Raw genomic sequence first — 114852 nt, 5'->3', positions numbered from 1 at the left:
TGGCGGCTGGTAGCTCATGGAATCATCCATCACCGAGGTGATGGTGGTCGCGCCCAGGTTCAACGCACCTTCAGTAGGCCGCGGTTCCAGCGCCATGGTATGGCCGTCGGTGCGGCGGAACGTCAATCCCGAGCCGGTGAGCAGACGTTGCAAGGCCTGTTCGGCGCTCATCTGGCCATTGACCGCCGGCGCATTGAGGCCGTACGGCGCTTCATCGGTATAGACGACGCTGATGCCGGTTACCCGGCTGAAATCGCTCAGGGCCTGGGGCAGCGGTTTGGCGGCCAGAGAGAAACTGAACTGCGCACGAGGCTGAGTGCTGCCCGACTCTGCGGCCAGCACCAGACCAAGCGGCAACAACGCCGATGCCGAAAAGCTCAACGCAGACACACCCAACCATTGTTTGACCGAACCCGATTTTGCCCTGGACTTCATGACTCATGACCTGTGTAGAACCGCAACGGATGCGAATGACTCGCAGTTTCAGTCACTACACGAATGGCGCTCGGGTTTACCTCACAACAATTTGAAAATATTTTTTATTCAGGGTGATGTGGTGTTTGAACTGGCCCCTTCGCGAGCAGCTCGCTCCCACGGGTGAATGCATTCCAAATGTGGGAGCGAGCCTGCTCGCGAAATGGCCAGTCGCCTCAACGCAAAATAATCAGATGCCCCAACACCTGATGCTGCTCAAATCCCAACACCCCCTGCAACGAACTCAACACCGCCTGCGGGTTCCTGCTCGGGAAGCTACCACTGACCCGGCGTGCCGCCAGTTCATCGTTGAGCAACACGATCCGTCCGGGGTAATAGCGCCCCAGATCCCGCACCACATCGGCCAGCGTCGCCTTGTAGTAATTGAGCCAGCCCTGGCGCCAGGCCAACTGCGCTTCGCTATCCACCGCGTGGAGCTTTTGCGCCGTGCCATCGCCGTAGGCGACTTGCTGGCCAGCGGCGAGGATTTGCTGTTCGGCGTCCGGGTCCGCCGTCACCCCGACTCGCCCGGACAGCACCGTGACCTGTGCACCGTCGGGTTGCAAACGGACTTCGAACTGCGTGCCCAGGACGCGCGCCTGGCCTTTCTCGGCGTCCACCACAAACGGCTCACCGGTGTGAGTAACGCTGAAAAACCCGGCGCCGCGACGCAGTTGCACATGCCGCTCGCCGCGACTGAAATCCACGGCGATGGCACTGTCGGCATCCAGTGTCACCTGTGACTGATCGGCCAGAGTGACGGTGCGGATTTCCCCTGGTGCCGAGACGAAGTCCGCACCCAAGTCATCGATCCAGCGCGATGGCTGCCAGCCTGTACCGAGACAGACCATCAGCAGCAGACACGCCGCCATCGCCAGCGCACCGGACCAGCACCCGACCGTGCTGCGCCGAGACTTGTCCATGGCGTTGAGATAACACTGCAAGGCCAGGGCATCTTCATCGGCCAGCGTGCGCGCCGGCCCTTCGCTCAGCTCCCACAAGACCTGCGCCCGGGCATAGGCCTCGGCATGGGCGGGATCGGCCTGCAACCAATGACTGAAAGTCGCCTGATCAGCACTGCTGGGCTGGTCATGCAACAGACTCAGCCAGGCCAGCGCTGCCTGTTCCTGAGCGGGCGTCGGGGTGACGCGTTCGAAGTGGTTCACGGTGCTTTCCCTGGCGTACGCGGTTCGGGTTCCCGAAGGCTGGCCTTGCAGGCTTCGAGGGCGCGCATCATATGTTTTTCCACGGCACTTTGGGACAAGCCCATGGCCTTGGCGATCTCGGCGTATTTACGGCCGTGAATGCGATTGAGCAGAAAAATCTGCCGCGTGCGCTGCGGTAACGCGCGCAATGCGGTTTCGACGTGGCGCAGATCGTTGCCCGCCTCCAGCGCCGCTTGTGGTCCGCTGCCATGGCTGTCCGAAGATTCCACCAGCATGCCTTCGCTGGCCCGCACCCGGGTGCCCTCACTGCGCAAATGATCGATGGCGATATTGCCGGCGCAGCGCAACAGGTAGGTACTGAGTTCCTCGACTTGCACCAACGGCCGCCGCCAAAAACGCAGGAACAAGTCCTGAACGAGGTCCGCCGCCGTCGCGCTGCAGCCGACACGCCGACTCACCAGTGCTTCCATTTGCGCACGCTGGGAGAGAAACACCTGGAGAAAATGCGCACGGTCGCCGCGCTGTTGATCACGCTCAATATCGTAGGGGTCGGGTGGGAGAGTCATCATTGTTCAAGTTTCGACCTGGAGACCAAGGAGGCCACAACAGCGTCAGGGGGGCCGGCAAGGTCGCAATATTAATGATAAATATTCTCATATGCAAAAGATCGGGTGCAGCCCTCTATCTCACCCATTGGTTCACCGCAAACCTGGGTGTCCCCACAGCCCATGCCAACGACCATGAAATCCAAAAGTCACCGAAACGAAAACGGGCCTGCAATGCAGGCCCGTTCTGATGGGAAGGTAAAAAGTGAATCAGGTGTCAGCCGTTAAGCGCCGCCTGTTCGTTTTCCAGAAACTCTTCTTCCAGCAGCTGGTCGGCATGGGCGCCACTCTCGATGGGCACCACATTTGCTCGTTTGCCGCGTAATTTGCCGAACATATGCTCCAGCGCATGTTCAAGTTTGGTGGCTGCTCCGTCGATCGCCTGCTCCATGGTGGAGGCTTTATGGGTGACGGAAACCGGTTGATGGCCTTTTGGCCGCGCCTCCAGCTGGCAGCGCATGTCGTGGGGACCCGGCTTGTCGCCGTTCTCGTCCCGCAGGTGAACCTCGACGCGTGTCAGGTCCTCTTCGTAGCGTTCGAGCGTGCTCTCAATGGTCGTACGTACCCACTCCTCCAGTCGTTTACTGCCTTGAATATGGTTATCGCTATTGACTTGGATTTGCATAGTTCATCCCTTATTTCAGCTAGCTCGCGAGAGGCCGGTCAGCTAAGCCCTTGGGCGTCATCACCGTGACCTCTTGGTTACACAATCGGTCTGTACGCTGAACAATTCAACCCCTAAAAAAAGATAAATTTTCAATCGCAAAAAAAGCCGGACAACGGGTAAAAGCGCTGTTAAGGTCGGGAGTTGGGTCGCCCTGCTCTTGCGTAACAATTGCTCACATTTGCTGCTCCCCCAACGGATGCAGGCTGCGAAAAACCCCCGCTTCCTCCACCAACCAATCGTGCACCGCGCGCACACCCGGATGGCTCAATGCCCCCGGCGCGTAAAGCAGCATGTAGCGCTTGTGATTGGGCACCGCCAGGCCAAACGGCACGATCAACGCCCCACGTTCCAGCTCATCGTTGAGCAGCGTTCGTCGGGCAATCGCCACGCCCATCCCGGCGATGGCCGCTTCGATGGTCAGGTGATTGCGATTGAAGGTATGCCCGCGTCGAACATTTGCCCCTTCGAAGCCGATGGCGTTGAGATAAAACTCCCATTCCGCATATTCGTAGCTGCCGCGCCAGGCGGTGATGTCGTGCAACAACGGAAAGTGCATCAGGTCTGCCGGACCGTGCAGCGGCGGACGACCTCGCAACAGGCTCGGCGCACACACCGGGAAAATCTGTTCATCGAGCAAGGCTGTGGATAACAGGCCCGGGTAGCTGCCGTCGTTCAGGTCGATCGCCAGGTCGAAGTCGCCTTCATGCAACGGCACGCTGCTGTCCTCGGCCACCAGGCGCAACTGGATGTCCGGAAAGCGCTGCTGCAAGCGCGGCAGGCGCGGCGTCAGCCATTTGCTCAGGAACGACGGAATCGAACGCACCCGCAGAATCCCGCTGATCATGCCCGCATCCAGTCGGCGCAATTCCGCGTCGATACTGCCAAAGGCCTCGTTGACGGTGATGGCCAGGCGCTGGCCCTCTGCGCTCAGCTCCACGCCACGGGCGCGGCGGTGAAACAGGCGAAAGCCCAGGCGCTCTTCCAGCTGGCGGATCTGCTGGCTGACGGCTCCCGGTGTGATGTGCAGTTCTTCGGCGCAACGGGTGAACGACAGGTGCCGCGCGGCACAGGCAAACACGTTCAGCCAGACATAGGTCTGGGCATGTAATTGACGGCTCATCGTTTAGTCCTGCTAAATGATGTCTTAGGAAATTTCGTTGGTCACGTAGGACCTTGACGGGCAGTATCGCCGACATAGCGCTTGTCCTACAAAAATGGCGGCGATTCCTCTTCCATTGCTTGTACAGGCTTTAGCATGGCTATCAGTGTTTTCGATCTCTTCAAAGTCGGCATCGGCCCGTCCAGTTCCCACACCGTCGGTCCGATGCGCGCCGCCGCGACCTTCGCTCAACAACTGCTCGAACAGGGTTTTCTGACGGACGTGCGACGCGTGGAGATTCGCCTTTACGGTTCTCTGTCGGCGACCGGCGTCGGTCACGCGACGGACCGCGCCTGCATCATGGGCCTGATGGGCGAATGGCCCGACAGCATCGATCCGACTACCATCGACAGTCGCATTCACACCCTGCGCGAAACCGGCAATTTGAGTCTGGCAGGCGTTGTGGACATTGCCTTCGACTGGCGACGCGATCTCCTGCTGCTTGACGAGAGCCTGCCCTACCACCCCAATGCCATGTCCCTGACGGCATTCAGTGAAACCGGCGAGCTGTTCGAGCAAACCTATTACTCGGTGGGCGGCGGTTTCATCATCGAAGCGGCCGAAGCCGAGTCCGGGATCGCACCGGCCGGCGATGTGGTGCTGCCTTACGATTTCTCCAGCGCCGCCGAACTGCTCAAGCTGTGCAACGAGCACGGGCTGCGGGTCAGTGAACTGATGATGGCCAACGAACGGGCTTGGCGTGGGGATGCCGAGATCCGAGAGGGCCTGTTGCACATCTGGTCGGTGATGCGCGAATGCGTCGAGCAGGGCTTGCGTCACGAAGGCATCCTGCCCGGCGGTCTGAATGTTCCACGTCGAGCAGCGAAACTGCATCGCAGCCTGCAGGAAATCGGCAAGCCGAATGTCATCACCTCCACCTTGTCGGCGATGGAATGGGTCAACCTGTACGCCCTTGCCGTGAACGAAGAAAACGCGGCAGGCGGGCGCATGGTCACGGCGCCGACCAACGGCGCAGCGGGCATCATCCCGGCGGTGCTGCACTACTACATGAAATTCAATGCCGATGCGTCTGACGACGACGTGGTCGCGTTCTTCCTGGGTGCAGCCGCTGTTGGCATCCTGTGCAAGAAAAACGCATCGATCTCGGGGGCCGAAGTCGGCTGCCAGGGCGAAGTCGGCTCTGCCTGCGCCATGGCCGCCGCAGGCCTGGCGGAGGTACTGGGCGCCAGCCCGGAACAGTTGGAAAACGCCGCTGAAATCGGTCTGGAACACAACCTCGGCCTCACCTGCGACCCGGTTGGCGGACTGGTACAAGTGCCATGCATCGAACGCAACGCAATCGCCGCCGTGAAAGCCATCAACGCCACGCAAATGGCCCTGCGCGGCGACGGCAAACACTTCATTTCCCTGGACCGGGTGATCCGCACCATGCGCGATACCGGAGCCGACATGCACGACAAATACAAAGAGACGTCACGAGGCGGACTGGCGGTGAACTGGGTGGAGTGCTGACCGTTTTGGTTGCACGCCCGCCGTTATTGCCCTGAAACGTGCAGAAAACACGCCCCCCCCTGTAGGAGCGAGCTTGCTCGCGAAAAACCAAAAGGCACCGTGGGGTGTCTGGGTTACGCGTTATCGTTGACGACCATCGCGAGCAAGCTCGCTCCTACAGAACCTGTTTTTTGTCCGACAATTTTTCCGGCATGGGCCTTGCTACTTCCCTGCTGGAACAATGATGGCGAGATGGCCGATGGTCTGGCGTTGCGAACCAACCTGATCACGGCCGGTCAACAACTGCACGTTCAATCAGGCGGTGACGCATCATGGACAACCCTTTCCAGCTCATTACCGATGCCTTTGCAGCGGATTACCAGATCAACCTGAGCATTCAGGGCCTGGACGGCAGCATCATGCTGACCCTCTCAAACAGTGGCCGCGTAGTAGCCAAGCGCATGATCAGCGCCGAACAACGCAATGACCCCCAGCGCCTCAAGCGACTGGTTCAAAGCATTCAATTCGGCATTGCCATCGAACAGGGCCACAGCGCCGTGGCCATCCTCGAATCCATGACCGCCGGCAGCGGGCGGACCTTGCCGCCCCCTCCCGTCAAAGGGCGGCTGCGCCCCACGCTCGGGCTCTAGATTTCGCCCTTCTCGACCTCTGGATGTTCACTGGAACCCGCGCCGGTCTTGCGTTGCGGGTTTTCGATCTTCACCGAGGGAAACTGCGACGAAGCGTAACGCACCACCAGAATCGCAAACGCCAACAGCAGGATCCCGCCGCACAGGTAAATGATCCCCAGGTCCGGCGGGTTGTGGTGCGAAACGTTGGAAATCAGCAGCCGCGTCAGCGCGGTGATCGCCACGTAGATCAGGAAGCGCACGGGCATGTGGTTGGTCTTGAAGTAAATCCCGACCATCGCCCCCAGCTCCAGGTAGATGAACAGCAGCAGGATGTCATCGATCTTGATGTGCCCCTCTTCGATCATCCCGAGAAATTCCATCACCGCCGCCCACGCGGTCACCGCACCGATGGCGAACAGCGCCAGGTAATGAAAGGTCTCGACGAACAGATTGCCCAGGGACTCGGCCAGTTCATGCACGCTCTGCCGCAGTTTTTCGGCCCAGTTGATTTTCACGATGATGCTTCCTTAGGTCGGTTCGACCGGATGATGCGGGTTGGACGTGACGGTTTTTCTGTATGCAGAAAAAAGGCCAGCCCATGATGGCGAGCCGTTCCGGATTGCGCGCCGTGGCGTTTGGTCGCACCTGTGCAAGCCTCGCCTGACAAATGTCGAAACCGGTCTACATTAAAAAGCCACTACCCAAAAGACAGGGTTTCGCTTATCCTTTAGCTGTATATAGATACAGTAGTCGAAACCGACAACCAATGTGAAGGCATGTGAGGTGGTGAATGGCCGTCGAAGTGGTATACCGCAGCAGCCGAGATCTGGAGCGCTTGTTCATGGATAAAGCCGAAGCTGACCGTCATGACAAAATGCTCGAACTGGCCGAATTGCTGGCTGAAGTGTTGCAAAAAGCCGTTCCGTCCCTGACCGAGCAGCAAGTGGAAGAAGCCGGGATCTACATGGCGAAGAATCGCGATGTGTTCGCCAAGGCGTTCAAGAGCCAGCCGGACGCCCTGTCCGAACTGCTTGCGGCACCTGTTGAAGTCGCCGAGCCGGTTGCAGTGCCCGCTCCTGTGGAAGAGGCAAACGCTGAGCCGATTGCCCCGGCCAAGCCAGCCAAGGCTGCGAAAACAGCAAAATAAGCGACACCCGAATTGAATAGGCCCTGAGTCCGATGGAGTCAGGGCCTTTTTCATGTTCGAAGATCAAAAGATCGCAGCCTTCGGCAGCTCCTACACGGGATAACGTTCAACTTGTAGGAGCTGGCTGCGATCTTTTGATCTTCTTATCGATACAGCACCTTTTCCGCCAACTCGTCCGCCACCCGAGCCGGCGAACGTTTTTCCGCCTGGGCGTGGGCAAACACCTCGGTCAGGCGCGAGCTGATTTTCGACAGGTGTGCAGTGATGGTCGACAGTTCTTCACCACGGTGCTTGAGCGACACATAGATCAGACCGCCGGCGTTGATCACGTAGTCCGGCGCATACAGGATGCCGCGACGTTCCAGTTGGTCGGCGACATCCAGATGCGTCAGCTGATTGTTCGCCGAGCCGGCCACTGCTGAGCAGCGCAGTTGCGTCACGCTGTGGCTGTTCAGCACCCCACCCAACCCGCATGGCGCCAGAATATCGCAAGGCGTGCTGAGCAGTGCGTCGTTGGCAATGGGGTGAGCCCCGAGTTGTTCCATCGCCAGTTGTACCTTGCCGTGATCGATATCGCTGACCAGTAGTTCGGCCCCGGCGGCGTGCAACTGTTCTGCCAGGGCATAACCGACGTTGCCCAGGCCTTGAATGGCGACGCGCAGGCCTTCGAGGTTATCGCTGCCCAGTCTCGCCATCGCAGTGGCGCGAATGCCGGTGAATACGCCCATCGCCGCGTGCGGCGCCGGGTCACCTGCGGAGGTGGTGCTGGTGACGTGTTGGGTCTGTTGGGCGATGCAATCCATGTCCGCCACTGAGGTGCCGCTGTCGATGGCCGTGATGTAGCGCCCGTCCAGCTGATTGATACAGCGCCCGAAGGCTTCGAACAGTGCGGCGCGGTTGGCCACATGAACGGGGCGAATGATCACCGCCACGCCGCCGCCCTGGGCCAGGCCGGCCAGTGCCGCCTTGTAACTCATGCCTTGGGCCAGGCGCACCGCATCCTCGACCGCAGACTCGTCGCTGGGATAGGCAAGATAACGACAACCACCCAGGGCAGGCCCCAGTCGGCTGTTATGAATGGCAATGACCGCCTTTAACCCGGTGACCGGGTCAACGCTCAGATGCAGCGATTCAAGGCGAGTGCTTTGCATGAGAGCGAACATCGTAAGGCTCCCGAATCACTTCTTGTAGACGCCAGTATAGGCTTGCGCCCGAAAATTGCAGAAGCGCACCGGAATAAGCGTAGCCGCCATGCAGGCTTTCGGAAATAACCGGAATTCGCGCTTGTACGGCACTGGACGAATGCCGGAGAGGGGACTAAAACGAGGCATTGCCCGGAGATTTTGATGACCCCGCGCCAATCGTTCTTCGCCTGCCTGCAACGTTCACCGCCCGCGCTGTTCGAGGCGGCGCTATGGATTGCGGTCGAGCATGACGGCGAAGTGAACCCACAAGCGGTACTGGCCGATTTCCAGGAGTTGCAGCAACGGGTCAGCGCTGGCTTGCCGATGCTGCCGATCAGTGAACTGGCCCAACCGCTATTGCGGCGCATGAACGACCTGGGCTTTGCCCAGGACGACTTCACACCCTTGCGCCCGCAAGTGGCACTGCTCGACAAGGTACTGGAACGCCGACGAGGGCAACCCTTGACGCTGGGGTTGATTGCACTGGAGTTGGCCAGGGGCCTGGAGATCCCCATGGTCGGGGTCAACTTTCCCGGGCATTTCCTGCTGCGGGTGCCGGGTGCCGATCATTTGCTCGATCCTTGTGGCGGCCGTCGCCTTTATCCGAACGATTGCCGAGAGTTGTTGCATCGCCAATATGGCCCGAACATGAAGCTCAGCGCCGACCATCTGGTCACCGCCGAACCGGTGCAGATGCTGCAACGGCTGTCGCGCAACCTGCGCCAGTTGTACCTGTCCCACGACGACTTCATCAATGCCCTGATCGACGCCGGGCGCGTCCTGGAACTGGGCAATGCCAGTAGCGCCGACTATCTGGCCCGGGCCAGCCTGTATCAACGGCTGGACTGCCCGAACGCCGAGCGTTTTGACCTGGAACACGCACTGCTGCTCAGCGACGATCCCATCCAGCGGATTCGCCTCACGGAACGGCTGGGGCATCTGCCGCCGAATGCCGTCGTCCATTAAACGCAAAAGATCGCAGCCTGCGGCAGCTCCTACGAGGATCGGGGCAGGAGCTGCCGCAGGCTGCGATCTTTTAACGCCGCTTCTGATTCAAGGCGTGTCTGGCTGATTCGCCGGATGCGCCTGGATGAACGCCGGGTGCGTCGCCGCCAACACCGCCACGCGACGAATCCGAGGATAAGCCTCAAGAGAAACATTGAAACGCTCGGCCGCGTACAACTGCGGGATCAGGTAGACGTCCGCCAGCCCCGGCTCGTGGCCGAAGCAGTAACCGTCATCGCCGATCAACTGCTCTACCGTGGCCAAGCCCTGGCCGACCCAGTGACTGATCCACTCCACCACCTGCGGTTCGTCGTGGCCCGACTGGCGCAGCCGGTTGAGCACGCTGACGTTGTGCAGCGGGTGCACATCGCAGCCGATCACTGCCGCCACGCCGCGCTCGTGAGCGCGTGCAGCCAGGTCTTTGGACAGCAGTGGCACCTGTGGATAACGTTCCTCCAGGTATTCGATGATCGCGGGAGACTGGATCAGCAACTCGCCTTCATCGGTACGCAAGGCCGGCACGCGGCCCTGCGGGTTGATGCCCAGATAAGGCGGCTGTCGATGTTCACCGCCCTGGGGCGCGATCAGGTTGACCGGCAAGGACTGATAATCCAGGCCCTTGAGCGCCAGCGCGATACGCACCCGGTACGACGACGTCGAACGGTAGTAAGTATAGAGTTCCATACCCCCGCTCCTCTCAGCGCGCCGGCAGCACTTTGCCGCGGCACTCACCGAAACCGATGGACGCAAAACCGTCGCGACGGCAACGGCCACGCAGGATGATTTCGTCACCGTCTTCAAGGAACTTGCGCACCTCGCCCGAGGCCAGTTCGATCGGCTTCTTACCGCCTTCGGTGATTTCCAGCAGGCTGCCGAACTGACCGTTCTCCGGCCCCGACAAGGTGCCCGAACCGAACAGATCACCGGCCTGCAATTGGCAGCCGTTGACGCTGTGGTGCGCAACCATTTGCGCCACGGTCCAGTACATGTGCTGTGTGTTGCTCAGGGTCAGGCGATGGGCCGGCAGGTTCTGCTCGCGCATGGCCTCGGTGAGCAGCAGTACCTCCAGTTCGATGTCGAACCCGCCGGCGGCCTGATCGCGCTTGTCGAGCAGGTACGGCAGCGGCTGCGGATCGCCTTGCGGACGCGCAGGCTGGGCACGACGGAACGGCTCCAGCGCCTCGGCGGTGACGACCCACGGCGAGATGCTGGTGATGAAGCTTTTCGACAGGAACGGCCCCAAAGGCTGGTATTCCCAGGCCTGGATGTCCCGTGCCGACCAGTCGTTGAGCAGGCAGAAACCGGCGATGTGATCGGCGGCGTCGCCGATGGCAATCGAGTCGCCCATGTCGTTGCCCTGGCCGATCCAGATGCCCAGTTCCAGTTCGTAGTCCAGGCGCGCACAAGGGCCGAACGTCGGCTCGCTCTGACCGGCCGGCAATGTCTGGCCTTTCGGGCGGCGGACGTCGGTACCGGACGGGCGAATGGTCGACGCACGACCGTGGTAGCCGATTGGCACGTATTTGTAGTTCGGTAGCAACGGGTTGTCGGGACGGAACAGTTTGCCGACGTTCTGCGCGTGCTCGATGCCGACGTAGAAGTCGGTGTAATCATTGATTTTTGCCGGCAGGTGCATCTCGCAATCCGCCGCCAGCGGCAGCAGTTTTGCGCCCTGGGCTTCGATCTTGCCGTGCAGGGTACTGCCCTCGGCGAACAGTTCCAGCAAACGCTCGCGCAACGCGACGCGAGCCTCACGCCCCAGTTCGAAGAAGGCATTCAACTGACCGCCAAGGGTCGCTTCGACCGCTACTTTCGCAGCGCCATCGAACAACCCGACCTCCAGGGCCGCTTGCAGGTCAAAGATGTGCTCGCCGATGGCCACGCCACTGCGCGGTGCCGAGCCGTTGAGGCTGAACACGCCCAGCGGCAGGTTTTGCAGGGGGAAATCCGCATGGTCATTGGCGGATGCAACCCAGCTGCGAGTGATGGAAGTCTGCGTCATGGGTTATCTCCGGGTTGGGTCGAAAGTGGCGGGCAGCGTAGCCCAGCAGGCATCGTAAGTGTTTTGCAGTTGCGGGCAATCGAGGGCGAAACGGCTCGGACGCAATACCTGGCTGGTCTCGAACATGAATGCCATGGTGTTGTCGATTTTCGCCGGTTTTAGGTCAGCGTTGACCGCTTTGGTGCACGTCTCTCCGTCGGGACCGTGGGCGCTCATGCAGCTGTGCAGCGAAGCACCGCCGGGCACAAAGCCTTCGGCCTTGGCGTCGTATTCGCCCTGGATCAAGCCCATGAATTCGTTCATCAGGTTGCGGTGGAACCACGGCGGACGGAAGGTTTTCTCGGCCACCATCCAGCGCGGCGGGAAGATCACGAAGTCGAGGTTGGCCAGGCCATGGACGCTGGTCGGCGAAGTCAGCACAGTGAAGATCGACGGATCCGGGTGATCGAAACTGACGGTGCCGATGGTGTTGAAACGGCGCAGGTCATATTTGTACGGCACGTTGTTACCGTGCCAGGCAACCACGTTGAGCGGCGAATGATTGAGCTCGCACGTCCACAGCTGGCCGAGGAATTTCTGCACCAGCGTGGTGGGTTGTTGCAGGTTCTCGTAGGCCGCCACCGGAGCCAGGAAGTCCCGCGGATTGGCCAGGCCATTGCTGCCAATCGGCCCCAGGTCCGGCAGACGCAGCGGCGCGCCATGGTTTTCGGCGACATAACCACGGGCCTGCGGGTCGAGCAGTTCGATGCGGAATTTAAGACCGCGTGGCAGCACGGCAATTTCCAGCGGTTCCAGTTCAAGCACGCCCAGCTCGGTGGCAATGCGCAGGCGCCCCAGTTCAGGCACCAGCAACATCTCGCCGTCGGCGTTGAAGAACACACGCTCCATGGAACGGTTCGCGCGGTAGTTGTAGATGCTGATACCGGCCGGCTTTTCCGCGCCCGAGTTGGCGGCCATGCTCACCAGGCCGTCGATGAAATCGGTCGGCTCGGCGGGAATGTCCAGCGGGTTCCAGCGCAGACGGTTGGGGGTCACCTCACCCAGTGGGCCGCCGGCCAGTTGCCGATCCAGCTTGACGAATGCCGGGTGATTGGCCGACGGCTGAATGCGGTACATCCACGTCCGCCGTGCCTCGCTGCGCGGCATGGTGAACGCCGTGCCGGAGAACAGCTCGGTGTAGAGACCGTAAGGGGCTTTTTGCGGGGAGTTCTGGCCGACAGGCAGTGCGCCGGGCAAGGCTTCGCTGCTGAATTCGTTGCCGAAGCCTGACAGGTAGGCCAGCGCTGGCATCGTTGAATCGGGGTTCATGGAGCCTCCTGAACAGGGAGTCGGCAGTGGCCGCTCGCTCTGTTGCAGAGGTCGAGGCACGCCTGGGTTGTTTTTATCGTAATTTAATTACGCATAACGTAATTTGATTGGTATTGACCGTCAAGCTATAAAGACGCCCATTCGTAACAGGATCAAACTGCCTCCATGCAAAAGCCCACCAGCGACAGCAACGGTAAACAGAAAGTCCGCTCGGCCGAGGTTGGCACCGACATCCTCAAGGCTCTGGCCGAGTTGTCGCCTTCGACTTCGCTGTCGCGCCTGGCCGAACACGTGCAGATGCCGGCGAGCAAGGTCCACCGCTATTTGCAGGCGCTGATCGCCAGCGGGTTTGCCGAACAGAACGCAGCGACCAACCATTACGGCTTGGGCCGTGAAGCCTTGCGCGTGGGGTTGGCAGCACTCAACAGTATGGACGTGCTGAAAGTCGCCGCCCTGCCCCTGGCCGAGTTGCGCGATGACTTGAACGAAACCTGCTTTCTGGCGGTATGGGGCAATCAGGGCGCGACCGTGGTGCACATCGAGCCGGCAGTGCGTGCGGTGACGGTGGTGACACAGCTGGGCTCGGTGTTGCCGCTGCTCAGCTCTTCGACAGGACTGGTATTTGGCGCCTACCTGCCGAAACGCGAGACCGAGGATCTGCGCGTGCAGGAATTGCAGGCCCACGCAGCCCATGTGCTGGCAGACGATCAGGCCTACGCGGCCCAGTGCGAACAGATCCGCGCACGCGGTTTGCACCATGTACATGGTTTGCTGTTGCCAGGGGTGGATGCCTTGTCGGCACCGGTGTTCAACGCGATGGGCAGAGTGGTTGCCGTGCTGACGGTGGTGGGGCCGACATCCTTGTTCCATGCCGATGAAAACGGACCGGCGGCGCAGCGCCTGTTATCTGCCAGCCGTGCGGTCAGTTGGCGCATGGGTTATGAACCCGCCGCCTCCGCAACCTGATTGCGACAGCCTTGCCAACCAGGCAGGGTTGGCATGCCTTTAATTCATTCCAAAACTAAAAACCAACACTTACCAAACCTGCATTATCAATCCCAACTTCTTCGCAATGGCAACTGCCTGCGTGCGTCGTTCCACACCCAACTTGCTGTGAATGCGCCGGGCATGGGTTTTCACCGTATGCAACGAAATGAACAGTTGTTCGGCAATTTGCTGATTGGAGTTGCCTTGGGCAATCAGGTCCAGTACTTCAAGCTCTCGCCCGCTCAGTAAACTGACATCGGTGTCCCTGTCGACCACTGGCGCTGTTCCCTGCAGACGACAGATCAGACTCGGCTGGCGCAAATTCAAATCACGCAATGCCTGTTGCCCATGACAACGCTTCACCAACGCCAGGCCAGCCTCCAGTGCTGCAAGAGCCATATCCGGCTCGCCCGTCAGGTCCGCCACTTCGCAGATTGCCAATTGCAACTCCGTTTCCAGCGCCAGCATGGCCTGTTGTTGCGCCTGCTTGAGTAACGCCTTGAGGCGATCCAATGGATTTTGCGCCAATTGAAGTTGAGTCTCGGCCAACACCAACTGGTATTCGATACGGGCAATCAGTTGCTGCGTGGCGGGTGGTGCCTGGCGTGCATGGGCTCCGCGATAATGGCGCAAGACTCGGGTCAGTGTTTCCCGGACCAACTCCGGGCGCCCTTGTTGCAGCCAGAAATGACTGCTGATTTGCAGCAGCACGCTGCGATAAACCGTGTCGGGGATCTGCCGTTGCTGCATCAACCGTTCGGCTTCGCGCAGACGATCAAACGCATGGGCATAATCACGCTGGTTGGCGGCCATCTGCGCTTGTCCGAGAAAGCCATACAGCGCGTGCTTGTCCTGGCTTTGCAGGCAGTCCTCCAGGCCGGACTGGAAGAAACCGGCGGCCAGCTCATCTTGTCCCTGACAGAGGGCCAACCGTCCTCGGCGCAGGGCAATTCGCCCCAATAGCGGCGTCGGTCGATCAGCCTCTCGAGACAAAAGCGCAGCAGTATCAGCCAACAAGCTCTCGGCCCGGCGGGGCGCTCCGCGCATCTCCAGCAACTGCGCGTGATCGAGTTCAAGCAGCCCTTCGAACAATAGCGAGCCTTGGGCGCGCGCCAGGCACAGCGCCTCGCGATTGAACGTCTGCGCCACATCGAGTTCGGCGTTGAGCAACGCCTGCTGGGTCAGTCCTGACAGGCACAACACTCGCGCCGGCCAGGCATCGACGCTCAACTCGGCCAGCGCATCGAGAAAGTGCCCGCGAGCCGCCTCCATACGGCCTTGCAAATGCAGCAGCCAGCCCTGTTGCGCCTGCCAGCGTGCCAGCAGTTGCCGTTGCAGCGCCGGCGTAGGCTGCGGGGTAAATCTTGCCAGTTGCTCGATACACGCGGCGGCAGGATCGAAACGTCCGGCAAACAACAACGCCGCGCTGACCAGCCCGACCAATTGCGGTGTAACAAGGGTCAGCTCAGCCTGTTGACGTTCGTGGAGTTTCAACAACAGGCAGACATTTTCGCGCCGGAACAAATGTTCGAGGCTGAAGTGCTGCAACAGACTGACCGCCACTTCGAACTCCTGCGCCAACAGCGCCTGCTCGAACGCACCTTGCCAGTCCTCTTCGGCGCTGAACCACTGGCACGCGCGGCGATGCCAGGATTGCCCGGCTGGGGTCGGCTCTTCAGCCATTGCCCGGGCCAGTGGCTCGAAGATCCGCAACCACTCGACGGAGTCTTCCCAAGGTTCAATGAAGCAGCCCATGTCCTGCAACGCGTGCAGCCACTGCGCGCCCTCTCCCGTACCGAAAAGATGCTCGCACAAGCTAGCGTTGAAGCGCGGCAGATGAACCAACACCTGCCAGACCTCAACCAAATCCGGCGGCAAGGTGTTGAACAACTCGTGCTGCAGATAATCGAGCAACGTTGCCGAACGCCCCTGCTCAACCGACCACGGACAACCATTGAGCAACGCAATCCGCACACCAGCACACCAGCCACCGCTGCGCTCAACCACCCTCTTGGCGGTCCGGGCCGCCAGGGTCGGCTCGACATGACTGAGCAACTGCCCGACCTCGGCCTCGGTAAACGCCAGTGCTCGGCCTTCGCACTCGTACAACTCATCATCGAGCAGCAACCGCGGCCAGTTGCAGGAGGGTCGACGACGGGTACCCAGCCACCAGGTCAGCGCCGGGCTGGCGACGGCCAACAGGCGATCGAGCATCCGGTCGAGTTCCGGGTTGGGTGCACGACAGTAATCATCCAGAAACAGCCAGGTCGGGGTCTGCAATCGGGCCAGATGCGCCAGCAGCCCGGGCTCATCCGCCGAAGTTAGATCCAGCGCTTGCGTCAGTCGCAACAGAAAATCGGCAGCACTCAACGACGCCCCCGCCAGCGGCAGCCAGCAGACCCGACAGTGCTCCGGCGCCCGCAGCAAGCATTCGCTGAGCAACGCGCTCTTGCCACTGCCGGGTGGTGCGCAAAGCAACTTCACCCTCGCGGGCGACACCAGCATGGGCTCGATCAACCGCTCGCGGGACAGATGATGGGACGACAGTCGGGGTACAAGGCCTGGGCGGTCCGGACAGTGCGTCATAGCAGTCATTGTGGTGCGCCTTTTTTATAATTCTGGCGCCACCCTAGACCCCTCCCGAGCGCTTGTTGAAGAAGTATTCAACACACTGATCGCCCCCTATAAAAAAGGTGACCGCAAAGTCACCCTTTTGTGTAGGAGCCTGTAGGAAACTCACCTGACCCCCGTACTCCGCAAGGCTGCTGGCGTGTAGTCCCCCGCTTTTGCATCGATGTTGAATTCGAAGCTGCGCTTTTCTTCGTTCTTCATTCCCAGTGCGATATAGCGACCGGCAATCAGGTCATACAACGCTTCGACGGTGTAGGCCGGCACCTGATGATTGTAGTAGAACTGGGCATGGCCTTCGGCGACGCGCCAGAGCTGGCCACGTCCGTCGTAGTGGTCGGCCAGCGCCACTTGCCAGCTGTCTTCGTCGATGTACATATGGCGTTTGGCGTACACGTGCCGTTCGCTCGGCTTGACCGTGGCGACGACTTCCCAGACTCGGTGCAACTCATAGCGGGTCAGGTCCTGGTTGATGTGCCCGGCCTTGATTACATCGGTGTACTTGAGGTCTGGCGAGTCGAGCTTGTAACTGTTGTATGGAATGTACATCTCCTTCTTGCCGATCAGCTTCCAGTCGTAGCGATCCGGCGCGCCGGAAAACATGTCAAAGTTGTCGGTGGTACGCAGGCCATCGGATGAGGTGCCGACACCGTCATAGGCGACCTGTGGCGCCCGCCGTACCCGACGCTGGCCGGCGTTGTAGATCCAGGCCTTGCGCGGTTCCTTGACCTGATCGAGCGTCTCGTGAACCAGCAGCACGTTGCCCGCCAGCCGCGCAGGTGCGGTGACTTCCTGCTTGAAGTAGTTGAGGACGTTGTCATCGCTGCCCGGTTTCAGATCACCGAGCAACGACGGCACGGCGACTTCGTCCTTGAAGCGAATCACCGTGAAATCACCATTGGATTGCGGTGTCGCCTGGGTGATGGTGCGACGCAGATTGCCGCCGTGGTAACGGGTGACGTGGTTCCAGATCACCTCCACGCCATTCTTCGGAATCGGGAACGCGTAGTAGCGATTGCCGGTGAAATTGGCCAGACCGTTGCCGTCGTTGATCGGTGTTACGTTCAGTGCACTGCGCTTGGCCGACTCATAGATTTCTGCCGGTAACGCCACGGTGCGGTGGCTGGGATAGACCGGAATTTTGTAAGTCTCAGGGTAGCGCTTGAACATCGCGATCTGGCCATCGGAAAGCTTGTCCTTGTACTTGTCGACGGTCGCTGCGGTGATCACGAACAACGGCTTTTCGTTGGCGAACGGGTCGGCCAGGAAACCTTTGCTGTCCACCGCGCCAGCGTTTTTCGGGATGCCACCGGTCCAGGCAGGAATCGAACCATCGGCATTGCCTGCCTTTTCGGCACCGAGCGGGGTCAGGCTGGTGCCGAGCTTGTTGGCTTCTTCCGGCGACACCGCGGCCATCACCTTGGCGGCCAGCAGACTCAGAGCCAGAACGGTGCCCAATTGCAGAATCATCTTGCGCATTGAATTCATCCTTTTCAGCCAGATCAGAAGTTCACACCAAAGCTCAACGCCACGAAGTCACGGTCGGTGAGGACGTTGTAGTCGCCACCGAAAAAATCGGTGTAACTGAGGCTCGCGGTATAGGTGTTGCGATAGTCCGCATCGACACCGAGGCTGATGGCCTTGGCGCCTTCGTTGAACAAGCCGTTGGGGCCATAGCCGGAGACGTCGTGGGACCACGAGAGATTAGGCCTGACGTTGATTCCGGCGATGAGGTTGTTGTAGTCGAGGATGGCCCGAGCTCGATAACCCCATGAAGTCGAGGTCACGAAGCCATCGGTATCGCCGCCGAAACCATACTGGCCATATACCGAGTCGCGGCCGTAGCGCAACTTCGTACGTGCTTCCAGGCCACCGACCCGAACCACCGCCGCCTCACCCACCAGCGTCAGGCGATCGGCACCGGCGATCTGATCGATGAAGTGCGTCAGAGTGCTCTGGATCTGCGTTACTTCCTTGCGGCGGTAACCTTTGTTGTCAGCCCCCGGTGACGTGGCGATGGGCGATGCCGCACCGCCTGCTATCGGATTGAGCATGGCCAGGGTCAGGTCATTGGTATTGACCTGCACCGGGAGGTTGGGGCGGTAACTGATTTCCCCGCTCCACGCAGTGCCGGTCGATAAGGTGGTGGAGAAGCTGGCGCCGTAGAGGCGGATGTCCTCCGGATATTCGAGGTAATACTGGCCGCGACCAAGCATCACACTCTGGGCCAGGCCTGAACCGCTGCCGGGGGCGATTCGATTGGCGGCGGCTACGATTCCCGGAAGGCTTGCCAGCGTACTGAGCCCGGCGGTGGTGGTCCCGACGTTGGGGCCGCGGCTGTGGTAGTTCATGAAGTACAGGCCGTACTCGGTGTCGTCCCCCAGCCAGCGCAACGCCGTACCCCACTGCCCGGAATCCCGGGCATCACGGTCGCCGCCACGGGGAACGATCACGCCCTCTTTGCTGACCTCGAAGCCTTGGCCAAAGGCAGCCGCAATCGGCTGCAAGGGTGCAATGGCCGGACTGGCGACGGTGTAGCCCTTGTTGCAGCCATCGGCCACCACATCGACACCAAAGAAGGTGCCGCAGTTATCGACGACCGTCTGATCCCATTCCAGTTGATAGAAGCCTTCCACGGTCAACTTCTCCGTCAGGCCCTGGGAGGCGAACAGCATGTTGACCGGGATCAGGCCCTCCTTGATCTCGGCGCCAGGGCGACGGAACGCGGACACGTCGACCGGATTAATGCTGTTGATCGAGTTGCCGATGAAGGTGCTCTCACCCCAACTGACCACCTGCTTGCCGGCACGCACCGTACCCGGCAAATCGGCGAGGGAGTAGTTGTGATAAACGAATGCGTCGAGGATTTGTCCGCCTGAAGACTTGGCGCCCTCTTTGCGATTGTGATCGCTGATGTCCTTGAATGGGCGGCTTTCATCCTTCAGCTCGAAGTCGTACCAGTACTTGCCACGCACAAACGCGCCGGTGTCGCCGTACTTCAGTTCGAGGTCGTGAATACCCTTGAAAATCTTCGAGAAAGTTTCGCCTTTCTTGAAATTCAGGCGCCCGTCGTCACCGGTCGAAGACTGACCGGAACCGCCATTGACGGTGCCTACCAGGGCATCATCCGCATCCCGCATGCCCCAACTCGCGCCGACCGACAATGAGGAGTCGAACGTCCCCTCGATTTCCCCGATGCTGAACGAAATGGCCTGAGCCTGGGCACAGCAGCCCAATGCGACCGCGGCCGCCAGCGCCTGCGGTGTGAAGATGGCGCGCATTGTTGTTTTTGTCATGCGTCTTCCCCGGTGAGTGACAGAAGGCCTCACCCTACTGCCGGGGCACCGGGATCGATAAGCGCACCAAAGAGGTATTCGTGGTGTACCTCTAAAGGATGACTGGCACAGGGTCACTACCCGGACATCAAGCAGTCCAATCCCGACTGTTGCCCGTGCTGCAACAGTGCATGTCGGGAATTGGTATTTTTCCTACGGCGCCGAGGGCTTATTCTTACCTGACTGCCACTACCGCAAGGCACGCTGTAACAGCCTGCGCCGTGACTGAAAGATTTCAGATGAATCGAAGATTCGGTTCATCGTCCCGTGTTCACTGACGTTGATTTGTAGCTCCTGATCCAACGTCTTACTTTGGCCGCTGCGTTTGCAGCGGCCTTTTTTATGAGCCTCATTTTCAGCGTGGGCGCGGTACTCTGCAGGAGCTGGCTTGTCGGGTCGCCACATCGCAGCGATGGTCGTTAACGATAACGCGGGTGAACTGGATGAACGCGGCGCACTTGAGTCCATCGCCAGCAAGCTGGCCCCTACATTTCTTTCAGAAAGCACCTACAAGCATAGGTAAACACCTATCGCACTCGGGCCATTAAGTTGACCAGCAAGTCGGCGAACAACCTTGATCTTCGTCCGACTGCAAACTTACTTATTGCGAGTGCAGACATGAAGCCCATCAACTACAACCAGTATCGCTCAGCCAGAAGCTTCAACAGCCGAATACGCTTTCTGATTCTTCATTACACCGCCGCTAACTTCTCAAATTCTGTCAGTGCCCTGACCGGCCCGAATGTCAGCGCGCACTATCTGGTTCCGGATATCACTGACCCCAGTTATCTGAAAGCCGGTTATACCGGGCAGGAAGTGTTCAACCTGGTGGATGAAAACCATCGCGCGTGGCACGCGGGCGTCAGTCAGTGGGGCAACCGCAGCAATCTGAATGACACGTCTATCGGCATTGAAGTGGTCAACCTGGCGACTGACAACAACGGTGAATTCACTTTCCCGCCCTATCACTGCGAGCAGATTGCCGCGATTGAACAACTGGCGCTGAGCATCCTCGAGCGCAACCCGGATATCACGCCGACGCAGGTGTTGGGCCACTCCGATATTTCAATCGGCCGCAAAAGTGACCCGGGGCCGATGTTTCCCTGGCAGGCGCTGTACCTCAAAGGCATCGGCGCCTGGTTCGATGAAGCCACTCGGGACGAGTATCTGAGCCAATACACCACATCGGGTGTTCCAGGCCGAAGCGAATTGCTGGGGCTGTTCAAGTCCTATGGATACGATGTTTCGGGCGCCTCGTCGGAAGGTGGTTTTCAACAGTTGGTACGGGCATTCCAGATGCATTTTCGCCCGGAAAAATTTGACGGAAAAATGGATGCGCAGACAGCCGCCAATCTGAAGGCACTGGTATTCAAATACTTTTCCGGCTGATCGATGGCAAACAATTTTCCAACCGACAAATGCAGCCACCGGCAAGGTCAGTCAATGTGACCTTGCCGGCAATGTCAGAGGGAATACTTCTGCAAATTCCCCATCATTTCCTTCAGCGCATCGATGTTGTCCTTCGGATGCGCCGCACCTTCGAAGTCGCAAATCTGCTGCCAATGCGCCGCCACGTCTTCCGGTGAGAAGCCGGCCCGTGGATCGAACCCGACACCGAGGCTGCGTTCCCAGCGGACCTTGCCCATCCAGCCACCGCCGACCTCGAACAAACCGGAGGTTTCCTGGCAGTTCTCGCTGGCCAGGTACACCACCAACGGGCTGACCAGTTCCGGCTTGAGCTGTTCGAAGACTTGCGGCGGGATCAGGCCTTCGGTCATGCGTGTGCCGCCGGTGGGGGCGATGGCGTTGACCAGGATATTGTTCTTGCGGCCTTCGATGGCCAGGGTGCGGGTCAGGCCGTAGAGACCGAGCTTGGCCATGCCGTAGTTGGACTGGCCGAAATTGCCATAGATACCCGAGGTCGACGCGGTGAAAATCACCCGGCCGTAGTTCTGCTCGCGCATATGTGGCCAGGCGGCACGGGTGACTTTGTAGGCACCTTCGACGTGGACGCGGTAAACCAGGTCCCAGTCGGCGTCTTCCATTTTGTGGAAGGTCTTGTCACGCAGGATCCCGGCGTTGTTGACCACCACGTCGACGCGACCGAAGACGTCCAGGGCGTGCTGGACCAGTTTGTCACCGTCAGTGACCGAATCGTGGTTGGCTTCGGCGATGCCGCCGGCCTCGCGAATGTCCGCTACCACGCGGGCGGCGGCCGAGGCGCTGGCGCCTTCGCCCTGGGTCGAGCCGCCCAGGTCGTTGACCAGAACCCTGGCGCCCTGTTTGGCGAACAGCAGCGCATGCGCCCGTCCCAGGCCGCCACCGGCACCGGTGATGATCACGACTTTATCTTCGAAGCGCACAGACTCATTCATGGGGGACTCCAGCAGGCCAAGGGACGATGAGTCAGAGTGTCCGGCACGGCGCAGCGGGTCACAATCAACACGGGGGAGGCTGAATGGTGCGCGATAAGGCTGGGGGATGATGATCGTGTCAACAGTTTGCGCGGCCCTTGTGGCGAGGGAGCTTGCTCCCGTCGGGTCGCGAAGCGGCCCTGAGGCATTCAATCCGGGACACAGGTTTACGACTGCTTCGCAGCCGAACGGGACGGTGCGGCGATCCGACAAGCCCCCTCGCCACAAAAGCCCAGCAGGTTCAACGCTGCGAATCAGGAACACGCCACCTTGCGCGGCGGCAAAAGCAGTTGATCGCGAAACGCCAGGTAGTGCCTGAGGACCTCGCAGGGCGCCTCGATCTGCGGGTAGTGACCGATGTCGGGCAACAACACGGTGTCCGCATCCGGGATCAGTTCCCGGTAACGCTCGACCATATGCGCTCCGGAGACCGGATCGACCCCGCCATCAATCACTCGCAGCGGCACTTCACCGCGCTGCATCGCGCTCACCCAGCGGTTGCGCCAGACCCGTCGCTCCGGAATGTAGGCGATCAATTTGTGCATGATGCGTGGCCCGCGATGGCTGTCGACCAGGCTCCAGAAGTCATCCATCTGGCTTTCACTGGGACGGGTTTGCGGGCCGAAAATCTGCCGAAAGCTTCTCACCAGGCCATCACGGCTGAAGGCGCGGCCGATCATCCAGCCCAAAGGGCTGAGCAAGAGTTTTTGCATCAATACCGGGCGGTGGGTTTCCGGAAACAACCCGCCGTTGAGAAACACACAACTGGCCAGCTCCACCCGCGACTCGTAATGCCGGGCCAGCAGTTCCTGGGCCACGCTGTCGCCATAGTCGTGTGCGAACAGGTGCACCGGCTGCTCGACATTCAGGTGCTCAAGCAGTGCCTGTTGCAGATCCGCTTGCTCCAGCAGGCTGTATTCGTGATTCGCCGGTTTGGCCGAATCGCCGAAGCCGAGCATGTCGCAAGCGATCACGCGAAAGCGCTGGGTCAATGGCTGCCACAGGTAATGCCAGTCCCAACTGGCGGACGGAAAACCGTGAATCAGCAACAGCGGCTCACCCTGCCCCGCCGTCCAGTAACGGATGCTGTGGCCACGGAATACGAACGTCTGGCTACGTTTGCGCCAGACACACAGAGGAATCTCGGCGAGTGCCATTAGAGTTTATAACCCGGGTCCAGTTTATCGAGCTTGCGCAGCAGCGCCGGCCACGCCAGCGCTCCGCCCATTCCTTGAGCACTTCTGGTGACACCCGCGATCATGGCTTTGGCGCCGGCCAGAATCTGCGGTTCGATGGCAATCAGTTCAGCCGCACCGTTTTGCGCCATGACTTGAATGTCGCAGGCACGTTGAAAGGTAAACATCATCAGGAACGTATCGGCGATGGTGCTGCCGCAGGTCAGCAGACCGTGGTTATGCAGCATCAGGAAATTGTTTTCACCGAGGTCGGCCTGCAGCCGCACCTTCTCTTCATGGTTGAGCGCCACACCTTCGTAGGCATGGTAGGCCAGACTGGAAAGCACGAACAACGATTGTTGGCTGATCGGCAGAACGCCCTGCTTCTGTGCCGAGACCGCCACCCCTGAAGCCGTGTGGGTGTGCAGCACACAAACAACATCGTGACGCACTTCATGCACGGCGCTGTGGATGGTGTAACCCGCCGGATTGATCTCGTAAGGACTGTCCATCAGCTTGTTGCCGGCCTGATCCACCTTGACCAGGCTCGACGCGGTCATTTCGTGAAACATCAAACCGAATGGGTTGATCAGGAAATCTTCGGTGCCGGGTACCTTGGCGGAGATGTGGGTAAAGATCAGGTCATCCCAACCGTGTTGGGCGACCAGGCGATAACAGGCCGCCAGGTCAACGCGAGTCTGCCACTCGGCAGCACTGACCAGGTCTTTGACACTGTGTGGCGATTGGACGGGAGCGACAGTCACGGCAAGGAGCCTCGGTGTTTTTTTATTATGGAGTGTTTCCTATGTTTACCGAGTCTAGTCAGCCCTTGAGGTTCGTGTAGTTGCATTGGCAGCCAGCTTGATGTCCCAGCGAGTCAGTCGCCCTGCTGCCCTGGATCCATGTCAAACGACCGGCGCCAGCAAGGGGCTGACAGGCCGCTTTTGCCGCACTGTCAGAACCCTGACCGGCGTTGATGGCGGGTTATCCGTCACTCGCGCAGTGCGCTGATCAGTTCCGCCAGCCAAGGCTCGGCGTCCGTTTCGGGGGTCACGCTTTCGCTGGCATCCAGGCGTAGCATTGGCAGCACTTCGCGAATGCCCAGTTCACCGAACAATTCACGCATCTGCTCGCCGCCGCCACAAAAAGTATCGCCATAACTCGCATCGCCCAATCCGATCACTGCCCCCGGCAAACCGCGCCAGGCCGCTGGCAATTGATCACGAATGGTCGAATACAGCGGTTGCAGGTTGTCCGGCAACTCGCCCATGCCGGTGGTCGAGGTCACCGCCAGAAAGGCTTCGGGGCCAAACGCCTGGATATCGGCGAGGGTCGCACGCGGGTTGTGCCAGGTTTCAAAACCAGCGGCTTTCAACAGGCTGGCGGCGTGGCGGGCAACTTCTTCGGCCGTGCCGTACACCGAGCCGGAAATGATGGCGACTTTCATCAATCTGATCCTGAATCCGAGTAAAAGACCCGGATATTAACACCACAGTCGTGATTATTCTTTTAGAATGCAATTGACAATCAATCAGGAAAGGATGCTTCGATGATTAATGCTCAACTGCTGCAAATGGTGATCAACGCCTCTAACGACGGCATCGTGATTGCCGAAAAGGAAGGCGATCAGGACAAAATCCTCATCTACGTCAACCCCGCGTTCGAACGCCTGACGGGCTACTCCAGCGAAGAAATCCTCTATCAGGATTGTCGTTTCCTGCAGTCGGGGGATCGTGACCAGGAAGCCCTGCCGTTGATTCGCGACGCCTTGAACCGAGAAGGTTCCTGCCGGGAAATACTGCGCAACTACCGCAAGGACGGCACACCGTTCTGGAATGAGCTGTCCCTTTCAACGGTGAAAAATCCAGCGGACGGGCAAACCTATTTTGTCGGTGTGCAGAAAGACGTCACCGTGCAGGTTAAGGCGCAACAGCGCGTGGCACAGCTGGAGGGGCAATTGGCTGAACTCCAGGCGGAGCTTGCTGCGCTCAAGGCGACGAACGGCGCAAACGAAACTCAGAATTAATGGTCAGTAACTACAATCACCAATAACTTTGTAACTATACCTTTCGAGCTGGCCATGCAACGCGACGCGCTCCTGACCCAGGATGAGCTGGATTTCATCCAGACCATGCAACACAACCCGCAACTCAATGTGCGGGATGCGACGTCGAGCCTTCTCGTCAACGGTGGATCGCAAATCCGTGACCTGCTCACCCGCCTGGCGGCCCATGAGCAGGTCACCATTCAAGCCAGCTTCGAAAACCAGCAAATAACCTTCCCCCTGCACTTGGTGGAAGACGAGTTCCATGCGCTGCATTTGCGTCTCGGCGTGCCGAGCATCTATGAAGACGGGCCGATGGTCCGGCCTTGGCGTCTGGTACTGGACGAGCCGGTAGCGCTGGAAAACGCCCAGGGTCAACCCGGCACCCTGTGGGTACACGAAGTCTCGTGCAAAGGGGTTTTGCTGGAGGTTCGCAACAAGACCAAGCCACCGAAGCATTTCGCCTTGTGGTTCAGCCCTTCAGGCTATGAGCGGATTGCCTTGCGCGGCACCTTCGAGAAAGAAAACGAACAGGGCTTCTACGCCTATCAACTGAACCAGAGCGATACGGACGAAGCGGAGCGTCTGCGCCAGTTCATCCTGCAACAGCATCGCTTGACCCACCCAACGCTGCATCTCTGAACTTCAAGTATCCAGATTTCCCGCCAGGAACTGCTTCAGACGCTGGCTCATGACCTTCCCTTCATTGCCCAGGCAACCGATCGATGACCCGGCCAGGCTTTCCTGCGCCAGGTCGGAAGCATCTCCAGCCAACAACAATCGACACTCCAGGCCCAAGGCAAGGCGATTCAAGCGCCGTGGCAACTCGGCATTCGGCACCTGATTGGAAAACAACACCAGTGCCATGGGCTTGATCCTTTCACACATCAGCGCCAGTTCCTCGAATGGCTGGCCTATGTTCAATACGCGAATGGCTGATGGCCCGGAACTCAGGAACAGGGCGGCAACCAACAGCTCCAGCTCCCGGCAGTGACCATCCAGGGCACAGATGACCACGCGACGCGGCTGCTTCTCGCGCGTCAACAGCAAGCGCTGCACGACCCGCGAACGCAGAAAACCATCCAGGAACAGCCACTCGCTGGTTACGCCGAACTGGTCCTGGCTTTGCAACAACTGCTTCCACACGGGGATCAGAATGTCCTGAAATACCACCGGCAGGGCGTAGCTGGAAAAGATTTGCCCGTAGACCTGCTCCAGCTGAAGGTCGTCAAACCCGTTGACCGCTGCAAGAACCTGTTGCCGCCACTGTGCGTAATCGGCTTCCACGAGGTTGGTGGGAATGATGTGCGACAACGCCTGGAGCGGCTCGGTCCTGGCCAGGATCTTGCCGACCCTGCTGACCGCAACACCGCGCTCTATCCAGCCGAGGATACTGCGGACACGCTCAATATCGGCCATCGAATACAGTCGATGCCCGCTATCGGTGCGTGTTGGAACAATCAGGCCATAACGTCGCTCCCAGGCACGAAGCGTGATCGGGTTGACACCTGTCAGGCGCGCCACCTCGCGAATGGGAAAAAGCTCTTCCTGTTCGAGCGCGACGGCCTGCGTGGATACTGAAGCGACGTCTGTAAGTATGGGCATCCTGTTGAAACATCCCTGTATCGTTCGTCCGATATTCTAACGCCCCCGCCCCGTAAAGTTTCCGTAAAAAATCGATACTGCGAAGGAACGGGTAAACGTCACAGACGCCACGGGCAGAATCAGGAATAATCCTTGCTTGTTTCAAGTCGCAGCCCACCACCCCGGCGCTGCGCCTGGCGAAGCGCCTATACGGAGCGACGCAAATGCCTTATGGAGATACACAATGTCTACCCCACCCGTCACGCTGATGGTTGCGCGCCGCGTTGCCGATGGACGTTATCAGGACCTGATCGCCTGGCTGCGCGAAGGCGAGCAATTGGCCACCGACTTTCCCGGCTACCTCGGCTCCGGCGTACTCGCACCGCCGCCCGACGATGACGAATTCCAGATCATTTTCCGCTTCGCCGACGAACAGACTCTGCACGCCTGGGAACATTCCGTCTCTCGCAGCGCCTGGCTCGGACGCGGCAGCGACCTGTTCGCCCACCCGACAGAACACCGGGTCAGCGGTATCGAAGGCTGGTTTGGTGTCGCCGGCCAACGCCCGCCGCGCTGGAAACAGGCCGTGGCGATCTGGCTGGCGTTCTTTCCGGTCTCGCTGCTGTTCAACTTTGTGCTGGGGCCGCTGTTAAGTGACATGAGCTTGCTGCCGCGGGTGCTCATCAGCACCCTGTGCCTGACACCGCTGATGGTCTATTTCTTCATCCCCCTGTCGACCCATGCGCTGGCAGACTGGCTGCATAAAAAAACACAATCCCCCTCATTGACAGCCAAATCGGTCAGCAATCACTAACGGTTCTTTCGTTCATCGATCCATAGACCGATAACATCGGGATCGCAACGGGCGGTAGAAGCTGGCCGCTAGCGGGAAAACTTCAGTTATGCTGCACGCATTTAGCCCGTGCATAGACCTACTGAAGCTGATCGCACAACTATGAATAGTCCAATACTTGTCACCGGTACCAGCAAGCGCGTCGGCCTCCAACTTGCCACTACTCTGGCGGAGGCCGGCAATACCGTTATCTGCGTCAGCCGCTCCATCAACCCAGTGACACCGCACCCGAACATGTTGCCGTTCCAAGCAAACCTTGAGCTCCAAAGCGATCGCGAGGCGCTGATCGCGTACATCAAAACCAATTTCGACAGTTTGCGGGCAGTGATCCACAACGCTTCTCTGTGGCTCGACGATAGCCTGGAAAATCTGAACAGCATGTTCAAGCTTCATGTCGAGGCGCCCTATCATTTGAACTTGGAACTTGGCGAGCATCTGCTGCGGCCGGAAAGATCCGACATCATCCATATCTGCGACGAAACCTCATCACGGGGTAGCAAGAGCCATATCGGATATGCGGCCACCAAGTCGGCACTGCAAAACATGGTGTTGTCTTTCGCAGAGAAATACGCCCCCACGATCAGGGTAAACGCCATCCTTCCCGGCCTGCTCATCCTCAAGGAAAACAGCACTCAGGAATACTCCCAGCGAACCTTGAAGAAAGCCCTTCTCGAATTTGAGCCCGGCGCACAACCGTTGATCGACGCCGTCATGTTTCTGCTCAACACCAACTACAGCACTGGAACCAACGTCGTCATTAATGGCGGGCGCCACATCAAGAAAGGAATCATCAATGATTGACTCGAAAAAGCTGATCTATCTGCCGAGCTGGATAAAGATGACCATTGTTTCAGCGCTGACGTTGTGCCTGTTGGCCGCAGTTTATGTGTCTTTGTCCTTTGTCGGTGTTCCCGATCACAGCGACTGGATCCTATTGTCCTTATCGCTGGCACAACTGGCAGCCACCGCACTGGTCATCAGCCTGATACTGATTTTCGGCGAACGCGAGGCCAACCTGCACTACCTGATCAGCAAGACAGAAACGCTGCTGCTCAAAAACATGCCGAAAACCCTGGCTAACATCGAAGATTCGCATGGGCAAAAACTTGAAATCGCGGTGTCTGCGATCAACAACATCTTTGGTGCCAATTATCGTCTGCACAACAAAAATACCAAAACCAAGATGTGGGTCGGTTTCAATGTTGACCGGATCATCGTTGCCTACTTCCTGAAAACCACTGAGTCGGTAGATACCATCAAGGACATTTTCCAGTACACCTTCGGCGGTGCAGAGTCGGTGGGTTACAAAGTCAATTTCGAGCAAGCCACTATCAAAAACTCCGGCGAGCAAGTGCTGTCCATCTGGTGCACTTGGCCAGGCATGCAGGATGGCACTAACATTTCCACCGACCTGCTCAACAGTCCGGATAAGAAGCTGTTCATCATTCAGGACATCGCAATGATGACGCAGTCGTTCATCCGGACTGCGGAACGCAACTCGGTGAACATCTTTACCGACGCCGACCCCGCGCCTTTATAGCCCCGCCCTTTCAATAACTTTGCCTCATAGCGTGCAAGAGCCCTCCCCATGACCGATCAACAACGCCTGGAACTCGAAGCCGCCGCCTTTCGTCGGCTGGTGGCCCACCTGGACAGCCGCAAGGATGTACAGAACATCGACCTGATGAACCTCTCGGGGTTCTGCCGTAACTGCCTGTCCAAGTGGTACAAGGCGGCGGCGGATGAGCGCCAGATCGACGTCAGCCTCGATGAAGCCCGTGAAGTGGTTTACGGCATGCCGTACGCCGAATGGAAAGCCCAATATCAGCAAGAAGCCAGCGCCGAACAACAGGCGGCGTTCGCCAAAGGAAAACCCAATGAGTGATTTGAACACCTTGCGCGCCAGCCTCAACAGCGGCGAACACGCCTTCGCCGATACCCTGGCGTTCATTGCAGGCGGTTACGACTACCAGCCTCAGGCCTTCAACAACGGCGGTGTGGAAAACGCAGCCGGGCAGAACGAAGGCTCGTGCAAGACCCTGGGCCTGGCGCTGCTCGAAGGCTTGAGCGATGAAGAAACCCTGTTGGCTTTCGGCGAGCATTACCGCTCGGTGCTGGCAACGCCAGAAGGCAGCGACCACGGCAACATCCGCGCGCTGATTGCCCACGGCCTGGCGGGTGTGAAGTTCACCCAACAGCCACTGACTCGCCGCTGATATCCAAAAGATCGCAGCCCTGTAGGAGCTGCCGCAGGCTGCGATCTTTTGATCTTTGCACATTCCGACTTTTAAGATTGACCCGGCAACTTTATTTCGTTTGCCCCGCAGCACCGCTCCCGGCTTAGATAAAAAGAAGTCCTCCTTCTTCCGAGCCGGTCATTCATGCGCAGCGAATCCATCAGCCAGTCGATCAACATCGTTCACCCTGTCACGCTCAGCCACGGCAAAAATGCCGAGGTCTGGGACACCGATGGCAAACGCTACATCGACTTTGTCGGCGGCATCGGCGTTCTGAACCTCGGCCATTGCCATCCGCGCATCGTCGAGGCCATTCGCGAACAAGCTACGCGGCTGACCCACTATGCGTTCAACGCGGCGCCCCATGTGCCTTACCTCGAACTGATGGACCGCCTCAGTGCGTTCATCCCCGTGGGTTACCCGGTCAGCGGCATGCTCACCAACAGCGGCGCGGAAGCGGCGGAAAACGCCCTGAAGATCGTCCGTGGCGCCACCGGTCGCAGCGCGGTCATCGCCTTCGACGGCGCATTCCACGGCCGCACACTGGCCACGCTCAACCTCAATGGCAAAGTGGCGCCCTACAAACAGAAAATCGGCGTGCTGCCGGGGCCGGTGTATCACCTGCCCTTTCCCAGCCCGGACAACGGCGAGACCTGCGCCGAAGCCCTCAAAGCCATGGAGCGCCTGTTCAGCGTCGAGATCGATGTCGAAGACGTCGCCTGCTTTATCGTTGAACCGGTGCAAGGCGAAGCGGGCTTCCTGGCCATGGACGTCGAGTTCGCCCAGGCGCTGCGCAAGTTCTGCGACGACAAGGGCATTGTGCTGATCGCCGATGAAATCCAGTCCGGTTTCGGCCGCACCGGCCAGCGTTTCGCGTTCTCACGGCTGGGCATCGAGCCGGATCTGATCCTGCTTGGCAAAAGCATCGCCGGCGGCGTGCCGCTGGGGGCGGTGGTCGGGCGCAAATCGCTGTTGGATAACTTGCCCAAGGGCGGACTCGGTGGCACTTATTCCGGCAATCCCATCGCCTGCGCCGCCGCACTGGCGACCCTCGATGAAATGACCGATGCCAACCTGCACGCCTGGGGTACACAACAGGAAGAAGCGATTGTTGGCCGCTATGAAACCTGGCGTTTGAACAACCTGACGCCGTATCTGGGCCGACTGACCGGTGTAGGTGCGATGCGTGGTATCGAGCTGATCAACGCTGATGGCTCGCCTGCGCCGGCTCAATTGACCCAACTGCTGGCGCTGGCGCGGGATGCGGGCCTGCTGCTGATGCCCAGTGGCAAATCGCGGCACATCATTCGCTTGCTGGCGCCGTTGACCATCGAGGCTGCGGTGCTGGAAGAAGGGCTGGACATTCTTGAAGCCTGCCTGGCAAAACTGACTCAAGCATAAAGCCCCTGTAGGAGCTGCCGAAGGCTGCGATCTTTTGATTTTTTCAAACAAGATCAAAAGATCGCAGCCTTCGGCAGCTCCTACAGGGTTGAGTGCATTTGTTTTCATCATAAAAAAACCGGCCGAAGCCGGTTTTTTCATTTCGACGAAAGCAGAATCAAGCGTTCTGCAGATTGTCGAGGTAACGCTCGGCATCCAGTGCCGCCATGCAACCGGCGCCAGCCGAGGTGATGGCCTGACGGTACACGTGGTCGGCCACGTCACCGGCGGCGAAGATACCTTCGAGGTTGGTGGCTGTGGCGTTGCCGTCACGGCCGCCCTGTACAACCAGGTAACCGTCTTTCAACGTCAGCTGGCCTTCGAACAGCGAAGTGTTCGGGGTGTGGCCGATGGCGATGAACACACCGTCGACTTTCACTTCGTCGAAGCTGCCATCGTTGTTCTTCAGGCGGGCACCGGTCACGCCCATGTTGTCGCCCAGCACTTCGTCCAGGGTCGCGTTCAGCTTCAGCTCGATCTTGCCTTCGGCAACACGGGCATTCAGCTTGTCGATCAGGATCTTCTCGGCGCGGAAGGTTTCGCGACGGTGGATCAGGGTCACTTTGCTAGCGATGTTGGCCAGGTACAGGGCTTCTTCGACAGCGGTGTTGCCGCCGCCAACCACAGCAACCGGCTTGTTGCGATAGAAGAAACCGTCGCAAGTTGCGCAGGCGGAGACGCCTTTACCCATGAACGCTTCTTCCGATGGCAGACCCAGGTAACGAGCACTGGCGCCGGTGGCGATGATCAGGGCGTCGCAGGTGTAGGTCGCGCTGTCGCCGGTCAGGGTGTATGGCTTGGCAGCGAAGTCGACGGCATTGATGTGATCGAAAACGATCTCGGTTTCAAAGCGTTCGGCGTGCTCGCGCATCCGCTCCATCAGCGCCGGGCCGGTCAGGCCGTGGACGTCGCCCGGCCAGTTGTCGACTTCGGTAGTGGTGGTCAATTGACCGCCGGCCTGCATGCCGGTGATCAGCAGTGGCTTGAGGTTGGCACGGGCGGCATAGACCGCAGCGCTGTAACCGGCAGGGCCGGAACCGAGAATAATCACTCGCGAATGACGGACTTCAGACATGACCTGCTCCTGTTAACCGGCCCGGAACACCTGGCGCGGAACGCCGGATTGCCGGCTGGAATAAAAAAGAACGGTTGAAAGCACTTGGGGAAGACTTGAACCCGACCGTCCTGTAAAAAGATTGGGTGCAGCGTATCGAGGGGGCGAAGATTAAGGAAATACGGTTTAACAATCCAGCTCATAGGTGGTCTCTATGCAATCTGCCCGACGATATCGACGTCTTTGTTACAGTGAATGTCGATACCGCCACCGCGCTTTCGCCTGTGAAGCAAAGCCGGTAAGGTCGGCGCGTTTACCCTCTGCCCGGAGCACCTTATGCCCGCCCCTGTTCTGTCCGGCCCGCAATACCTGCGCGAAGGCCTCAAGCTGGTGCTGAGCCCCAGCCTGCGTTTGTTTGTGTTGTTGCCGCTGGCGATCAACCTGGTGCTGTTCGTCGGATTGATCTACCTGGCCGGCCATCAATTCAGCTTGTGGGTCGACACGCTGATGCCGTCCCTGCCCGACTGGCTGAGTTTTCTCAGCTACATCCTCTGGCCGCTGTTCGTGGTGCTCGTCGTGCTGATGGTGTTCTTCACCTTCACCATGCTCGCCAACGTCATTGCCGCGCCATTCAACGGCTTCCTCGCGGAGAAAGTCGAAGTGGTGGTGCGCGGCACCGATGATTTTCCAGCCTTCAGCTGGGGCGAACTGATTGCGATGATCCCGCGCACCCTGGCCCGGGAAATGCGCAAGCTCGGCTACTTCCTGCCGCGGGCGATCGGGCTGTTCATCCTCTCGTTCATCCCGGTGGTGAACATCATCGCCGCACCGCTGTGGCTGTTGTTCGGGGTGTGGATGATGGCGATCCAGTACATCGACTACCCGGCGGATAACCACAAGCTCGGCTGGAACGAGATGCTCGCCTGGCTACGGCAGAAGCGCTGGCAGAGCATGGGGTTCGGCGGCAGCGTGTACCTGGTGCTGTTGATTCCGGTGGTGAATATCTTGATGATGCCGGCCGCTGTGGCCGGGGCGACATTGTTCTGGGTGCGCGAACGTGGGGCGGAAAACCTGGTGGCCCAGCGCTGAGCCATCAGCACCGGTACCACAGTCACAAATCCATCATCCCGACGTCACACTGACGACATGGCCCCAGCCGACACTGGGGTCATGACGACAGCTCTGCATATCACCCTGATCACCGAAACCTTCCCTCCGGAAATCAACGGCGTGGCCAATACCCTGGGTCGCTTGTGCGACGGTTTGCGCGCGCGGGGGCATCAGGTGGAACTGGTGCGACCACGCCAGGGCTGCGACCAGCAGTCGGGCAGCGACGATGAACTACTGCTGTGCCGCGGCTGGCCGCTCCCGGGGTATCCCGGCCTGCAATGGGGCCAGTCGTCGATGCACAAGCTGCTGCGGCGCTGGACGCGTCACCGCCCGGACGTGCTCTACATTGCCACCGAGGGTCCGTTGGGCCTGTCGGCCTTGCGTGCGGCACGGCGTCTGGGGATTTCCGTGGTCAGCGGTTTCCACACCAATTTCCAGCAGTACTCCAACCAGTACGGCCTTGGTTTGCTCACGCGTCTGCTGACTCACTACCTGCGCTGGTTCCACAACCGCTCGACCATGACCCTGGTGCCCAGCGTCAGTCAGCGCATGGAGTTGGAACGACGGCATTTCGAACGACTGGCGTTGCTCTCCCGAGGGGTCGACAGTGAGTTGTTTCACCCGGCCAAACGACTCAGTGCCCTGCGCGAGCAATGGGCACTGACCGAGGAAGACATCGCCGTCATTCACGTCGGACGCCTGGCCCCGGAAAAGAATCTTGGCTTGCTCAAACGCACCTTCAATACCCTCAAGGCAAGTTATCCCCAGCGCACCCTGAAACTGATCGTGGTCGGCGACGGTCCGCAACGCCAGGAACTGCAAAACGAAATGCCCGACGCGATTTTCTGCGGCACCCAGCGGGGTGAAGCCCTGGCCCGTCACTACGCATCAGGCGATGTGTTTCTGTTTCCAAGCCTGACCGAAACCTTCGGCAATGTGGTGCTTGAAGCACTGGCCTCGGGGCTCGGCGTGGTGGCCTACGATCAGGCAGCGGCGGCCCAGCATATTCGTCATGGCTACAACGGCGTGCTGGCGATGCCGGGGGACGAAGAAGCGTTCTGCGATGCAGCGGCATGGCTGCTGGAGGACAGGGAAACCTTGCGCAATGTGCGGCTCAATGCGCGCCAGCATGCCAGTCGCCAGGGCTGGGCGACGATCATCGAGCAGTTCGAGGGACAATTGCGCGGGGCGTGTACCGGGGAGATGGTGGTGCCGAATGCACCGATTGTTCCCTGATTTTGTAGTGTTCTTTAGTCAGCCATCGCGAGCAGGCTCGCTCCCGCATTGGTTCTGTGTCGTACACAAATCCCCTGTAGGAGCGAGCCTGCTCGCGAAGGCGGCAGTAGGGTCGCCGCTTAAACCAGCGTCATCAACGCCTCACGGCTGAACGGCAGGATGTCTTCCTCACGACCATCGCGCACTTTCTGCGCCCAGTCCGGATCCACCAGCAACGCACGACCGACCGCCACCAGGTCGAACTCATCGTTGTTCAAACGCTCCAGCAGTTTTTCCAGACTGGCCGGTTGTGCCACCTTGTCGGTGTTGACCATGAACTGCAGGAACTCGCCATCCAGGCCGACACTGCCCACGGTGATGGTCGGCTTGCCGGTGAGTTGGCGGGTCCAGCCAGCCAGGTTCAGCTCGGAACCGTCGAACTCCGGCTCCCAGAAGCGGCGGGTGGAGCAGTGGAAAATATCCACGCCGGCATCGGCCAACGGTTTGAGGAACTCGCCCAGTGCCTCTGGGGTTTGCACCAGACGCGCGGTGTAGTCCTGCTGCTTCCATTGGGAGAAGCGGAAGATGATCGGGAAACCTTCACCGACCGCGGCACGCACGGCTTGAATCAATTCAATGGCGAAGCGCGAACGGTTGGCCAGGCTGCCGCCGTATTCGTCGGTACGCTGGTTGCTGCCTTCCCAGAAGAACTGGTCGACCAGGTAACCGTGGGCGCCGTGGATTTCCACACCGTCCATGCCGATGCTCTGGGCATCCTTGGCAGCCTGGGCGAATGCGGCAATCACGTCCTGGATATCCTGTTGGGTCATGCCGTGCACAACGACCTGGCTGTCCTTGATTTTTTCCGACGGGCCATAGCCCGGTACGCTGGCGTCCGGCTCGGTGCCGATACGACGTACGCTGCCCACATGCCACAACTGCGGAACGATCTTGCCGCCTTCGGCGTGAACGGCGTCGACGACTTTCTTCCAGCCGGCCAGCGCCGCTTCACCATAGAAATGCGGAACGTTCGGGTAGCCGTTGGAAGCCTTGTGACCAACGGTGGTGCCTTCAGTGATGATGAGGCCAACGCCTGCAGCGGCGCGACGACGGTAGTATTCGATCACTTTGGATTTGGGCACGCCGCCCGGAGAAAAGGAGCGGGTCATCGGCGCCATGACGACACGGGTCGGCAATTCAAGGGTGCCGAGGTGGAACGGTTTGAACAGGGCTTTTACGGGCATGGGACGCTCCACGGAAGAATGACTTTATGACGGTGATAATATGGAGGGTTCCGCTGCTTGAACAGCATTATTGATTTCGGTGATTAACAGCCAAAAGACAGAAAGCAAAAGATCGCAGCCTTCGGCAGCTCCTACGATCCTGTGTAGGAGCTGCCGAAGGCTGCGATCTTTTGATGTTGATCTATGGCTTAACTCAGCGCTTTTTCAATCGCATGAACAATGGTCGGATCATCTGGCGCCGTACGTGGCGAGAACCGCGCCAGTACGCGGCCATCCTTGCCCAGCAGGAACTTCTCGAAGTTCCAGGTGATATCGCCGGGGAATTCCGCGCCCTCGCCCGCCAGCAGGCGGTACAACTGATGACGGTCATGCCCGTTGACTTCCAGCTTGCTGGACAACGGGAAGGTCACACCATAGTTGAGGCTGCAGAAATCCTTGATCTCCTGCTCGGTCCCCGGTTCCTGCCCGGCAAACTGGTTGCACGGCAGGCCCAACACGCTGAAGCCTTTGCCCTTGTATTGTTGGTAGAGGTTTTCCAGCGCCGCGTATTGCGGGGTCAGGCCGCATTTGGAGGCGACGTTGACCACCAATACGACTTGGCCTTTGAAAGGCGCCAGAGGTAGCTCCTGTCCATCCAGGGCTGTCAATTTAAGGTCGTGAAAAGCACTCATGGCGTACTCCAGATTCCCGTGTTCTTCTCGAAACAGCCACTTGGCGGTGTCGTCAGGGACAGCCGCAGACTAAAAAGGCGCCCTCGGGGCGCCTCTCCAGTTATCTGAGCTTAGCGCAGAAATCAGTGGTGATGGCCACCTTCGCCATGGACGTGGCCATGAGCGATTTCTTCCTGGCTGGCGTCACGGATGGCAACGATCTTGACCTGGAAATTCAGGCGCTGACCGGCCAACGGGTGGTTGCCGTCAACGGTCACGTCGTCGCCGTCCAGATCACGGATGGTCACGATCTGCATCTGGCCGTCCGGAGCGGAAGCGTGGAACTGCATGCCCACTTCCAGTTCGTCGACGCCTTCGAACATGCTACGGCTCAGGGTGCTGACCAGTTCGGCAGCGTATTCGCCATAAGCATCTTCAGGTTCAACGGCAACGGTCAGCTCGTCACCGACAGCCTTGCCTTCCAGAGCCTTTTCCAGGCCCGGGATGATGTTGCCTGCGCCTTGCAGGTAGACCAGCGGCGCGCCGCCGGCGGAGCTGTCGATGACCTCACCAGCGTCGTTGGTCAGGGTATAGTCGATGGAGACAGCCTTATTGGCGGCGATCAGCATGGGGCGAGACCTTTTGCATAAGAAGATTGAAAGGCCAAGTTTAGCGAAGCAATCGACCGAAAGCGAACACAACCCGGACAAACGGGATTCGACGGTCACAGGCTTCCATCAGGACGAGGACGGCCACTGGGTGGCCGAGCTTTCCTGTGGCCACACCCAACACCTGCGGCACCAGCCGCCCTGGCAATCCCGGGCCTGGGTCATGGACCCTGTGCAGCGCCAGGAAAAAATAGGCCGACCCTTTGATTGCGGTTGGTGTGCACAAGGCACGGTTAGCGATAACCTTGTCGACTGAATTTCGGTAATCGACCAGCCATAGGTCGTGACCATTGCCATGCACCTTCCAGAGAATCCGCATGCAAACTTTTTTTATCGCGCCCACCGATTTTGGTGTGGGTCTGACCTCCATCAGCCTCGGGCTGGTGCGTACCCTTGAGCGCGCCGGGCTCAAGGTCGGCTTTTTCAAACCGATTGCCCAGCCGCATCCGGGCGACACGGGCCCGGAACGTTCCACTGAACTGGTGGCGCGTACCCACGGCTTGAAACCGCCTCAGCCACTGGGCCTGGCGCATGTCGAGCGCATGCTCGGCGACGGCCAGCTCGATGAGTTGCTCGAAGAAATCATCACCCTGTATCAGCAGGCTGCCATCGGCAAGGACGTGTTGATCGTAGAAGGCATGGTGCCGACCCGCAGCGCCAGCTACGCCGCGCGGGTCAACCTGCACCTGGCCAAGAGCCTCGACGCCGAGGTGATCCTGGTCTCGGCACCGGAAAACGAAGTGCTGACCGAACTCTCCGGTCGCGTCGAGTTGCAGGCGCAATTGTTCGGTGGCCCGAAAGACCCGAAAGTCCTCGGCGTGATCCTCAACAAGGTCAAGACCGAGGAAAGCATGGAGGCCTTCGCCACGCGCCTGAAGGAGCATTCGCCGTTGCTGCGCAGCGGGGATTTCCGCTTGCTCGGTTGCATTCCGTTCCAGCCGGAACTGAACGCGCCGCGCACCCGCGACGTCGCCGACCTGATGGGCGCGCAAGTGCTCAACGCCGGTGATTATGAAACCCGGCGCATGACCAAGATCATCATTTGCGCCCGCACCATGCGTAACACCGTGGAGTTGCTCAAGCCCGGCGTGCTGGTGGTGACCCCCGGCGACCGCGACGACATCATCCTCGCCGTCAGCCTCGCGGCCTTGAACGGCGTGCCGCTGGCCGGCCTGCTGCTGACCAGCGACACCCTGCCCGACCCGCGCATCATGGACCTGTGCCGCGGCGCCCTGCAGGCCGGGCTGCCGGTGCTGTCGGTGAGTACCGGCTCCTATGACACCGCCAACCTGCTCAATGGCCTGAACAAGGAAATCCCCATCGACGACCGCGAGCGCGCCGAAATCATCACCGATTTCATCGCTGGCCATCTCGATGCCAACTGGTTGCACCAGCGCTGCGGTACACCGCGCGAGATGCGCCTGTCGCCAGCGGTGTTCCGCTATCAATTGATCCAGCGCGCCCAGGCGGCCAACAAGCGCATCGTGCTGCCCGAAGGCAGCGAGCCGTTGACCGTGCAGGCCGCAGCGATCTGCCAGGCCCGTGGCATCGCTCGCTGCGTGCTGCTGGCCAAGCCCGAGGACGTGCAGGCCGTCGCCCGCGCCCAGGGCATCGAACTGCCGCCTGGTCTGGAAATCATCGATCCGGATTTGATCCGCGAGCGCTACGTCGAGCCAATGGTCGCGCTGCGCAAAAGCAAAAGCCTCAACGCGCCGATGGCCGAGCAACAACTGGAAGACACCGTGGTGATCGGCACCATGATGCTGGCCCTCGATGAAGTCGACGGCCTCGTATCGGGCGTGATCAACACCACCGCCAACACCATCCGCCCGGCCCTGCAGCTGATTAAAACAGCACCGGGCTGCACCCTGGTGTCTTCGGTGTTCTTCATGCTGTTCCCCGAAGAAGTGCTGGTCTACGGCGACTGCGTGATGAACCCGCACCCGAGCGCCAGCGAACTGGCCGAGATCGCCCTGCAAAGCGCCGACTCGGCCGCCGCATTCGGCATCACCCCGCGGGTGGCGATGATCAGCTACTCCAGCGGCGAATCGGACAGCGGCGAGGAAGTCGAAAAGGTCCGCGAGGCCACTCTGCTCGCCCACGAACAACAGCACTCGCTGCTGATCGACGGCCCCTTGCAGTACGACGCCGCGGCCAACGAAAGCGTCGCCCGGCAGCTGGCGCCGAACAGCCAGGTGGCCGGTCGTGCCACGGTGTACGTGTTCCCCGACCTCAACACCGGCAACACCACCCACAAAGCCGTGCAGCGCAGCGCCGACTGCGTCAGCCTCGGGCCGATGCTGCAAGGCCTGCGCAAACCGGTGAACGATTTGCCGCGCGGCGCGCAGGTCGACGACATCGTCTACACCATCGCCCTGACCGCGATTCAAGCCGCCAACCGACCTATGGATGTGTAAATGCTGGACTTCCTACCCGCCCCGTTGCGCGGCGTGATCGCCTCGCTGCTGCTGGCATTGAACACGATTTTGCTCTGCTCGTTCCTGTTCTGCGTGGCGCTCGTCAAGGCATTGCCGTTCGCCCTCACCCAACGCATCGCGGGCTGGCTGATGAGCCATACCCATGAAGCCTGGATCAGCCTCAACAAAGGCTGGATGAACCTGGTGCGCCGCACGCGCTGGCACATCAGCGGCCTGCAAGGCCTCGACTACCGGCACTCGTACCTGATCACCAGCAACCACCAGAGCTGGGTCGACATCCTGGTGCTGCAATACGTGCTCAACCGACGCATCCAACCGTTGAAGTTCTTTCTCAAGCAGGAGCTGATCTGGGTCCCGGTGATTGGTCTGGCCTGGTGGGCGCTGGGCTTTCCGTTCATGAAGCGCTACTCCAAGGCCTATCTGGAGAAGCACCCGGAGAAAAAAGGCAAGGACCTGGAAACCACCCGCAAGACCTGCGCGAAATTCCGCGACAACCCGGTGGGTATTTTCAACTTCGTCGAAGGCACGCGCTTCACCGAGGGCAAGCATGCCCAGCAGAAATCGCCTTTCAAGTACCTGCTCAAGCCCAAGGCCGGTGGCATTGCCTTTGTGCTGGATGCGATGGGCGAACAACTGGAGTCGATCGTCAACGTGACCATCCACTACCCCGCCGGGCGCCCTGGTTTCTGGGACTTGTTGTGCGGGAACATTGCGGACGTGGTGGTGCACTTTGAAGAGCTGAAGATTCCGCCGCAGTTCATCGGCAAGAACTACGACCAGGATGGTGAGTATCGCTTGCAGTTCCAGGGCTGGATCAATCAGATGTGGCAGGACAAGGATGCGCTGCTTGCGCAGATGCATCGGGAGTTCCCGGGAGCTTAAGATCAAAAGATCGCAGCCTTCGGCAGCTCCTACACAAAGGTGCGCGCTTACCCTGTAGGTGCTGCGATCTTTTGACAATCTACAGAGCACAAAAAACCCGCCGAGGATCACTCATCGGCGGGTTTTTCATTTCCGGCTAGCGCTTAAATTGCACCACGCTCGCGCAGCAGAGCCAGCACTTGCTTGACGCCGTCTTCCAGCGACACGGACTGGGTGTCGATTACCAGATCGGCATCCAGCGGCACGTCGTACGGAAAGGACTCACCCGGAATGTTATCCCCGGCCGCCGCGTACAGGCCCTGCGGATCACGCTCGGCGCAGACGGTCGGCGAAGCCTGGACGTAGACCGTCAGCAGACGTTCCTTGCCGATCAGTTCCCGGGCCTGTTCACGACCTTCGGCACTCGGCGCAACGAACGCCGCCAGGGTCAGCAGACCGGCTTCGTTGAACTGACGCGCAACGTGCGCGGCACGACGCCAGTTCTCGGTACGCCCGGCGCGATCCTGTGGCAGACCCTTGTTCAGGTCGTGACGCAGGTTCTGGCCATCAAGTACGAACACCGCACGTCCCAGATCGAACAGCTTGCGTTCAACCGCATACGCCAGGGTGCTCTTGCCCGCGCCCGACAAGCCGCTGAACAACACGGTGGCCGGTTGTTGGCCGAAGCGCTGTGCGCGCTCTTCGGTGGCGACGTGGGCCAGCTTGCCGTGGTGGGTGCTGGTGCCATGGGCCAAAGGCTGGGCGACGATCATGCCGGCGCCGACGGTGCCATTGGTCAGGCGGTCGATGATGATGAAGGCACCGGTGGTGCGGTTGCTGTCGTAGCCGTCGAGGGCAATCGGCGCGTCGAGCGCGATCTTGACCTTGCCGATTTCGTTCAACTGCAACGCGCTGGCCGGACCTTCTTCCAGGGTGTTCACGTCGACCTTGTTGACGATGCTGGCGATGGAGCCTGGCACGTAACTGGTGGCGCGCTTGATGTCGTATTTCTTGCCCGGCAGCATCGGCTCTTCAGCCATCCACACCAGCATCGCTTCGAAGCTGTCGGTCACCGGCGGCACATTGTCGGCGTGAACCAACAGGTCGCCACGGGAGATGTCGATTTCGTCTTCCATGGTCAGCGTGACTGCCTGACCTGGACCTGCGTGTTCCAGTTCACCTTCGAAGGTGACGATGGACTTCACGCGGCTGCTCTTGCCCGACGGCAGCACCACGACTTCGTCGCCTTTCTTGACGATACCGCTGGCCAGCGTACCGGCGAAGCCACGGAAGTTCAGGTTCGGACGGTTGACGTACTGCACCGGGAAACGCAGGTCGGTGAAGTTGCGATCGCCCGCCACTTCCACGGTCTCGAGGATTTCCATCAGCGACTGGCCGGTGTACCACGGCGAGCGCTCGGATTTGTTCACCACGTTGTCGCCCTTCAATGCCGACATCGGCACGAAGTGCATGCTGGTGGGCTTCATCTTCAAGCCTTCGGCGAACTGCAGGTAGTCGGCCTTGATCGACTCGAACACGCCTTGGTCGAAGTCCTTGAGGTCCATCTTGTTGATGGCGACGACTATGTGCTTGATGCCCAGCAACGAGGCGATGAAGCTGTGGCGACGGGTCTGGGTCTGCACGCCGTAGCGGGCGTCGACCAGGATGATCGCCAGGTCACAGGTGGACGCACCGGTGGCCATGTTGCGGGTGTACTGCTCATGGCCGGGGGTGTCGGCGATGATGAATTTGCGCTTGGCGGTGGAGAAATAGCGGTACGCAACATCGATGGTGATGCCTTGTTCACGCTCGGCCTGCAGGCCGTCGACCAGCAACGCCAGGTCGATGTCTTCGCCGGTGGTGCCGACTTTTTTCGAGTCGCGGGTGATCGCTTCCAGGTGATCTTCGTAGATCATCTTGGAGTCGTGCAGCAGGCGCCCGATCAGGGTGCTTTTGCCGTCGTCGACGTTACCGCAGGTCAGAAAGCGCAGCAGCTCTTTACGTTCGTGCTGGCCCAGGTAGGCGAGGATGTCCTCGCTGATCAAATCAGATTGATGCGACATGACAGCCCCTTAGAAATAACCTTGACGTTTTTTGTCTTCCATCGAGCCTGCGCCATCGTGGTCGATGACACGGCCCTGGCGCTCGGAAGTTCGCGTCAGGAGCATTTCCTGAATGATGTCCGTGAGGCTTTCGGCCTCGGACTCCACCGCGCCCGTCAACGGGTAGCAACCAAGGGTACGGAAACGCACTTTCTTTTTGACGATGCGCGCTTTGTCTTCATCGCTCAGGTGCTCGAGGATGCGCTCGTCATCGATCATGATCAGCGTGCCGTTCTTCTCGATGACTTCACGCTCGGCGGCGAAGTACAGCGGGACGATCGGGATGCCTTCAAGGTAGATGTACTGCCAGATGTCCAGTTCGGTCCAGTTCGACAGCGGGAAGACGCGGATCGACTCGCCCTTGTTGACCTTGCCGTTGTAGACGTTCCACAGCTCGGGACGCTGGTTCTTTGGATCCCAGCGGTGCTTGCTGTCGCGGAACGAGTACACGCGCTCCTTGGCGCGGGACTTCTCTTCATCGCGACGGGCGCCACCGAACGCTGCGTCGAAACCATGCTTGTCGAGCGCCTGCTTCAGGCCCTCGGTCTTCATGATGTCGGTGTGCTTGGCGCTGCCGTGGGTGAACGGGTTGATGTTCTGCGCCACGCCGTCCGGGTTGACGTGGGTGATCAGGTCGAGGCCCAGCTCGGCGACCATCTTGTCACGGAAGGCGTACATCTCCTGGAATTTCCAGCGGGTGTCGACGTGCATCACCGGAAACGGCAGCTTGCCCGGGAAGAACGCCTTGCGTGCCAGATGCAGCATCACGGCGGAGTCTTTACCGATGGAGTACAACATCACCGGGTTGTCGAACTCGGCGGCCACCTCGCGGATGATGTGGATGCTTTCCGCCTCCAGCTGTTTCAGATGCGTCAGTTTGTCGACCATGGCTACTCACGAAAGCTTTCTTATGAACGGCCAGCGGGCCGTGTTCGAGCGGGGATCCTAGCACAGCGACCTCTTCTAATCAGGACGCCAACTAGATCGAAAGAGCATATGAATATGCCCCGCTGTTTGGGCACATCGCCCCCTGTAGGAGCGAGCTTGCTCGCGATGGTCGTCAACGATAACGCTGGCAGCCTGACACCCCGCGGTGTTCTCAGGTTCATCGTCGGAACGCCGCCCGGAGCAAGCTCGCTCCTACAGGGGATCCCGGATTCAGATCGGATTCGGGCAATCGATGAATATGTGCTCCAGCGCAAAGCGTCGCGCCAGGTAGTCGCCCAAGGCCTGCACGCCGTAGCGCTCGGTCGCATGGTGACCGGCGGCGATGAAGCTGATGTCGTTTTCCCGTGCACTGTGGAAGGTTTGCTCGGAAGCCTCGCCGCTGAGGTACAGGTCGACGCCGGCAGAAATGGCCTGATCGATGTATCCCTGGCCGCCACCGGTGCACCAGCCGACGCGGCGGATCATGGCGCCGCCTTCGATCAACAGCGGCTCGCGCCCCATGACTTCCTGTACGCGGCGGGCGAAATCCCGGGGCATGATCGGCTCATTCAACGAGCCGACCAGACCGACAATCTTCAGGTTATCCGGGTCCAGCGGACCTTCGACGGTGATGTCGAGCTGCCGCGCAAGCTGCACGTTATTGCCGACATCCGGGTGCAGATCCAGCGGCAGGTGATAGGCCAGGAGGCTGATATCGTGCTTGAGCAGGGTCTTCAAGCGGCGCTGCTTCATGCCGGTGATGCACGGGTTTTCACCCTTCCAGAAGTAGCCGTGGTGCACCAGTACCAGATCGGCATTGGCCTCTACCGCGGCATCCAGCAATGCCTGGCTGGCAGTGACGCCACTGACAATGCGCATCACTTGCGGACGGCCTTCGACTTGCAAGCCATTGGGGCAGTAATCGGCGATTTTGGCGCTGTTGAGGTAACGGTCGGCTTCTTCGACCAGGGTGCTCAGGGCGACGGCCATGAAAGACTCCTAAATATCCCGTTCAGAGGCGCGTGCGGCCTCGTATAATGCGCGTCATTATGAGCGGTCTCATACCGCCTGCAACTCTCTCAGGAACTGCTTAATGCTCAAGGCGCTGCGTTTTTCCGGCTGGCCGCTGTTGGCCGGCGTGCTTGTCGCTCTTTTGATAATCCAGCGTTACCCGCAGTGGGTCGGGCTCCCGAGCCTCGACGTCAATCTGCAGCAAGCGCCGCAAACCACCAGCATGCAACAGGGCCCGGTGTCTTATGCCGACGCGGTCACCACCGCAGCGCCGTCGGTGGTGAACCTGTACACCACCAAGGTCATCAACAAACCCAATCATCCGTTGTTCGAAGATCCGCAGTTCCGCCGTTTCTTCGGCGATAACTCGCCCAAGCAGAAACGCATGGAATCGAGCCTCGGTTCCGGCGTGATCATGAGCCCGGAAGGCTACATCCTGACCAACAACCACGTGACCAGCGGTGCCGACCAGATTGTCGTGGCGCTCAAGGACGGCCGCGAGACCCTGGCCCGGGTGATCGGCAGCGACCCGGAGACTGATCTCGCGGTGCTGAAAATCGACCTGAAAAACCTGCCGTCGATCACCGTGGGGCGCTCCGACAACATCCGCATCGGCGACGTGGCGCTGGCCATCGGCAACCCGTTCGGCGTCGGCCAGACCGTCACCATGGGCATCATCAGTGCCACCGGGCGCAATCAACTGGGCCTGAACAACTATGAAGACTTCATCCAGACCGATGCCGCGATCAACCCCGGCAACTCGGGCGGTGCACTGGTGGACGCCATTGGCAATCTGACCGGCATCAACACGGCGATCTTCTCCAAGTCCGGCGGCTCCCAGGGCATCGGTTTCGCGATCCCGGTAAAGCTCGCGATGGAAGTGATGAAGTCGATCATCGAGCACGGCCAGGTGATTCGTGGCTGGCTGGGTATCGAAGTGCAGCCGTTGACCCAGGAACTGGCCGAATCCTTCGGTTTGTCCGGGCGTCCGGGCATTGTCGTGGCGGGGATTTTCCGCGATGGTCCGGCACAGAAGGCCGGCCTGCAACTGGGTGACGTGATTCTTGCCATCGATGGCGAACCGGCCGGTGATGGCCGTCGCTCGATGAATCAGGTGGCGCGGATCAAGCCGACCGACAAGGTCACGATCCAGGTGATGCGCAACGGCAAGGAACTCAAGCTGACCGCGGAAATCGGTTTGCGTCCGCCGCCGGCACCGGTCAAAGAGAAAGAAGAAGAGTAAGCGACCCCCAAAACCAATGTGGGAGCGGGCTTGCTCGCGAAAGCGGTGTGTCAGTCGACGCAGAAGTTAACTGACACACCGCTTTCGCGAGCAAGCCCGCTCCCACAGGGTTGGCGGTGACTTAGAGCTCGCCCAGACCGTCGATCAGCGCCTGGTTCTGCTCTGGCGTGCCGATGGAGATCCGCAGGAACTGGGCAATCCGCTCCTGCTTGAAATGCCGGACGATCACGCCCTGCTCACGCAACTTCGCCGCCAGCCCCGCCGCATCGTGTTGGGGGTGACGGGCGAAAATGAAGTTCGCCGCTGATGGCAGCACTTCAAATCCCTTGGCCTGCAATTGCCCAACGACCTTCTCGCGATTCTCGATCACCAACCGGCAGGTCTTGTCGAAATACTCGCGATCCTCGAACGCTGCAGCTGCGCCGACATTCGCCATGCGATCCAGCGGATAGGAGTTGAAGCTGTTCTTGATCCGCTCCAGCGCCTCTATCAGGTCCGGATGCCCCACCGCCAGGCCAACCCGTAGACCGGCCAGGGAGCGGGACTTGGACAGGGTCTGGGTCACCAGCAGGTTGGGATAACGATCGACCAGAGTGATTGCCGTCTCGCCGCCGAAATCGATGTAAGCCTCGTCCACCACGACCACCGAATCCGGGCTGGCCTTGAGAATCTGCTCCACCGCTTCCAGCGCCAGCAGGCAGCCGGTCGGTGCGTTCGGGTTGGGGAAGATGATCCCGCCGTTCGGCCTGGCGTAGTCCGCCGGGCTGATCCGGAATTGCTCGTCCAGCGGCACCGCGTCGAAATTGATGCCATACAGTCCGCAGTAGACCGGATAGAAGCTGTAGCTGATGTCCGGGAACAGCAGCGGCTGATCGTGCTGCAGCAATCCGTGGAAGATGTGCGCCAGGACTTCGTCGGAACCGTTGCCGAGGAACACCTGATTGCCCTGCACGCCGTAGTACCTGGCGACCGCATTCTTCAGCAGGTCGCTGTTCGGGTCCGGGTACAGGCGCAGGTTGTCGTTCAGTTCGGTCTGCATCGCGGCCAAGGCCTTGGGCGATGGACCATACGGGTTTTCGTTGGTGTTGAGCTTCACCAGCTTTGCCAGTTTCGGCTGCTCGCCCGGCACGTAAGGCACCAGGTTCTTGACGAACGGGCTCCAGAATTTACTCATCTTCATTTCACCTGCTTGTCGTCAACGATGCGGTATTCGGCGCTACGCGCGTGCGCGGTCAGCGACTCGCCACGGGCCAGCACGGATGCGGTCTTGCCCAGTTCCGATGCGCCCTGCTCGGAACAGAAGATGATCGATGAACGTTTCTGGAAGTCATACACGCCCAGCGGCGAAGAGAAACGCGCGGTGCCGGAGGTAGGCAACACGTGGTTCGGGCCTGCGCAGTAGTCGCCCAAGGCTTCGGAGGTGTGACGGCCCATGAAGATCGCGCCGGCGTGGCGGATCTGCGGCAGCCAGGCTTGCGGATCGGCAACGGACAACTCGAGGTGCTCCGGCGCGATGCGGTTGGCCACTTCGATGGCCTGTTCCATGTCGCGAACCTTGATCAGTGCACCACGGCCATTGATCGAGGTTTCGATGATTGCGGCACGCTCCATGGTCGGCATCAACTTGGCGATGCTGGCGGCAACCTTGTCGAGGAACCCGGCATCGGGGCTGACCAGAATGGCCTGGGCGTCTTCGTCGTGCTCGGCCTGGGAGAACAGGTCCATGGCGATCCAGTCCGGATCGGTCTGGCCGTCGCACACCACGAGGATTTCCGAAGGGCCGGCGATCATGTCGATGCCGACCTGGCCAAATACGTGGCGCTTGGCGGTAGCCACATAGATGTTGCCCGGGCCGACGACCTTGTCGACCTTCGGCACGCTCTCGGTACCGTAAGCCAGCGCAGCAACGGCCTGGGCGCCACCGATGGTGAACACGCGGTCGACACCGGCGATGCAGGCCGCAGCCAATACCAGCTCGTTGATTTCACCACGCGGGGTCGGTACGACCATGACCACTTCGGTCACGCCGGCAACCTTGGCCGGAATCGCGTTCATCAGCACCGACGACGGGTACGACGCCTTGCCGCCCGGCACATACAGACCGGCACGATCCAGCGGCGTGACTTTCTGGCCCAGTACGGTGCCGTCCGCCTCGGTGTAACTCCAGGAGTCCTGCTTCTGCTTCTCGTGGTAGCTGCGCACGCGGGCTGCGGCGACTTCCAGTGCTTCGCGCTGGGCTACGGAAATTCGGGTCAGTGCCAACTCCAGACGCTCGCGCGGCAGGATCAGGTCGGCCATGGACTTCACGTCCAGGCCGTCGAACTGACGGGTGAAGTCCACCAGCGCCGCGTCACCGCGCTCGCGCACGGCCTTGATGATGTCCAGCACCCGCTGATTGACCGAGTCGTCAGACACACTTTCCCAGCTCAGCAGATGATCCAGATGATGCGCGAAATCCGGGTCAGCAGCGTTGAGTCGGCGAATTGCAGTCAGTGCGGTCATAGCGAGAGCCTCATAGGAATGGCAAAAAACTCAGGCGCCCGAAGCTAACATTCGATCCGCTTGGGCACCTGAGAATTCTGGCTATGAGGCGGATAGACGGCGCGACTTAAGGTCGCGCAGGTGAATCAGCCGCGGTGTCGAGACTCCACTGCCTTGCGCAGGGTGTCGATCAACGCCTGGATACGGGCGTGCTGCATTTTCATCGAAGCCTTGTTGACGATCAGCCGGGAGCTGATGGCCGCGATGAAATCCTGTGGCTCCAGGCCGTTGGCCCGCAGCGTGTTACCGGTGTCGACCACGTCGATGATCTTGTCCGCCAGACCGATCAGCGGCGCCAGTTCCATCGAACCGTAAAGCTTGATGATGTCGACCTGACGACCCTGTTCGGCGTAGTAGCGCTTGGCAACATTGACGAACTTGGTGGCGATGCGCAGACGGCCCTTGGGCTCGACTGCACCGACTTTACCGGCGGTCATCAGCTTGCACTGGGCAATTTGCAGGTCCAGCGGCTCGTACAGGCCCTGGCCGCCGTATTCCATCAGCACATCTTTACCGGCGACGCCGAGGTCGGCAGCACCATGTTCGACATAGGTCGGCACATCGGTGGCACGCACGATCAGCAGACGGACATCGTCCTGGGTCGTGGGGATGATCAGCTTGCGGCTCTTGTCCGGATTCTCGGTCGGCACGATGCCCGCTTCAGCCAGAAGCGGCAAGGTGTCGTCAAGGATGCGGCCCTTGGACAGTGCGATAGTCAGCATGGGAAACGTCAGCCCTTAATCAGGAATCTTATGCCCGGTCGCAATCGGCGCCGGACACGCGTCGAGCCGGAAACCGGCTCGACCTACAACAATCCAACGGGCACCTCCCTGTGCCCATGCAGCAGTACTAGCCCGGAACGCGACGGATCTTGGCGCCCAGCATCTGCAGTTTTTCCTCGATGCACTCGTAGCCACGGTCTATATGGTAGATGCGGTCGATCAGGGTGTCGCCCTCGGCAACCAGGGCCGAGATCACCAGGCTGGCCGAAGCACGCAGGTCGGTGGCCATCACTGGCGCGCCCTTGAGCTTCTCGGTGCCGGTGACGATGGCAGTGTTGCCCTCGACCTGGATCTTGGCGCCCATGCGGTGCAGTTCGTAGACGTGCATGAAGCGGTTTTCGAAGATCGTTTCGATCACAGCGCCCGTGCCTTCGGCAATGGCGTTGAGGGAGATGAACTGCGCTTGCATGTCGGTCGGGAACGCCGGGTACGGAGCGGTCCGCACGTTGACGGCTTTCGGACGTTTGCCGTGCATGTTCAGCTCGATCCAGTCTTCGCCGCAGGTGATTTCGGCACCGGACTCCCGGAGTTTTTCCAGAACGGCTTCGAGGATGGTCGGATCCGTGTCCTTGACCTTCACGCGGCCGCCGGTCACGGCAGCGGCAACCAGGTAGGTACCGGTTTCGATACGGTCCGGCATCACCTTGTAAGTGGTGGTGTGCAGACGCTCGACGCCATCGATGGTGATGGTGTCGGTGCCGGCGCCGGAAACCTTGGCGCCCATGGCGTTGAGGAAGTTCGCCAGGTCGACCACTTCAGGTTCGCGCGCGGCGTTGGCCAGAACGCTACGGCCCTTGGCCAGTGCAGCGGCCATCATGATGTTTTCGGTACCGGTCACACTGACGGTATCGAAGAAGAAGTGCGCACCGCGCAAGCCGCCCTCAGGCGCCTTGGCCTTGATGTAGCCGCCTTCGACGTCGATGACCGCGCCCATGGCTTCCAGGCCACGGATGTGCAGGTCAACCGGACGCGAACCGATGGCGCAACCGCCAGGCAGCGCGACTTCGGCTTCGCCGAAACGGGCAACCATCGGGCCGAGCACCAGGATCGACGCACGCATGGTTTTAACCAGTTCGTACGGAGCGACCAGGGTCTTGATGGTGCGCGGATCGATTTCGACGGCGAGTTTTTCGTCGATCACCGGCTCGATCCCCATGCGACCGAACAGTTCGATCATGGTGGTGATGTCGTGCAGGTGCGGCAGGTTGGCAACGGTCACCGGACCATCGCAAAGCAGCGTGGCAGCCAGGATCGGCAGGGCAGAGTTCTTTGCCCCGGAGATGCGGATTTCGCCGTCAAGACGAGCACCGCCAGTAATAATCAATTTATCCATAAGAATCTCGACGCCCTTGGGCTCAGGTGCGCTCGGCCCAGGCCGCGCTGCTGAAAAATTTCATTGTGACCGCATGGATGCTGCCATCGGTGATCCATGGGTTCAAATGGGCATAGATCTGCTGCTGACGCTTCACCGGGCTCAACGCCGCCAGTTCATCGCTAATCACATTCAGCTGGAAATTGCAGCCTTCGCCCTCGACTTCTACCAACGTTCCGGGCAGCTTTCCTTCAAGGAAGCTCTTCACTTCTACGGCCTGCATGCTCAACCTCAATCGGCGCCCTGTGCGCGCGGGTCGGACATCATACAAAAAAGCCCCGCGCCTGCGAACCCCGCGAAGCAGGACTCTGACGGGGGGCTTCTTTATAGATGCGGGTTAGGGATGCGCCAACAGCTCGGTCAGCTCGCTGACCTGAGCGATTTCACGCATGTCTTCCGGCATTCCACGGATGCTCAACGCCTTGCCGGCTGCCTGAGCATCGCGGATGAAGCACAGCAGCAATGACAAACCGACACTGCTGGACTTGGTCACCGCCGAACAATCGACCACCAGCGCCGCAGCCTTGCTGGCCTTGATCAGCGCCTTGCCCTGCTCACGCAGGCCAGGGCCGGTGCGGTAATCCAGCACGCCAGTGAGTCGCAGCTCACCTGCTTCGTCCATCTGGACTGCCGACTCACTCATTGGGTCTGCTTCTCGGTGGATTCCTTGGCCTTGGCGACTTCCCCGGCCCAACCATTGATGGTCTTGTCCAGGTCGTTACCATTGCGCTGCATCGCATCGGCGAACTGATCGCGGAACAGCTTGCCGATATTGATGCCATTGATGATGACGTTACGCAGTTTCCACTCGCCGTTGATCTTTTCCAGTGTGTAGGACACTGGATAGATCGCGCCGCTGCTGCCTTTGACAGTCATGCCAACGCTGGTACGGTCGCCAGACTCGTCCTTGGCCGGTTCAACGGTGATGCCCTGGTTGTTGTACTCCAGCAAGGCATTGCCATAGAACTGGAACAGGCCCTTCTTGAAGTTTTCCTCGAAGGTCTTCATCTGCTCAGGCGTAGCTTTGCGCGAGTACTTGACCGTCATGATGCTCTTGGAAATACCCTCGGCATCCACGACCGGCCCGACGATGGTGTTCAGCGCCGTATAAAAGTCTTGCGGATCCTGCTTGTACTTCTCTTTGTTTGCCGCCAGGTCCGCGAGCATACGATTGGTTGTGTCCTGCACCAGATCGTGCGCCGAAGGCGCCGCTACGGCGTGGGACACCAACGGAAACACCGCGAGCATTACCAACAGGCCACGTCGCAAGGTAGAGATCATTTAACAGTTCCTCATTTAGCTTCTTTGCTAACGGTATTGAGCAGGAATTTACCGATCAGGTCCTCGAGCACCAGCGATGACTGCGTGTCATGGATGGTTCCACCATCCTTGAGCAGGGTGTCTTCCCCGCCCACGCTGATACCGATGTACTTCTCACCCAACAACCCAGCAGTCAGGATAGATGCAGTGGAGTCCGCCGGCAGATTATCGATGCGTTTTTCCAGCTGCATGGTCACCCGACCGGTAAAGCTGTCGCGATCCAGATCGATGGCCGTGACCTTGCCGATGGTCACACCGGCCATGGTCACCTTTGCTCTGACAGTCAAACCGGCGATATTGTCGAAGTAGGCGTAAAGTTTATAGGTGTCGGTGCTCGGAGTCGGGGACAGCCCACTGACCCGCAACGCCAACAAGAGCAAAGCCAGGATGCCAGCCAGCAAGAAAAGGCCGACACCGATTTCCAGGGTGCGGTTTTGCATCAGAAATCTCCAAACATCAAGGCGGTCAGAATAAAGTCCAGGCCGAGCACTGCCAACGAGGCATAGACAACGGTCTTGGTAGTGGCACGACTGATCCCCTCGGAAGTGGGTTCGCAGTCATAGCCTTGGAATACGGCGATCCAGGTCACGACAAAGGCAAAGACGATGCTTTTGATGATCCCGTTGAGCACATCCTCAGTGAACGTCACGCTGTTCTGCATGTTCGACCAGTAGGAACCTTCATAGACCCCCAGCCAGTCGACAGCGACCCACGAGCCGCCCCAGATGCCCACCACGCTGAAAATCATCGCCAGCACCGGCAGGGAAATGAAGCCGGCCCACAAACGTGGCGCGATGATGTACTTGAGCGGGTCAACCCCGATCATTTCCAGGCTGGACAACTGCTCGGTGGACTTCATGTTGCCGATTTCCGCGGTCAACGCCGAACCGGCGCGCCCGGCGAACAGCAAGGCGGTCACCACCGGCCCCAGTTCTCGCAGCAGCGTCAGCGCAACCATCTGCCCGACAGCCTGCTCCGAACCATAGCTGGAAAGGATGTTGAAGCCCTGCAGCGCCAGCACCATGCCGATGAACACCCCGGAGACCACGATGATCACCAGGGACATCACGCCCACCGAATGCAGCTGCTTGACCAGCAGCCCGAAGCCGCCACCGATACCACCGCGACCAAGCAAGGCATGAAACAGGAACAGGGCCGAACGCCCGAACACCGCCAGCACATCGATGCCGGCCTGGCCGAAGCGGCGAACGCGCTCCATCAATGAAATTCTGCGCATCAGCGCTTCCCCAGAATATCTGCGCGGTAATCCGTCGCTGGAAAGTGGTACGGAACCGGGCCATCGGGGTCACCGGTCATGAACTGACGAATGCGCGGTTCATCCGAGTTCATCAATTCGTCCGGGGTACCCTGCCCCAACACCTGGCCATCGCCCACCACATAAATGTAATCGGCAATGCTCGCGGTCTCGGCCAGGTCGTGGGAAACCACGATGCTGGTGATGCCCAGCGCATCGTTGAGCAAGCGAATCAGGCGCACCAGAACGCCCATGGCAATGGGGTCCTGGCCGACAAAGGGTTCGTCGTACATGAGGATCTGTGGATCGAGCGCAATCGCCCGGGCCAGCGCAACACGGCGCTTCATGCCGCCGGATAGCTCGTCGGGCATCAGGTCGATGGCTCCGCGCAAACCGACGGCCTGCAATTTGAGCAGGACGATGTCACGGATCATTTCTTCCGGCAGTTGCGTATGAACCCGCAACGGGAACGCGACATTCTCGAAGACATCGAGGTCGGTAAACAGCGCGCCGCTCTGAAACAGCACGCCCATATGCTTGCGCGCATCGAACAGGTCGCTGCGCGACAGTTTCGGCAGGTTCTGGCCGTTGACCCAGACTTCGCCCTTGGTGGGGCGCAGCTGGGCGCCCATCAGGCGCAGAAGCGTAGTCTTGCCGCACCCGGAAGGCCCCATGATGCCGGTGACCTTGCCACGCGGGATACGGATATCGACATTATTGAAAATGCTGCGCGCACCGCGCTTGAAGGACAGTCCCTTCAGCTCGACCGCGTAGGCGTTATCGGCACTCATCTAAACTCCTTGCGATGCAGCCTCTCACTCGGACGCCTGGCTTTCTGACGAAAGCACATACCTCCCGGGCAGGCCGAACTGGCGGCGAACTATATCACTGCAAAGGCTGCACGCCCAAGGCCAAAGCCGAGTCATGTGCAACGGCAGGAGTGGTTCAAAGCCCCGTCTAGAGGGTTTCAGGTAACAAGGAATGACAATGCACGACGAACTTGCGTGAGGGATTCGATCATAACCGCTATAATCGCCGCCTTTTCATCAGGCTATACGATTTCTGACATGAGCCAATCCAGCGACCTGATTCAATCAGCACAACGCACCATCCGCCTCGAAGTAGAAGCCGTGCAAGGCCTGCTACCGCAAATCGACGCAGATTTCGTACGCGCTTGCGAGATGATTCTGGCCAGCAAAGGCCGCGTGGTCGTGGTCGGCATGGGCAAGTCGGGGCACATCGGCAACAAGATCGCCGCGACCCTGGCCAGCACCGGCACCACGGCATTTTTTGTGCACCCGGCGGAAGCCAGCCATGGTGACATGGGCATGATTACCCGCGACGACATCATTCTGGCGCTCTCGAATTCCGGCTCCACCAATGAAATCGTTACCCTGCTGCCACTGATCAAGCGCCTGGGCATACAGTTGATCAGCATGACCGGCAACCCTGATTCACCGCTGGCCAAGGCCGCCGAGGTCAACTTGAATGTTCACGTCGAACACGAAGCCTGCCCGCTGAACCTGGCACCCACCTCGTCGACCACCGCCGCACTGGTCATGGGCGACGCCCTGGCGGTCGCACTGCTGGAAGCTCGTGGCTTTACCGCCGAAGACTTCGCCTTTTCCCACCCTGGCGGCGCCCTGGGCCGACGCCTGCTGCTGAAAGTGGAAAATGTCATGCACGCCGGCCAGGAACTGCCGCAGGTCCAGCGCGGCACCCTGCTCAAGGACGCCTTGATGGAAATGACCCACAAGGGCCTGGGCATGACTGTCATCCTCGAGGCCGACGGCAAGCTGGCCGGAATCTTCACCGACGGTGATTTGCGCCGCACACTGGACCGCAGCATCGACATCCACAGTGTGGTCATCGACCAGGTCATGACGGCCCATGGCAAGACCGCCCGCGCCGAAATGCTGGCCGCCGAAGCACTGAAAATCATGGAAGACCATAAAATCAGCGCGCTGGTCGTGGTCGACAGCGAAGACCGCCCGGTCGGCGCCTTGAACATGCACGACTTGCTGCGTGCAGGAGTAATGTAATGAGTGCGGACCTGCTGCAACGCGGCAAACAGATCAAACTGGCGGTGTTCGATGTCGACGGCGTGCTGACCGATGGACGCCTGTACTTCCTCGAAGACGGCAGCGAATTCAAGACGTTCAACACGCTCGACGGCCAGGGCATCAAGATGCTGATGGCCGCTGGCGTGCAGACTGCGATCATCAGTGGCCGCAAGACCCCGGTGGTCGAGCGGCGGGCCAAAAACCTCGGCATCCCGCACCTGTATCAGGGCCGCGAAGATAAACTGGTGGTACTCGACGAGCTGCTGGCCCAACTGAATTTGAGCTATGAACAGGTAGCCTACCTCGGCGACGACCTGCCGGACCTGCCGGTGATTCGCCGCGTAGGCTTGGGCATGGCCGTGGCCAATGCCGCCAGTTTCGTGCGCGAACATGCTCACGGCATCACCCTCGCCCGCGGCGGCGAAGGTGCCGCTCGCGAGTTCTGCGAATTGATCCTGCGCGCCCAGGACCGCCTCGATGCGGCCAATGCGGCGTACCTGTGAGCCCGATATGCTGAGCAAAAAGTTTCGCAACACCCTGCTGTACAGTTGCATCGCGGCGATATTCGCCGCAGTTGGCTACTGGAACATCAGCCCGGAACGCTTCCTCGACAAGCCGGTAACGCCGGTCGATGAAAGCGCGATCGACTATTACGCCATCAACGCCCACAGCGTGCAGTACCTGCCGGACGGCAAGCTGCAATATGATCTGGTGTCCGACAAGGTCGAGCACCTGAAGGCGACCGAGGTGACACTGCTGACCAACCCCGACCTGAACGTGTTCCGCGGCACCGAGTTCCCGTGGCACGTCCAGAGCCTGCGCGGCGAGGTCAACCCTGACGGCACGCAGGTCGAGCTGATCGATGATGTGCGCATCACGCGCTTCGACGAGAAAAACCGCAAGACCCTGATCACCAGCACCCGCATGACCGTGTTCCCGCAGCAGCAATATGCGCAGACCGAGCAAGACGTTAGAATCGACGGCGCTGGCGGTGTATCGACTGGCAAGGGAATGAAAGCGTATTTGAAAGAAAGCAGGATACACCTGCTATCGAACGTAAGAGGACAGTATGAGGCTCGTTAAAACCCTCCCGATTTTGCTCAGTCTGGGCGCAGCACTGGGAAGCGTGAGCGCCTGGGCTCTGCCGGAAGACCAACAGCAGCCTATCCGCATTCAGGCCGACGATGCCCAACTGGACGACAAGCAAGGTATTGCTACCTACAAGGGTGACGTGATCATCACCCAAGGCTCGATGAAGGTGACAGGCAACACCGTTACCATCACCCGCACCCCGACTGGCGATATTGACGTAGTGACCTCGGTGGGCAACCTGGCGTACTTCGAGCAATTGCAGACGGCTGGCGATACCAAGCCTGTTCAGGGCTGGGGCGTGACCATTCAGTATCACGCCTCGCAAAATCGCGTCGTGTTGATCGACAAGGCCAAGGTTGTCGACAAGGACAACAACGTCACCCAAGGCGAGAAAATCGTCTACGACACCGAGAAGAAACTGGCCAGCGCCGGGCGCGCCACCGGCAGCAAGGTCACCGAGTCGCGTCCGCGCATCGACATGGTGATCCAGCCGAAGAAAAAAACCGACGAGAAAAAGGCCCAGTAATGGCAACTCTGAAAGCTCAGCATCTGGCCAAGAGCTACAAGAGCCGCCAGGTCGTGCGTGATGTCAGCCTGTCCATCGACAGCGGTCAGATCGTCGGCCTGCTTGGTCCGAACGGCGCCGGCAAGACCACTTGCTTCTACATGATCGTGGGCCTGGTGCAAGCCGACCAGGGCCGCGTTCTGATCGATGACCTGGACGTCAGCCACCAGCCGATGCACGGCCGCGCAAAAGCCGGTATCGGCTATTTGCCGCAAGAAGCATCGATCTTCCGCAAACTGTCGGTGGCCGACAACATCATGGCCATCCTCGAGACCCGCAAGGAGCTCGACAAGGCCGGTCGTCGCAAGGAGCTGGAAAGCCTGCTGCAGGAATTCCACATCAGCCACATCCGCGACAACCTCGGCATGAGCCTGTCCGGTGGTGAGCGCCGCCGCGTGGAAATCGCCCGCGCCTTGGCCACCAACCCGAAGTTCATCCTCCTCGATGAACCGTTTGCCGGCGTGGACCCGATTTCGGTCGGCGACATCAAACAGATCATTTACCACCTCAAGGCCAAAGGCATTGGCGTGCTGATCACGGACCACAACGTTCGTGAAACCCTGGATATCTGTGAAACCGCCTATATCGTCAACGACGGTCAACTGATCGCCGAAGGTGACGCAGAGACCATCCTGGCCAACAATCTGGTGAAGGAAGTGTACCTGGGCCATGAGTTCCGCCTGTAAACGCTGAGGCGTGCCCAGGCAACTGCCCGGGCACCCGTCTCGCGATTCATCGGCGCCTCATGCGAACCCGCGTGTTCAGCTCCCAACAAGGGCAGCACCGCAACACAAATTTATAGTTTTTTATTGTTACAGCGCTCTAGGCAAATCCTTCAGTTTCAGGCATATAATTTGCTTATGTTTGGCGCCCCGGCGCCCTGTAGTGGATGGCGCATGTGCGCCGGCGAATAAGGTGTTAAGCCCCTGCCATGAAACCATCGCTAGTCTTGAGAATGGGCCAGCAGCTGACGATGACACCTCAGCTGCAACAGGCCATCCGCCTGCTCCAATTGTCGACCCTGGACCTGCAACAGGAAATCCAGGAGGCCCTGGAGTCCAATCCGATGCTCGAACGCCAGGAAGAAGGCGACGACTTCGACAATTCCGACCCCTTGGCCGACAACGCCGAACAAAAACCCAACACCGACATCCAGGAACCCTCCTACCAGGAAAGCGCCCCGACGGTTGATAACCTCGAAGAGGGTGACTGGAACGAGCGCATCCCCAATGAACTCCCCGTCGACACCGCGTGGGAGGACGTTTACCAGACCAGCGCCAGCAGCCTGCCCAGCAATGACGATGACGAGTGGGACTTCACCACCCGCACCTCGGCCGGTGAAAGCCTGCAAAGCCACTTGCTGTGGCAGCTGAACCTGGCTCCGATGTCTGACACCGATCGCCTGATCGCCGTGACCCTGATCGACTGCATCAACAATCAGGGCTATCTGGACGAAACCCTCGAGGAAATCCTCGAAGCCTTCGACCCGGAACTGGACATCGAACTGGACGAAATCGAAGCCGTCCTACACCGCATCCAGCAATTCGAGCCTGCGGGCATCGGCGCACGCAACCTGGGCGAATGCCTGCTGCTGCAATTGCGTCAGTTGCCAGCCAAGACCCCTTGGCTGGCTGAAGCCAAGCGCCTTGTCACCGATTACATCGACCTGCTTGGCAGCCGCGACTACAGCCAGTTGATGCGCCGCATGAAGCTCAAGGAAGATGAGCTGCGCCAGGTCATAGAGCTGGTCCAGAGCCTCAACCCGCGCCCGGGCTCGCAGATCGAGTCCACCGAAGCCGAGTACGTCGTTCCTGACGTAATCGTACGCAAGGACAACGAGCGCTGGCTGGTGGAGCTGAATCAGGAGTCGGTGCCACGGCTGCGGGTCAACGCCCAGTACGCCGGTTTTGTGCGCCGCGCCGATACCAGCGCCGACAACACTTTCATGCGCAATCAGTTACAGGAGGCCCGCTGGTTCATCAAGAGCCTGCAGAGCCGCAATGAAACCCTGATGAAGGTTGCCACCCAGATCGTGGAGCATCAGCGCGGTTTCCTCGAATATGGCGACGAAGCCATGAAGCCGCTCGTCCTGCATGACATCGCCGAAGCGGTCGGCATGCATGAGTCGACGATTTCACGGGTGACCACCCAGAAGTTCATGCACACCCCCCGGGGCATCTATGAACTGAAATACTTTTTCTCCAGTCACGTAAGCACCTCCGAAGGCGGCGAATGCTCGTCCACGGCGATCCGGGCGATCATCAAAAAACTGGTTGCCGCGGAAAATCAGAAAAAGCCGTTGAGTGACAGCAAGATCGCTGGTTTACTGGAGGCACAAGGCATTCAGGTGGCTCGCCGCACCGTCGCCAAGTACCGCGAATCCCTAGGGATCGCGCCTTCGAGCGAACGCAAGCGGTTGATGTAGAGCCACGCCACAGCGTTCCAGTGGTAGATCATCTGATCTACCGCTTTATGCACTGGCAACGAAGGAGAAGCTGTATGCAAGTCAACATCAGTGGACACCAACTGGAAGTGACCGAACCTCTTCGCACCTACATCGGCGAAAAACTCGAACGATTGGAGCGACATTTCGACAAGATCACTAACGTGCAGGTCACGATGACCGTCGAGAAGCTGAAGCAGAAAATCGAAGCCACGCTGCATATTCCCGGGAATGAAGTGGTCGCCAATGCGGAACATACCGATATGTACGCTGCGATCGATGCACTCACCGACAAGCTTGATAAACAACTCAAAAAGCATAAGGAAAAGACCCAGAGCCTCCTTCAGGGCGCAACCGGTCGTTAACACTCCCAACCCATGATCCGACTTGAAAGTATCCTGACCCCCGGCCGTTCCCTCGTGAACGTGCCGGGCGGCAGTAAAAAGAAAGCCCTCGAACAAATTGCCAATCTGATCGCCCGCGAAGTGCCGGCTCTGGAGATGCAAGATGTCTTCGAGGCGCTGATTGCCCGTGAAAAACTCGGTTCCACCGGTTTTGGCAACGGCATCGCTATTCCACACTGCCGTCTCAAGGGTTGTGTATCGCCCATCAGTGCATTGATGCACCTGGACGCCCCAATCGATTTCGACGCCATCGACGGCGCGCCGGTTGACCTGCTGTTCGTTCTGCTGGTCCCGCAAGCCGCTACCGATGCGCACCTTGAGCTGCTGCGACAGATCGCCAGCATGCTCGACCGCAAGGATGTTCGCGAAAAACTGCGTCATGCCGCAAGCAACGAAGCCCTGTATCAGGTTGTTCTGGACGAGCAAAACGGTCAGTAATCATGCGCTTGATCATCGTCAGTGGCCGTTCCGGCTCGGGTAAAAGTACCGCCCTCAATGTTCTTGAGGACAACGGCTACTACTGCATCGACAATCTGCCTGCCGGCCTGCTGCCGGAACTGGCCGAACGAGCGTTGATTCATACCGAGCTGATGCAGCCGCTGGTGGCCGTTTCCATTGACGCGCGCAACCTGCCCAGCCACCTGTCACGCTTCCCCGAGCTGCTCGAAGAAGTCCGCAGCCGCCACATTCAGTGCGATGTCCTGTACCTGGACGCCGACGAAGAAACCCTGCTCAAGCGCTTCTCGGAAACCCGCCGGCGTCACCCCCTGACCAACGCCAACCGCTCGCTGGCCGAAGCCATCAACGTTGAAAGTGTTCTGCTCGGTCCGATTGCCGACCTCGCCGATCTGAAGATCAACACCACCAGCCTGAACCTGTATCAGCTGCGCGACGCCATCAAACTGCGTCTGTTGAATCAGCCCGAGCCGGGCACTGCGTTCCTGGTGGAATCCTTCGGATTCAAGCGTGGTATGCCGGTGGACGCCGACCTGGTGTTCGATGTGCGCTGCCTGCCCAACCCTTACTGGAAACCGGAATTGCGCGAGCAGTCCGGGCTCGATCAACCGGTTGCCGATTACCTGGCGGCACAGCCGGATGTGGAAGAGATGTTCCAGGACATTTCCACATACCTGCTAAAGTGGCTGCCTCGTTTTGCCGCCAGCAACCGCGCCTACGTCACCATTGCCATTGGCTGCACTGGCGGACACCACCGCTCCGTCTACCTGACCGAGCGTCTGGGGCAGGTGCTGCAAAAAACCCTGAAGAACGTCCAGGTTCGCCACCGCGACCTCAGCTAAAGGATTCACATCGCGATGCCTGCTCTGGAAATCGAAATCATCAATAAACTGGGCCTGCACGCCCGTGCTTCTGCAAAATTCGTTGGGGTCGCAGGTCAGTTCCCGTGCCAGATCCGGGCCGGTCGCACACCAGAATCCATGGTCGATGGCAAAAGCATCATGGCGATGATGATGCTGGCCGCCGGCAAAGGCACCACGATCCACTTGAGCACAGAAGGCGAGCAGGAACAGGAAGCACTGGATGCGCTGGTGGCGTTGATCAACAACTTCTTCGACGAAGGCGAATAAAGATCAAAAGATCGCAGCCTGCGGCAGTTCCTACAGTGGTTTGCGCCGAAAGCTGCGATCTTTTTGTATAACGGGGAGGCTTAGCTGCCCGCCACCGTCATCCGCTCGATCAGTACCGAGCCTGTACGAATGTTGCTACGCAACTCAAGATCATTACCCACGGCAACGATCTGCTTGAACATGTCGCGCATGTTGCCGGCAATGGTCACTTCCTGGACCGCGAACTGGATTTCGCCGTTCTCGACCCAGTAACCCGCCGCGCCGCGGGAATAGTCACCGGTCACCATGTTCAGGCCCTGCCCCATCAGTTCAGTCACCAACAGCCCGCGCCCCATACGCCGCAGCAAGGCCGCCTGGTCTTCCTCGCCATGGGTGACGAACAGGTTGTGCACGCCGCCGGCATTGGCGGTGCTCGGCATGCCGAGCTTGCGGCCGGAGTAGGTGCCGAGGATGTACGACACCAACTCGCCTTTTTCGACGAACGGCTTGGCGTAGGTTGCCAGACCATCACCATCGAACGCCGCACTGCCCATGGCACGCATCAAGTGTGGGCGCTCGTCGATGGTCAGCCACTCCGGAAACAGCTTCTGCCCCAGCGTGCCTTCAAGGAACGACGACTTGCGATACAGGCTGCCGCCGGAAATCGCCGACAGGAAACTGCCGAACAGGCCACCCGCCAACTCTGCGGAAAACAGCACCGGCACCTCGCAGGTCGGCACCGGGCGCGCGCCCAGACGGCTTGCCGCCCGTTGCGCGGCACGCTGGCCGATGCTCACTGGATCGGCCAGCAAGTTGCCCTGACGGTTCACGTCGTACCAGTAATCACGCTGCATCTGGCCATCCGCTTCAGCAATCATCACGCAGCTGAGGCTGTGGCGAGTCGAGGCATAACCACCGATAAACCCGTGACTGTTGCCATAAACGCGGCAGCCCTGATGGGTGCTGAGGGTGGTACCGTCGGCGTTCTTGATCCGGCTGTCGGCGGCAAACGCCGCGGCTTCACAGGTCAGGGCCTGCTCGATGGCTTGCTCCGGCGTGATGTCCCACTGGTGAAAGAGGTCGAAATCCTGAAGATCCCGCGCCATCAACGCGGCATCGGCGAGGCCCGAGGCTTCATCTTCCGAGGTGTGTTTGGCGATAGCCAGAGCAGCGGCCACCGTTTCGCGAATCGCTTCCGGACCGCTGGCCGACGTGCTGGCCGAGCCCTTGCGCTGACCTACGTACAGGGTGATGCCAAAACCCTGATCGCGGTTGAACTCAACCGTTTCGACTTCACGCTGGCGCACCGACGTCGAAAGGCCCTGTTCCAGGGAGACGGCCACTTCACAGGCGCTGGCTCCCTGGCGCCTGGCTTCAGCGATGATCTGCTCGACCTGTTCCTGCAGTGCCGGCAATGCTTGTGGGCCGACGCTTTCAACTGCACTCATGCTGTTCTCCACTCAAATTCTGCTTTCGGTAACGGTCATCGAGCGACCGGGCCGGACAAGCGGCCCCCGACTGGTTATCATGGCGACGTTTCTTTGCGGACTGCCACCATGGTTGATTCTTACGACGACTCCCTCGATACGGGAGAAAAAAGCAAATCCCAGGTCAAACGCGAGCTGCATGCTCTGGTTGACCTCGGCGAGCGCCTTACAACGCTCAAGCCTGACTTGCTCAACAAACTGCCATTGACCGACGGATTGCGCCGGGCCCTGGCCGATGCGCCCAAGCACACCGCGAATATCGCGCGTAAACGGCACCTTCAGTTCATCGGCAAACTGATGCGCGATCAGGACACTGACGCGATTCTGGTTCTGCTCGATCAACTCGATGCCTCCACCCGTCAATACAACGAACGCTTCCATAACCTGGAACGCTGGCGCGATCGTCTGATTGCCGGTGACGACGCCGTACTGGAAAAATTCGTCGTCGAATATCCCGACGCGGATCGCCAGCAACTGCGCTCCCTGATCCGTCAGGCCCAGCATGAGGTTGCGCAAAACAAGCCTCCTGCTTCCAGCCGTAAAATCTTCAAGTACATCCGTGAGCTGGACGAGACTCAACGCGGACTGCGTTAAGTCATCGCAGCCCTTGTAGGAGCTGCCGAAGGCTGCAATCTTTGCTTTTTAAAGATCAAAAGATCGCAGCCTTCGGCAGCTCCTACAAAGGCGGTGTATCTCCTTACGACCCCGTGCCACCCACGGTGATCGCATCAATCTTCAGCGTTGGCTGGCCGACACCCACCGGCACCGACTGCCCATCCTTGCCACATGTGCCCACGCCGCTGTCCAGCGACAGATCATTACCGACCATCGACACCTTGCTCATGGCTTCCGGCCCGTTGCCGATCAGGGTCGCGCCCTTGACCGGAGCGGTGATCTTGCCGTCCTCGATCAGGTACGCCTCGCTGGTGGAGAACACGAACTTGCCGCTGGTGATGTCCACCTGACCGCCGCCGAGGTTGGCGCAATAAATGCCGCGTTTCACCGAGGCGATGATTTCTTGCGGATCGCTTTCGCCGGCAAGCATGTAGGTGTTGGTCATGCGCGGCATCGGAAGGTGCGCGTAAGACTCGCGACGACCGTTGCCGGTGCGCGCCACACCCATCAGACGGGCGTTGAGCTTGTCCTGCATGTAGCCCTTGAGTACGCCGTTTTCGATCAACGTGGTGCACTCGGTCGGCGTGCCTTCGTCATCGACGCTCAACGAACCGCGACGACCGGCCAGGGTGCCGTCATCGACGATGGTGCACAGCTTGGAGGCAACCATCTCGCCCATGCGCCCGCTATAAGCCGAGCTGCCCTTGCGGTTGAAGTCGCCTTCCAGACCATGCCCGACGGCTTCGTGCAGCAGCACGCCCGACCAGCCGGAGCCGAGCACCACCGGCAAGGTACCGGCAGGCGCCGGAATGGCTTCAAGGTTGACCAGCGCCTGGCGCAACGCTTCACGGGCATAGCCCATGGCGCGGTCTTCGCCGAGGAAATAGCGGTAATCGGTCCGGCCGCCACCGCCATGACCGCCGCGCTCGCGGCGACCGTTCTGCTCGACGATCACGCTGACGTTGAAGCGCACCAGCGGACGTACATCCGCCGCCAGTCCACCGTCGGTGGACGCCACCAGGATCCGCTCCCAGACACCGGCCATGCTCACGGTAACCTGCTGGATGCGTGGGTCGAGGGCGCGGGTCGCGGCGTCGACGCGCTTGAGCAAATCGACCTTTTCGGCACGGGTCAGCACTTCCAGGGGGTTGTCCGGCGCATACAACTGCGCGACATCCTGGCTGGTAAAGGCCTGTACAGTACCGTGCTGCCCGGCCCGGGAGATCGAACGGGCGGCACGCGCCGCCGCACCCAGGGCTTCAAGGGTGATGGCATTGCTGTAGGCAAAACCGGTTTTCTCACCCGATTGCGCACGCACGCCGACACCCTGGTCAAGGTTGAAGCTGCCTTCCTTGACGATGCCGTCTTCCAGCGCCCAGGACTCGGAGATCTGCCCCTGGAAATACAGGTCGGCGGCATCGATGCCCGGCCCGGCCAGGTCGCCGAGCACGCCTTGCAGGCTCTCGATCGTGACGCCACCGGGCGCCAGCAGGTGTTCACTGACTGAGGACAACAACTCGCTCATATGCTTTACGCCTTAAATTCGTGTTTCTGATGCAGGCCGCTGGGCGCCCTGCGAGAAAAAGCGCCGGTGACTGGACACCGGCATCCGCGCCCGGATGGACGCCTGTTCGCTGCTGTCGCGTTCGGCCAGCAGCACAGCCTCGCCTTGATCCTGTTGTGCCAGCACCCGCCCCCACGGGTCGACGATGGCGGCATGCCCGAAGGTTTCCCGCGACCCCGGATGTGTGCCGCCCTGGGCAGCCGCAAGCACATAACATTGGGTCTCGATGGCCCGCGCACGAATCAGCACATCCCAATGCGCCGCGCCGGTCACCGCCGTGAAGGCCGAGGGAGCGGTAATCAGTTCCGCGCCGGCAGCACGCAGTTCGCTGTACAGCTCGGGAAAGCGCAGGTCATAGCAGACCGTCAGGCCGACCCGGCCAACCGGAGTGTCCGCCACGACCACACCGCTGCCATAAGCATAGTCATCGGACTCACGGTAACGGCCACGATTGTCCGCCACATCCACATCGAACAGGTGCAGCTTGTCGTAACGCGCCACTGTTTCGCCCTGGTCATCAACCAGCAACGAACAGGCATGCGCCTTGGCCGCCGGCTGATCCACCGGCGGCAACGGCAACGTGCCGGCCACTATCCATAACTTGAGGTCGCGTGCGGTCTGTTTCAACCAGGGCAGGATCGGGCCTTCGCCCAGGGCTTCGGCGCGCCCGATGTCGGCAACGTCGCGCCGGCCCATGGCGGCGAAATTTTCCGGCAATACCGCGAGTTTCGCGCCGCCGGCGGCCGCTTGCTCGAGCAGTCGACGGGCCTGGGCCAGATTGGCCAGCACATCGCTCTGGCTGACCATTTGAATCACCGCTACAGACATGGCCTTTTCCCTATTGAAACAATGCGTTCCTGTAGGAGCTGCCGCAGGCTGCGATCTTTTGATCTTGAAAAACAAAGGTAAAAAGATCGCAGCCTGCGGCAGCTCCTACAGGTGAACCGTACAGCCATGCTACTCCATAGGTCTGGAAAATGGTTTTTCAAAAAGCCTTGTCGAAGGTGATTTTCGGTTCTTTCCACGGCCCTTTGACGGTGTACTTCACACTGGCGAAACGGGAGACCCGGTCACCGATCAGCTTGTCGATCAGGAACAACGCCCCGCCGACCGCCGGTGCGCCGACGATCAGCGCGGCAATCGGCAGGTTATTGGTCACCGGCAGGGTCACCATCAGTTTCGCATCGATCTGATCGGCCACCATGTTCAGCGTGCCGTCGAGTTCGATGGTGCTCGACGGGCCAGTCAGCTGGATTGGCTGACGGGTGACATACACACCATTCGTCCCGACCAGCAGCCCCTTGACCCGGTCATAGCTCAGGCCTTTGCCGAACAGGTCGGAGAAGTCCAGGCGCAGGCGCCGGCCGATGGAGTTGAAGTTGAGCAAACCAAACACCCGAAGGGCCTGGGCACTGCCTTCGACTTCGACGAACTGGCCCTGATTGAGTGTCGCATCCAGCGATCCGGAGAAACGCTTGGTCGCCACCCACGCCGGTGAGCCGGGCCAGCGGCCATCGACATCCATATAAAAGTCGCGGCTGGTGACACTCGGCGCAAATCCCCAGCCCTTGAGCACATCGGCGAGGTTCTTGCCGCTGATGCGGCCTTTGTACCAGCTGTTGCTGGCGCCGGGCACGCCTTCCCAGCCACCATTGCCCACCAGCAACATGCCCTTGAGTCCCAGATCCAGCGAGTTGAACACAATACCCCTGGCCGTCGGGCGAACCTTCAGCGACCAGGTACCGACCAGATCCTGGCCCTGGAATAACTGATTGATCGTGATGTCCATTGCCGGGATTTTCGTCGGGTCCACCGACGCCAACGGATCCGGCGAGTTCTCATCGGCCAGCACGGTCGGGTCCGGTGCCGGCAGGCGCACGGTTTGCAGATTGATCGCGATTGGCGTGGCCTTCGAATCGGGCAGGTTGGCGCTGCCCTTGACCTGCTCGCTGTCGAGTTGCAGCGCCCAGGCGGAGGATTTGCGCGCCAGCTGGATCGAAGCCTGATCGAGCGTGGTGCCGATACCGCTGAGCTTGCCCACCTTGAAATCCGCACCGCTGAGCAATTGCTTGGCGCTGCCGCCGGGGTCCTGCCCGGCGTATTTATCCACCAGATCCTTCCACGGACCTACGTCCAGTTCCGACAACACGCCCCGTACCCGCAGACCTTTGGTGCCCGGCAACACGGCCTCGCCGCCACCGAGGAACAAGTCCCCGCGACCGTCGGCGAAATTGCTGGCCGGGGCCGCAAACGTGAAACTCGCCAGATCCCCGTAGTTGACCCAATAGCGCCGCTCGTCGCCCTGCAACGTCATACGAAATGTCGTGTCGCGCCCGGCATCCGCGGCCATGCCGAAGGGCGCAGGCAAATCGACCGCCACGCCCCTGAGGTTGGAGTTGACCAGCAATTGGCTGTCGGGGCCATTGAGGGTCAGTTGCAGGTGATAAGGGATCACGCCACTCACCGGCAGAGGCTGGGTCACCTTCAGCCATTCGGTCAACTTCTTGACCTCGACCTGGCCCGACGCGGTCACCCGGGTATTGAGCTTACCCGGGCTGCCATCGGCAAAAATCTGTGCAGTGACCGGCTTGTCGAATGCCCGGGCGCTGATGTGCTGCCCGCTCAGGCCTTTGGCGCTGTCGAAACGGAAGTCACCTTTGAGCTGGGTCAGCTCCAGCACCGGTTCGGCGAGTTTCAAGCGTGCCTTGGCGGTCTTGAAGTCGACGAGGATCTTCGGTTCCTCGCCTTTTGCCAGCGGAATATCCAGCTTCAACTTGCCGGTCAGCTCACCCTCGCCTTCCCAGCCGGCAAAGGTCGCCCCAGTGCCGATTGGCGCTTCCTGAAGGATTTTCAGGCCATCGCCCAAACCACCGGCAAATCCGCCCTCGAGGAACAAATGAACGTTCTGCCCGGCAGGCACATGGGGAATGTTGACGTAAACATCCCTGACCTGGGTGTCGAGCAACTGGCCTTTGCTGGCCAGGATCCGCACGCCGCTGTCTTCGACAAACACGTCGCCGCTGACCTTGCTGACATGGGGCCAGCCCGGCTGGAAGGCCAGTTCGGCATCGTGAACCTTGAAGTACAGGCTGATGCTGCGATCGACGTCGGCGGCACCGTGGCTGAGCGACCCTTGATACTGGAAGAAGCCCTGGTCCACCGCGCCCTTGAGAATCGCCGTGCGCAGCCATTCATCCAGCCCCGGGCTGAGGACCGTCGGCAAGTACTTGGCGGTGTAGCGACCGTCACCGTCCACCAGGCCAACCCGCAGGTCCATGTAGTCTTCCTGGGTGTCATCGAAATGCAGGCGAATCAGGAAATCGCCGGCAATCTTGCCCTCCTCGCCCAGCACCTTCAGGTACGGCGCAATCAGGGTGAAGCCTTCTTTATCGAGTTTCCAGGTCAGCCGCGCGTTGGCCTGGATGTACTGCCATGGCTTGGCGAAAATCGGGTCCAGGTGCAGCATGAAATCCTTGCTGTCCATACGCAGTTCGCCGTGCCCCAGGTCACCGCTGATGCTGCCGCTGACATTTCGCGCCGCCGGCGCACCGTGATAGGCATCGAAGCCCACCTGGTCGAGGTTGGCGGCAAAGCTGAACTTGCTGTCGTCGGTAGCATTGGGTCGCACGTCGATCAATACATTGCGCAGTCCGCCCTGCACCTTGAGCCGCTCGACAACGGTGGCAAAGCCTTTCGGAAACGGCGCCAGGGCATTTAGCAGCGGCGTGAGCGGGGTCAGGTCGACCCGGTCGGCCTGTAGATGCCAGAGTTCTTCGGTCTTGTCGGTGGCGGCGCTTTGCTTGAGCTGCAAATGCGTTTCCCAGCGGACGTCGCCCAGATTCATTGCCAGGGAATCCAGGGTCACCTGCATGCCTTCGGCACTGCGCTGGAAGTAACCATTGAGCGCCAGGTTGTTGATCTGGATCGGCTTGCGCTCGGCGTAGGCGCCCTTGAGTTGTGGCGCGTTCAAGCGCACTGCAGCGCTTTGCAAGACGCCTTTGCCCCAGGTCAGCCAAAGCTCGCCGCCGGCCTTGATCTCGGAGAAATTCCATTGCTGGCTGACGCGCTCGGGCAGCCACTTCGACCAGTCGCTTTGCGGCAGGCTCAGGTAGAACTCGGCTTCACCGTCCTGCCATTGACTGGCTCGAATGCGGGTACGCAGGCTCATGGCCACAGGCTGGCCGTCGGGCAGGGTCAGGCGGGCGTCGAGACGCTGCCGCGACGCACCGGTTTTCAGATTCAGGCCGACGTAGGTCAGGGTCAGCGGCGAATGTGCAAAGGGCTGCAAGGTCACCTGGCTGTCGAGTACCGACAGTTGCTGGATCATCTGCATGCGATTGAGCAATTGTTCCGGATCGGTCGGCTGATCCTGTTGCACCGGCAAACCTTCCAGCGCCCATTGACCGTCGTCGCCCTCCTTGACGCTGATCCTCAGGCCGCTGAGCTCCAGATGAGCGATGCGTACCTGACGTGCCAACAGACTGGCCCAAAGGTCCGGCACCGCGCGCACCTGATCCAGGTGCAGGGCATTGGCGCCCTCGCCGACGGTCACGTCGTGCGCCATCAATACGGGGGCGAATCCACTCCAGTTGCCTTCCAGTTCTCCGATTTGCAGCGGCATGCCCAAGGCATCGCTGGCTTTGGTTTCGATATCGGCACGGTACTCAGCGACCAGCGGCGTCAGCTCCCGGCCAAGGCTGACGTAGAGCGCCATCAACACCAAAACCAACGCGCACAGGCCCAGACCCCAGCGGGTCAGTGCGGCCAAAATGCGTGTCAGACGGTCCATGTCAGATGGCCCCCATGGCAAAAGTTTTGCAAAAAGCTGAGGCCAGCCATTCTCGAATAATCAAAACGAAACGCTTCAGAGCAGCACCACGTCGTATTGTTCCTGGGAATACATGGTTTCGACCTGGAAACGGATGGTGCGCCCGATAAACCCTTCCAGCTCGGCGACGTTGCCCGACTCCTCGTCGAGCAGGCGGTCGACAACTTTCTGGTTGGCCAATACACGATAGCCCTCTGCCTGATAGGCGCGAGCCTCACGCAGGATTTCGCGAAAGATTTCGTAACACACGGTTTCCGGCGTCTTGAGCTTGCCGCGCCCCTGACAGGCGTTGCACGGCTCGCACAAGACTTGTTCAAGGCTTTCGCGGGTGCGCTTGCGGGTCATCTGCACCAGGCCCAACTCGGTGATACCGATGATGTTGGTCTTGGCGTGATCGCGTTCCAGTTGCTTCTCGAGCGTGCGCAACACCTGGCGCTGGTGCTCTTCATCTTCCATGTCGATGAAGTCGATGATGATGATTCCGCCAAGGTTGCGCAGGCGCAATTGACGGGCGATGGCCGTCGCGGCTTCGAGGTTGGTCTTGAAGATGGTTTCTTCGAGGTTGCGATGGCCGACGAACGCCCCGGTGTTGACGTCGATGGTGCTCATGGCTTCCGCCGGATCGACCACCAGATATCCGCCGGACTTGAGCGGGACCTTGCGTTCGAGGGCCTTCTGGATTTCGTCTTCGACGCCGTACAGGTCGAAAATCGGCCGCTCGCCCGGGTAATGCTCCAGACGGTCGGCAATCTCCGGCATCAATTCGGCGACGAATTGCGTGGTCTTCTGGAAGGTTTCCCGGGAGTCGATGCGGATCTTCTCGATTTTCGGGCTTACCAGGTCACGCAGGGTGCGCAGCGCCAGACCGAGGTCTTCGTAGATCACGCTGGGCGCGCTGATGGTTTTGATCTGGGCGCTGATCTGATCCCAGAGCCTTCGAAGGTAGCGGATGTCCATGAGAATTTCATCGGCGCCGGCGCCTTCGGCTGCCGTGCGCAGTATGAAACCGCCGGCCTCCTTGATACCTTCCTTGGCCACGCAATCGGTGACCACTTGCTTGAGACGTTCGCGCTCGGCTTCGTCTTCGATCTTCAGGGAAATCCCGACATGGGCCGTACGCGGCATGTACACCAGGTAGCGTGAAGGGATCGACAGCTGGGTGGTCAGGCGTGCGCCTTTGGAACCGATCGGGTCCTTGGTCACTTGCACCACCAGGCTCTGGCCTTCGTGCACCAGTGCGCTGATGCTCTCGACCGCCGGGCCTTCGCGCAGGGAAATTTCCGACGCGTGAATGAACGCCGCGCGATCCAGGCCGATATCGACGAATGCCGCCTGCATCCCCGGCAATACCCGCACGACTTTGCCTTTATAGATGTTGCCGACGATCCCGCGCTTTTGCGTACGCTCGACGTGGACCTCTTGCAGGACACCGTTTTCGACCACCGCCACGCGCGACTCCATCGGCGTGATGTTGATCAGGATCTCTTCACTCATGGCAGGGTCTCGTTCAGGCATGTTCACGATAATGGCCGCATCTGTTCAGAACGTTGCTTAGCGTGCGTTCCGGGTTTGCCAACAGGGTATGCCGAAATGGCCGAGCAGTTCCGCGGTTTCGCAAAGCGGCAGTCCGACCACTGCTGAATAACTTCCATTGAGCCCGGCGACAAACACCGCACCCAGTCCTTGAATGCCATAACCGCCCGCCTTGTCCTGTGGTTCACCGCTGGCCCAGTAGGCCACGGCTTCATCACGACTGATATCCCGAAAACGCACGCGACTGGTGACAACCCGGGACTCGCAGCGTTCGTCGTCCAGCAGCGCAATCGCGGTCAGGACTTCATGCTCACACCCTGACAACATCATCAGCATGGCGCAGGCATCCGCTTGATCAACCGGTTTGCCGAGAATTTTTCCATCGAGCACCACGGCGGTATCGGCTCCGAGCACGCAGAACGGCTCGTCAGACACGACACTGCCGCGCCCGGCCTCGGCCTTGCCGCGCGCCAGACGCTCGACATAGGCCGAAGGGGATTCTTGATCTATAGGAGTTTCATCGATGTCCGCACTGACGGCGGAGAACGGAACGCCGATCTGCGTGAGCAATTCACGCCGGCGTGGCGAGCCAGAGGCGAGGTACAACCGTTTCATCAAGACCTCTCCCTGTCTAATGCCTGAGCGAATTAATTGATTTTGTAGCGTCGACGCAATCCGCGCAAACCGAAACTGATCCAGGGCCAGAGCAACGCACTGACCAGTGCCGGCAACACCAGCGCCAGCGTCGGCTGACGATTGCCGGTCAAGGCACTGAGCCAGAGTTGTACCAGCTGGGCGAGGCCGAAGATCACCAGGATCACCAGGCTCTGCTGCCACATCGGGAACATCCGCAGGCGTTGTTGCAGCGCCAGCACCAGATAGGTGATGAGCGTCAGGATCAAGGCATTCTGCCCCAGCAAGGTACCGTAGAGCACGTCTTCAGCCAGCCCCAGGCAAAACGCCGTCACCATCCCGACCGTCTGCGGCAGGTTCAACGCCCAGAATGCCAGCAACAAGGCCAGCCATAGCGGGCGCAGGATTTCCATGAATTGCGGCAATGGCGAAACGCTGAGGAGTAGACCGACGGCGAACGTCAGCCAGACTATCCAGCCGTTTCGGGATGCTTTTACACCGCCCATTATTCTCTCCCCACTGGAGTGGCCGGCGCGGAGACTGGCGGTTTGGCGGCAGGCTTCGCGGCAGCGGGTTGCGCCGCCGGCGGTTTAGCCGCCGCAGGATGCGTGGCCACAGGCTTGGCTGGCGTGGTGGCTGGCTTGACGGGTGCGGTGGCCGCAGGCGCCGCCGTGGCAGGTATCGCCGGTGCGGCGGCCGGTGCGGCGGGGACCGCGGGGCTGACCAGTTTCGGAACCGTCGCCGGAATGGTCGGCCCACCGCCCTGTGCATCCAGGCTTTCCTGGGCCTGGGCGGCAGCGTTGGCGCGTTCTTCCGGGGTACGGGTGTCGCTGAACACCAGCAGCAGGTAGCGGCTGCGGTTCAAGGCGGCGGTCGGAATGGCGCGGACAATGGCAAACGGCTGACCGGAGTCGTGAATCACTTCCTTGACCGTCGCCACCGGATAACCGGCCGGGAAACGTTGGCCGAGACCAGAGCTAACCAGCAAGTCGCCTTCCTTGATGTCGGCGGTATCGGCCACATGCCGCAACTCGAGGCGCTCCGGGTTGCCGGTGCCACTGGCGATCGCCCGCAAACCGTTACGGTTCACCTGCACCGGAATGCTGTGGGTGGTGTCGGTCAGCAGCAGGACGCGAGAGGTGTAGGGCATCAACTCGACCACCTGGCCCATCAGGCCACGAGCGTCGAGTACCGGCTGACCGAGGACCACGCCGTCGCGCTCACCTTTATTGATGATGATGCGATGGGTGAAGGGGTTGGGGTCCATGCCGATCAACTCGGCCACTTCGACCTTCTCGTTGACCAGTGCCGAAGAGTTGAGCAACTCGCGCAGCCGAACGTTCTGCTCGGTCAGGGCGGCAAGCTTCTGCATGCGCCCCTGCAACAGCAGGTTCTCGGTCTTGAGTTTTTCGTTTTCGGCGACGAGTTCGGTCCGGCTGCCAAACTGACTGGCAACGCCTTCCCACAGTCGTCCGGGCAGGTCGGTGATCCAGTAGGCGTCCATCAGCACCAGCGACATCTGGCTGCGTGCAGGCTTGAGCAGACTGAAACGGGCATCGACCACCATCAGCGCGACCGATAGCACGACCAGCACCAACAGGCGCACGCCCAATGAAGGGCCCTTGGTGAAAAGCGGTTTAATAAGCCGCTCCTCCCAGGCAAATGTTCTGTTTATTCATACGGCAGCAATCCGGCCTGGATGCAGACTGACAGAAGATAAACGCGAACAGGCAGCACTGCAAAGTGCCGCCTGCGCGCTCAACAGCATAGAAGCGATCCGGCGACTTATTCGCTGGAAAGCAGGTCCATGGTGTGTTTATCCATCATTTCCAATGCACGGCCACCGCCGCGAGCAACGCAGGTCAGCGGGTCTTCGGCAACGATCACCGGCAGACCGGTTTCCTGGGCCAGCAACTTGTCCAGGTCACGCAGCAAGGCGCCACCACCGGTCAGTACCAGGCCGCGCTCGGCGATGTCGGAAGCCAGTTCCGGAGGCGATTGCTCCAGGGCGCTTTTCACGGCCTGAACGATGGTTGCCAGGGACTCTTGCAGAGCTTCCAGCACTTCGTTGGAGTTCAGGGTGAATGCGCGTGGAACGCCTTCGGCCAGGTTACGGCCACGAACGTCGACTTCGCGAACTTCGCCGCCCGGGTAGGCCGTGCCGATTTCCTGCTTGATGCGCTCGGCGGTGGATTCACCGATCAGGCTGCCGTAGTTGCGACGCACATAGGTGATGATCGCTTCGTCGAAGCGGTCGCCGCCAACGCGGACGGATTCGGCGTAAACCACACCGTTCAGGGAGATCAGCGCGATTTCGGTGGTACCGCCACCGATATCCACGACCATCGAACCGCGGGCTTCTTCAACCGGCAGGCCGGCACCGATCGCAGCGGCCATTGGCTCTTCGATCAGGAACACTTCACGGGCACCGGCGCCAAGGGCCGATTCGCGGATGGCGCGACGCTCAACCTGGGTGGATTTGCATGGAACGCAGATCAACACACGCGGGCTAGGCTGCAGAAAGCTGTTTTCGTGAACCTTGTTGATAAAATACTGCAGCATTTTTTCGCACACGCTGAAGTCGGCGATCACGCCGTCCTTCATCGGACGAATGGCAGCAATGTTGCCCGGAGTACGGCCGAGCATGCGCTTGGCTTCGGTGCCGACAGCAACGACACTTTTCTGGTTACCGTGTGTCCGAATGGCCACAACGGAGGGCTCATTCAGGACGATACCGCGCTCGCGCACGTAAATAAGGGTGTTGGCAGTGCCCAGGTCAATGGAAAGATCGCTGGAAAACATGCCACGCAGTTTCTTGAACATGGGAAAGGGACCCTAGGCAACGCGTGGGTAAAAAAGTGCGGCAAACTCTAACAACGACAGGGATTTTGGGCAAGGCGCCAATATGTTAAATTGGCCGCTTTTCTGTGCACCAAGCCCCACAATCGCGGCCTTATGACCGTAGAAGTGCGGTAGTGTTCCGACAATCTAACACACGGACGCCGTCCGTTTTGTTTTCCACTGGAGAATCCCAATGGCGCTAGAACGCTCCGACGTGGAAAAAATCGCTCATCTGGCCTGTCTGGGCCTCAATGATGCCGATCTTCCACACATCACTTCGGCCCTCAACAGCATTCTCGGGCTGGTCGACGAAATGCAGGCGGTCAATACCGACGGTATCGAACCGCTGGCCCACCCGCTGGAAGCCAGCCAGCGCCTGCGCGCGGACGTCGTGACCGAGACCAATAACCGCGAGGCCTACCAGTCCATCGCACCAGCGGTCGAAAACGGCCTGTACCTGGTTCCGAAAGTCATCGACTAAAGGGAAAGAGCCTGCAATGCATCAATTGACTCTGGCCGAGATCGCCCGCGGACTCGCCGATAAAAAGTTTTCCTCCGAAGAGCTGACCAAAGTCCTGCTGGCGCGCATCGCCCAGCTCGATCCACAGCTCAACAGTTTCATCAGCCTCACCGAAGACCTGGCGCTGACGCAGGCGAAAGCCGCTGACGCCCGCCGGGCCAATGGAGAGAGCGGCGCCCTGCTCGGCGCGCCGATCGCCCACAAAGACCTGTTCTGCACCCAGGGCATTCGCACCAGTTGCGGCTCGAAGATGCTCGACAACTTTAAAGCACCGTACGACGCCACTGTCGTCGCCAAGCTGGCTGCCGCCGGGGCCGTGACCCTGGGCAAGACCAACATGGACGAATTCGCCATGGGTTCGGCCAACGAGTCGAGCTACTACGGCGCGGTGAAAAACCCGTGGAACCTGGAACACGTGCCGGGCGGTTCGTCCGGTGGTTCGGCGGCGGCGGTGGCCGCTCGTCTGTTGCCGGCAGCCACCGGCACCGACACCGGTGGTTCGATCCGTCAGCCGGCGGCCCTGACCAACCTCACCGGCCTGAAACCGACGTACGGTCGCGTTTCGCGCTGGGGCATGATCGCCTACGCCTCCAGCCTCGATCAGGGCGGCCCGTTGGCGCGCACGGCCGAAGACTGCGCGATTTTGTTGCAAGGTATGGCCGGCTTCGATCCGAACGACTCCACCAGCATCGATGAACCCGTGCCGGACTACAGCGCCAGCCTCAACGGCTCGCTGCAAGGCCTGCGTATCGGTGTGCCGAAGGAATACTTCAGCGCCGGTCTCGACCCGCGCATTGCCGAACTGATCCACAACAGCATCAAGGAGCTGGAAAAACTCGGCGCCGTGATCAAGGAAATCAGCCTGCCGAACATGCAGCACGCGATTCCTGCGTACTACGTGATCGCCCCGGCGGAAGCCTCTTCCAACCTGTCGCGTTTCGACGGCGTACGCTTCGGCTATCGCTGCGAAGACCCGAAAAACCTGGAAGACCTGTACAAGCGCTCCCGTGGCGAAGGTTTCGGCGCGGAAGTGCAGCGCCGGATCATGGTCGGTGCCTACGCGCTGTCCGCCGGTTACTACGATGCCTACTACCTCAAGGCGCAGAAGATCCGTCGCTTGATCAAGAACGACTTCATGGCGGCCTTTAATGAGGTCGACATCATCCTCGGCCCAACCACGCCGAACCCGGCCTGGAAGCTCGGCGCCAAGAACAGCGACCCGGTCGCTGCGTACCTGGAAGACGTCTACACCATCACCGCCAACCTCGCCGGCCTGCCGGGCCTGTCGATGCCGGCCGGTTTTGTCGACGGTCTGCCGGTTGGCGTGCAACTGCTCGCCCCGTATTTCCAGGAAGGTCGCCTGTTGAACGTTGCCCACCAGTATCAGCTCAACACTGACTGGCACACCCGCACCCCAACCGGCTTCTGAGGAGACACACATGCAATGGGAAGTCGTGATCGGGCTGGAGATTCACACCCAGCTCACCACCCGGTCGAAAATCTTTTCCGGTAGTTCCACCACGTTCGGCTCCGAGCCGAACACCCAGGCCAGCCTGGTAGACCTGGGCATGCCCGGCGTGTTGCCGGTGCTGAACCAGGAAGCGGTGCGCATGGCGGTGATGTTCGGTCTGGCGATTGACGCCGAGATCGGCCAGCACAACGTGTTCGCCCGTAAAAACTACTTCTATCCGGACCTGCCCAAGGGCTACCAGATCAGCCAGATGGAATTGCCGATCGTCGGCAAGGGCCACCTGGACATCGCCCTGGAAGACGGCACGGTCAAACGTGTCGGCATCACCCGCGCGCACCTTGAAGAAGACGCCGGCAAGAGCCTGCACGAAGAATTCAGCGGCGCCAGCGGCATCGACCTGAACCGTGCCGGCACGCCGCTGCTGGAAATCGTTTCCGAACCGGACATGCGCAGCGCCAAGGAAGCCGTGGCTTACGTCAAGGCGATCCACGCGCTGGTGCGCTACCTGGGCATCTGCGACGGCAACATGGCCGAAGGCTCGCTGCGTTGCGACTGCAACGTGTCGATCCGTCCGAAAGGCCAGGTCGAATTCGGCACCCGCTGCGAGATCAAGAACGTCAACTCGTTCCGCTTCATCGAGAAAGCGATCAACAGCGAAATCCAGCGTCAGATCGAGTTGATCGAAGACGGCGGCAAGGTGATCCAGCAGACCCGCCTGTACGATCCGAACAAGGACGAAACCCGTCCGATGCGCAGCAAAGAGGAAGCCAACGACTACCGTTACTTCCCCGATCCGGACCTGCTGCCAGTCGTGATCGAAAACACCTTCCTCGACGACGTGCGCGCCACCCTGCCGGAATTGCCGCCGCAGAAGCGCGAGCGCTTCCAGGCGCAGTTCGGTCTGTCGGCGTATGACGCCAACGTGCTGGCCACCAGCCGCGAGCAGGCGGACTACTTCGAGAAGGTCGCAAGCATCAGCGGCGACGCCAAGCTGGCGGCGAACTGGGTGATGGTCGAGTTGGGCAGCCTGCTCAACAAGCAAGGCCTGGACATCGAAGATTCGCTGGTTTCCGCCGAGCTTCTGGGCGGCATGCTACTGCGCATCAAGGACAACACCATCTCCGGCAAGATCGCCAAGGTCGTGTTTGAAGCGATGGCGAACGGCGAAGGCAGCGCGGACGAGATCATCGACAAGCGCGGCCTCAAGCAAGTGACCGACACTGGCGCGATCTCGGCAGTGCTGGACGAAATGCTCGCGGCCAACGCCGAGCAGGTCGAACAATACCGCGCGGCAGACGAAGCCAAGCGCGGCAAGATGTTCGGCTTCTTCGTCGGCCAGGCCATGAAAGCTTCCAAAGGCAAGGCCAACCCGCAACAGGTCAACGAACTGCTGAAAAGCAAGCTCGAAGGCTGATGAGAATGGAGCCAGCTCTAAATACTGGCTCTATTTCCTGTGGGAGCGAGCTTTTATGGCGAGGGGGCTTGCCCCCGTTGGGTCGCGAAGCGGCCCCAATTTCCGGATTCGGTTTGTATCTGACAAATCGTGTTTCGAAATTTTGGGACTGCTGCGCAGTCCAACGGGGGCAAGCCCCCTCGCCACATTGGCTCTATCCCACAACTGTTTCGGGAAAACCTTGAATGAAACGTCTGCTTGGCGCCTGCGCCCTCCTCTCGCTCCTCGCCGGTTGCGCCAGCACCGACACCGTCGACCCGCACGGCTACGACAAAACCGGCGTGGCGTCGTACTACGGTTCCAAACACCAAGGCAAACGCACCGCCAGCGGCGAGCGCTTCGACAAGAATTCCATGACCGCCGCCCATCGCCAGCTACCCTTCGGTACGCGGGTGAAGGTCACCAACCTGAATAACGACAAGTCCTGCGTGGTTCGCATCAATGATCGCGGGCCGCACACCCGTGGCCGCCTGATCGACCTGTCCCAGGAAGCCGCCGAGCGCCTGGGCATGCTGCGCAGCGGCACCGCGCGGGTTCGCGTGCAAGCCCTCGACGACTGACCGATGGAGCCCCGACCATTTTCGGACTAGCCGACTTACCCCTGATCAGTGTGATCGAATTGCTCAGCGGATTGTTCCTGCTGATTGTCGGCGCCGAATTGATGGTGCGCGCCGCCGTACGCATCGCCGCGCGCTTGCACATACGCCCCCTGATCATCGGCCTGACCATCGTCGCCCTCGGCAGCAGCGCACCGCAGATGGCGGTCAGCCTGCAGGCGACCCTGGCGCAGAATGTCGACATCGCCGTCGGCAGCGTGATCGGCAGCAGCATTTTCAACATCCTCGTCACCCTCGGGCTGTCCGCCCTGATCATTCCTTTACGGGTTTCCCGGCAACTGGTGCGCCTGGATATTCCACTGATGATCGGTGCCAGCCTGCTGGTGTTCGTACTCGCCTGGAATGAAGAACTGACCCGTGTCGACGGCGTGATGCTGCTGACGGCACTGGCGATATACCTGGGCTTGCTGCTGCGCCAGTCGCGGCACTCGGCACGCCCGGTATCGAGCCATGACCATCATGCGCAAGCGCCATGGCTGAGCAGCCTGCTGATGATCGTCGCCGGGCTGGCGATGCTGGTGTACGCGGGGCACTTGCTGCTGGGCGCCGCGGTTGCGGTCGCCACCGATCTCGGGTTGTCGGAGCGGATCATCGGCCTGACCATCGTCGCCGTCAGCACCTCACTGCCTGAGCTCGCCACTTCGTTGATTGCAGCAATGCGTGGCGAACGTGATATCGCCGTGGGCAACGTGATTGGCAGCAACCTGTTCAACCTTCTGGGTGTGCTCGGCTTTACTGCGCTGGTGGCACCGTCGCCGCTGTCGGTGTCGCCCAACGCCCTGGATTTCGACCTGCCGGTGATGCTCGGCGTCGCGGCGCTGTGCCTGCCGGTGTTCTACTCCGGTTACCGCGTGACCCGCGCCGAAGGCCTGCTGTTTCTGGGTCTGTATCTGGCGTATGGGCTGCACGTGGTGTCGTTCACCACCGGCATGCCACTGGCCGGCAAGCTGGAACACCTGATGCTGTTTTTCGTCCTGCCGGCACTGGTGGCGTTTTTGCTCTTCACGTCGCTACGCGCCTGGCATCGCCAACACCATAAGAAGGAAGTCCCATGACCGAGAATAAGAAAACCGGCGTTGAAGTTCGTCGCCAAGTAATGGGCGACGCCTTCGTCGACCGCGCACTGGGCAATGCCACCGAGTTCACCCAGCCGCTGCAGGACTTTGTCAATGAACACGCCTGGGGCGGCGTGTGGAATCGCGAAGGCCTGCCGCTGAAAACCCGCAGCCTGATCACCCTCGCCGCCCTGACCGCGCTCAAGTGCCCGCAGGAATTGAAAGGCCACGTGCGCGGGGCCTTGAACAACGGCTGCACCGTGGAGGAAATTCGCGAGGCGTTGCTGCATTGCGCGGTGTATGCCGGCGTGCCGGCGGCGATCGATGCGTTCAGGGCGGCGCAGGAAGTGATCGACAGCTATCAGAAACCGGAGTGATCTACCCACTCGGTAACGCTTGTGGTTGAACAGTTCAACCACATATTTCGACAATAAAAGCCCCTCTGCCAAACCTGTTCCCGCACGCCTCTTTTCGACACACTGCGCCGACAAAAAACCCGACGGGGAACAGTCGGTGCAGCTTTGCTGTACTCAGGATCAGAACCTTTCCCCGCATCACAAGGAAGGTTCCCATGGGATTGAACGCCAGGTTCGCATTGTCAAAATTGATGTTATCCAGCCTGCTCGTCAGCAGTTCGATACACGCCTCAACCCAAGCGTGTTTCGACGCCAGCAACCAGGACTTCAGCGAAGTACTTGCTTGCTACAAGAAAGCCGCAGACGCCAATCCGCTGATTTACTCCGTCAAAGGCAACACGCCATTTCCCGGTGTGGAGAAGCGCAGTTTCGACCTGTCCTCCCAGCAATGGTCGCCACAAGGACTGGTTAGCCCCACCCAGTGGAAACACACTGTGGACATCTACATCCCGGACAATGCCCTGCACGGCCAGTCGCTGCTGGTGGCCAACAACGGAACCTCCAACGCCGGGCCGGACAACGCCGACGAACCGACGGACTTTACCGAAGCCATGGCCCTTGAAGTGGCGCGTAGCACACGCACGATTGTCATTTCCGTCAGCAATGTCCCGAACCAGTACCTGACCTATGCCGATGACGGCATAGCCCGCACGGAAGATGCCAGCGTCGCCCACAGCTGGAAGCTCTTTCTCGACGCCCCGCTCCAGCGCCCGTACATGTCGGTGCGCCTGCCGATGGTGGTGTCGATGGTCAAGGCCATGGACCTCGCGCAAAGGGAACTGCAGCCTTGGGGGATAGAGCGTTTCATCGCCAGCGGCGCCTCAAAACGTGGCTGGACCACCTGGCTGGCAGCCATCGCCGATGACCGGATCACAGCCATCGTGCCATTTGTCATCGACGTGCTGGGCATGGATAACGTGCTTGAGCATACCTATCAAAGCTACGGCAAGAACTGGCCATTGGCGTTCTTTGACTACCATCACGAGGGCATCACCCAACAGATCAAGACTGAAAATTTCGCCCGATTGATGAAAATAGAAGATCCGCTCAGCTATCTGCAGACCCGCTATGCCGATCGCCTGGCAATCCCGAAATACATCGTCAACGCCAGCAGCGACGACTTCTTCCTGCCCGACAATTCACAGTTTTTCTTCGATCAGCTACCCGGCCCGAAAGCCTTGCGAGTCGCTCCCAATGCGAGCCACTACGGCATCAACCGGTTCGTCGAGAACTCGCTGATACCGGTCATCAATCGCTGGCAACAGGACAAGCCTTTGCCGGTCATCTCCATGCGCGCCAACCCGCATGATTCAACACAAAAGGTGGGGCTGCACTTTTCCGAAGCACCGGTGCGAGTGGTTCAGTGGACCGCGATAAATCCGGTCGCCCGGGACTTTCGTCACCCCTGCGGCATCCAATATGTACCTGAAGACGTAAAGCTGACGGACCCGCTCAACGCCGACATGCAGACCGACACACCGGCAATTGGCTGGAAAGCGACCTTTGTCGAAACGACCTTTGCCGATGGCTTCGTCGTGACAACCCCGGTGCAGGTCATGCCCACGCACTATCCGACCCAGGCGCCTCCGGTGATCGAACCGGTGTGCAAAACCCTTGCAGATGAACAAGGGCGCTAAATCCACCCACCCCACTGCAAAAAAAAGATCCCCACATTGGTGGTGACCGCCGCCATCAGCGTGGTGATCACGATAATCGCCGCCGCCAGTTCATGATTGCCCTCGGCCGCCCGCGCCATCACAAAACTGGCGGCGGCGGTCGGGCTGCCGAAGTACAGAAACAGAATCCCCAATTCCGCGCCGCGAAAGCCCCACAACCACGCGCCCAGCGTCGCCAGTACCGGCAAGCCGATCATCTTCACCAGGCTTGAACTCAACGCCATGTTGCCGCTTTTGCGCAGCGCCGCCATGGACAAGGTGCCACCGATGCAGATCAGCGCCAGTGGCAAGGTAGTTTGCGCCAGGTACTGACCGGAGGTCTCCAGCCACCCTGGCAAGCCGATCTTGAAATAGGCGAAGGGCGCCGCCGCCATCACGCTGATGATCAGCGGATTGCTGAACACGCTTTTGCAGATGCTCCACGGATCGGACTTGATCACCGGGCTGTACACCGCCAGGACGATGGTCGAGAGCGTGTTGTAAAACAGGATCACCAGCGCCGCGAGGATCGCCCCCAGGGAAATCCCGTAGTCGCCGTACATGCTGGCCGCTAGCGCCAGGCCGATCACCCCGTTGTTACCGCGAAAGGCGCCCTGGGTGTAGATCCCCCGATCTTCCCGCGGACACTTCCAGATCGCCCAGCCCCAGGCGATGGCAAAACCCACCAGGGTCGCAAGGGAGAAATAGATCAGCAGCGCCGGCTGCAACGCCGCGTGCAGGTCGGCATGCAGGATGCCCAGAAACAGCAGCGCCGGCATGGTGACGTTGAACACCAGGGCCGACGCCGTGTGGATGAAGTTGTCGTTGATCCAGTCGATGCGCTTGAGCAGCACACCCAGAAACAGCATGGCGAATACCGGCGCGGTGATGTTCAGGGTTTCGAGGAATATTGCCAGCATGCCGGAGAGGACCTTGGGGTGGGCGTCGTTAGGGGGCTAATGATAAGCCACACCGGGCACATTAAGATCAAAAGATCGCAGCCTGCGGCAGCTCCTACATGGGAACGCGTGTTCTGTAGGAGCTGCCGCAGGCTGCGATCTTTTCCAGGCAACGCGGTCTCAGGTGATCGGCGCCGGGTTGAACAGGGTGATGTCGTTATGCAGCTTGTGCTGCTCGGCCCACGTCTGCTTCTTGCCGCTCGCCACATCCAGGTAGTAGTGAAACAGCTCCCAGCCCAGCTCCTCGATCGATGCGCGACCGGTGGCAATGCGCCCGGCGTCGATGTCGATCAGGTCCGGCCAGCGTTGCGCCAATTCGGTCCGGGTCGACACCTTCACCACCGGTGCCATGGCCAGCCCGTAAGGCGTGCCGCGACCGGTGGTGAACACGTGCAGGTTCATCCCTGCCGCCAGTTGCAGCGTCCCGCAGACAAAGTCGCTGGCCGGGGCCGCGCAGAAGATCAGGCCTTTGCGCTTGAAACGCTCGCCTGGGCCGAGCACGCCGTTGATCGCGCTGCTGCCGGACTTGACGATCGAGCCCAGGGACTTCTCGACAATGTTCGACAACCCGCCCTTCTTGTTGCCCGGCGTGGTGTTGGCGCTGCGGTCCGCTTCGCCCTTGGCCAGGTAACGGTCGTACCAGTCCATTTCCCGCACCAGTTCCTGGGCGACGTCCTGGTTTTCCGCGCGGGAGGTCAGCAGGTAAATGGCATCGCGCACTTCGGTGACTTCGGAAAACATCACCGTCGCACCGGCCCGCAGCAACAGGTCCGAGGCATAACCCAGCGCCGGGTTGGCGGTGATGCCGGAGAACGCATCACTGCCGCCACACTGCATGCCGAGAATCAGTTCGGACGCCGGCACGGTTTCCCGGCGACGTTGATCGAGTTTCTTCAAACGGGTTTCGGCCAGCGCCATGATCTGTTCGATCATCTCGGTGAAGCCGTGGCTGGAGTCCTGCAAGCGGTACAGCCATGGCTCGCTCAAATCCACCGAACTGTCGTTCTCGTGCATAACCTGCCCGGCCTGCAATTTCTCGCAGCCCAGGCTGATCACCAGCGCTTCGCCGCCCAGGTTCGGGTTGCGCGCGAGATTGCGCACCGTGCGAATCGGGATGTACGCGTCGGTCGCAGTGATGGCCACGCCACAGCCGTAGCTGTGGGTCAGCGCCACCACGTCATCGACGTGCGGGTACTTGGGCAGCAACTCGGCCTTGATGCGCTTGACCGCATGATCGAGCACACCGGTCACACATTGCACGGTGGTGGTGATGCCGAGAATGTTGCGCGTGCCGACGGTGCCGTCAGCGTTGCGATAACCCTCGAAGGTGAAGCCTTCCAGCGGTGCTTGCGCGGCGGGCACGTCGGTGCACAGCGGCAGGCTGTCCAGCGGTGGCGCGGTCGGCATGCGCAGTTGATCTTCCTTGACCCAGCTACCGCGGGGAATCGGCTGCAAGGCATAGCCGATGACCTGGCCGTAACGAATCACCTGGCCGCCCTCGGGAATGTCTTCCAAGGTGACCTTGTGGCTCTGAGGCACGAAATCCACGGTGACCAGGCCGTCGGCAAATTCGGTACCGGCCGGTACGCCCTGATCGTTGACCACGATCACTACGTTATCCCGCTCGTGCAGACGGATGTAGCGCGGCGAATCGGAATGTTCAATCAACTGCATGACGCCGCTCCTCAGGAATGCGCTTGAGACAATTTGCCAGGGGCTTCAGTACCATTCGCGGGAGGCTCTTTGAGCACCACACGCTTGATCGGACCCACGATCACCAGGTAGCTGAACACCGCGACCAGCGCGTTGCAACCGACGAACACCAGCGCCCACTTGAATGAACCGGTGGAGCTGATGATGTAGCCGATGACGATCGGAGTGGTAATCGAAGCCAGGTTACCGAAGGTGTTGAACAGGCCACCGCTCAGACCGGCGATCTGCTTGGGCGAAGTATCGGACACCACGGCCCAGCCCAGTGCGCCAACGCCTTTGCCGAAGAACGCCAGGGCCATGAAGCCGACGACCATCCATTCTACGTCGACGTAGTTGCATGCCACGATGCTGCTGGAAACCAGCAGGCCGGCAATGATCGGTGCCTTGCGGGCGAAGGTCAGGGAATGGCCTTTGCGCAACAGGTAATCGGAAATCACCCCGCCGAGCACGCCCCCGATGAAGCCGCAGATCGCCGGCAAGGACGCGATGAAACCGGCCTTGAGGATGGTCATGCCACGCTCCTGCACCAGGTACACCGGGAACCAGGTCAGGAAGAAGTAAGTGATGCCGTTGATGCAGTACTGGCCCAGGTACACGCCGAGCATCATGCGATTGGTCAGCAACTGACGGATGTAGTCCCATTTCGGGCCGTCGGTCTTCTTGCCTTTGCCCTTGTCCTGGTCCATGTCGACCATGCCGCCGTTGTCGGCGATGTGCTTGAACTCGGCATCGTTGATCATCGGATGTTGGCGCGGGCTGTAGATCACTTTCAGCCAGATCCCGGAGAAGATGATACCGATCACGCCCATGACGATGAACACGTGCTGCCAGCCGAAGCTGTAGACGATCCAGCCCATCAGCGGTGCGAACAACACAGTGGCAAAGTATTGCGCCGAGTTGAAGATCGCCGAGGCGGTGCCGCGTTCAGCGGTCGGAAACCAGGCGGCGACGATGCGCGCGTTGCCAGGGAAGGATGGCGCTTCGGCCAGGCCGACCAGAAAGCGCAGCATGAACAGCGCAACCACCGCCGTGGACATGCCGAACTCGCCGACATACCCCTGCAGGACGGTAAACAGCGACCAGGTGAAGATGCTCAGTGCATAGATTTTTTTCGAACCGAAACGGTCCAGCAACCAGCCACCGGGGATTTGCCCGGCCACGTAGGCCCAACCGAATGCGGAGAAGATATAACCGAGGGTGACCGCGTCGATGCCGAGGTCTTTTTGCAGGCTCGAGCCGGCGATGGCGATGGTCGCGCGGTCGGCGTAGTTGATCGTGGTCACCAGAAACAGCATGAGCAGGATCAGATAGCGGACGTGAGTCGGCTTGGTCGATTGCATGTTGATGTACTCCCACTGATTATTTTTATGCGCGGGTGAAGCTTGTGTCCTGTAGGAGCTGCCGCAGGCTGCGATCTTTTGATCTTTAGCGCCATCAAAGGCACCGAAAATAAAGATCAAAAGATCGCAGCCTGCGGCAGCTCCTACATGGGTTTGCGGTATCGGTGCCACCGGGGTGGCACCGGATACAGCGGTGTTGCGCGTTACGAACCGATGTAAGAGGTCTTCACGACCGTGTAGAACTCTTGCGCATAGCGACCTTGCTCACGTGATCCATAGGATGAACCTTTACGCCCACCGAACGGAACGTGGTAATCCACACCGGCGGTCGGCAGGTTGACCATCACCATCCCGGCCTGGGAGTGGCGCTTGAAGTGGTTGGCATATTTCAGCGAGGTGGTGGCAATGCCCGCCGACAGCCCGAACTCGGTGTCGTTGGCCATGGCCAGCGCGGCTTCGTAATCGGCGACGCGGACGATGTTGGCCACCGGGCCGAAGATCTCTTCGCGGCTGATGCGCATCGACGCTTCGCTGTCGGCAAACAGGGTCGGCGCGAGGAAGTAGCCCTCGGTGTCACAGGTCACCAGACCACCGCCGCTGACCAGACGTGCACCTTCGGACTGGCCGATGTCGATGTACTTCATGTCCTGTTCAAGCTGCGCTTGCGAGACCACCGGACCGATGTCGGTGCCAGCCTTCAACGCGTGGCCGACCTTGATCGACTTCATGCGTTCGGCCATGGCTTCGACGAACTTGTCGTGAATCCCGGCGGTGACGATGAAGCGACTGGATGCGGTGCAACGCTGGCCGGTGGAGTAGAACGCGCTCTGCACCGACAGCTCGACCGCTTGCTTGAGGTCGGCATCGTCGAGAATGATCTGCGGGTTCTTGCCGCCCATTTCCAGCTGGACCTTGGCCTGACGCGACACGCAGTTCACAGCGATCTGACGACCCACACCCACCGAACCGGTGAAGCTGATGCCATCGACTTTCGGGCTGTTAACCAGCGCTTCACCGACTACGCGACCGCTGCCCATCACCAGGTTGAACACGCCGGCCGGGAAACCGGCGCGGGAGATAATTTCCGCCAGGGCCCAGGCGCAACCTGGTACCAGGTCCGCCGGTTTGAGCACGACGCAGTTGCCGTAGGCCAGGGCCGGGGCGATTTTCCACGAAGGGATCGCGATCGGGAAGTTCCACGGGGTGATCAGACCGACCACGCCCAAGGCTTCGCGAGTGACTTCAACGTTGACGCCCGGACGTACGGACGGCAGGTAGTCGCCGGACAGACGCAGGCATTCACCGGCGAAGAACTTGAAGATGTTGCCGGCGCGGGTCACTTCGCCGATGGCTTCGGGCAGGGTCTTGCCCTCTTCCCGGGCCAGCAGGGTGCCGAGTTCTTCGCGACGGGCGAGGATTTCAGTGCCGACTTTATCCAGGGAATCGTGGCGCGCCTGGATGCCGGAAGTGGACCACGCCGGGAACGCGGCACGGGCGGCGTCGATGGCGGCGTTGACCTGGGCCAGGTCAGCCTTGGCGTAATCGCCGATGGCATCGGTCAGTTCGGACGGGTTGATGTTGGTCGAGTAATCGCCGCCGGAAACCCACTCGCCGTTGATGTAGTTATCGAAACGCTTTGCATCTGCCACTTTAAGATCTCCTCACGCAAAAAGCCGCTGATTGCTCAGCGGCCTTACTTAATCGGATGTGTTACTGCGCACCCTGCTTGTCGATCAGCGCGGCGAGCATTTCATACTCTTCGCCGGTCAGATCGGTCAGCGGTGCACGCACAGGACCCGCGTCGTAGCCGGCAATTTTTGCCCCGGCCTTGACGATGCTCACGGCATAACCCGCCTTGCGGTTACGGATGTCCAGGTACGGCAGGAAGAAGTCGTCGATGATCTTGCCGACGGTGGCGTGATCTTCGCGAGCGATCGCGTGATAGAAATCCATCGCGGTTTTCGGGATGAAGTTGAACACCGCCGAGGAGTAGACCGGCACGCCCAGCGCCTTGTAGGCCGCGGCGTAGACTTCGGCGGTCGGCAAACCACCCAGGTAGCTGAAACGATCACCGAGGCGGCGACGGATCGACACCATCAACTCGATGTCACCCAGGCCATCCTTGTAGCCGATCAGGTTCGGGCAGCGCTCGGCCAAGCGTTCCAGCAGCGGCGCGGTCAGGCGGCAGACGTTACGGTTGTAGACCACCACGCCGATGTTGACCGATTTGCACACGGCTTCAACGTGGGCGGCAACGCCGTCCTGGCTGGCTTCGGTCAGGTAGTGCGGCAGCAGCAACAGGCCCTTGGCACCCAGACGCTCGGCTTCCTGTGCGTACTCGATGGCCTGGCGGGTCGAACCGCCCACGCCGGCCAGGATTGGTACGCTGGTGGCGCAAGTGTCGACTGCAGTCTTGATGATTTCCGAATATTCGCTGGCCGCCAGAGAGAAGAACTCACCGGTGCCGCCCGCGGCGAACAGCGCCGAAGCGCCGTATGGGGCCAGCCATTCGAGACGCTTGATATAACCCGCGCGATTGAAGTCGCCCTGAGCATTGAAATCGGTAACCGGGAAAGACAGCAGACCGGAAGAGAGGATGGACTTCAGTTCTTGTGGATTCATTATTCGAACACCCTGGATAGCGACGTTGTGTGAGAAAACCGTTCAGCCTGCGCCGAAGTTGTAGGTCATCGTACAACTTAAAATACAACCGTCAACTGCATTTCATCGCTGAGGGTGGAAATTGTTCCACAAGCAGGGTCACAAGCCCGCGTTTATGGGCCTTTCAGCGTTGAGAGAAGAAATGGAATGTGCGGCGCATTCATGGCAGAGGAGTTACGTTGTCGGAAGATCAATCAGCGACCGGCTGAAGAATGCGGCGTGCTTGCGGCCCAATCGCGAGCAGGCTCGCTCCCACAGGGGATCGCCTGCGCACACAAAAATCTGTGAACATCCGCAATCAACTGTGGGAGCGAGCCTGCTCGCGATGACGGCTTACCGGACGATGAGTCGCCCGAAGCAGTAAGACTAACCCCGCTGTGCCTCAGCCTCTTCATGGGCATGGCGCAACCGTTCACGACTGTTGGTCAGGTGCAAACGCATGGCGGCCCGGGCCGCATCGGAATCCTGACGGGCAATGGCGTCGTAGATTTCCTCATGTTCACGGCTCAGGCGACCCATGTAGTGCTGCTGGTCGTCATGGGCCAGGCGCGCGGAATTCAACCGTGTGCGCGGGATAATGCTGGTGCCCAGGTGGGTCATGATGTCGGTGAAATAACGGTTGCCTGTGGACAATGCTATTTCGAGGTGGAAGGCGAAGTCAGAAGCCACGGCATCACTGGCGTGGGCGGCGCTTTCATTCAACGCATCGAGGGCGGCGCGCATGTTGGCCAGTTGTTCCGGACTGCGGCGTTGGGCCGCCAGCCCGGCAGACTCCACTTCGAGACTGATACGCAACTCCAGGATCGCCAGCACATCGCGCAAGGTCACCACGGTCGCCGGGTCGATACGAAAGCCACTCGGGCTCGGTGTGTCGAGCACGAAGGTGCCGATGCCATGGCGGGTTTCCACCTGGCCGGCCGCCTGCAGACGGGATATCGCTTCGCGTACCACCGTGCGGCTGACACCATGGGCATCCATGATGGCCGACTCGGTGGGCAACTTGTCGCCACGCTTGAGATGACCGTCGCGGATCTGCTCGGACAGCACCGTCACCAGTTCCTGAGCGAGGCTGCGGCGCTTGCGTGGGAGGCGTGGTGTGTCGATCGGGTTTTCCATGGTGTACGTCGGTCTCGAAAAGTTCGGCGGCTGAAAGCGCATCATAGCGCAACGCGGTTGTACGATCACCCATCCCCCTGAACCCCTGTAGGAGCTGCCGCAGGCTGCGATCTTTTGCTCTTGATCTTGAAAGGCAAAGTCAAAAGATCGCAGCCTGTGGCAGCTCCTACCAGGGGCGGGGGTGTTTATGCGGTCACGGCCTGGTCCACCAGATGGCCATTCTCGATACGAACATGCCGCGGATGGAAGCGCTTGAGGCTGCTGCGATGGCCGACGCTGACAATGCTCAGCCCCGGCAATTCATCGATCAGCGCCTGGTACAGCGTGGCCTCGTCCTCCTCGTCCATCGCCGAGGTCGCTTCGTCCATGTACAGCCATTGCGGTGCATAAAGCAGCGCACGGGCAAAGGCCAGGCGTTGCTGCTCACCCGGAGACAACATGCGCTGCCAGTGGTTGGCTTCGTCGAGACGGGCAATCAGATGCGGCAAACGACAGGTTTCCAGCACCTGCACGTAGCGCTCGTTCGGATAGGTATCACCAGGCTGTGGATAACTGAGGACATCACGCAGGGTGCCAATCGGCAGATACGGCTTTTGCGGCAGGAACAGGTAACGCGCCGATGGCAGGCGAATACTGCCGTGGCCAGCCGGCCACAGGTGTCCCATTGCCCGCAGCAGGGTCGACTTGCCGCTGCCGGAGCGACCGCTGAGCATCACGCGCTCGCCCTCCTCCACGGTCATCTCGGCGTTGGTCAGCAGGTGACGACCTTCCGCCAGGTCGAGGCTGAGGTTGTGCACCTTCAGGACGGAACCCGAATTCTGCACGTCGATGGCGGGGGCACGCTCTTCGTTGTCACGCATGGCCTGGTGGAAGCTCAGCAGACGATCGCAGGTGGCGCGCCAGGAAGCGAGGCTCTGGTAGGCGCTGATGAACCAGCTGAAGCTTTCCTGCACATTGCCGAACGCCGAGCTGATCTGCATCAGTTCGCCCAGTTCGATCTTGCCTGAGAGGTAACGCGGCGAGGCCACGATGAACGGGAAGATGATGGCTGCCTGGCTGTAACCGGCGGTGAAAAACGTCAAGCGCTTGGACACCTTCATGATGTCCCAGAAGTTGTGCCAGACCATCCCGAAGCGACTGCTCAACCGACGATTTTCGTTCGGTTCGCCGTTGTACAACGCGATGCTTTCGGCATTCTCGCGAATCCGCACCATGGAGAAACGCAGGTCGGCTTCGAAGCGTTGTTGTTGGTTGTTCAGACCGATCAGGCGACGACCGATCAAATGCGTCAGCCAACTGCCCACCACCGCGTAAACCAGCACGCACCAGAACATGTAGCCGGGAATGGTGATGCCGAACACTTCGATACTGCCCGACACGCCCCACAGAATGATCGAGAACGACACCAGGCTGACGATATTGCGCAGCAGCCCGATACCCAGTTCAAGGGTGTTGGAGGTGAAGTTGTTGAGATCTTCGGAAATCCGCTGGTCCGGGTTATCGGTGTAACCGCCCTGCTCCAGCTGGTAATAGTTTTTCTCCGCCAGCCAACGGCTGAAATGCTTTTCGGTGAGCCACGCCCGCCAGCGGATCGTCAGCATCTGCGTCAGGTAGAGCCGATACACCGCGCCGATGATCGCCACCGCCGCAATCGCACAGAAATACAGGATCAGTTGCCAGAATGCTGCCTCGTCCTTCTTTTGCAGGGCGTTGTAGAAGTCCTTGTACCAGGTGTTGAACCACACCGAGATCCCCACGCTGATCAGCGACAGCGCAATCACTGCGATCAGCAGCGTCCAGGCCTTGACCTTCTCTTCACTGCGCCAGTAAGGCGTGATCATTGCCCACACTTTGCGAAAAAAATGCCCGCGCACGGCGTCGTTGACCGCGGAATACTCAGCGTTCTGATTCATGGATAAGGCTCGATAAAGAAAAGAACACGCACGAACCGATCATAGATGATCGGTCCGGTTTGTCGCGAGATACGGCCCGCATTCGTTCAGCGCAGGTTCAGCGGCGAACGGGGCGCTTCTGCAGTTTGCGCTGCAGGGTGCGGCGGTGCATGCCCAGGGCGCGGGCAGTGGCGGAGATGTTGCCTTCGTGCTCGGTCAGCACGCGCTGGATGTGCTCCCACTGCAGGCGGTCCACGGACATCGGGTTTTCCGGCACCAGGCTGTCGAGGTCGGCGTGTTCGGACAGCAGCGCCGCCAGCACGTCGTCGGCGTCAGCCGGTTTGCACAGGTAGTTGCAGGCACCGCGCTTGATCGCCTCGACAGCGGTGGCAATGCTCGAATAACCGGTGAGGATCACCACGCGCATTTCCGGGTCCATTTCCAGCAACTTGGGCAGCAGCACCAGGCCCGAATCGCCGTCCATTTTCAGGTCCAGGGCGGCATAATCCGGCAGATCGGCCTTGGCCAGTTCCAGGCCTTCTTCGGCGGAACCGGCGGTGCTGACGCGAAAACCGCGGCGGGCCATGGCGCGGGCCATGACGCGGGTGAATGTGGCGTCGTCATCGACCAGCAACAAATGCGGCAGTTCTTCGCCTTCGACTTGGATCTCTTCACTCATGTTCGTCTCCTCGGGCGACACGGGGAAGGCGCAGCTCGGTGAGCGTGCCGCCTTCCTCATGACTGTAGAGTTTCACTGAGCCGCCGGCGCGTGTCACGCTGGCCTTGCTCAAAAACAGGCCCAGGCCGAAACCTTTGCCCTTGGTGGTAAAAAACGGCTTGCCGATTTGCTCGGCGATGGCCAGCGGCACACCGGCGCCATGGTCACGGATGCTGATGGTGAGGTTTTCCCAATCCCAGTCCAGCGTCACCTGCAGCCCTTCGGGGCAGGCGTCGGCGGCGTTGTTCAGCAGATTCAGCAACGCCTGGGTCAAATCCGGCGGCGGCGCCATACGGGGTACCGCGCCCTGGCCGAGGCGCTGGAAGCGATAGCTGGCTTCCGGGCGCATCAGGTGCCAACGATTGAGGGCTTCATCTAGCCAGTCGGTGACGTCCTGCATCTCCACCGCCAACCGGCGATTGGCCTCTGCGGCGCGTACCAGATGCTGCAAGGTCTCTTTACACAGTTTGACCTGATCCTGCAGCACGCTCAGGTCATCCTGCAACATCGGGTCAGGGTGGTCCTGACGCATTTCCTTGAGTAACACGCTCATGGTCGCAAGCGGCGTGCCCAGTTCATGGGCGGCACCGGCGGCCTGGGTGGCAACGGCCAACAGTTGCTGATCGCGCAGGCCTTCTTCGCGGCGAATGGCACGCAGCTCTTCCTGACGACGCAGTTCTTCGGCCATGCGCGCGGCGAAGAACGTGATGACCGCAGCCGCGAGGGCAAAGCTCAACCACATCCCGTACACCTGCAGGTTTTCCCTGGCGATGGGGAAGGTTTGCAGCGGATAGAACTGAGCCAGCAGCAGTGTGTACATCGTCAGTGCGATCCCCGAGAGGATCACCGAATAACGCCATGGCAACGTCACGGCGGCAATGGTCAGCGGCACCAGGTAATAGGAGACGAAGGGGTTGGTCGAGCCACCGGAGAAATACAGCAATGCGCTGTGGATAAACAGGTCGCAAGCCAGTTGCACGGCGTATTCGAGCTCGGTCACCGGCCACGAGGTGCGCAGGCGAATCGCTGTGAACACGCACAATAGCATCGAACAGGCGAGGGTCGCAGCCAGTTGAAACCAGGGCAGTGGCAACAGTTCGAGCCAGTAGGCCAGGCCCACGGAACCGGCCTGGGCGGCCAGCACCAATGTGCGGATGAATGTCAGCCGCCAGAGGTTCTGGCGAGTGGCGGAAGTGATTTGAACGGGGGCGAGCATGAGCTCTCCTGATGAGCGCTCCAGGCGGATCGCAGGGAGTATAACCAAGCGCGGGGGCTGACAGGCAAAAGTGCGGCAAACGGCCACAGTCATTGGCGTGGAACTGCGTGCAATGAACTCTGTGGCGAGGGGGCTTGCCCCCGTTGGACTGCGAAGCAGTCCTAAAACCTGCCGCCGCATTTTATCGGTTGAACCAAGTGAGGCAATCTGCGACTGCTTCGCAGCCGAACGGGGCGGTGCGGCGGTCCGACAAGCCCCCTCGCCACAGCAAGCTCGCTCCTGCAAAGGGCCATGCATCTGTATAGAAGTTGTAACTGTGCGAACCAGAGCATAAAAGCTAGAGTCTGATGGTTTCACGCAGGTCCGGACCACACCCCTGCGCACCTTTCAAGGAGCCTTCATGCACACATTCCGCCGCAGCGCCGCCCTCCTCGCCCTGAGTCTCGGCACCGTCGCCAGCCTCCCGGCCCTGGCCGCCGACGAACTGCATTACAACCAGATTTCCCTGCGCGCCGAAGTCAGTCAGGAAGTGGCCCGCGACCTGATGATCGTGACGCTCTACACCGAAGAACAGAACAGCGACCCGGCCAAACTCGCCGCCGACGTCAGCACCACCATGAACAAGGCGCTGGCCCAGGCCAAGCAGGTCAAGGACATCACCCTGCGTCAGGGCAGTCGCAACAGCTACCCGATCTACGACACCAAGGGCCAGAAAATCACCGGCTGGCGCGAGCGCGCCGAATTGCGCCTGGAAAGTTCGGACTTCGCCGCGCTGTCGAAGCTGACCGGCGAGCTGCTCACTGACCTGAAAATGGGCGGCATGGACTTCGCCATCGCCACTCCGACCCGCAAGGCCAGTGAAGACGCCCTGCTCAAGGATGCCGTGAGCGCCTTCAAGGCCCGCGCCCAACTGGCCACCGATGCCCTTGGCGGCAAGAGCTACAAAATCGTCAACCTGAACCTCAACAGCAACGGTTATCCACAGCCTTATCTGCGCGCGCCGATGATGATGAAAGCGGCCGCCATGGACGCCGCCCCCGTGACACCGGATGTCGAAGCCGGCACCAGCCAGGTCGGCATGACCGCCGATGGTTCGATTGAAGTGCTGATGCCTTGAATCGATAGCCCGTAAACCAAAACGGCGATCATCAAAATGATCGCCGTTTTTTTTGGCAGTTTTCAGGCATGAGCTATAACTGGATAGGTCAACCCGAGAAATGCCGTCGATTGGCCACTATCGGTGCAACAATAACCACTCTTATTCACGCCATGCCCACCCCACAATCCGGGGTATGAATAAGTAACACCCCCGCCCCACGCGGGAGCAACCCAAGTCAGGCGCGCACTGTAAAAGTGCGTCACTTGCACCGTAAAAACGCCGCGCAAACGGTCAAATGCGTCAGGAATTATACAAATGCGACATTAAGGTACGTTCGTGCCACCGTTTAAGGCTTGTAGTCACTCTGGATCTTGCATTGGGTATGGCCCCTGCATAAGTATCCGCAGGCACGACTCACGAGGTCGTCCTCTAATTCCAAAAATGACAACAAATCATGAGGCCACCATGCTTAAACAAGCGGTCATTCCGTTTTTAGTCGGCGCCAGCCTGTTGGCTAGTGCACCGTTCGCTCAAGCTGCGACTAACCTGGTGTTCTGCTCCGAAGGGAGCCCGGCCGGTTTCGATCCAGGTCAATACACCACCGGAACCGACTTCGACGCCTCTGCAGAAACCATGTTCAACCGCCTCACCCAATTCGAGCGCGGCGGCACCGCTGTCATTCCAGGTCTGGCGACCAGCTGGGACGTCTCCGATGACGGCCTGACCTACACCTTCCATCTGCGTGAAGGTGTGAAGTTCCACACGACCCCGTACTTCAAGCCGACTCGTGAGTTCAACGCCGACGACGTGCTGTTCACCTTTAATCGCATGATTAACAAGGATGACCCGTTCCGCAAAGCGTACCCGACCGAATTCCCGTACTTCACCGACATGGGGATGGATACCAACATCACCAAGATCGATAAAGTCGACGACAAAACTGTCAAGTTCACCCTCAAGGACGTTGATGCCGCGTTCATCCAGAACATGGCCATGAGCTTCGCCTCGATCCAGTCCGCCGAGTACGCTGCCCAGCTGCTCAAGGAAGGCAAGGCCGCCGACATCAACCAGAAGCCGGTCGGCACTGGCCCGTTCGTGTTCAAGAGCTACCAGAAAGACTCCAACATCCGCTACACCGGGAACAAGGACTACTGGAAGCCTGACGACGTGAAGATCGACAACCTGATCTTCGCCATCACTACCGACCCGTCGGTACGTATCCAGAAGCTGAAGAAGAACGAGTGCCAGGTCACCCTGTTCCCTCGTCCGGCCGACCTGAAGGCGCTGAAAGAAGACAAGGACCTGAAGCTGCCTGACCAGGCCGGTTTCAACCTGGGTTACATCGCCTACAACGTGATGCCCAAGGTCAAGGGTCAAACCGATGCCAACCCGCTGGCCGAGCTGAAGGTTCGCCAGGCACTGGACATGGCGGTCAACAAGCAACAGATCATCGACTCCGTGTACCAGGGCGCCGGCCAACTGGCCGTCAACGCCATGCCGCCGACCCAGTGGTCCTACGACACCACCATCAAGGATGCGCCGTACAACCCTGAGAAAGCCAAAGAGCTGCTCAAGGAAGCCGGCGTGAAAGATGGCACCGAAATCGTGCTCTGGGCGATGCCGGTCCAGCGTCCATATAACCCGAACGCCAAACTGATGGCAGAAATGCTGCAGTCCGACTGGTCCAAGATCGGCCTCAAGGTCAAGATCCAGAGCTACGAGTGGGGCGAGTACATCAAGCGCTCCAAAGGTGGCGAGAACCAGGCGATGCTGATTGGCTGGAGCGGTGACAATGGTGATCCGGACAACTGGCTGAACGTGCTGTTCGGCTGCGACTCGCTGGAAGGCAACAACTTCTCCAAGTGGTGCGACAAGAAGTTCGACGACATCGTCAAGCAGGCCAAGCGCACTTCAGACCAGGCCAAGCGCACCGAACTGTACAAGCAGGCGCAACACGTCCTCAAAGATGCAGTCCCAATGACACCTATCGCTCACTCGACGGTGTTCCAACCTATGCGCGCCAACGTGCAGGACTTCAAGATCAGCCCATTTGGCTTGAACTCCTTCTACGGCGTCAGCGTCAGCAAATAAGGTTTTGCAACGGCGACGTTTCTGACGTCGCCGTTGCTTTATCTACCGAGCAAGCAGGAATTTGCCTACATCCAAATCCGCAGCTGACTACGGCATCGGGTGAGGACGCGTCGCCATTTCCTACGAGTCTTTAGGACTCTACGCATTTACTGCCGGACCCGTGGCTCATACCGTCGGGATCCGACCAGTACAGGCGTGGGTCATCGGTTACTGCTGCGTGCATGGCTTGAAATCAGTGACGCCTCCACGTCTACGGACGGGGCGACCGCTCATTGACAACACTTTGAGATAAAAGGGAGCGTTATGCGCCATACCTTGGTTTTATCCGCATTGCTGGGCACCGGCCTGTTGGCCGCCACTTCCATCAGCCAGGCTGCCAACAACAGCCTGGTGTTCTGCTCCGAGGGCAGCCCCGCCGGTTTCGATACGGCGCAGTACACCACTGCGACCGACAACGACGCCGCCGAACCGTTGTACAACCGACTGGCAGAGTTTGAAAAAGGCGCGACCAATGTCGTACCGGGTCTGGCCACGAGCTGGGATATTTCCGAGGACGGCCTCAAATATACGTTTCACCTGCGCGAAGGGGTGAAGTTCCATGCCACCAAATACTTCACGCCAACCCGCGATTTCAACGCCGATGACGTGCTGTTCACGTTCAATCGCATGCTCGATCCGCAACAACCATTCCGTAAGGCTTATCCGACAGAGTTTCCGTACTTCAACGGCATGAGCCTGAACAAGAACATCGCCAAGGTCGAAAAGACCGGGCCACTGACCGTGCTCTTTACGCTCAACAGCGTGGACGCCGCGTTCATCCAGAACATCGCCATGAGCTTCGCCGCCATCCTGTCGGCCGAATACGCCGACAAGCTATTGGCCGAAGGCAAGCCGAGCGACATCAACCAGAAGCCGGTCGGCACCGGGCCGTTCGTGTTCAAAAGCTATCAGAAAGACTCGAACATCCGTTACACCGGCAACAAGCATTACTGGGACCCGAGCCGGGTCAAGCTCGACAACCTGATTTTCGCCATCAATACCGACGCCTCGGTGCGCGTGCAGAAACTCAAGGCCGGCGAGTGCCAGATCACCCTGCACCCGCGCCCTGCCGACGTGACCGCACTGAAGAACGACCCGGCCCTGCAACTGATCGAGAAGCCTGGTTTCAACCTCGGCTACATCGCCTACAACGTGCGCCACAAGCCGTTCGACCAGCTTGAAGTGCGCCAGGCGCTGGACATGGCGGTGAACAAACAGGGCATTCTCAATGCCGTTTACCAGGGTGCGGGGCAACTGGCGGTCAACGCCATGCCGCCGACCCAATGGTCCTACGACGACACCATCAAGGACGCCGCCTACAACCCGGAAAAAGCCAGGGAACTGCTCAAGGCTGCCGGCGTCAAGGAAGGCACTGAAATCACCCTCTGGGCCATGCCGGTCCAGCGTCCGTACAACCCCAACGCCAAGTTGATGGCCGAAATGCTCCAGGCTGACTGGGCGAAGATCGGCCTCAAGGTCAAGATCGTCAGCTATGAGTGGGGCGAGTACATCAAGCGCACCAAGAATGGCGAGCACGACATCAGCCTGATCGGCTGGACCGGTGACAATGGGGATCCGGACAACTGGCTGGGCACGCTCTACAGCTGCGACGCCATTGGCGGCAACAACTATTCGATGTGGTGCGATCCGGCCTACGACAAGCTGATCAAGCAGGCCAAGGTCGTCACCGACCGTGACCAGCGCACCCTGCTCTACAAACAGGCGCAGCAGTACCTCAAGCAGCAGGTGCCGATCACGCCGGTCGCCCACTCAACGGTCAACCAGCCGCTGAGCGCCAAAATCGAAGGGTTCAAGGTGAGCCCGTTCGGCCGCAATGTGTTCTCGGGTGTCAGCATAGAAAAATAACCGATTAGCCAGAAATGCCGGGGGGCGGATTTTCCGCCCTCACGCAGACGCTTTGCCGTCTTTTGCCCATTTGGCTGACAGCAAACGTTTGCGATGCCGTGAATGAGTTCTAAACCAATAGCCGGATCACAAAAAAAGACCGGCATAAAAAAAAGAAAGTAAGGAGCTTTACCCATGAAACTGAGCAGCACCGCGTTATTGGCCTTGGCCATAAGCAGCGTAACCGCCACGGCTTACGCAGAAACCCAAAGCCAGGCTTTCACCCCGGTTACCGTGAACGAGAAGAACGCCCAAAGCGAAGCCACCGGTTTTGTCGAAGGCCAGTCGATCACCGGCACCACGCGTAACTGGTACGCCAACGAGCAACTGAAACGTGGTGCAAAATTCAAATACAACGATCACGGCACGCTGGCCGAGACCGATCGTCGTATCAACTGGGTCCAGGGCACTATCGTCAAGTACAACTCGGGCTTCACCGAAGGGACTGTCGGTTTCAGCACCGAAGTGGCGGCCTACAACGCCATCGCACTGGACCGGGACCGCAAAGACCTGGCCTCCGGCAACGGTGGCGCACCGGGCTCTCGTCCAAACGCGGGCAACAACCGTACCCTGACCAAAGAGGGCGGCGACGCTCAAGGCCAGTGGAGCAAAGTGGGCCTGGCCAACGTCAAGGCCCGTGTCTCCAACACCACCCTGACCGCCGGCCGCATGAACTTCAGCAGCCCGATGGTCGACGTGATCGGCAACCGCGCACTGCCTTCGAGTTTCGAAGGTGTGGCCATCCACAGCGAAGAGCTGAACAACCTGGCCTTCGACCTGGCCACCTTCGACCGCAACTCACCGCGTACCGAAGAAAGCCAGCGTAAATTCCGCACCGAATACGCCAACGGCATCGTCGAGACCGATCACGTCTACACCGGCGGCCTGACCTACACCCCATTTGCCAGCCTGACCACCAGCCTCTGGGCGACCCAGGCGGAAGACATCTGGAACCAGTACTACTTCGGCGCGTCCCACGTTCTGGGCGACAGCCAGGTACTGAGCCTGACCACCGGCCTGAACTACTACAAAACCCAGGACACCGGTAAGGCCCTGATCGGCACTATCGACAACGACACCTACTCCCTGTCGTTCGGCCTGACCCACCAGGCCCACACCCTGACCCTCTCGTACCAGGAAGTGAACGGCAACGAATACTTCGACTACCTGCACGAAACCAACGGCATCTACCTGGCCAACTCCCTGCTGTCGGACTTCAACGGCCCGAACGAAAAATCGTTCCAGGTTGCCTACGGCTTGAACATGGCCGAATACGGCGTGCCAGGCCTGAAGTTCAACATCTACCAGGCGCGCGGCTGGGGTATCGACGGCACTCACTACACCGGCAACGGCGGCGTGCCTGGCAAGGGTTACGACGGCATCCAGTCCCAGGATGGCGAACACCACTATGAATACGGCATCGGCGCAACCTACGCCGTGCAGAGCGGCCCACTCAAGGCCACCACGATCCGCGGCACCTACACCGCTCACCGTGCCAGCGAAAACCAGGCTGACGGCAGCATCAACGAGTTCCGTCTCGTGACCACGGTTCCGTTCAACATCCTGTAATGCACGTGCCGAACGGCTGATTCGATGACGAATCGACCGTTCGGCTTTTGTCCTTTAACTGATTGCAGAGGGTTCTTGATGAAAATGCTTCCCCTACGTGCGGCCATCGCGGCCGCGTTGCTCAGTGTCGCTGTCGGCGTCTCGGCCAAACCCTTGGTGGTTTGCACCGAAAACAGCCCCGAAGGCTTCGACATGGTCCAGTACACGACTGCAGTCACAGCCGACGCCGTGGCCGAAACCATCTTCAATCGCCTGGCGGACTTCAAGCCCGGCACCACTGATGTGATTCCGGCACTGGCCGAATCCTGGGACATCAGCGAGGACGGTCTGACGTACACGTTCCACCTGCGTAAAGGCGTCAAGTTCCACACCACCGAATACTTCAAGCCGACCCGCGACATGAATGCCGACGACGTGGTCTGGAGCTTCCAGCGCCAGCTGGACCCGAATCATCCGTGGCACAAACTGTCGAGCGTTGGCTTCCCGTACTTTGAAAGCATGGGCTTCAAAGAGCTGCTGAAAAGCGTCGAGAAAGTCGACGACAACACAGTCAAGTTCACCCTGACCCGTCGCGAAGCGCCGTTCCTGGCCGACATCGCCATGGCGTTTTCTTCGATCTACTCCGCCGAATACGCCGACCAGTTGCTCAAGGCCGGCAAGACCGGCGATCTGAACAACAAGCCCGTCGGCACCGGCCCGTTCGTCTTCCAGCGCTACAACAAGGATGCCCAGGTTCGTTTCAAGGCCAACCCGGACTACTTCCGTGGCAAGGCACCGGCTGACTCATTGATCTTCGCCATCGCCACCGACAACAACGTGCGCCTGCAGAAGCTCAAGGCCAACGAATGCCAGGTCGCGCTGTACCCGAAACCGGACGACATCCAGAGCATCAGGAAAGACACCAAGCTCAAAGTCGACGAACTGAACGCGATGACCGTTGCGTACATCGCCATCAACACCACTCACAAATACCTGAGCGACGTGCGTGTGCGTAAAGCCATCGACATCGCCTTCGACAAGGAAGCAGCCGTCAACGCGCTGTTCGGCAAAGGCAATGCGACCGCGGCGGTCAACCCGTTCCCGGACACCCTGCTGGGCTACAACCACGACCTGAAGAATCCGCCCCGTGACCTGGACAAGGCCCGCGCCCTGCTCAAGGAAGCCGGCGTACCGGAAGGCACGGTATTCACCCTGTTCACCCGTAACGGCGGTGGTGCCACCAACCCGAACCCGATGCTCGGCGCGCAGATGATGCAAGCCGACCTGGCCAAGGTCGGGATCAAGATCGACATCCGCGTGATGGAATGGGGCGAAATGCTCAAACGCGCCAAAAACGGCGAGCACGACATGGTTTCCGCCGGATGGGCGGGCGATAACGGCGACCCGGATAACTTCCTGACGCCTATGCTCAGTTGTGAAGCGGCCAAGAACGGAGAAAACTACGCACGCTGGTGCAATGACAAGTTCCAGGCGCTGATCGACCAGGCCCGGGAAAAAACCGATCCGGCCGAACGTGCAGCGCTCTACGAGCAGGCCCAGGTTATTTTTAACCAGGACCAGCCATGGATCAGCATGGCGCACACTAGAATGTTTACCGCAATGCGCAACAACGTAGAGGGCTATCACATTAGCCCCCTCACCACGAACAACTTCGCCACCACCCAGGTGAAGTAGATAAGAAAACTCCCGGCATTCCTGACGCAGGGATGCCGGGCACGCCTAACCGGCTGATGAGGTACACCTTACGATGTTTAGTTTTATTGCCCGCCGACTGGGGTTATTGATCCCCACGTTTTTCGGCATCACCTTGCTGACATTCGCGTTGATTCGCATGATCCCTGGCGACCCCGTGGAAGTCATGATGGGCGAACGCAGAGTCGACCCGGAAATGCACGCTCAGGCAATGGAACGCCTAGGTCTGAACAAACCCCTGTATGCCCAGTACCTGGATTACATCGGCAAACTGGCCCACGGCGACCTCGGGGAATCCCTGCGTACCCGTGAAAGCGTCTGGAACGAATTCACGTCCCTGTTCCCCGCGACCCTGGAACTGTCCATGGCCGCCCTGTTGTTCGCCGGCATCCTGGGCCTTCTGGCCGGGGTGATCGCGGCACTCAAGCGAGGGTCCCTGTTCGACCATGGGGTGATGGGTGTCTCCCTGGCGGGATACTCGATGCCGATCTTCTGGTGGGGCCTGATCCTGATCATGTTCTTCTCGGTGAGCCTGGGCTGGACCCCGGTATCCGGACGGATCGACCTGCTCTACGACATCGAGCCACGCACCGGCTTCATGCTGATCGATACGCTGCTGGCCAACGAGCCGGACGCCTTCTTCGACGCCCTGCACCACCTGATCCTGCCGGCCATCGTGCTGGGGACCATCCCGCTGGCGGTGATCGCGCGGATGACCCGCTCCTCGATGCTCGAAGTACTGCGTGAAGACTACATCCGCACCGCCAAGGCGAAGGGCCTGTCGCCGTCGCGCGTGGTGTTCGTGCACGGCCTGCGTAACGCGCTGATTCCGGTACTGACCGTGGTCGGCCTGCAAGTCGGCACCCTGCTGGCCGGTGCGGTCCTGACCGAAACCATCTTCTCGTGGCCCGGCATCGGCAAATGGCTGATCGAAGCCATTGGCGCCCGAGACTATCCCGTCGTGCAAAACGGCATCCTGTTAATCGCCTGCCTGGTGATTCTGGTCAACTTCGTAGTGGACATCCTCTACGGCTTTGCCAACCCACGCATCCGTCATCAGCGCTGAGATCATGACCATGACCACTCCAATTCCATCGGTAGCAGTCGATCAAAGCCTGCTGTACCCGTCTCCGTACAAAGAATTCTGGCAAGCGTTCTCCAAGAACAAAGGCGCCGTCGCCGGCCTGATGTTCATGCTGCTGGTGATTTTCTGCGCCATCTTCGCCCCGTGGGTCGCCCCCCACAACCCGAGCGAGCAGTACCGCGATTTCCTGCTGACCCCGCCGGCCTGGCTGGAAGGTGGGCAACTGCAGTTCCTGCTCGGTACCGATGAACTGGGTCGCGACCTGCTGTCGCGCCTGATTACCGGCTCGCGCCTGTCGCTGCTGATCGGCTTGTCGTCGGTGGTGATGTCGCTGATCCCGGGGATCCTGCTGGGTCTGTTCGCCGGGTTCTTCCCGCGCGTGCTCGGCCCGACCATCATGCGCCTGATGGACATCATGCTGGCCCTGCCGTCCCTGCTGCTGGCCGTGGCGATCGTCGCCATCCTCGGCCCTGGCCTGATCAACACCGTGATCGCCATCGCCGTGGTGTCCCTGCCGTCCTACGTTCGTCTGACCCGCGCCGCGGTGATGGGTGAACTGAACCGCGACTATGTGACTGCCGCGCGTCTGGCCGGTGCCGGCCTGCCGCGCCTGATGTTCGTCACCGTGCTGCCCAACTGCATGGCGCCGCTGATCGTTCAGGCCACCCTGAGTTTCTCTTCGGCGATCCTCGATGCCGCCGCACTGGGCTTCCTCGGCCTTGGCGTACAACCGCCAACCCCTGAGTGGGGCACCATGCTGGCTTCGGCCCGCGACTACATCGAACGCGCCTGGTGGGTGGTGAGCCTGCCCGGTTTGACCATTTTGCTCAGCGTGCTGGCAATCAACTTGATGGGTGACGGCCTGCGCGACGCGCTGGACCCGAAACTCAAGAACGCCGCCTGAGGAGATTCCCATGTCACTGTTAGAAATCAAGAATCTCAACGTTCGCTTCGGCGACAAGAACGCCACGCCAGTGGTCGACGGCCTCGACCTGAAAGTGGACAAGGGCGAAGTGCTGGCCATCGTTGGCGAGTCCGGTTCCGGCAAGTCCGTGACCATGATGGCGCTGATGGGCCTGATCGAGCACCCCGGCATCGTTACCGCCGACTCACTCAGCTTTGACGGCAAGGACATGCTCAAGCTGAACAATCGCCAGCGTCGGCAGATTGTCGGCAAAGACCTGTCCATGGTCTTCCAGGATCCGATGACCGCGCTGAACCCGAGCTACACCGTCGGCTTCCAGATCGAGGAAGTGCTGCGCCTGCACCTGAAAATGTCCGGCAAGGCGGCCCGCAAGCGTGCCATCGAACTGCTGGAAAAAGTTGAAATCCCGGGTGCAGCCAGCCGTATGGACGCCTACCCGCATCAACTGTCCGGCGGTATGAGCCAGCGTGTCGCGATTGCCATGGCGATTGCCGGCGAACCGAAACTGCTGATCGCCGACGAACCGACCACAGCACTCGACGTGACGATTCAGGCGCAGATCATGGAACTGCTGCTGGCGTTGCAGAAAGAGCAGAACATGGGCCTGGTGCTGATCACCCACGACCTCGCGGTCGTGGCCGAAACCGCCCAGCGCGTATGCGTGATGTACGCCGGCCAAGCGGTCGAAGTCGGTCAGGTGCCGCAACTGTTCGACATTCCGGCACATCCGTACAGCGAAGCGCTGCTCAAGGCGATTCCGGAACACAGCCTGGGGGCCTCGCGCCTGTCGACCCTGCCGGGCATCGTTCCCGGTCGCTACGACCGTCCGCAGGGTTGCCTGCTGTCGCCACGCTGCCCGTACGTGAAAGACAACTGCCGTCAACAACGTCCGGCCCTTGACCAGAAAAGCAACAGCCTCGCTCGCTGCTTCTACCCGCTGAACCAGGAGGTGGCGTAATGGCCGTCGTACTTACCGCCCGCGACCTGACCCGTCACTACGAGGTGTCCCGAGGCCTGTTCAAGGGTCACGCCACCGTGCGCGCCCTCAACGGCGTGTCGTTCGAACTGGAAGCCGGCAAGACCCTCGCTGTCGTCGGTGAATCCGGTTGCGGCAAATCCACCCTGGCCCGTGCCCTGACCCTGATCGAAGAGCCGTCCTCCGGCTCCCTGAAAATCGCCGGCCAGGAAGTCGCCGGTGCCGACAAGGCCCAGCGCAAGCAACTACGCAAAGACGTGCAGATGGTGTTCCAGAGTCCGTACGCCTCGTTGAACCCACGGCAGAAAGTTGGCGACCAACTGGCCGAGCCACTGTTGATCAACACCAACCTGAGCGCTGCGGAACGTCGTGAGAAAGTCCAGGCGATGATGAAGCAGGTGGGCTTGCGTCCCGAGCACTACCAGCGTTATCCGCACATGTTTTCCGGCGGTCAGCGCCAGCGGATCGCCCTGGCTCGCGCGATGATGCTGCAACCCAAAGTGCTGGTGGCAGACGAACCGACCTCGGCGCTGGACGTGTCGATTCAGGCACAGGTGCTCAACCTGTTCATGGATCTGCAGCAAGAGTTCAACACCGCCTACGTGTTCATCTCCCACAACCTGGCGGTGGTTCGCCACGTGGCCGACCATGTGATGGTGATGTACCTGGGTCGCCCGGTGGAAATGGGCACGAAAGAGGATATCTACTCCCGTCCCCTGCACCCCTACACCCAGGCACTGTTGTCGGCGACGCCAGCCATCCACCCGGATCCGGACAAGCCGAAAATCAAGATCGTCGGCGAGTTGCCCAACCCGCTGAACCCGCCACCGGGCTGCGCCTTCCACAAGCGCTGCCCATACGCCACCGAGCGTTGCAGCACTGAAGAGCCGGCCCTGCGCCTGCTCGACAACCGCCAGGTGGCTTGCCACTACGCCGAGCAATTCCTCGACGGCGCGGCATAAAAAAACGCCTCGGTCATTGGGGCGCGCTTGAATCAGGCAAACCCCCTTCTCTTGCGATTGCGCATCAATCGACGGAGGAGGGGTTTTCTTTTGTTTGCACAAGCGCACGGCCATTTCTGACAGTTACGCACGCCCAGCTGCTTTGTTTGAATCCTATCGGAGAGTCCTGTGTCACGTGACACAAGGCGTAGACCCGGAAACATTCAAACTACAGGGACAGGTGCAAGCATCATGGAAATTCAAGCAACAGACGAAAACGCTGGTCAACTAGACCTGGCATTTGGTGTTTTTGGACAGATCAGACCCGACTTTCTGGCCGGCTCGGTCAGGGCCGTTGTGTTATCGGGTGAAGGTGAACTGACCTACGCCACTCGGCAGGGAGAGGGTTTCACTGTGTATCGCACCGATTCTGACGGTATCAAGGACAAGGCGTTTGGCAATGACGGGAACACAGGTGAGTGGCAATTCGTCAGCGGTAAAAAGGCAAGTCCGTCGCGTTTGCTACTGCAAGAGGATCGCAAGATCCTGGTGATCGGTGATACCCGGGAACCCGACGGCATTGGCCGGGCAGCACTGAGACGTTTTCATGCCAACGGCAGCCCTGACCTGGACTTCGGCAGTGTCGTCATTCCTGTAGCACAGCATGATTATTCCCAAGTGGCGTTGATCGACGGCTGTCTGCAGGGGGATGGAAAAGTGCTTGTGGCGTTCAGCTATTTCATCAGTGAGTCCGAAGGGTCACTGCTGGTTCGCCTGCACAGTAACGGCGAACTCGATACCGGTTTCGGCGATCGCGGTTTTCTCGAGATCGAAACCGCGGGCGATTTCATCCGGCTTTGCAGCGTTGTGATTCAAGAGGGAAACATCGTTGTTGGCGGAACCACCACATCCGGTCAGCTCGTTCTTGCACGATTTGATCTGGAGGGGCGGGTCGATAGCCAATTTGGTGTCGATGGTTTTACTTTCCTGGCATCAACGGATGGCTCACTCAAAATGAGTCAACTCATCGCACAGGCTGATGGCAAGCTGGCATGTGCCGGCGGTCTCCAGGAGAGCATGGGCATGGCGATGAGGTTTACCGCAGACGGTCACCCCGATAAGGAGTGGAATGGCGGGCTTCCTGTATTCACCAACACCGGTCCTGAAACCTTCTGGCGATCCCTGGCCCAGCAGCCGGACGACAAGATTGTCGTGGTTGGTTACAACCGGGCACTCCATATCATCGCTGGCAGGTTGTTGCCCAATGGAAACTATGACACCCACTTCGGAGGGACTGGGGCCGGGTGGGTTTCTTTTGGTCCTTCAGGAGGATTGCCCTGGGATGTGAAGGTCCAGAGCGGTGCTCGCATTATCGTTGGCGGCGAGGCGTTCATCGAAATGGGGAATCGCGGCCCGGTCGTCTACGGGCTCCAGGCCTGATCCCGTTCTCGACGGCGCGGCATAAAAACAGTGGGAGCGGGCTTGCTCGCGAATGCGATCTGCCATTCAAAATTAATGCTGACTGACACACCGCTTTCGCGAGCAAGCCCGCTCCCACAGGGTTGGAGTTGTAACCCAACCCCTTCTACCGCTCGCCATCGAGCGATTACGTCTGGCTATCGCCTTCGTCGGGATCATCGGAGTCCGGCTCGTCGGTGGTCTCATCATCGTCGTTGTCAGCACCACCCTGCCCCTGATCTCCCGGCTCCGATTCGGATTTGGCGAGCATCAACCCCGCGTATCCCGCTTGCCCGCTCGAAGCCTGTTCCCCGTGATCGATGCACTCGGCCCACGCCGTCGACGTCCCGAGCGATAGCATCACCAACACCTTCAACAGCAGTAAAACGCGAAACAACCTGTTCATAGCCGATTCCTTCCTTTCGTGGAGTGCCTGTCTGGCGCTGAGTGAAATCTAGTTCCGATCAGCCGGGTTCTCCAGATTGGACGCTGACGAGCGAGCAGAAATGCACCCGGCAGAAAGACCGGTTTCAAATATACCCAATAGCCGGATCAACTAAGCGAAACAGTTCGGCCAGGTTGCCCCTCAAGCTTGTCTGGAGTGCGAGGGCGGGTAGCCTGATAAATCATGGGGATGGACAGCAGCGCCAATACCGCACTGACCAGCCACACACTGTGCCCGCCAAAGTGACCGTACAACTGACCGCCAAGCATCGGAGACAACAGCGCACTTGCACTCCAGCTCATGAAAAACACGCCAAAGTACTGTCCGCTTTTTCCACGTTGCGCATGCTGCATGACCCGTGCATTCAGTGGCGGCATGAACAGCGCCTCGCCCAATGTCCAGACCACCGTCGACAGACAGGCATAGAACAGCCCGGAACCCAACGGCAACATACCGAGCCCACAGGCCAGCAACAGACTGCCCGCCACCAGTTGGCGACGCGTGCCCCAACGTTCACCCCAATGGGCCAACGGAATCTGTAACGACACCACCAATACGGCATTCAATGCGAACTGCCAGCCGATCGCTTCGGTGCTCAGGCGATAGTAATCACGCAGATAGTTACCCAGCGTGCTGTAGACCGTGTCGAATGCCATCCCGAGCAAGACCGTCGTCGCCAGTAACCAGAGAAAGGGTTTGTCGCGATACGGCACGCATGAGCCTGAGCCGGTATCAGGTCTCTCATCAGGCAACAGCACCGGTCGGCGCCATGTCGTGCGGACAAACCAGAGCAAGGCCAGCAGGGTCATGGCTGCGCTGGCGAAGAACACCCAGCGAAAATCGGTCTGCGCCAAAACGCCGCCGGCCACCCCGGCAGCGGCCATTCCGAGGTTTCGGGCTACCCGGCTCAAGGCCTGTGCCCGGGAACGCTGCGCAACCTCGCAATACTCCATGATCAGCCGCTGATGCAGTGTACGGATCGCCCCGTCGACGGTCCCGCTGAGCAACAGCAGCCCGGCCAGAAACGGCACCTGCGTGACCAGCCCGAGCAGGATCAGCACCCACATCGACACAAAGAATAGCGCCGCGGTGAGCCGTGCCGTGCGCACATGGTCACTGAGCAAACCACCGAGCATCGAGCCGATCAGCAATCCAGCGCCGTATGCCGACAACAGCCAGCCAACGGTTTCAATGGCCAGCCCCAGTTCCTGACGCAGGTACAGCGCCATGAACAACTTGACCATGCTGCTCATTCGATTGATGAACAACAGCGCCGCGAGCACCCAGGCCATCACGCCGAAATAGCCGTCCAGCCTCAGCAGATGAGTCACCCGATGCGTCATTCCCTTGATCATCAATATGGCCGCTGATTGCGAAATGTGTCTTGGACACTAAACGCCAACGACTGACTTGTCGCGGGCAAAACTCCCACATAGGGCAAAAACGGAGGCGGGCTACAAATGCGAAGGAAAAGACCTACGCAATCGCCTCCAGCGGAAAATCAATCCACAAAAAAAAGCCCACTGCTTACACAGTGGGCCTTCGGGTGTCGCCATTCAGCGCTTAGTGATGCTCGCGGGTCGCGCGGAATTTCACGTCCGGCCAGCGCTCTTCCATCAGAGCCAGGTTGACCCGCGTAGGCGCGAGGTAGGTCAGGTGACCGCCGCCGTCCAGTGCCAGGTTTTCCACAGCCTTGTTGGAGAATTCCTCAAGCTTCTTCTTGTCGCTGCATTCGATCCAGCGCGCGGAATAAACAGTGATCGGCTCGTAGGAGCACTCGACCTTGTATTCCTCTTTCAAACGGCTGGCGACCACATCGAACTGCAGCACACCGACGGCGCCGAGGATGATGTCGTTACTGCGTTCCGGGAAGAACACCTGGGTCGCGCCTTCTTCGGCCAGCTGCTGCAAGCCCTGGCGCAATTGCTTGGATTTCAGCGGATCCTTCAGGCGCACGCGGCGGAACAGTTCCGGGGCGAAGTGCGGGATGCCGGTGAAGCCCAGGACTTCGCCTTCGCTGAAGGTGTCGCCGATCTGGATGGTACCGTGGTTGTGCAGGCCGATGATGTCGCCGGCAAAGGCCTCTTCCAGTTGCTCACGCTCGGAGGAGAAGAAGGTCAGCGCATCGCCGATCCGCACGTCCTTGCCGGTGCGCACATGGCGCATCTTCATGCCTTTTTCGTACTTGCCGGAGCAGATGCGCATGAAGGCGATTCGGTCGCGGTGTTTCGGGTCCATGTTCGCCTGGATCTTGAAGATGAAACCCGAGAACTTCTCTTCCACCGGCTCCACGGTACGCTCGTTGGCCACCCGGGCCAGCGGGCGCGGAGCCCAATCAACGACGGCGTCGAGGACGTGATCAACACCGAAGTTGCCCAGGGCCGTACCGAAGAACACCGGGGTCAGCTGACCGTCGAGGAATTCCTGCTGGTTGAACTCGTGGCAGGCGCCCTGCACCAGCTCAAGCTGTTCGAGGAAACGCTCGTACTCGTCACCCAGGTGCGCACGGGCTTCATCGGAGTCGAGCTTCTCGATGATCTTGGTTTCAGTGCGCTCATGGCCGTGACCGGCGGTGTACACGATGATGTAGTCATCGGCGAGGTGATACACACCTTTGAAGTCACGGTAGCAACCGATCGGCCAGGTGATCGGCGCGGCCTTGATCTTGAGGACGGCTTCGATTTCGTCGAGCAGTTCGATCGGGTCGCGAATGTCACGGTCGAGTTTGTTGATGAAGCTGACGATCGGCGTGTCACGCAGACGGCAGACGTCCATCAGGGCGATGGTCCGTGGCTCTACACCTTTACCGCCGTCGAGGACCATCAATGCCGAGTCCACCGCGGTCAGGGTGCGGTAGGTATCTTCGGAGAAGTCTTCGTGGCCCGGGGTGTCGAGCAGGTTGATCATGTGCTCGCGATACGGGAATTGCATGACCGACGTGGTAATGGAAATACCACGCTGCTTTTCCATTTCCATCCAGTCGGAGGTGGCATGGCGGTCGGATTTACGAGATTTCACCGTACCGGCTACCGCGATCGCCTTGCCCATCAGCAAGAGTTTCTCGGTGATGGTGGTCTTACCGGCATCGGGGTGGGAAATAATGGCGAAAGTGCGGCGTTTCGCGACTTCGGCGGCCTGTTTGGTCATGGGAAATCGCCTGGCAGGTGATTCAAAAAAGGGCGGCGAGTATAGCTTAAAAAGTGATCTACGGACCACCGTCCATACACCCCGCCCCCCCCTGTAGGAGCTGCCGAAGGCTGCGATCTTTTGATCCTATTTTTTAGAAGCAAAGTCAAAAGATCGCAGCCTTCGGCAGCTCCTACAGGTGGCCACATGGCATTTAATGTGGGAACCTTTTAAAGCACGGAGACGTCCACTCCCCCGTAACGACCACTCGTCGGGGACCTGAAACACCCGCATTTCAGCCTGACGAGGCTGTGCTCATGGCTCGATTGCATGCCGTTTTACCGGCCTGTTCGAGCTGCTTCTCGCGATCATTTTTTCGGCAGCCAAGCAAGGCATTGCCACACGAAAATGTGTTCGCCGACTGAAAAAAGGAGTCCGCCTGTGGCTATCCGCTATGGCAAAGGGCTGATGGGAGGCGCGTTGGTAATCGCCCTTCTGGCCCTGCTGATCCAATGGATCGGCATCAACACGATCGAACACTACCGCGACGATTTGCTGTTTTACCTGCAAGCTCATCTGATTCTCGTCCTCGCTTCCATGCTGGCCGCCCTTGTCGTGGGCCTCCCCGCCGGTATCTTGCTCAGCCGCCCATCCATGGTCGGTCGCGCTGAACGCTTCATGCAGCTCTTCAACATTGGCAACACCGTTCCGCCCCTGGCCGTCCTGGCCATTGCCCTGGGCATCCTCGGCATCGGCAGCGGCCCGGCCATCTTCGCCCTGTTCCTCGCCTCCTTGCTGCCTATCGTGCGCAACACTTATGAGGGCCTGAAAAACGTTCAGGGCTCGCTCAAGGAAGCCGCCGTCGGCATCGGCATGACCCCGCGCCAGGTGCTGTGGAAAGTCGAACTGCCGAATGCCGTGCCGATCATCATCGGTGGCGTGCGCGTGGCGTTGGCGATCAACGTCGGGACGGCGCCGCTGGCGTTCCTGATCGGCGCCAACAGTCTTGGCAGCCTGATATTCCCCGGCATTGCCCTGAACAATCAGTCGCAATTGCTGCTCGGTGCCGCCTGCACCGCGTTGCTGGCCCTGTTGCTGGACGGCATGGTCACACTGGGCAGTCGCCTCTGGCTCGAACGCGGCCTGCGCTAAGCCTCGGTAAAGGAACCCTCATGAAAACAACAAGCTTTTTACTAGGCTGCGTTCTGCTGTGCGCAGGATTTTCCCAAGCCGCGGAAAAACCCTTGATCCGCATCGGCGCACGGGTATTCACCGAACAGACCCTGCTGGCGGAAATCACCGCGCAATACCTGCGCGCCAAGGGTTACGACGTGCAAGTGACCGGCGGTCTCGGCAGCAACCTCGCCCGCAGCGCCCACGAAAGCGGTCAACTGGACATGCTCTGGGAATACACCGGTGTGTCGCTGGTGGCCTACAACCATGTGACGGAAAAACTCGACAGCGAACAGTCCTATGCCCGGGTGAAAGAACTCGATGCGAAAAAAGGCCTGGTCTGGCTTACCCCGTCGAAATTCAGCAACACCTACGCCCTCGCCCTGCCGAAGAACGTTGCCGATGAATACCCGCAGATCAACACCATCAGCGAACTGAACGCGGTATTGCAGGACGAAGCGAAGAGCAATCATCTGGTGGCTTTGGACACCGAGTTCGCCAATCGATCCGACGGCCTGGGCGGCATGGTCCAGCTATACGACATGAACCTGACCCGCAACAACATCCGGCAGATGGATGCCGGGCTGGTCTATACCGCGCTGCGCAATGGCCAGGTGTTTGCCGGCCTGGTCTACACCACTGATGGTCGCCTCAATGCCTTCAAGCTGAAATTGCTGGAAGACGACAAGCACTACTTCCCCGACTACACCGCCGCGCCGGTGGTGCGTCAGGCCTATCTCGATGCGCACCCGCAACTGGCCGCACAGCTCAAGCCACTGGCGGAACTGTTCGACGACAACACCATGCGCGAGCTCAACGCGCGGGTGGACGTCGATCACCAGAGCCCTTCAGCCGTGGCCGCCGATTTCCTGCGCCAGCATCCATTGAACTGAGAAGGAGAAGTCATGGAATTCTTGAACGCCTTTTCCCATCTCGACTGGCAACAAGCGATGCATCTGACCGGGCAACACATCACGCTGGTCGGCATCGCCGTGACCCTGGCGATTCTGGTCGGTGTGCCACTGGGCATCCTGATGACGCGCTTCCCGAGTCTCGCCGGGCCTTTGCAGGCCAGTGCCACGGTACTGCTGACGGTGCCGTCGATTGCCCTGTTCGGCCTGTTGCTGCCGTTCTACTCCAAATTCGGCCAGGGCCTCGGCCCGATGCCGGCGATCACCGCAGTGTTTCTCTATTCACTGTTGCCGATCATGCGTAACACCTACCTGGCCCTGACCAGCGTCGAACCGGGCATCCGCGAAGCAGCGCGTGGCATCGGCATGACGTTCGGCCAGCGCCTGCGCATGGTTGAACTGCCCATCGCCGTGCCGGTAATCCTTGCCGGCGTGCGCACCGCCGTGGTCATGAACATCGGCGTCATGACCATCGCCGCCACCATCGGTGCCGGTGGCCTCGGTGTACTCATCCTCGCTTCCATCAGCCGTAGCGACATGTCGATGCTGATCGTCGGCGCCGTGCTGGTCAGTGTGCTGGCGATCATCGCCGACCTGATCCTGCAAGTGCTGCAACGCTCGCTGACTCCTAAAGGACTGCTCAAATGATCGAACTTCAAAACCTCAGCAAGACCTTCCAAAGCAACGGCAAGGATGTGAAAGCCGTGGACTCGGTGAGCCTGACCGTCAATGAAGGCGAAATCTGCGTGTTCCTCGGGCCATCGGGTTGCGGTAAAAGCACCACGCTGAAAATGATCAACCGCCTGATCAAACCCACCTCGGGCAAGATCCTGATCAACGGCGAAGACACCACCGGCCTCGACGAAGTGACGCTGCGCCGCAACATCGGCTACGTGATCCAGCAGATCGGCCTGTTCCCGAACATGACCATCGAAGAAAACATCGTGGTCGTGCCGAAACTGCTCGGTTGGGACAAACAGAAATGCCACGACCGCGCCCGCGAGTTGATGAGCATGATCAAGCTCGAACCCAAGCAGTACTTGCATCGCTATCCACGGGAGTTGTCCGGTGGCCAGCAACAGCGGATCGGCGTGATTCGCGCCCTGGCGGCAGATGCGCCCTTGTTGTTGATGGACGAACCGTTCGGCGCGGTCGACCCGATCAACCGCGAGATGATCCAGAACGAATTCTTCGAGATGCAGCGGGCGCTGAACAAGACCGTGATCATGGTCAGCCATGACATCGACGAGGCGATCAAGCTCGGCGACAAGATCGCGATTTTCCGCGCCGGCAAGCTTTTGCAGATTGATCACCCGGACACCTTGCTCGCGCACCCGGCGGATGAGTTTGTCAGCAACTTCGTCGGCCAGGACAGCACGCTGAAACGCCTGTTGCTGGTGAAAGCCGAAGACGCGGCGGACAACGCGCCCTCCGTCAGCCCGCAAACCCCGGTGGCCGAGGCGCTGGAACTGATGGACGAACATGACCGCCGCTACGTGGTGGTGACCTGCACGGAGAACAAGGCCCTGGGTTACGTAAGACGTCGCGACCTGCACCGTCAGACCGGCACCTGCGCGCAGTATCAGCGGGAGTTCAATGCCACTGCGGCCTACGACGAGCATTTACGCATCCTGCTGTCGCGCATGTACGAGTTCAATCGTTCGTGGTTGCCGGTGATGAATGCCGAGCGGG

107 protein-coding genes and 1 pseudogene (2 of these 108 cut by a window edge) are annotated in these 114852 nt (G+C 60.0%); 52 read left to right on the top strand and 56 right to left on the bottom strand.

Features of this window, described 5'->3' with window-relative positions; all coding sequences use genetic code 11:
* The 5 genes from KW846_RS12205 to KW846_RS12185 all read right to left on the bottom strand — a co-directional run.
* Nucleotides 1–435 carry the 5' portion of a TonB-dependent receptor gene (locus KW846_RS12205; RefSeq protein ID WP_218482393.1) on the bottom strand. Its footprint begins 1995 nt before the window's first position, so the window shows 435 of its 2430 coding nt (coding positions 1–435); its start codon is at nucleotides 433–435; its stop codon lies beyond the left edge, outside the window.
* A 215-nt stretch (nucleotides 436–650) separates the two neighbouring features.
* Nucleotides 651–1640, bottom strand: a complete 990-nt coding sequence (locus tag KW846_RS12200) for a FecR family protein (RefSeq protein ID WP_218482390.1) — start codon at nucleotides 1638–1640, stop codon at nucleotides 651–653.
* Nucleotides 1637–2209: an RNA polymerase sigma factor gene (locus KW846_RS12195; RefSeq protein ID WP_218482388.1), complete on the bottom strand. Its 573-nt coding sequence runs from the start codon at nucleotides 2207–2209 to the stop codon at nucleotides 1637–1639. The genes KW846_RS12200 and KW846_RS12195 overlap by 4 nt, the downstream gene beginning before the upstream one ends.
* 253 nt (nucleotides 2210–2462) lie before the next feature.
* Nucleotides 2463–2870 (bottom strand): HPF/RaiA family ribosome-associated protein, encoded by a 408-nt coding sequence (locus tag KW846_RS12190; protein WP_007970346.1) that lies wholly within the window; start codon nucleotides 2868–2870, stop codon nucleotides 2463–2465.
* 214 nt (nucleotides 2871–3084) lie between these two features.
* Nucleotides 3085–4032: a LysR substrate-binding domain-containing protein gene (locus tag KW846_RS12185; protein ID WP_218482386.1), complete on the bottom strand. Its 948-nt coding sequence runs from the start codon at nucleotides 4030–4032 to the stop codon at nucleotides 3085–3087.
* A 135-nt stretch (nucleotides 4033–4167) separates the two neighbouring features.
* On the opposite strand from KW846_RS12185, the gene KW846_RS12180 reads away from it, so the two are divergent.
* Complete coding sequence (locus KW846_RS12180) at nucleotides 4168–5544, top strand: L-serine ammonia-lyase (RefSeq protein ID WP_218482384.1); 1377 nt, start codon at nucleotides 4168–4170, stop codon at nucleotides 5542–5544.
* A 311-nt stretch (nucleotides 5545–5855) separates the two neighbouring features.
* Entirely contained in the window at nucleotides 5856–6173 is a 318-nt protein-coding gene (locus KW846_RS12175) for a DUF3509 domain-containing protein (RefSeq protein WP_218482381.1), read from the top strand.
* Here KW846_RS12175 and KW846_RS12170 read toward each other — a convergent pair.
* Nucleotides 6170–6670 carry a phosphate-starvation-inducible protein PsiE gene (locus KW846_RS12170; RefSeq protein WP_007970338.1) on the bottom strand — a complete coding sequence of 167 codons (501 nt, stop codon included), beginning with the start codon at nucleotides 6668–6670 and terminating at the stop codon, nucleotides 6170–6172. The genes KW846_RS12175 and KW846_RS12170 overlap by 4 nt on opposite strands.
* A gap of 275 nt (nucleotides 6671–6945) precedes the next feature.
* Here KW846_RS12170 and KW846_RS12165 point away from each other — a divergent pair.
* Nucleotides 6946–7185 (top strand): annotated as a pseudogene (locus KW846_RS12165) (YebG family protein); the annotation flags it as partial.
* A 260-nt stretch (nucleotides 7186–7445) separates the two neighbouring features.
* Here the strand turns inward: KW846_RS12165 and KW846_RS12160 are convergent.
* A complete protein-coding gene (locus tag KW846_RS12160) occupies nucleotides 7446–8465 on the bottom strand; it encodes a Glu/Leu/Phe/Val dehydrogenase dimerization domain-containing protein (protein ID WP_007970336.1) in 1020 nt (339 codons plus the stop codon).
* 183 nt (nucleotides 8466–8648) lie between these two features.
* Here KW846_RS12160 and KW846_RS12155 point away from each other — a divergent pair, with 183 nt between their 5' ends.
* Entirely contained in the window at nucleotides 8649–9452 is an 804-nt protein-coding gene (locus tag KW846_RS12155) for a SirB1 family protein (RefSeq protein WP_218482379.1), read from the top strand.
* Between the two features lie 87 nt (nucleotides 9453–9539).
* On the opposite strand, the gene maiA is transcribed toward KW846_RS12155, so the two are convergent.
* Genes maiA through hmgA form a run of 3 tightly spaced genes read right to left on the bottom strand, consistent with a single transcriptional unit; the run spans nucleotide 9540 to nucleotide 12801 of the window.
* Nucleotides 9540–10175 carry a maleylacetoacetate isomerase gene (maiA, locus tag KW846_RS12150; protein ID WP_218482378.1) on the bottom strand — a complete coding sequence of 212 codons (636 nt, stop codon included), beginning with the start codon at nucleotides 10173–10175 and terminating at the stop codon, nucleotides 9540–9542.
* A gap of 13 nt (nucleotides 10176–10188) precedes the next feature.
* Entirely contained in the window at nucleotides 10189–11493 is a 1305-nt protein-coding gene (fahA, locus tag KW846_RS12145) for a fumarylacetoacetase (RefSeq protein WP_218482377.1), read from the bottom strand.
* Nucleotides 11494–11496: 3 nt separating this feature from the next.
* Nucleotides 11497–12801, bottom strand: coding sequence for a homogentisate 1,2-dioxygenase (hmgA, locus tag KW846_RS12140; RefSeq protein WP_218482376.1), 1305 nt, complete (start codon nucleotides 12799–12801; stop codon nucleotides 11497–11499).
* Between the two features lie 165 nt (nucleotides 12802–12966).
* Here hmgA and KW846_RS12135 point away from each other — a divergent pair, with 165 nt between their 5' ends.
* Nucleotides 12967–13767, top strand: coding sequence for an IclR family transcriptional regulator (locus tag KW846_RS12135; RefSeq protein WP_218482375.1), 801 nt, complete (start codon nucleotides 12967–12969; stop codon nucleotides 13765–13767).
* A 69-nt stretch (nucleotides 13768–13836) separates the two neighbouring features.
* Here KW846_RS12135 and KW846_RS12130 read toward each other — a convergent pair whose 3' ends face one another.
* The 3 genes from KW846_RS12130 to KW846_RS12120 all read right to left on the bottom strand — a co-directional run bounded on the left by KW846_RS12130 (nucleotide 13837) and on the right by KW846_RS12120 (nucleotide 19712).
* The gene (locus KW846_RS12130; protein ID WP_218482374.1) at nucleotides 13837–16383 is read right to left on the bottom strand and encodes a LuxR C-terminal-related transcriptional regulator; all 2547 of its coding nucleotides are present in this window, start codon (nucleotides 16381–16383) and stop codon (nucleotides 13837–13839) included.
* Nucleotides 16384–16524: 141 nt separating this feature from the next.
* On the bottom strand, nucleotides 16525–17895 hold the full coding sequence (locus KW846_RS12125) for a DUF1329 domain-containing protein (RefSeq protein WP_218482373.1): 1371 nt from the start codon (nucleotides 17893–17895) through the stop codon (nucleotides 16525–16527).
* Between the two features lie 23 nt (nucleotides 17896–17918).
* Nucleotides 17919–19712, bottom strand: a complete 1794-nt coding sequence (locus tag KW846_RS12120; RefSeq protein ID WP_218482372.1) for a DUF1302 domain-containing protein — start codon at nucleotides 19710–19712, stop codon at nucleotides 17919–17921.
* A 657-nt stretch (nucleotides 19713–20369) separates the two neighbouring features.
* On the opposite strand from KW846_RS12120, the gene KW846_RS12115 reads away from it, so the two are divergent.
* Nucleotides 20370–21140 carry an N-acetylmuramoyl-L-alanine amidase gene (locus KW846_RS12115; protein ID WP_218482518.1) on the top strand — a complete coding sequence of 257 codons (771 nt, stop codon included), beginning with the start codon at nucleotides 20370–20372 and terminating at the stop codon, nucleotides 21138–21140.
* A gap of 74 nt (nucleotides 21141–21214) precedes the next feature.
* Here KW846_RS12115 and KW846_RS12110 read toward each other — a convergent pair whose 3' ends face one another.
* From KW846_RS12110 to KW846_RS12095, 4 genes are all read right to left on the bottom strand, one after another.
* A complete protein-coding gene (locus tag KW846_RS12110; protein WP_218482371.1) occupies nucleotides 21215–22126 on the bottom strand; it encodes an SDR family oxidoreductase in 912 nt (303 codons plus the stop codon).
* A 293-nt stretch (nucleotides 22127–22419) separates the two neighbouring features.
* Nucleotides 22420–23322: an alpha/beta fold hydrolase gene (locus tag KW846_RS12105; RefSeq protein ID WP_218482370.1), complete on the bottom strand. Its 903-nt coding sequence runs from the start codon at nucleotides 23320–23322 to the stop codon at nucleotides 22420–22422.
* Nucleotides 23322–24104, bottom strand: a complete 783-nt coding sequence (locus KW846_RS12100; RefSeq protein ID WP_007970317.1) for a class II aldolase/adducin family protein — start codon at nucleotides 24102–24104, stop codon at nucleotides 23322–23324. The genes KW846_RS12105 and KW846_RS12100 overlap by 1 nt, the downstream gene beginning before the upstream one ends.
* Before the next feature lie 227 nt (nucleotides 24105–24331).
* The gene (locus KW846_RS12095) at nucleotides 24332–24787 is read right to left on the bottom strand and encodes a flavodoxin (RefSeq protein WP_007970315.1); all 456 of its coding nucleotides are present in this window, start codon (nucleotides 24785–24787) and stop codon (nucleotides 24332–24334) included.
* Between the two features lie 102 nt (nucleotides 24788–24889).
* Here KW846_RS12095 and KW846_RS12090 point away from each other — a divergent pair, with 102 nt between their 5' ends.
* Both KW846_RS12090 and KW846_RS12085 read left to right on the top strand, forming a co-directional pair.
* Nucleotides 24890–25366, top strand: coding sequence for a PAS domain S-box protein (locus KW846_RS12090; protein ID WP_218482369.1), 477 nt, complete (start codon nucleotides 24890–24892; stop codon nucleotides 25364–25366).
* A 54-nt stretch (nucleotides 25367–25420) separates the two neighbouring features.
* The gene (locus KW846_RS12085; protein ID WP_218482368.1) at nucleotides 25421–26026 is read left to right on the top strand and encodes a hypothetical protein; all 606 of its coding nucleotides are present in this window, start codon (nucleotides 25421–25423) and stop codon (nucleotides 26024–26026) included.
* A gap of 3 nt (nucleotides 26027–26029) precedes the next feature.
* Here the strand turns inward: KW846_RS12085 and KW846_RS12080 are convergent, their stop codons facing one another.
* Complete coding sequence (locus KW846_RS12080; protein WP_218482367.1) at nucleotides 26030–26989, bottom strand: MerR family transcriptional regulator; 960 nt, start codon at nucleotides 26987–26989, stop codon at nucleotides 26030–26032.
* Between the two features lie 223 nt (nucleotides 26990–27212).
* On the opposite strand from KW846_RS12080, the gene KW846_RS12075 reads away from it, so the two are divergent.
* From KW846_RS12075 to KW846_RS12050, 6 genes are all read left to right on the top strand, one after another.
* On the top strand, nucleotides 27213–27782 hold the full coding sequence (locus KW846_RS12075) for an antibiotic biosynthesis monooxygenase (protein ID WP_218482366.1): 570 nt from the start codon (nucleotides 27213–27215) through the stop codon (nucleotides 27780–27782).
* A 141-nt stretch (nucleotides 27783–27923) separates the two neighbouring features.
* On the top strand, nucleotides 27924–28622 hold the full coding sequence (gene folM / locus KW846_RS12070; protein WP_218482365.1) for a dihydromonapterin reductase: 699 nt from the start codon (nucleotides 27924–27926) through the stop codon (nucleotides 28620–28622).
* Entirely contained in the window at nucleotides 28582–29361 is a 780-nt protein-coding gene (locus KW846_RS12065; RefSeq protein WP_218482364.1) for a hypothetical protein, read from the top strand. The genes folM and KW846_RS12065 overlap by 41 nt, the downstream gene beginning before the upstream one ends.
* Before the next feature lie 48 nt (nucleotides 29362–29409).
* Nucleotides 29410–29706 carry a DUF1244 domain-containing protein gene (locus tag KW846_RS12060; protein ID WP_007970303.1) on the top strand — a complete coding sequence of 99 codons (297 nt, stop codon included), beginning with the start codon at nucleotides 29410–29412 and terminating at the stop codon, nucleotides 29704–29706.
* A complete protein-coding gene (locus tag KW846_RS12055; protein ID WP_218482363.1) occupies nucleotides 29699–30037 on the top strand; it encodes a HopJ type III effector protein in 339 nt (112 codons plus the stop codon). The genes KW846_RS12060 and KW846_RS12055 overlap by 8 nt, the downstream gene beginning before the upstream one ends.
* A gap of 165 nt (nucleotides 30038–30202) precedes the next feature.
* The gene (locus KW846_RS12050; RefSeq protein ID WP_218482362.1) at nucleotides 30203–31459 is read left to right on the top strand and encodes an aspartate aminotransferase family protein; all 1257 of its coding nucleotides are present in this window, start codon (nucleotides 30203–30205) and stop codon (nucleotides 31457–31459) included.
* Between the two features lie 157 nt (nucleotides 31460–31616).
* Here KW846_RS12050 and trxB read toward each other — a convergent pair whose 3' ends face one another.
* Nucleotides 31617–32573 (bottom strand): thioredoxin-disulfide reductase, encoded by a 957-nt coding sequence (trxB, locus tag KW846_RS12045; RefSeq protein ID WP_007970300.1) that lies wholly within the window; start codon nucleotides 32571–32573, stop codon nucleotides 31617–31619.
* Nucleotides 32574–32888: 315 nt separating this feature from the next.
* Between trxB and cysZ the strand changes: the two genes are divergently transcribed.
* Complete coding sequence (gene cysZ / locus KW846_RS12040) at nucleotides 32889–33641, top strand: sulfate transporter CysZ (protein ID WP_218482361.1); 753 nt, start codon at nucleotides 32889–32891, stop codon at nucleotides 33639–33641.
* Nucleotides 33642–33698: 57 nt separating this feature from the next.
* Nucleotides 33699–34898, top strand: a complete 1200-nt coding sequence (locus tag KW846_RS12035) for a glycosyltransferase family 1 protein (protein WP_218482360.1) — start codon at nucleotides 33699–33701, stop codon at nucleotides 34896–34898.
* 119 nt (nucleotides 34899–35017) lie between these two features.
* Here the strand turns inward: KW846_RS12035 and KW846_RS12030 are convergent, their stop codons facing one another.
* The 3 genes from KW846_RS12030 to KW846_RS12020 form a co-directional block, all read right to left on the bottom strand.
* Complete coding sequence (locus KW846_RS12030) at nucleotides 35018–36121, bottom strand: NADH:flavin oxidoreductase (protein WP_218482359.1); 1104 nt, start codon at nucleotides 36119–36121, stop codon at nucleotides 35018–35020.
* A gap of 188 nt (nucleotides 36122–36309) precedes the next feature.
* The gene (locus KW846_RS12025) at nucleotides 36310–36792 is read right to left on the bottom strand and encodes a glutathione peroxidase (protein WP_008046206.1); all 483 of its coding nucleotides are present in this window, start codon (nucleotides 36790–36792) and stop codon (nucleotides 36310–36312) included.
* A 122-nt stretch (nucleotides 36793–36914) separates the two neighbouring features.
* Nucleotides 36915–37400 carry a peptidylprolyl isomerase gene (locus tag KW846_RS12020; protein ID WP_007942189.1) on the bottom strand — a complete coding sequence of 162 codons (486 nt, stop codon included), beginning with the start codon at nucleotides 37398–37400 and terminating at the stop codon, nucleotides 36915–36917.
* Here KW846_RS12020 and KW846_RS12015 point away from each other — a divergent pair.
* The 3 genes from KW846_RS12015 (at nucleotide 37369) to KW846_RS12005 (ending at nucleotide 40759) form a co-directional block, all read left to right on the top strand.
* On the top strand, nucleotides 37369–37695 hold the full coding sequence (locus KW846_RS12015; RefSeq protein WP_041474777.1) for a DUF3565 domain-containing protein: 327 nt from the start codon (nucleotides 37369–37371) through the stop codon (nucleotides 37693–37695). The genes KW846_RS12020 and KW846_RS12015 overlap by 32 nt on opposite strands.
* Before the next feature lie 61 nt (nucleotides 37696–37756).
* The gene (gene pta, locus KW846_RS12010; protein ID WP_218480079.1) at nucleotides 37757–39856 is read left to right on the top strand and encodes a phosphate acetyltransferase; all 2100 of its coding nucleotides are present in this window, start codon (nucleotides 37757–37759) and stop codon (nucleotides 39854–39856) included.
* Entirely contained in the window at nucleotides 39857–40759 is a 903-nt protein-coding gene (locus KW846_RS12005; protein ID WP_218482358.1) for an acyltransferase, read from the top strand.
* Nucleotides 40760–40902: 143 nt separating this feature from the next.
* Here the strand turns inward: KW846_RS12005 and cysN are convergent, their stop codons facing one another.
* The 3 genes from cysN to KW846_RS11990 all read right to left on the bottom strand — a co-directional run bounded on the left by cysN (nucleotide 40903) and on the right by KW846_RS11990 (nucleotide 44757).
* On the bottom strand, nucleotides 40903–42801 hold the full coding sequence (cysN, locus tag KW846_RS12000) for a sulfate adenylyltransferase subunit CysN (RefSeq protein ID WP_218482357.1): 1899 nt from the start codon (nucleotides 42799–42801) through the stop codon (nucleotides 40903–40905).
* A gap of 9 nt (nucleotides 42802–42810) precedes the next feature.
* On the bottom strand, nucleotides 42811–43728 hold the full coding sequence (gene cysD / locus KW846_RS11995; protein ID WP_007970286.1) for a sulfate adenylyltransferase subunit CysD: 918 nt from the start codon (nucleotides 43726–43728) through the stop codon (nucleotides 42811–42813).
* Nucleotides 43729–43998: 270 nt separating this feature from the next.
* Nucleotides 43999–44757, bottom strand: coding sequence for a Nif3-like dinuclear metal center hexameric protein (locus KW846_RS11990; RefSeq protein WP_218482356.1), 759 nt, complete (start codon nucleotides 44755–44757; stop codon nucleotides 43999–44001).
* Between the two features lie 103 nt (nucleotides 44758–44860).
* Between KW846_RS11990 and algW the strand changes: the two genes are divergently transcribed.
* Nucleotides 44861–46021 (top strand): Do family serine endopeptidase AlgW, encoded by a 1161-nt coding sequence (algW, locus tag KW846_RS11985; protein WP_007970284.1) that lies wholly within the window; start codon nucleotides 44861–44863, stop codon nucleotides 46019–46021.
* Between the two features lie 121 nt (nucleotides 46022–46142).
* Here the strand turns inward: algW and hisC are convergent, their stop codons facing one another.
* The 10 genes from hisC to KW846_RS11935 form a co-directional block, all read right to left on the bottom strand.
* Nucleotides 46143–47195 (bottom strand): histidinol-phosphate transaminase, encoded by a 1053-nt coding sequence (hisC, locus tag KW846_RS11980; protein WP_218482355.1) that lies wholly within the window; start codon nucleotides 47193–47195, stop codon nucleotides 46143–46145.
* Nucleotides 47196–47197: 2 nt separating this feature from the next.
* Nucleotides 47198–48523 (bottom strand): histidinol dehydrogenase, encoded by a 1326-nt coding sequence (gene hisD, locus KW846_RS11975; protein ID WP_007970280.1) that lies wholly within the window; start codon nucleotides 48521–48523, stop codon nucleotides 47198–47200.
* Between the two features lie 125 nt (nucleotides 48524–48648).
* Complete coding sequence (gene hisG / locus KW846_RS11970) at nucleotides 48649–49284, bottom strand: ATP phosphoribosyltransferase (protein WP_007970278.1); 636 nt, start codon at nucleotides 49282–49284, stop codon at nucleotides 48649–48651.
* A 127-nt stretch (nucleotides 49285–49411) separates the two neighbouring features.
* Entirely contained in the window at nucleotides 49412–50677 is a 1266-nt protein-coding gene (murA, locus tag KW846_RS11965) for a UDP-N-acetylglucosamine 1-carboxyvinyltransferase (RefSeq protein ID WP_007970276.1), read from the bottom strand.
* A 22-nt stretch (nucleotides 50678–50699) separates the two neighbouring features.
* On the bottom strand, nucleotides 50700–50939 hold the full coding sequence (locus KW846_RS11960; protein ID WP_007912386.1) for a BolA family protein: 240 nt from the start codon (nucleotides 50937–50939) through the stop codon (nucleotides 50700–50702).
* A 114-nt stretch (nucleotides 50940–51053) separates the two neighbouring features.
* Nucleotides 51054–51359, bottom strand: coding sequence for a lipid asymmetry maintenance protein MlaB (locus KW846_RS11955; RefSeq protein ID WP_218482354.1), 306 nt, complete (start codon nucleotides 51357–51359; stop codon nucleotides 51054–51056).
* Nucleotides 51356–51997 carry a phospholipid-binding protein MlaC gene (locus tag KW846_RS11950; protein ID WP_116580971.1) on the bottom strand — a complete coding sequence of 214 codons (642 nt, stop codon included), beginning with the start codon at nucleotides 51995–51997 and terminating at the stop codon, nucleotides 51356–51358. The genes KW846_RS11955 and KW846_RS11950 overlap by 4 nt, the downstream gene beginning before the upstream one ends.
* 11 nt (nucleotides 51998–52008) lie before the next feature.
* Nucleotides 52009–52476, bottom strand: coding sequence for an outer membrane lipid asymmetry maintenance protein MlaD (gene mlaD / locus KW846_RS11945; RefSeq protein WP_007970271.1), 468 nt, complete (start codon nucleotides 52474–52476; stop codon nucleotides 52009–52011).
* Complete coding sequence (mlaE, locus tag KW846_RS11940) at nucleotides 52476–53273, bottom strand: lipid asymmetry maintenance ABC transporter permease subunit MlaE (protein WP_007970268.1); 798 nt, start codon at nucleotides 53271–53273, stop codon at nucleotides 52476–52478. Before mlaE ends, mlaD begins: the two co-directional genes overlap by 1 nt.
* Entirely contained in the window at nucleotides 53273–54082 is an 810-nt protein-coding gene (locus KW846_RS11935; RefSeq protein ID WP_116580970.1) for an ATP-binding cassette domain-containing protein, read from the bottom strand. Before KW846_RS11935 ends, mlaE begins: the two co-directional genes overlap by 1 nt.
* Nucleotides 54083–54358: 276 nt before the next feature.
* Between KW846_RS11935 and KW846_RS11930 the strand changes: the two genes are divergently transcribed.
* From KW846_RS11930 to KW846_RS11885, 10 genes are all read left to right on the top strand, one after another.
* Nucleotides 54359–55333 carry a KpsF/GutQ family sugar-phosphate isomerase gene (locus KW846_RS11930; RefSeq protein ID WP_218480085.1) on the top strand — a complete coding sequence of 325 codons (975 nt, stop codon included), beginning with the start codon at nucleotides 54359–54361 and terminating at the stop codon, nucleotides 55331–55333.
* Nucleotides 55333–55857 carry an HAD family hydrolase gene (locus tag KW846_RS11925; RefSeq protein ID WP_008018712.1) on the top strand — a complete coding sequence of 175 codons (525 nt, stop codon included), beginning with the start codon at nucleotides 55333–55335 and terminating at the stop codon, nucleotides 55855–55857. Before KW846_RS11930 ends, KW846_RS11925 begins: the two co-directional genes overlap by 1 nt.
* A 7-nt stretch (nucleotides 55858–55864) precedes the next feature.
* Nucleotides 55865–56437: an LPS export ABC transporter periplasmic protein LptC gene (lptC, locus tag KW846_RS11920; protein ID WP_104450947.1), complete on the top strand. Its 573-nt coding sequence runs from the start codon at nucleotides 55865–55867 to the stop codon at nucleotides 56435–56437.
* Nucleotides 56424–56972, top strand: a complete 549-nt coding sequence (lptA, locus tag KW846_RS11915) for a lipopolysaccharide transport periplasmic protein LptA (protein ID WP_218482353.1) — start codon at nucleotides 56424–56426, stop codon at nucleotides 56970–56972. The genes lptC and lptA overlap by 14 nt, the downstream gene beginning before the upstream one ends.
* Complete coding sequence (gene lptB / locus KW846_RS11910; protein WP_046040048.1) at nucleotides 56972–57697, top strand: LPS export ABC transporter ATP-binding protein; 726 nt, start codon at nucleotides 56972–56974, stop codon at nucleotides 57695–57697. Before lptA ends, lptB begins: the two co-directional genes overlap by 1 nt.
* 245 nt (nucleotides 57698–57942) lie before the next feature.
* A complete protein-coding gene (locus KW846_RS11905) occupies nucleotides 57943–59436 on the top strand; it encodes an RNA polymerase factor sigma-54 (RefSeq protein ID WP_095944267.1) in 1494 nt (497 codons plus the stop codon).
* A 74-nt stretch (nucleotides 59437–59510) separates the two neighbouring features.
* Entirely contained in the window at nucleotides 59511–59819 is a 309-nt protein-coding gene (gene hpf, locus KW846_RS11900; RefSeq protein ID WP_007941242.1) for a ribosome hibernation-promoting factor, HPF/YfiA family, read from the top strand.
* Nucleotides 59820–59831: 12 nt separating this feature from the next.
* Nucleotides 59832–60296 (top strand): PTS IIA-like nitrogen regulatory protein PtsN, encoded by a 465-nt coding sequence (ptsN, locus tag KW846_RS11895; RefSeq protein WP_218482352.1) that lies wholly within the window; start codon nucleotides 59832–59834, stop codon nucleotides 60294–60296.
* A 2-nt stretch (nucleotides 60297–60298) separates the two neighbouring features.
* A complete protein-coding gene (gene rapZ, locus KW846_RS11890) occupies nucleotides 60299–61156 on the top strand; it encodes an RNase adapter RapZ (protein ID WP_218482351.1) in 858 nt (285 codons plus the stop codon).
* Between the two features lie 15 nt (nucleotides 61157–61171).
* Entirely contained in the window at nucleotides 61172–61444 is a 273-nt protein-coding gene (locus KW846_RS11885) for an HPr family phosphocarrier protein (RefSeq protein WP_007970256.1), read from the top strand.
* An 80-nt stretch (nucleotides 61445–61524) separates the two neighbouring features.
* Here the strand turns inward: KW846_RS11885 and pmbA are convergent, their stop codons facing one another.
* Entirely contained in the window at nucleotides 61525–62871 is a 1347-nt protein-coding gene (gene pmbA, locus KW846_RS11880; RefSeq protein ID WP_007970255.1) for a metalloprotease PmbA, read from the bottom strand.
* 108 nt (nucleotides 62872–62979) lie between these two features.
* Between pmbA and yjgA the strand changes: the two genes are divergently transcribed.
* Nucleotides 62980–63504 (top strand): ribosome biogenesis factor YjgA, encoded by a 525-nt coding sequence (yjgA, locus tag KW846_RS11875; protein WP_007970253.1) that lies wholly within the window; start codon nucleotides 62980–62982, stop codon nucleotides 63502–63504.
* Nucleotides 63505–63607: 103 nt separating this feature from the next.
* Here yjgA and tldD read toward each other — a convergent pair whose 3' ends face one another.
* From tldD to mreB, 8 genes are all read right to left on the bottom strand, one after another.
* Nucleotides 63608–65050, bottom strand: a complete 1443-nt coding sequence (tldD, locus tag KW846_RS11870) for a metalloprotease TldD (protein WP_007970251.1) — start codon at nucleotides 65048–65050, stop codon at nucleotides 63608–63610.
* Nucleotides 65051–65062: 12 nt separating this feature from the next.
* Complete coding sequence (locus KW846_RS11865) at nucleotides 65063–65917, bottom strand: carbon-nitrogen hydrolase family protein (protein ID WP_218482350.1); 855 nt, start codon at nucleotides 65915–65917, stop codon at nucleotides 65063–65065.
* Between the two features lie 157 nt (nucleotides 65918–66074).
* On the bottom strand, nucleotides 66075–69878 hold the full coding sequence (locus KW846_RS11860) for a YhdP family protein (protein WP_218482349.1): 3804 nt from the start codon (nucleotides 69876–69878) through the stop codon (nucleotides 66075–66077).
* Nucleotides 69879–69953: 75 nt separating this feature from the next.
* Nucleotides 69954–71411: a ribonuclease G gene (gene rng, locus KW846_RS11855; RefSeq protein ID WP_007970246.1), complete on the bottom strand. Its 1458-nt coding sequence runs from the start codon at nucleotides 71409–71411 to the stop codon at nucleotides 69954–69956.
* Between the two features lie 57 nt (nucleotides 71412–71468).
* Nucleotides 71469–72065 (bottom strand): nucleoside triphosphate pyrophosphatase, encoded by a 597-nt coding sequence (locus KW846_RS11850; protein WP_218482348.1) that lies wholly within the window; start codon nucleotides 72063–72065, stop codon nucleotides 71469–71471.
* Between the two features lie 32 nt (nucleotides 72066–72097).
* The gene (gene mreD / locus KW846_RS11845) at nucleotides 72098–72589 is read right to left on the bottom strand and encodes a rod shape-determining protein MreD (protein ID WP_007970244.1); all 492 of its coding nucleotides are present in this window, start codon (nucleotides 72587–72589) and stop codon (nucleotides 72098–72100) included.
* The gene (mreC, locus tag KW846_RS11840; protein WP_218482516.1) at nucleotides 72589–73725 is read right to left on the bottom strand and encodes a rod shape-determining protein MreC; all 1137 of its coding nucleotides are present in this window, start codon (nucleotides 73723–73725) and stop codon (nucleotides 72589–72591) included. Before mreC ends, mreD begins: the two co-directional genes overlap by 1 nt.
* A 143-nt stretch (nucleotides 73726–73868) precedes the next feature.
* Nucleotides 73869–74906, bottom strand: a complete 1038-nt coding sequence (gene mreB, locus KW846_RS11835; protein ID WP_002555108.1) for a rod shape-determining protein MreB — start codon at nucleotides 74904–74906, stop codon at nucleotides 73869–73871.
* 211 nt (nucleotides 74907–75117) lie between these two features.
* On the opposite strand from mreB, the gene gatC reads away from it, so the two are divergent.
* The 7 genes from gatC (at nucleotide 75118) to KW846_RS11800 (ending at nucleotide 82093) form a co-directional block, all read left to right on the top strand.
* The gene (gene gatC / locus KW846_RS11830) at nucleotides 75118–75405 is read left to right on the top strand and encodes an Asp-tRNA(Asn)/Glu-tRNA(Gln) amidotransferase subunit GatC (RefSeq protein WP_007976465.1); all 288 of its coding nucleotides are present in this window, start codon (nucleotides 75118–75120) and stop codon (nucleotides 75403–75405) included.
* Nucleotides 75406–75421: 16 nt separating this feature from the next.
* On the top strand, nucleotides 75422–76873 hold the full coding sequence (gatA, locus tag KW846_RS11825; RefSeq protein ID WP_007976467.1) for an Asp-tRNA(Asn)/Glu-tRNA(Gln) amidotransferase subunit GatA: 1452 nt from the start codon (nucleotides 75422–75424) through the stop codon (nucleotides 76871–76873).
* A 10-nt stretch (nucleotides 76874–76883) separates the two neighbouring features.
* Nucleotides 76884–78329, top strand: coding sequence for an Asp-tRNA(Asn)/Glu-tRNA(Gln) amidotransferase subunit GatB (gatB, locus tag KW846_RS11820; RefSeq protein ID WP_218482347.1), 1446 nt, complete (start codon nucleotides 76884–76886; stop codon nucleotides 78327–78329).
* 224 nt (nucleotides 78330–78553) lie between these two features.
* Complete coding sequence (locus KW846_RS11815; RefSeq protein WP_218482346.1) at nucleotides 78554–78928, top strand: septal ring lytic transglycosylase RlpA family protein; 375 nt, start codon at nucleotides 78554–78556, stop codon at nucleotides 78926–78928.
* Between the two features lie 50 nt (nucleotides 78929–78978).
* On the top strand, nucleotides 78979–80040 hold the full coding sequence (locus KW846_RS11810) for a calcium/sodium antiporter (protein ID WP_218482345.1): 1062 nt from the start codon (nucleotides 78979–78981) through the stop codon (nucleotides 80038–80040).
* Nucleotides 80037–80417: a carboxymuconolactone decarboxylase family protein gene (locus tag KW846_RS11805; RefSeq protein WP_007976475.1), complete on the top strand. Its 381-nt coding sequence runs from the start codon at nucleotides 80037–80039 to the stop codon at nucleotides 80415–80417. Before KW846_RS11810 ends, KW846_RS11805 begins: the two co-directional genes overlap by 4 nt.
* Nucleotides 80418–80647: 230 nt before the next feature.
* Nucleotides 80648–82093 (top strand): PhoPQ-activated pathogenicity-related family protein, encoded by a 1446-nt coding sequence (locus KW846_RS11800; protein ID WP_256356692.1) that lies wholly within the window; start codon nucleotides 80648–80650, stop codon nucleotides 82091–82093.
* Here the strand turns inward: KW846_RS11800 and KW846_RS11795 are convergent.
* From KW846_RS11795 to KW846_RS11755, 9 genes are all read right to left on the bottom strand, one after another.
* Complete coding sequence (locus KW846_RS11795) at nucleotides 82090–83031, bottom strand: AEC family transporter (protein ID WP_218482343.1); 942 nt, start codon at nucleotides 83029–83031, stop codon at nucleotides 82090–82092. The genes KW846_RS11800 and KW846_RS11795 overlap by 4 nt on opposite strands.
* A 159-nt stretch (nucleotides 83032–83190) precedes the next feature.
* Nucleotides 83191–84744: a galactarate dehydratase gene (garD, locus tag KW846_RS11790; protein WP_218482342.1), complete on the bottom strand. Its 1554-nt coding sequence runs from the start codon at nucleotides 84742–84744 to the stop codon at nucleotides 83191–83193.
* 11 nt (nucleotides 84745–84755) lie between these two features.
* Entirely contained in the window at nucleotides 84756–86123 is a 1368-nt protein-coding gene (locus KW846_RS11785) for an MFS transporter (protein ID WP_007976482.1), read from the bottom strand.
* A gap of 203 nt (nucleotides 86124–86326) precedes the next feature.
* Nucleotides 86327–87772 (bottom strand): aldehyde dehydrogenase family protein, encoded by a 1446-nt coding sequence (locus KW846_RS11780; protein WP_102702310.1) that lies wholly within the window; start codon nucleotides 87770–87772, stop codon nucleotides 86327–86329.
* 61 nt (nucleotides 87773–87833) lie between these two features.
* Entirely contained in the window at nucleotides 87834–88745 is a 912-nt protein-coding gene (kdgD, locus tag KW846_RS11775) for a 5-dehydro-4-deoxyglucarate dehydratase (protein ID WP_007976489.1), read from the bottom strand.
* Nucleotides 88746–89150: 405 nt separating this feature from the next.
* A complete protein-coding gene (locus KW846_RS11770) occupies nucleotides 89151–89900 on the bottom strand; it encodes a FadR/GntR family transcriptional regulator (RefSeq protein ID WP_015093478.1) in 750 nt (249 codons plus the stop codon).
* Between the two features lie 185 nt (nucleotides 89901–90085).
* Complete coding sequence (locus tag KW846_RS11765) at nucleotides 90086–91813, bottom strand: ABC transporter ATP-binding protein/permease (protein ID WP_218482341.1); 1728 nt, start codon at nucleotides 91811–91813, stop codon at nucleotides 90086–90088.
* Between the two features lie 97 nt (nucleotides 91814–91910).
* A complete protein-coding gene (locus tag KW846_RS11760; protein ID WP_007973041.1) occupies nucleotides 91911–92471 on the bottom strand; it encodes a response regulator transcription factor in 561 nt (186 codons plus the stop codon).
* Entirely contained in the window at nucleotides 92464–93726 is a 1263-nt protein-coding gene (locus KW846_RS11755) for an ATP-binding protein (RefSeq protein WP_015093476.1), read from the bottom strand. Before KW846_RS11755 ends, KW846_RS11760 begins: the two co-directional genes overlap by 8 nt.
* 400 nt (nucleotides 93727–94126) lie before the next feature.
* Between KW846_RS11755 and KW846_RS11750 the strand changes: the two genes are divergently transcribed.
* The 10 genes from KW846_RS11750 to KW846_RS11705 all read left to right on the top strand — a co-directional run bounded on the left by KW846_RS11750 (nucleotide 94127) and on the right by KW846_RS11705 (nucleotide 107487).
* Nucleotides 94127–94843 carry an SIMPL domain-containing protein gene (locus KW846_RS11750; protein ID WP_218482340.1) on the top strand — a complete coding sequence of 239 codons (717 nt, stop codon included), beginning with the start codon at nucleotides 94127–94129 and terminating at the stop codon, nucleotides 94841–94843.
* Between the two features lie 447 nt (nucleotides 94844–95290).
* Nucleotides 95291–96916: an ABC transporter substrate-binding protein gene (locus tag KW846_RS11745; RefSeq protein ID WP_007973045.1), complete on the top strand. Its 1626-nt coding sequence runs from the start codon at nucleotides 95291–95293 to the stop codon at nucleotides 96914–96916.
* 303 nt (nucleotides 96917–97219) lie between these two features.
* Entirely contained in the window at nucleotides 97220–98821 is a 1602-nt protein-coding gene (locus KW846_RS11740; RefSeq protein ID WP_218482339.1) for an ABC transporter substrate-binding protein, read from the top strand.
* A 174-nt stretch (nucleotides 98822–98995) separates the two neighbouring features.
* Entirely contained in the window at nucleotides 98996–100429 is a 1434-nt protein-coding gene (locus KW846_RS11735) for an OprD family porin (RefSeq protein WP_116580950.1), read from the top strand.
* Nucleotides 100430–100507: 78 nt separating this feature from the next.
* Nucleotides 100508–102103 (top strand): ABC transporter substrate-binding protein, encoded by a 1596-nt coding sequence (locus tag KW846_RS11730; protein ID WP_007973048.1) that lies wholly within the window; start codon nucleotides 100508–100510, stop codon nucleotides 102101–102103.
* A gap of 73 nt (nucleotides 102104–102176) precedes the next feature.
* A complete protein-coding gene (locus KW846_RS11725; protein WP_007973049.1) occupies nucleotides 102177–103187 on the top strand; it encodes an ABC transporter permease subunit in 1011 nt (336 codons plus the stop codon).
* A 10-nt stretch (nucleotides 103188–103197) separates the two neighbouring features.
* Nucleotides 103198–104109, top strand: a complete 912-nt coding sequence (locus KW846_RS11720) for an ABC transporter permease subunit (RefSeq protein WP_007973050.1) — start codon at nucleotides 103198–103200, stop codon at nucleotides 104107–104109.
* Between the two features lie 10 nt (nucleotides 104110–104119).
* Nucleotides 104120–105088: an ABC transporter ATP-binding protein gene (locus KW846_RS11715; protein WP_218482338.1), complete on the top strand. Its 969-nt coding sequence runs from the start codon at nucleotides 104120–104122 to the stop codon at nucleotides 105086–105088.
* Nucleotides 105088–106068, top strand: coding sequence for a peptide ABC transporter ATP-binding protein (locus KW846_RS11710; RefSeq protein ID WP_015093469.1), 981 nt, complete (start codon nucleotides 105088–105090; stop codon nucleotides 106066–106068). The genes KW846_RS11715 and KW846_RS11710 overlap by 1 nt, the downstream gene beginning before the upstream one ends.
* Nucleotides 106069–106299: 231 nt before the next feature.
* Complete coding sequence (locus tag KW846_RS11705; protein ID WP_218482337.1) at nucleotides 106300–107487, top strand: hypothetical protein; 1188 nt, start codon at nucleotides 106300–106302, stop codon at nucleotides 107485–107487.
* 166 nt (nucleotides 107488–107653) lie between these two features.
* Here the strand turns inward: KW846_RS11705 and KW846_RS11700 are convergent, their stop codons facing one another.
* The 3 genes from KW846_RS11700 to KW846_RS11690 all read right to left on the bottom strand — a co-directional run bounded on the left by KW846_RS11700 (nucleotide 107654) and on the right by KW846_RS11690 (nucleotide 111097).
* Nucleotides 107654–107911: a hypothetical protein gene (locus KW846_RS11700; protein ID WP_218482336.1), complete on the bottom strand. Its 258-nt coding sequence runs from the start codon at nucleotides 107909–107911 to the stop codon at nucleotides 107654–107656.
* A gap of 146 nt (nucleotides 107912–108057) precedes the next feature.
* Nucleotides 108058–109293: an MFS transporter gene (locus KW846_RS11695; RefSeq protein WP_218482335.1), complete on the bottom strand. Its 1236-nt coding sequence runs from the start codon at nucleotides 109291–109293 to the stop codon at nucleotides 108058–108060.
* A 220-nt stretch (nucleotides 109294–109513) separates the two neighbouring features.
* Nucleotides 109514–111097 carry a peptide chain release factor 3 gene (locus KW846_RS11690; RefSeq protein ID WP_007973058.1) on the bottom strand — a complete coding sequence of 528 codons (1584 nt, stop codon included), beginning with the start codon at nucleotides 111095–111097 and terminating at the stop codon, nucleotides 109514–109516.
* Nucleotides 111098–111484: 387 nt separating this feature from the next.
* Here KW846_RS11690 and KW846_RS11685 point away from each other — a divergent pair, with 387 nt between their 5' ends.
* The 4 genes in view from KW846_RS11685 to KW846_RS11670 are tightly spaced (at most 20 nt apart) and all read left to right on the top strand, a layout consistent with a single transcriptional unit that may run on beyond the window.
* Nucleotides 111485–112228, top strand: a complete 744-nt coding sequence (locus KW846_RS11685) for an ABC transporter permease (protein WP_371321744.1) — start codon at nucleotides 111485–111487, stop codon at nucleotides 112226–112228.
* A gap of 20 nt (nucleotides 112229–112248) precedes the next feature.
* Nucleotides 112249–113142, top strand: coding sequence for a glycine betaine ABC transporter substrate-binding protein (locus tag KW846_RS11680; protein ID WP_218482334.1), 894 nt, complete (start codon nucleotides 112249–112251; stop codon nucleotides 113140–113142).
* 12 nt (nucleotides 113143–113154) lie between these two features.
* Nucleotides 113155–113808, top strand: a complete 654-nt coding sequence (locus KW846_RS11675; protein ID WP_102698853.1) for an ABC transporter permease — start codon at nucleotides 113155–113157, stop codon at nucleotides 113806–113808.
* Nucleotides 113805–114852, top strand: partial view of a betaine/proline/choline family ABC transporter ATP-binding protein gene (locus KW846_RS11670; RefSeq protein WP_218482333.1) — the 5' portion only. Its footprint extends 110 nt past the window's final position; the window shows 1048 of its 1158 coding nt (coding positions 1–1048); it begins with the start codon at nucleotides 113805–113807; its stop codon lies beyond the right edge, outside the window. Before KW846_RS11675 ends, KW846_RS11670 begins: the two co-directional genes overlap by 4 nt.

Origin of the sequence: Pseudomonas sp. PDM32, from assembly GCF_019219225.1 — a bacterium.
GTDB lineage: Bacteria > Pseudomonadota > Gammaproteobacteria > Pseudomonadales > Pseudomonadaceae > Aquipseudomonas > Aquipseudomonas laurylsulfatiphila.
This window is presented reverse-complemented; position numbering and strand designations above follow the sequence as displayed.

Excerpts from the sequence above, each read along its gene's own strand:
- KW846_RS12090 (WP_218482369.1), top strand. The coding sequence starts at position 24,890 with ATGATTAATGCTCAACTGCTGCAAATGGTGATCAACGCCTCTAACGAC.
- garD (WP_218482342.1), bottom strand. The coding sequence starts at position 84,744 with ATGCAGTTGATTGAACATTCCGATTCGCCGCGCTACATCCGTCTGCAC.
- cysZ (WP_218482361.1), top strand. The coding sequence starts at position 32,889 with ATGCCCGCCCCTGTTCTGTCCGGCCCGCAATACCTGCGCGAAGGCCTC.
- KW846_RS12005 (WP_218482358.1), top strand. The coding sequence starts at position 39,857 with ATGCTGGACTTCCTACCCGCCCCGTTGCGCGGCGTGATCGCCTCGCTG.
- KW846_RS12055 (WP_218482363.1), top strand. The coding sequence starts at position 29,699 with ATGAGTGATTTGAACACCTTGCGCGCCAGCCTCAACAGCGGCGAACAC.
- KW846_RS11760 (WP_007973041.1), bottom strand. The coding sequence starts at position 92,471 with ATGAGTGAAGAGATCCAAGTCGAAGGCGAAGAACTGCCGCATTTGTTG.
- KW846_RS11675 (WP_102698853.1), top strand. The coding sequence starts at position 113,155 with ATGGAATTCTTGAACGCCTTTTCCCATCTCGACTGGCAACAAGCGATG.
- KW846_RS12160 (WP_007970336.1), bottom strand. The coding sequence starts at position 8,465 with ATGTTCGCTCTCATGCAAAGCACTCGCCTTGAATCGCTGCATCTGAGC.
- KW846_RS12185 (WP_218482386.1), bottom strand. The coding sequence starts at position 4,032 with ATGAGCCGTCAATTACATGCCCAGACCTATGTCTGGCTGAACGTGTTT.
- pta (WP_218480079.1), top strand. The coding sequence starts at position 37,757 with ATGCAAACTTTTTTTATCGCGCCCACCGATTTTGGTGTGGGTCTGACC.
- KW846_RS11690 (WP_007973058.1), bottom strand. The coding sequence starts at position 111,097 with ATGACCAAACAGGCCGCCGAAGTCGCGAAACGCCGCACTTTCGCCATT.
- KW846_RS11865 (WP_218482350.1), bottom strand. The coding sequence starts at position 65,917 with ATGTCTGTAGCGGTGATTCAAATGGTCAGCCAGAGCGATGTGCTGGCC.
- KW846_RS12065 (WP_218482364.1), top strand. The coding sequence starts at position 28,582 with ATGGCGGGCGCCACATCAAGAAAGGAATCATCAATGATTGACTCGAAA.
- KW846_RS12035 (WP_218482360.1), top strand. The coding sequence starts at position 33,699 with ATGGCCCCAGCCGACACTGGGGTCATGACGACAGCTCTGCATATCACC.
- KW846_RS11860 (WP_218482349.1), bottom strand. The coding sequence starts at position 69,878 with ATGGACCGTCTGACACGCATTTTGGCCGCACTGACCCGCTGGGGTCTG.
- trxB (WP_007970300.1), bottom strand. The coding sequence starts at position 32,573 with ATGTCTGAAGTCCGTCATTCGCGAGTGATTATTCTCGGTTCCGGCCCT.
- KW846_RS12085 (WP_218482368.1), top strand. The coding sequence starts at position 25,421 with ATGCAACGCGACGCGCTCCTGACCCAGGATGAGCTGGATTTCATCCAG.
- KW846_RS12075 (WP_218482366.1), top strand. The coding sequence starts at position 27,213 with ATGTCTACCCCACCCGTCACGCTGATGGTTGCGCGCCGCGTTGCCGAT.
- KW846_RS11930 (WP_218480085.1), top strand. The coding sequence starts at position 54,359 with ATGAGCCAATCCAGCGACCTGATTCAATCAGCACAACGCACCATCCGC.
- tldD (WP_007970251.1), bottom strand. The coding sequence starts at position 65,050 with ATGAGCGAGTTGTTGTCCTCAGTCAGTGAACACCTGCTGGCGCCCGGT.
- KW846_RS11800 (WP_256356692.1), top strand. The coding sequence starts at position 80,648 with ATGTTATCCAGCCTGCTCGTCAGCAGTTCGATACACGCCTCAACCCAA.
- KW846_RS12105 (WP_218482370.1), bottom strand. The coding sequence starts at position 23,322 with ATGGCACTCGCCGAGATTCCTCTGTGTGTCTGGCGCAAACGTAGCCAG.
- KW846_RS11770 (WP_015093478.1), bottom strand. The coding sequence starts at position 89,900 with ATGGAAAACCCGATCGACACACCACGCCTCCCACGCAAGCGCCGCAGC.
- KW846_RS12195 (WP_218482388.1), bottom strand. The coding sequence starts at position 2,209 with ATGATGACTCTCCCACCCGACCCCTACGATATTGAGCGTGATCAACAG.
- mreB (WP_002555108.1), bottom strand. The coding sequence starts at position 74,906 with ATGTTCAAGAAACTGCGTGGCATGTTTTCCAGCGATCTTTCCATTGAC.
- pmbA (WP_007970255.1), bottom strand. The coding sequence starts at position 62,871 with ATGAGTGCAGTTGAAAGCGTCGGCCCACAAGCATTGCCGGCACTGCAG.
- KW846_RS11740 (WP_218482339.1), top strand. The coding sequence starts at position 97,220 with ATGCGCCATACCTTGGTTTTATCCGCATTGCTGGGCACCGGCCTGTTG.
- KW846_RS11725 (WP_007973049.1), top strand. The coding sequence starts at position 102,177 with ATGTTTAGTTTTATTGCCCGCCGACTGGGGTTATTGATCCCCACGTTT.
- ptsN (WP_218482352.1), top strand. The coding sequence starts at position 59,832 with ATGATCCGACTTGAAAGTATCCTGACCCCCGGCCGTTCCCTCGTGAAC.
- rapZ (WP_218482351.1), top strand. The coding sequence starts at position 60,299 with ATGCGCTTGATCATCGTCAGTGGCCGTTCCGGCTCGGGTAAAAGTACC.
- KW846_RS12020 (WP_007942189.1), bottom strand. The coding sequence starts at position 37,400 with ATGCTGATCGCCGCCAATAAGGCTGTCTCCATCGACTATACCCTGACC.
- KW846_RS11885 (WP_007970256.1), top strand. The coding sequence starts at position 61,172 with ATGCCTGCTCTGGAAATCGAAATCATCAATAAACTGGGCCTGCACGCC.
- KW846_RS12115 (WP_218482518.1), top strand. The coding sequence starts at position 20,370 with ATGAAGCCCATCAACTACAACCAGTATCGCTCAGCCAGAAGCTTCAAC.
- KW846_RS12030 (WP_218482359.1), bottom strand. The coding sequence starts at position 36,121 with ATGCCCGTAAAAGCCCTGTTCAAACCGTTCCACCTCGGCACCCTTGAA.
- KW846_RS12120 (WP_218482372.1), bottom strand. The coding sequence starts at position 19,712 with ATGACAAAAACAACAATGCGCGCCATCTTCACACCGCAGGCGCTGGCG.
- KW846_RS12155 (WP_218482379.1), top strand. The coding sequence starts at position 8,649 with ATGACCCCGCGCCAATCGTTCTTCGCCTGCCTGCAACGTTCACCGCCC.
- KW846_RS11705 (WP_218482337.1), top strand. The coding sequence starts at position 106,300 with ATGGAAATTCAAGCAACAGACGAAAACGCTGGTCAACTAGACCTGGCA.
- KW846_RS11755 (WP_015093476.1), bottom strand. The coding sequence starts at position 93,726 with ATGCTCGCCCCCGTTCAAATCACTTCCGCCACTCGCCAGAACCTCTGG.
- KW846_RS11685 (WP_371321744.1), top strand. The coding sequence starts at position 111,485 with ATGTGTTCGCCGACTGAAAAAAGGAGTCCGCCTGTGGCTATCCGCTAT.
- lptA (WP_218482353.1), top strand. The coding sequence starts at position 56,424 with ATGAGGCTCGTTAAAACCCTCCCGATTTTGCTCAGTCTGGGCGCAGCA.
- mreD (WP_007970244.1), bottom strand. The coding sequence starts at position 72,589 with ATGGGCGGTGTAAAAGCATCCCGAAACGGCTGGATAGTCTGGCTGACG.
- KW846_RS11850 (WP_218482348.1), bottom strand. The coding sequence starts at position 72,065 with ATGAAACGGTTGTACCTCGCCTCTGGCTCGCCACGCCGGCGTGAATTG.
- cysN (WP_218482357.1), bottom strand. The coding sequence starts at position 42,801 with ATGTCGCATCAATCTGATTTGATCAGCGAGGACATCCTCGCCTACCTG.
- KW846_RS11745 (WP_007973045.1), top strand. The coding sequence starts at position 95,291 with ATGCTTAAACAAGCGGTCATTCCGTTTTTAGTCGGCGCCAGCCTGTTG.
- mlaD (WP_007970271.1), bottom strand. The coding sequence starts at position 52,476 with ATGCAAAACCGCACCCTGGAAATCGGTGTCGGCCTTTTCTTGCTGGCT.
- KW846_RS12080 (WP_218482367.1), bottom strand. The coding sequence starts at position 26,989 with ATGCCCATACTTACAGACGTCGCTTCAGTATCCACGCAGGCCGTCGCG.
- KW846_RS11955 (WP_218482354.1), bottom strand. The coding sequence starts at position 51,359 with ATGAGTGAGTCGGCAGTCCAGATGGACGAAGCAGGTGAGCTGCGACTC.
- rng (WP_007970246.1), bottom strand. The coding sequence starts at position 71,411 with ATGAGTGAAGAGATCCTGATCAACATCACGCCGATGGAGTCGCGCGTG.
- KW846_RS11935 (WP_116580970.1), bottom strand. The coding sequence starts at position 54,082 with ATGAGTGCCGATAACGCCTACGCGGTCGAGCTGAAGGGACTGTCCTTC.
- hpf (WP_007941242.1), top strand. The coding sequence starts at position 59,511 with ATGCAAGTCAACATCAGTGGACACCAACTGGAAGTGACCGAACCTCTT.
- KW846_RS12175 (WP_218482381.1), top strand. The coding sequence starts at position 5,856 with ATGGACAACCCTTTCCAGCTCATTACCGATGCCTTTGCAGCGGATTAC.
- KW846_RS11905 (WP_095944267.1), top strand. The coding sequence starts at position 57,943 with ATGAAACCATCGCTAGTCTTGAGAATGGGCCAGCAGCTGACGATGACA.
- KW846_RS12125 (WP_218482373.1), bottom strand. The coding sequence starts at position 17,895 with ATGCGCAAGATGATTCTGCAATTGGGCACCGTTCTGGCTCTGAGTCTG.
- KW846_RS12110 (WP_218482371.1), bottom strand. The coding sequence starts at position 22,126 with ATGAATGAGTCTGTGCGCTTCGAAGATAAAGTCGTGATCATCACCGGT.
- gatB (WP_218482347.1), top strand. The coding sequence starts at position 76,884 with ATGCAATGGGAAGTCGTGATCGGGCTGGAGATTCACACCCAGCTCACC.
- KW846_RS11730 (WP_007973048.1), top strand. The coding sequence starts at position 100,508 with ATGAAAATGCTTCCCCTACGTGCGGCCATCGCGGCCGCGTTGCTCAGT.
- murA (WP_007970276.1), bottom strand. The coding sequence starts at position 50,677 with ATGGATAAATTGATTATTACTGGCGGTGCTCGTCTTGACGGCGAAATC.
- hisC (WP_218482355.1), bottom strand. The coding sequence starts at position 47,195 with ATGAGTAAATTCTGGAGCCCGTTCGTCAAGAACCTGGTGCCTTACGTG.
- KW846_RS11720 (WP_007973050.1), top strand. The coding sequence starts at position 103,198 with ATGACCACTCCAATTCCATCGGTAGCAGTCGATCAAAGCCTGCTGTAC.
- KW846_RS12180 (WP_218482384.1), top strand. The coding sequence starts at position 4,168 with ATGGCTATCAGTGTTTTCGATCTCTTCAAAGTCGGCATCGGCCCGTCC.
- KW846_RS12050 (WP_218482362.1), top strand. The coding sequence starts at position 30,203 with ATGCGCAGCGAATCCATCAGCCAGTCGATCAACATCGTTCACCCTGTC.
- KW846_RS11750 (WP_218482340.1), top strand. The coding sequence starts at position 94,127 with ATGCACACATTCCGCCGCAGCGCCGCCCTCCTCGCCCTGAGTCTCGGC.
- fahA (WP_218482377.1), bottom strand. The coding sequence starts at position 11,493 with ATGACGCAGACTTCCATCACTCGCAGCTGGGTTGCATCCGCCAATGAC.
- folM (WP_218482365.1), top strand. The coding sequence starts at position 27,924 with ATGAATAGTCCAATACTTGTCACCGGTACCAGCAAGCGCGTCGGCCTC.
- KW846_RS11715 (WP_218482338.1), top strand. The coding sequence starts at position 104,120 with ATGTCACTGTTAGAAATCAAGAATCTCAACGTTCGCTTCGGCGACAAG.
- KW846_RS11925 (WP_008018712.1), top strand. The coding sequence starts at position 55,333 with ATGAGTGCGGACCTGCTGCAACGCGGCAAACAGATCAAACTGGCGGTG.
- KW846_RS12015 (WP_041474777.1), top strand. The coding sequence starts at position 37,369 with ATGGAGACAGCCTTATTGGCGGCGATCAGCATGGGGCGAGACCTTTTG.
- KW846_RS11735 (WP_116580950.1), top strand. The coding sequence starts at position 98,996 with ATGAAACTGAGCAGCACCGCGTTATTGGCCTTGGCCATAAGCAGCGTA.
- maiA (WP_218482378.1), bottom strand. The coding sequence starts at position 10,175 with ATGGAACTCTATACTTACTACCGTTCGACGTCGTCGTACCGGGTGCGT.
- KW846_RS11960 (WP_007912386.1), bottom strand. The coding sequence starts at position 50,939 with ATGCAGGCCGTAGAAGTGAAGAGCTTCCTTGAAGGAAAGCTGCCCGGA.
- KW846_RS11765 (WP_218482341.1), bottom strand. The coding sequence starts at position 91,813 with ATGAATCAGAACGCTGAGTATTCCGCGGTCAACGACGCCGTGCGCGGG.
- KW846_RS11680 (WP_218482334.1), top strand. The coding sequence starts at position 112,249 with ATGAAAACAACAAGCTTTTTACTAGGCTGCGTTCTGCTGTGCGCAGGA.
- cysD (WP_007970286.1), bottom strand. The coding sequence starts at position 43,728 with ATGGTCGACAAACTGACGCATCTGAAACAGCTGGAGGCGGAAAGCATC.
- KW846_RS11805 (WP_007976475.1), top strand. The coding sequence starts at position 80,037 with ATGACCGAGAATAAGAAAACCGGCGTTGAAGTTCGTCGCCAAGTAATG.
- kdgD (WP_007976489.1), bottom strand. The coding sequence starts at position 88,745 with ATGAATCCACAAGAACTGAAGTCCATCCTCTCTTCCGGTCTGCTGTCT.
- KW846_RS11815 (WP_218482346.1), top strand. The coding sequence starts at position 78,554 with ATGAAACGTCTGCTTGGCGCCTGCGCCCTCCTCTCGCTCCTCGCCGGT.
- mlaE (WP_007970268.1), bottom strand. The coding sequence starts at position 53,273 with ATGCGCAGAATTTCATTGATGGAGCGCGTTCGCCGCTTCGGCCAGGCC.
- KW846_RS12130 (WP_218482374.1), bottom strand. The coding sequence starts at position 16,383 with ATGACTGCTATGACGCACTGTCCGGACCGCCCAGGCCTTGTACCCCGA.
- KW846_RS12025 (WP_008046206.1), bottom strand. The coding sequence starts at position 36,792 with ATGAGTGCTTTTCACGACCTTAAATTGACAGCCCTGGATGGACAGGAG.
- KW846_RS12190 (WP_007970346.1), bottom strand. The coding sequence starts at position 2,870 with ATGCAAATCCAAGTCAATAGCGATAACCATATTCAAGGCAGTAAACGA.
- gatC (WP_007976465.1), top strand. The coding sequence starts at position 75,118 with ATGGCGCTAGAACGCTCCGACGTGGAAAAAATCGCTCATCTGGCCTGT.
- hmgA (WP_218482376.1), bottom strand. The coding sequence starts at position 12,801 with ATGAACCCCGATTCAACGATGCCAGCGCTGGCCTACCTGTCAGGCTTC.
- KW846_RS11795 (WP_218482343.1), bottom strand. The coding sequence starts at position 83,031 with ATGCTGGCAATATTCCTCGAAACCCTGAACATCACCGCGCCGGTATTC.
- KW846_RS11695 (WP_218482335.1), bottom strand. The coding sequence starts at position 109,293 with ATGACGCATCGGGTGACTCATCTGCTGAGGCTGGACGGCTATTTCGGC.
- lptC (WP_104450947.1), top strand. The coding sequence starts at position 55,865 with ATGCTGAGCAAAAAGTTTCGCAACACCCTGCTGTACAGTTGCATCGCG.
- KW846_RS11990 (WP_218482356.1), bottom strand. The coding sequence starts at position 44,757 with ATGGCCGTCGCCCTGAGCACCCTGGTCGAAGAAGCCGACCGTTACCTC.
- gatA (WP_007976467.1), top strand. The coding sequence starts at position 75,422 with ATGCATCAATTGACTCTGGCCGAGATCGCCCGCGGACTCGCCGATAAA.
- hisD (WP_007970280.1), bottom strand. The coding sequence starts at position 48,523 with ATGACCGCACTGACTGCAATTCGCCGACTCAACGCTGCTGACCCGGAT.
- algW (WP_007970284.1), top strand. The coding sequence starts at position 44,861 with ATGCTCAAGGCGCTGCGTTTTTCCGGCTGGCCGCTGTTGGCCGGCGTG.
- KW846_RS12135 (WP_218482375.1), top strand. The coding sequence starts at position 12,967 with ATGCAAAAGCCCACCAGCGACAGCAACGGTAAACAGAAAGTCCGCTCG.
- yjgA (WP_007970253.1), top strand. The coding sequence starts at position 62,980 with ATGGTTGATTCTTACGACGACTCCCTCGATACGGGAGAAAAAAGCAAA.
- KW846_RS12060 (WP_007970303.1), top strand. The coding sequence starts at position 29,410 with ATGACCGATCAACAACGCCTGGAACTCGAAGCCGCCGCCTTTCGTCGG.
- KW846_RS11710 (WP_015093469.1), top strand. The coding sequence starts at position 105,088 with ATGGCCGTCGTACTTACCGCCCGCGACCTGACCCGTCACTACGAGGTG.
- KW846_RS12095 (WP_007970315.1), bottom strand. The coding sequence starts at position 24,787 with ATGAAAGTCGCCATCATTTCCGGCTCGGTGTACGGCACGGCCGAAGAA.
- KW846_RS11700 (WP_218482336.1), bottom strand. The coding sequence starts at position 107,911 with ATGAACAGGTTGTTTCGCGTTTTACTGCTGTTGAAGGTGTTGGTGATG.
- KW846_RS11950 (WP_116580971.1), bottom strand. The coding sequence starts at position 51,997 with ATGATCTCTACCTTGCGACGTGGCCTGTTGGTAATGCTCGCGGTGTTT.
- hisG (WP_007970278.1), bottom strand. The coding sequence starts at position 49,284 with ATGCTGACTATCGCACTGTCCAAGGGCCGCATCCTTGACGACACCTTG.
- lptB (WP_046040048.1), top strand. The coding sequence starts at position 56,972 with ATGGCAACTCTGAAAGCTCAGCATCTGGCCAAGAGCTACAAGAGCCGC.
- KW846_RS11785 (WP_007976482.1), bottom strand. The coding sequence starts at position 86,123 with ATGCAATCGACCAAGCCGACTCACGTCCGCTATCTGATCCTGCTCATG.